This window comes from Tenacibaculum salmonis (assembly GCF_041053065.1).
GTDB lineage: Bacteria > Bacteroidota > Bacteroidia > Flavobacteriales > Flavobacteriaceae > Polaribacter > Polaribacter pacificus_A.
The window spans coordinates 1-115,343 of sequence record NZ_JBFCVV010000001.1 but is presented as its reverse complement, the minus strand read 5'-3'; the positions used below and the strand labels follow the sequence as shown (position 1 = coordinate 115,343).

96 protein-coding genes and 1 other RNA gene (1 of these 97 running past the window's edge) are annotated in these 115,343 nt (G+C 28.2%); 62 read left to right on the top strand and 35 right to left on the bottom strand.

Annotation, left to right across the window (positions count from 1 at the left end; genetic code table 11):
- The 5 genes from AB0T67_RS00485 to AB0T67_RS00465 all read right to left on the bottom strand — a co-directional run.
- On the bottom strand, positions 1-18 hold the 5' end (the start) of the coding sequence (locus AB0T67_RS00485; protein ID WP_369218673.1) for a M1 family aminopeptidase. Its footprint begins 2,430 nt before the window's first position; only the first 18 of its 2,448 coding nucleotides appear in the window; its start codon is at positions 16-18; the stop codon falls past the left edge of the window.
- A gap of 115 nt (positions 19-133) precedes the next feature.
- Entirely contained in the window at positions 134-670 is a 537-nt protein-coding gene (locus AB0T67_RS00480; protein ID WP_369218672.1) for a DUF4252 domain-containing protein, read from the bottom strand.
- Between the two features lie 82 nt (positions 671-752).
- Positions 753-1,259, bottom strand: coding sequence for a DUF4252 domain-containing protein (locus AB0T67_RS00475; protein WP_271230197.1), 507 nt, complete (start codon positions 1,257-1,259; stop codon positions 753-755).
- 43 nt (positions 1,260-1,302) lie between these two features.
- Positions 1,303-1,773 (bottom strand): hypothetical protein, encoded by a 471-nt coding sequence (locus AB0T67_RS00470; RefSeq protein ID WP_369218671.1) that lies wholly within the window; start codon positions 1,771-1,773, stop codon positions 1,303-1,305.
- Complete coding sequence (locus tag AB0T67_RS00465) at positions 1,760-2,269, bottom strand: RNA polymerase sigma factor (RefSeq protein ID WP_369218670.1); 510 nt, start codon at positions 2,267-2,269, stop codon at positions 1,760-1,762. Before AB0T67_RS00465 ends, AB0T67_RS00470 begins: the two co-directional genes overlap by 14 nt.
- Before the next feature lie 154 nt (positions 2,270-2,423).
- On the opposite strand from AB0T67_RS00465, the gene AB0T67_RS00460 reads away from it, so the two are divergent.
- Entirely contained in the window at positions 2,424-3,890 is a 1,467-nt protein-coding gene (locus tag AB0T67_RS00460; protein ID WP_369218669.1) for a S41 family peptidase, read from the top strand.
- A 75-nt stretch (positions 3,891-3,965) separates the two neighbouring features.
- Here AB0T67_RS00460 and AB0T67_RS00455 read toward each other — a convergent pair whose 3' ends face one another.
- On the bottom strand, positions 3,966-4,928 hold the full coding sequence (locus AB0T67_RS00455) for a patatin-like phospholipase family protein (protein WP_369218668.1): 963 nt from the start codon (positions 4,926-4,928) through the stop codon (positions 3,966-3,968).
- Positions 4,929-4,976: 48 nt separating this feature from the next.
- Here AB0T67_RS00455 and AB0T67_RS00450 point away from each other — a divergent pair, with 48 nt between their 5' ends.
- From AB0T67_RS00450 to AB0T67_RS00425, 6 genes are all read left to right on the top strand, one after another.
- Entirely contained in the window at positions 4,977-6,026 is a 1,050-nt protein-coding gene (locus AB0T67_RS00450) for a beta propeller repeat protein (protein ID WP_369218667.1), read from the top strand.
- Positions 6,027-6,108: 82 nt separating this feature from the next.
- Positions 6,109-6,906: a TrmH family RNA methyltransferase gene (locus AB0T67_RS00445; protein ID WP_369218666.1), complete on the top strand. Its 798-nt coding sequence runs from the start codon at positions 6,109-6,111 to the stop codon at positions 6,904-6,906.
- Positions 6,906-7,952, top strand: coding sequence for a metallophosphoesterase (locus tag AB0T67_RS00440; RefSeq protein ID WP_369218665.1), 1,047 nt, complete (start codon positions 6,906-6,908; stop codon positions 7,950-7,952). The genes AB0T67_RS00445 and AB0T67_RS00440 overlap by 1 nt, the downstream gene beginning before the upstream one ends.
- 17 nt (positions 7,953-7,969) lie before the next feature.
- Entirely contained in the window at positions 7,970-8,554 is a 585-nt protein-coding gene (locus AB0T67_RS00435; RefSeq protein ID WP_369218664.1) for a Crp/Fnr family transcriptional regulator, read from the top strand.
- Positions 8,555-8,609: 55 nt separating this feature from the next.
- Positions 8,610-9,383 (top strand): MBL fold metallo-hydrolase, encoded by a 774-nt coding sequence (locus tag AB0T67_RS00430; protein ID WP_369218663.1) that lies wholly within the window; start codon positions 8,610-8,612, stop codon positions 9,381-9,383.
- Positions 9,384-9,504: 121 nt separating this feature from the next.
- Entirely contained in the window at positions 9,505-11,817 is a 2,313-nt protein-coding gene (locus tag AB0T67_RS00425; RefSeq protein WP_369218662.1) for a DNA topoisomerase 3, read from the top strand.
- Here the strand turns inward: AB0T67_RS00425 and AB0T67_RS00420 are convergent.
- The gene (locus tag AB0T67_RS00420) at positions 11,814-12,491 is read right to left on the bottom strand and encodes a TrmH family RNA methyltransferase (RefSeq protein ID WP_271230205.1); all 678 of its coding nucleotides are present in this window, start codon (positions 12,489-12,491) and stop codon (positions 11,814-11,816) included. The two genes, AB0T67_RS00425 and AB0T67_RS00420, sit on opposite strands and share 4 nt — an antisense overlap.
- Before the next feature lie 79 nt (positions 12,492-12,570).
- Here AB0T67_RS00420 and AB0T67_RS00415 point away from each other — a divergent pair, with 79 nt between their 5' ends.
- Positions 12,571-13,257: a Sir2 family NAD-dependent protein deacetylase gene (locus AB0T67_RS00415; RefSeq protein WP_369218661.1), complete on the top strand. Its 687-nt coding sequence runs from the start codon at positions 12,571-12,573 to the stop codon at positions 13,255-13,257.
- Here the strand turns inward: AB0T67_RS00415 and AB0T67_RS00410 are convergent.
- Complete coding sequence (locus AB0T67_RS00410) at positions 13,238-13,705, bottom strand: DUF6495 family protein (protein ID WP_369218660.1); 468 nt, start codon at positions 13,703-13,705, stop codon at positions 13,238-13,240. The genes AB0T67_RS00415 and AB0T67_RS00410 overlap by 20 nt on opposite strands.
- A gap of 191 nt (positions 13,706-13,896) precedes the next feature.
- Between AB0T67_RS00410 and AB0T67_RS00405 the strand changes: the two genes are divergently transcribed.
- The 3 genes from AB0T67_RS00405 to AB0T67_RS00395 are packed head-to-tail and all read left to right on the top strand — an operon-like array spanning position 13,897 to position 17,742.
- A complete protein-coding gene (locus AB0T67_RS00405; RefSeq protein ID WP_369218659.1) occupies positions 13,897-14,415 on the top strand; it encodes an RNA polymerase sigma factor in 519 nt (172 codons plus the stop codon).
- Between the two features lie 44 nt (positions 14,416-14,459).
- Positions 14,460-15,383, top strand: a complete 924-nt coding sequence (locus AB0T67_RS00400; RefSeq protein ID WP_369218658.1) for a FecR family protein — start codon at positions 14,460-14,462, stop codon at positions 15,381-15,383.
- Positions 15,376-17,742 carry a TonB-dependent receptor plug domain-containing protein gene (locus AB0T67_RS00395; RefSeq protein WP_369218657.1) on the top strand — a complete coding sequence of 789 codons (2,367 nt, stop codon included), beginning with the start codon at positions 15,376-15,378 and terminating at the stop codon, positions 17,740-17,742. Before AB0T67_RS00400 ends, AB0T67_RS00395 begins: the two co-directional genes overlap by 8 nt.
- 29 nt (positions 17,743-17,771) lie before the next feature.
- Here the strand turns inward: AB0T67_RS00395 and AB0T67_RS00390 are convergent, their stop codons facing one another.
- A complete protein-coding gene (locus tag AB0T67_RS00390) occupies positions 17,772-18,947 on the bottom strand; it encodes a GlmU family protein (RefSeq protein ID WP_369218656.1) in 1,176 nt (391 codons plus the stop codon).
- 103 nt (positions 18,948-19,050) lie between these two features.
- On the opposite strand from AB0T67_RS00390, the gene AB0T67_RS00385 reads away from it, so the two are divergent.
- The gene (locus AB0T67_RS00385) at positions 19,051-19,425 is read left to right on the top strand and encodes a 6-phosphogluconate dehydrogenase (RefSeq protein WP_271230212.1); all 375 of its coding nucleotides are present in this window, start codon (positions 19,051-19,053) and stop codon (positions 19,423-19,425) included.
- A gap of 1 nt (position 19,426) precedes the next feature.
- Positions 19,427-19,975 carry an acyl-CoA thioesterase gene (locus AB0T67_RS00380; RefSeq protein ID WP_271230213.1) on the top strand — a complete coding sequence of 183 codons (549 nt, stop codon included), beginning with the start codon at positions 19,427-19,429 and terminating at the stop codon, positions 19,973-19,975.
- Positions 19,976-20,020: 45 nt separating this feature from the next.
- Here AB0T67_RS00380 and AB0T67_RS00375 read toward each other — a convergent pair whose 3' ends face one another.
- The 6 genes from AB0T67_RS00375 to rpmH all read right to left on the bottom strand — a co-directional run bounded on the left by AB0T67_RS00375 (position 20,021) and on the right by rpmH (position 29,384).
- Entirely contained in the window at positions 20,021-21,343 is a 1,323-nt protein-coding gene (locus AB0T67_RS00375; RefSeq protein ID WP_369218655.1) for a TolC family protein, read from the bottom strand.
- A gap of 14 nt (positions 21,344-21,357) precedes the next feature.
- Positions 21,358-24,516 carry an efflux RND transporter permease subunit gene (locus tag AB0T67_RS00370; RefSeq protein ID WP_369218654.1) on the bottom strand — a complete coding sequence of 1,053 codons (3,159 nt, stop codon included), beginning with the start codon at positions 24,514-24,516 and terminating at the stop codon, positions 21,358-21,360.
- Positions 24,517-24,519: 3 nt separating this feature from the next.
- Positions 24,520-25,653, bottom strand: coding sequence for an efflux RND transporter periplasmic adaptor subunit (locus AB0T67_RS00365; RefSeq protein ID WP_369218653.1), 1,134 nt, complete (start codon positions 25,651-25,653; stop codon positions 24,520-24,522).
- Between the two features lie 13 nt (positions 25,654-25,666).
- Entirely contained in the window at positions 25,667-26,122 is a 456-nt protein-coding gene (locus AB0T67_RS00360) for a MarR family winged helix-turn-helix transcriptional regulator (RefSeq protein WP_369218652.1), read from the bottom strand.
- Positions 26,123-26,251: 129 nt separating this feature from the next.
- Positions 26,252-29,104 carry a carbamoyl-phosphate synthase large subunit gene (gene carB, locus AB0T67_RS00355; RefSeq protein WP_369218651.1) on the bottom strand — a complete coding sequence of 951 codons (2,853 nt, stop codon included), beginning with the start codon at positions 29,102-29,104 and terminating at the stop codon, positions 26,252-26,254.
- A gap of 118 nt (positions 29,105-29,222) precedes the next feature.
- Positions 29,223-29,384 (bottom strand): 50S ribosomal protein L34, encoded by a 162-nt coding sequence (gene rpmH, locus AB0T67_RS00350; protein WP_058884776.1) that lies wholly within the window; start codon positions 29,382-29,384, stop codon positions 29,223-29,225.
- Positions 29,385-29,602: 218 nt separating this feature from the next.
- Here rpmH and AB0T67_RS00345 point away from each other — a divergent pair, with 218 nt between their 5' ends.
- The 6 genes from AB0T67_RS00345 (at position 29,603) to AB0T67_RS00320 (ending at position 37,448) form a co-directional block, all read left to right on the top strand.
- Complete coding sequence (locus AB0T67_RS00345; protein WP_271230219.1) at positions 29,603-31,216, top strand: CTP synthase; 1,614 nt, start codon at positions 29,603-29,605, stop codon at positions 31,214-31,216.
- Positions 31,217-31,405: 189 nt separating this feature from the next.
- Positions 31,406-33,277 carry a membrane protein insertase YidC gene (yidC, locus tag AB0T67_RS00340; protein WP_369218650.1) on the top strand — a complete coding sequence of 624 codons (1,872 nt, stop codon included), beginning with the start codon at positions 31,406-31,408 and terminating at the stop codon, positions 33,275-33,277.
- Between the two features lie 83 nt (positions 33,278-33,360).
- On the top strand, positions 33,361-33,945 hold the full coding sequence (locus tag AB0T67_RS00335) for a Crp/Fnr family transcriptional regulator (RefSeq protein WP_369218649.1): 585 nt from the start codon (positions 33,361-33,363) through the stop codon (positions 33,943-33,945).
- Positions 33,946-33,976: 31 nt separating this feature from the next.
- Entirely contained in the window at positions 33,977-34,408 is a 432-nt protein-coding gene (locus tag AB0T67_RS00330) for a hypothetical protein (RefSeq protein ID WP_369218648.1), read from the top strand.
- Positions 34,409-34,466: 58 nt separating this feature from the next.
- Complete coding sequence (locus AB0T67_RS00325; protein ID WP_369218647.1) at positions 34,467-36,923, top strand: TonB-dependent receptor domain-containing protein; 2,457 nt, start codon at positions 34,467-34,469, stop codon at positions 36,921-36,923.
- Positions 36,924-37,055: 132 nt separating this feature from the next.
- Positions 37,056-37,448 carry a hypothetical protein gene (locus AB0T67_RS00320; protein WP_369218646.1) on the top strand — a complete coding sequence of 131 codons (393 nt, stop codon included), beginning with the start codon at positions 37,056-37,058 and terminating at the stop codon, positions 37,446-37,448.
- A 49-nt stretch (positions 37,449-37,497) separates the two neighbouring features.
- Here the strand turns inward: AB0T67_RS00320 and AB0T67_RS00315 are convergent, their stop codons facing one another.
- Positions 37,498-37,671 carry a hypothetical protein gene (locus tag AB0T67_RS00315; RefSeq protein WP_180947644.1) on the bottom strand — a complete coding sequence of 58 codons (174 nt, stop codon included), beginning with the start codon at positions 37,669-37,671 and terminating at the stop codon, positions 37,498-37,500.
- A 146-nt stretch (positions 37,672-37,817) separates the two neighbouring features.
- On the opposite strand from AB0T67_RS00315, the gene fumC reads away from it, so the two are divergent.
- Together fumC and AB0T67_RS00305 are read left to right on the top strand one after the other, a co-directional pair.
- Complete coding sequence (gene fumC, locus AB0T67_RS00310) at positions 37,818-39,218, top strand: class II fumarate hydratase (RefSeq protein WP_369218645.1); 1,401 nt, start codon at positions 37,818-37,820, stop codon at positions 39,216-39,218.
- 164 nt (positions 39,219-39,382) lie between these two features.
- On the top strand, positions 39,383-40,249 hold the full coding sequence (locus AB0T67_RS00305) for a YkgJ family cysteine cluster protein (RefSeq protein ID WP_369218644.1): 867 nt from the start codon (positions 39,383-39,385) through the stop codon (positions 40,247-40,249).
- An 84-nt stretch (positions 40,250-40,333) separates the two neighbouring features.
- Here AB0T67_RS00305 and AB0T67_RS00300 read toward each other — a convergent pair whose 3' ends face one another.
- Positions 40,334-41,074 carry a hypothetical protein gene (locus AB0T67_RS00300; RefSeq protein ID WP_369218643.1) on the bottom strand — a complete coding sequence of 247 codons (741 nt, stop codon included), beginning with the start codon at positions 41,072-41,074 and terminating at the stop codon, positions 40,334-40,336.
- 192 nt (positions 41,075-41,266) lie between these two features.
- Between AB0T67_RS00300 and pip the strand changes: the two genes are divergently transcribed.
- On the top strand, positions 41,267-42,193 hold the full coding sequence (gene pip / locus AB0T67_RS00295) for a prolyl aminopeptidase (protein WP_369218642.1): 927 nt from the start codon (positions 41,267-41,269) through the stop codon (positions 42,191-42,193).
- Between the two features lie 189 nt (positions 42,194-42,382).
- On the opposite strand, the gene lgt is transcribed toward pip, so the two are convergent.
- From lgt to cysS, 3 genes are read right to left on the bottom strand one after another with little or no spacing between them, the layout of a single operon-like run.
- Positions 42,383-43,210, bottom strand: coding sequence for a prolipoprotein diacylglyceryl transferase (gene lgt, locus AB0T67_RS00290; RefSeq protein ID WP_369218641.1), 828 nt, complete (start codon positions 43,208-43,210; stop codon positions 42,383-42,385).
- Positions 43,211-43,247: 37 nt separating this feature from the next.
- A complete protein-coding gene (yidD, locus tag AB0T67_RS00285; RefSeq protein WP_271230226.1) occupies positions 43,248-43,484 on the bottom strand; it encodes a membrane protein insertion efficiency factor YidD in 237 nt (78 codons plus the stop codon).
- Positions 43,485-43,489: 5 nt separating this feature from the next.
- Entirely contained in the window at positions 43,490-44,968 is a 1,479-nt protein-coding gene (gene cysS, locus AB0T67_RS00280) for a cysteine--tRNA ligase (RefSeq protein ID WP_369218640.1), read from the bottom strand.
- Between the two features lie 163 nt (positions 44,969-45,131).
- Between cysS and meaB the strand changes: the two genes are divergently transcribed.
- The 8 genes from meaB to AB0T67_RS00240 all read left to right on the top strand — a co-directional run bounded on the left by meaB (position 45,132) and on the right by AB0T67_RS00240 (position 53,721).
- Complete coding sequence (gene meaB, locus AB0T67_RS00275; protein WP_369218639.1) at positions 45,132-46,220, top strand: methylmalonyl Co-A mutase-associated GTPase MeaB; 1,089 nt, start codon at positions 45,132-45,134, stop codon at positions 46,218-46,220.
- Positions 46,221-46,277: 57 nt separating this feature from the next.
- Positions 46,278-46,619 carry a tRNA-binding protein gene (locus AB0T67_RS00270; protein WP_271230229.1) on the top strand — a complete coding sequence of 114 codons (342 nt, stop codon included), beginning with the start codon at positions 46,278-46,280 and terminating at the stop codon, positions 46,617-46,619.
- 104 nt (positions 46,620-46,723) lie between these two features.
- Positions 46,724-47,479, top strand: a complete 756-nt coding sequence (locus AB0T67_RS00265) for a phospholipase D-like domain-containing protein (protein WP_369218638.1) — start codon at positions 46,724-46,726, stop codon at positions 47,477-47,479.
- A gap of 78 nt (positions 47,480-47,557) precedes the next feature.
- A complete protein-coding gene (locus AB0T67_RS00260) occupies positions 47,558-49,354 on the top strand; it encodes a DUF885 domain-containing protein (protein WP_369218637.1) in 1,797 nt (598 codons plus the stop codon).
- Positions 49,355-49,469: 115 nt separating this feature from the next.
- Complete coding sequence (locus tag AB0T67_RS00255; protein ID WP_369218636.1) at positions 49,470-50,888, top strand: T9SS type A sorting domain-containing protein; 1,419 nt, start codon at positions 49,470-49,472, stop codon at positions 50,886-50,888.
- Positions 50,889-50,991: 103 nt separating this feature from the next.
- Positions 50,992-52,092 (top strand): hypothetical protein, encoded by a 1,101-nt coding sequence (locus AB0T67_RS00250; protein WP_369218635.1) that lies wholly within the window; start codon positions 50,992-50,994, stop codon positions 52,090-52,092.
- A gap of 68 nt (positions 52,093-52,160) precedes the next feature.
- Positions 52,161-53,051 (top strand): TIGR01777 family oxidoreductase, encoded by an 891-nt coding sequence (locus tag AB0T67_RS00245; protein WP_369218634.1) that lies wholly within the window; start codon positions 52,161-52,163, stop codon positions 53,049-53,051.
- Entirely contained in the window at positions 53,041-53,721 is a 681-nt protein-coding gene (locus AB0T67_RS00240; protein ID WP_369218633.1) for a GNAT family N-acetyltransferase, read from the top strand. Before AB0T67_RS00245 ends, AB0T67_RS00240 begins: the two co-directional genes overlap by 11 nt.
- A gap of 46 nt (positions 53,722-53,767) precedes the next feature.
- Here the strand turns inward: AB0T67_RS00240 and AB0T67_RS00235 are convergent, their stop codons facing one another.
- The 9 genes from AB0T67_RS00235 to hemA all read right to left on the bottom strand — a co-directional run bounded on the left by AB0T67_RS00235 (position 53,768) and on the right by hemA (position 64,053).
- The gene (locus AB0T67_RS00235; RefSeq protein WP_369218632.1) at positions 53,768-55,063 is read right to left on the bottom strand and encodes a dihydrolipoamide acetyltransferase family protein; all 1,296 of its coding nucleotides are present in this window, start codon (positions 55,061-55,063) and stop codon (positions 53,768-53,770) included.
- Positions 55,064-55,277: 214 nt separating this feature from the next.
- Positions 55,278-56,180: an oxygen-dependent coproporphyrinogen oxidase gene (gene hemF / locus AB0T67_RS00230; protein WP_369218631.1), complete on the bottom strand. Its 903-nt coding sequence runs from the start codon at positions 56,178-56,180 to the stop codon at positions 55,278-55,280.
- A gap of 27 nt (positions 56,181-56,207) precedes the next feature.
- Positions 56,208-56,954, bottom strand: coding sequence for an EI24 domain-containing protein (locus AB0T67_RS00225; RefSeq protein ID WP_369218630.1), 747 nt, complete (start codon positions 56,952-56,954; stop codon positions 56,208-56,210).
- A gap of 71 nt (positions 56,955-57,025) precedes the next feature.
- A complete protein-coding gene (locus tag AB0T67_RS00220) occupies positions 57,026-57,643 on the bottom strand; it encodes a TlpA family protein disulfide reductase (RefSeq protein WP_369218629.1) in 618 nt (205 codons plus the stop codon).
- A gap of 24 nt (positions 57,644-57,667) precedes the next feature.
- Positions 57,668-58,693, bottom strand: coding sequence for a uroporphyrinogen decarboxylase (gene hemE, locus AB0T67_RS00215; protein WP_369218628.1), 1,026 nt, complete (start codon positions 58,691-58,693; stop codon positions 57,668-57,670).
- A 57-nt stretch (positions 58,694-58,750) separates the two neighbouring features.
- Positions 58,751-60,040, bottom strand: coding sequence for a glutamate-1-semialdehyde 2,1-aminomutase (gene hemL / locus AB0T67_RS00210; protein ID WP_369218627.1), 1,290 nt, complete (start codon positions 60,038-60,040; stop codon positions 58,751-58,753).
- 128 nt (positions 60,041-60,168) lie between these two features.
- The gene (hemB, locus tag AB0T67_RS00205) at positions 60,169-61,134 is read right to left on the bottom strand and encodes a porphobilinogen synthase (protein ID WP_369218626.1); all 966 of its coding nucleotides are present in this window, start codon (positions 61,132-61,134) and stop codon (positions 60,169-60,171) included.
- An 80-nt stretch (positions 61,135-61,214) separates the two neighbouring features.
- Positions 61,215-62,801, bottom strand: coding sequence for a hydroxymethylbilane synthase (gene hemC / locus AB0T67_RS00200; protein WP_369218625.1), 1,587 nt, complete (start codon positions 62,799-62,801; stop codon positions 61,215-61,217).
- Positions 62,785-64,053 carry a glutamyl-tRNA reductase gene (hemA, locus tag AB0T67_RS00195; RefSeq protein ID WP_271230241.1) on the bottom strand — a complete coding sequence of 423 codons (1,269 nt, stop codon included), beginning with the start codon at positions 64,051-64,053 and terminating at the stop codon, positions 62,785-62,787. The genes hemC and hemA overlap by 17 nt, the downstream gene beginning before the upstream one ends.
- Positions 64,054-64,263: 210 nt before the next feature.
- Between hemA and AB0T67_RS00190 the strand changes: the two genes are divergently transcribed.
- Genes AB0T67_RS00190 through AB0T67_RS00170 form a run of 5 tightly spaced genes read left to right on the top strand, consistent with a single transcriptional unit; the run spans position 64,264 to position 67,811 of the window.
- Positions 64,264-65,151, top strand: coding sequence for a helix-turn-helix transcriptional regulator (locus tag AB0T67_RS00190; protein ID WP_369218624.1), 888 nt, complete (start codon positions 64,264-64,266; stop codon positions 65,149-65,151).
- Positions 65,152-65,679 (top strand): TrmH family RNA methyltransferase, encoded by a 528-nt coding sequence (locus AB0T67_RS00185; protein ID WP_369218623.1) that lies wholly within the window; start codon positions 65,152-65,154, stop codon positions 65,677-65,679. It begins immediately after the preceding gene.
- A gap of 49 nt (positions 65,680-65,728) precedes the next feature.
- Positions 65,729-66,739: a ferrochelatase gene (gene hemH, locus AB0T67_RS00180; protein ID WP_369218622.1), complete on the top strand. Its 1,011-nt coding sequence runs from the start codon at positions 65,729-65,731 to the stop codon at positions 66,737-66,739.
- Positions 66,740-66,768: 29 nt separating this feature from the next.
- Positions 66,769-67,347, top strand: coding sequence for a CopD family protein (locus tag AB0T67_RS00175; protein ID WP_369218621.1), 579 nt, complete (start codon positions 66,769-66,771; stop codon positions 67,345-67,347).
- 44 nt (positions 67,348-67,391) lie between these two features.
- Positions 67,392-67,811: a lipocalin family protein gene (locus AB0T67_RS00170; protein WP_369218620.1), complete on the top strand. Its 420-nt coding sequence runs from the start codon at positions 67,392-67,394 to the stop codon at positions 67,809-67,811.
- A 49-nt stretch (positions 67,812-67,860) separates the two neighbouring features.
- Here the strand turns inward: AB0T67_RS00170 and recR are convergent, their stop codons facing one another.
- Positions 67,861-68,478: a recombination mediator RecR gene (gene recR / locus AB0T67_RS00165; RefSeq protein ID WP_369218619.1), complete on the bottom strand. Its 618-nt coding sequence runs from the start codon at positions 68,476-68,478 to the stop codon at positions 67,861-67,863.
- A gap of 92 nt (positions 68,479-68,570) precedes the next feature.
- On the opposite strand from recR, the gene AB0T67_RS00160 reads away from it, so the two are divergent.
- From AB0T67_RS00160 to AB0T67_RS00095, 14 genes are all read left to right on the top strand, one after another.
- Positions 68,571-70,034: an aminoacyl-histidine dipeptidase gene (locus AB0T67_RS00160; protein ID WP_369218618.1), complete on the top strand. Its 1,464-nt coding sequence runs from the start codon at positions 68,571-68,573 to the stop codon at positions 70,032-70,034.
- 62 nt (positions 70,035-70,096) lie between these two features.
- The gene (locus AB0T67_RS00155; protein WP_369218617.1) at positions 70,097-70,681 is read left to right on the top strand and encodes an acyl carrier protein phosphodiesterase; all 585 of its coding nucleotides are present in this window, start codon (positions 70,097-70,099) and stop codon (positions 70,679-70,681) included.
- The gene (locus AB0T67_RS00150; protein ID WP_369218616.1) at positions 70,678-71,538 is read left to right on the top strand and encodes an RluA family pseudouridine synthase; all 861 of its coding nucleotides are present in this window, start codon (positions 70,678-70,680) and stop codon (positions 71,536-71,538) included. The genes AB0T67_RS00155 and AB0T67_RS00150 overlap by 4 nt, the downstream gene beginning before the upstream one ends.
- Positions 71,539-71,568: 30 nt before the next feature.
- The gene (gene trmD, locus AB0T67_RS00145; protein WP_369218615.1) at positions 71,569-72,246 is read left to right on the top strand and encodes a tRNA (guanosine(37)-N1)-methyltransferase TrmD; all 678 of its coding nucleotides are present in this window, start codon (positions 71,569-71,571) and stop codon (positions 72,244-72,246) included.
- Positions 72,247-72,490: 244 nt separating this feature from the next.
- On the top strand, positions 72,491-72,838 hold the full coding sequence (gene rplS, locus AB0T67_RS00140) for a 50S ribosomal protein L19 (RefSeq protein ID WP_271230260.1): 348 nt from the start codon (positions 72,491-72,493) through the stop codon (positions 72,836-72,838).
- 267 nt (positions 72,839-73,105) lie between these two features.
- Complete coding sequence (locus AB0T67_RS00135) at positions 73,106-75,331, top strand: NADP-dependent isocitrate dehydrogenase (RefSeq protein WP_369218614.1); 2,226 nt, start codon at positions 73,106-73,108, stop codon at positions 75,329-75,331.
- A gap of 88 nt (positions 75,332-75,419) precedes the next feature.
- Entirely contained in the window at positions 75,420-76,235 is an 816-nt protein-coding gene (gene murQ, locus AB0T67_RS00130; RefSeq protein WP_369218613.1) for an N-acetylmuramic acid 6-phosphate etherase, read from the top strand.
- Positions 76,228-76,467, top strand: coding sequence for a DUF6095 family protein (locus AB0T67_RS00125; RefSeq protein ID WP_369218612.1), 240 nt, complete (start codon positions 76,228-76,230; stop codon positions 76,465-76,467). Before murQ ends, AB0T67_RS00125 begins: the two co-directional genes overlap by 8 nt.
- Complete coding sequence (locus AB0T67_RS00120) at positions 76,467-77,519, top strand: ATP-grasp domain-containing protein (protein WP_369218611.1); 1,053 nt, start codon at positions 76,467-76,469, stop codon at positions 77,517-77,519. The genes AB0T67_RS00125 and AB0T67_RS00120 overlap by 1 nt, the downstream gene beginning before the upstream one ends.
- A 155-nt stretch (positions 77,520-77,674) precedes the next feature.
- Positions 77,675-78,640: a hypothetical protein gene (locus AB0T67_RS00115; RefSeq protein ID WP_369218610.1), complete on the top strand. Its 966-nt coding sequence runs from the start codon at positions 77,675-77,677 to the stop codon at positions 78,638-78,640.
- 32 nt (positions 78,641-78,672) lie between these two features.
- A complete protein-coding gene (locus AB0T67_RS00110) occupies positions 78,673-79,422 on the top strand; it encodes a hypothetical protein (RefSeq protein ID WP_369218609.1) in 750 nt (249 codons plus the stop codon).
- Positions 79,423-79,738: 316 nt separating this feature from the next.
- Entirely contained in the window at positions 79,739-81,049 is a 1,311-nt protein-coding gene (locus tag AB0T67_RS00105) for a hypothetical protein (protein ID WP_369218608.1), read from the top strand.
- Positions 81,050-81,053: 4 nt separating this feature from the next.
- Complete coding sequence (locus tag AB0T67_RS00100) at positions 81,054-81,977, top strand: hypothetical protein (RefSeq protein WP_369218607.1); 924 nt, start codon at positions 81,054-81,056, stop codon at positions 81,975-81,977.
- A gap of 149 nt (positions 81,978-82,126) precedes the next feature.
- Positions 82,127-83,281, top strand: coding sequence for a gliding motility-associated C-terminal domain-containing protein (locus tag AB0T67_RS00095; protein ID WP_369218606.1), 1,155 nt, complete (start codon positions 82,127-82,129; stop codon positions 83,279-83,281).
- Between the two features lie 37 nt (positions 83,282-83,318).
- On the opposite strand, the gene AB0T67_RS00090 is transcribed toward AB0T67_RS00095, so the two are convergent.
- Positions 83,319-83,804 carry a DinB family protein gene (locus AB0T67_RS00090; RefSeq protein ID WP_369218605.1) on the bottom strand — a complete coding sequence of 162 codons (486 nt, stop codon included), beginning with the start codon at positions 83,802-83,804 and terminating at the stop codon, positions 83,319-83,321.
- Between the two features lie 227 nt (positions 83,805-84,031).
- Between AB0T67_RS00090 and AB0T67_RS00085 the strand changes: the two genes are divergently transcribed.
- Positions 84,032-84,775 (top strand): hypothetical protein, encoded by a 744-nt coding sequence (locus AB0T67_RS00085; protein WP_369218604.1) that lies wholly within the window; start codon positions 84,032-84,034, stop codon positions 84,773-84,775.
- Between the two features lie 63 nt (positions 84,776-84,838).
- Here AB0T67_RS00085 and rny read toward each other — a convergent pair whose 3' ends face one another.
- The 4 genes from rny to AB0T67_RS00065 form a co-directional block, all read right to left on the bottom strand.
- Positions 84,839-86,446, bottom strand: a complete 1,608-nt coding sequence (rny, locus tag AB0T67_RS00080; protein ID WP_369218603.1) for a ribonuclease Y — start codon at positions 86,444-86,446, stop codon at positions 84,839-84,841.
- Between the two features lie 47 nt (positions 86,447-86,493).
- A non-coding RNA gene (gene ssrS / locus AB0T67_RS00075) (6S RNA) lies at positions 86,494-86,602 on the bottom strand.
- A 59-nt stretch (positions 86,603-86,661) separates the two neighbouring features.
- Entirely contained in the window at positions 86,662-86,949 is a 288-nt protein-coding gene (locus tag AB0T67_RS00070) for a cell division protein ZapA (RefSeq protein WP_271230274.1), read from the bottom strand.
- Between the two features lie 12 nt (positions 86,950-86,961).
- Positions 86,962-87,252: a hypothetical protein gene (locus AB0T67_RS00065; protein ID WP_369218602.1), complete on the bottom strand. Its 291-nt coding sequence runs from the start codon at positions 87,250-87,252 to the stop codon at positions 86,962-86,964.
- 149 nt (positions 87,253-87,401) lie between these two features.
- Between AB0T67_RS00065 and AB0T67_RS00060 the strand changes: the two genes are divergently transcribed.
- From AB0T67_RS00060 to AB0T67_RS00005, 12 genes are all read left to right on the top strand, one after another.
- Complete coding sequence (locus AB0T67_RS00060; RefSeq protein WP_369218601.1) at positions 87,402-89,093, top strand: M23 family metallopeptidase; 1,692 nt, start codon at positions 87,402-87,404, stop codon at positions 89,091-89,093.
- 6 nt (positions 89,094-89,099) lie between these two features.
- Positions 89,100-91,544, top strand: a complete 2,445-nt coding sequence (locus AB0T67_RS00055; RefSeq protein ID WP_369218600.1) for a TonB-dependent receptor — start codon at positions 89,100-89,102, stop codon at positions 91,542-91,544.
- Between the two features lie 221 nt (positions 91,545-91,765).
- Positions 91,766-92,953: a tyrosine-type recombinase/integrase gene (locus AB0T67_RS00050; RefSeq protein WP_369218599.1), complete on the top strand. Its 1,188-nt coding sequence runs from the start codon at positions 91,766-91,768 to the stop codon at positions 92,951-92,953.
- Positions 92,954-94,344: 1,391 nt separating this feature from the next.
- Entirely contained in the window at positions 94,345-95,037 is a 693-nt protein-coding gene (locus AB0T67_RS00045) for a hypothetical protein (protein ID WP_193706795.1), read from the top strand.
- 714 nt (positions 95,038-95,751) lie between these two features.
- A complete protein-coding gene (locus AB0T67_RS00040; RefSeq protein ID WP_369218598.1) occupies positions 95,752-96,756 on the top strand; it encodes an IS30 family transposase in 1,005 nt (334 codons plus the stop codon).
- 1,784 nt (positions 96,757-98,540) lie between these two features.
- The gene (locus AB0T67_RS00035) at positions 98,541-100,475 is read left to right on the top strand and encodes an AAA family ATPase (RefSeq protein WP_369218597.1); all 1,935 of its coding nucleotides are present in this window, start codon (positions 98,541-98,543) and stop codon (positions 100,473-100,475) included.
- Between the two features lie 2,257 nt (positions 100,476-102,732).
- The gene (locus AB0T67_RS00030) at positions 102,733-103,704 is read left to right on the top strand and encodes a hypothetical protein (RefSeq protein ID WP_369218594.1); all 972 of its coding nucleotides are present in this window, start codon (positions 102,733-102,735) and stop codon (positions 103,702-103,704) included.
- A 2,023-nt stretch (positions 103,705-105,727) separates the two neighbouring features.
- Positions 105,728-105,994 carry a CRISPR-associated protein Cas2 gene (locus AB0T67_RS00025; protein ID WP_369218596.1) on the top strand — a complete coding sequence of 89 codons (267 nt, stop codon included), beginning with the start codon at positions 105,728-105,730 and terminating at the stop codon, positions 105,992-105,994.
- An 11-nt stretch (positions 105,995-106,005) separates the two neighbouring features.
- Entirely contained in the window at positions 106,006-106,422 is a 417-nt protein-coding gene (locus AB0T67_RS00020) for a hypothetical protein (RefSeq protein WP_369218595.1), read from the top strand.
- A gap of 1,969 nt (positions 106,423-108,391) precedes the next feature.
- Positions 108,392-109,363 (top strand): hypothetical protein, encoded by a 972-nt coding sequence (locus tag AB0T67_RS00015; RefSeq protein WP_369218594.1) that lies wholly within the window; start codon positions 108,392-108,394, stop codon positions 109,361-109,363.
- Positions 109,364-110,613: 1,250 nt separating this feature from the next.
- Complete coding sequence (locus AB0T67_RS00010; protein WP_369218593.1) at positions 110,614-111,819, top strand: TOPRIM nucleotidyl transferase/hydrolase domain-containing protein; 1,206 nt, start codon at positions 110,614-110,616, stop codon at positions 111,817-111,819.
- A 2,188-nt stretch (positions 111,820-114,007) separates the two neighbouring features.
- Complete coding sequence (locus AB0T67_RS00005) at positions 114,008-114,874, top strand: hypothetical protein (protein WP_369218592.1); 867 nt, start codon at positions 114,008-114,010, stop codon at positions 114,872-114,874.
- The last annotated feature ends 469 nt before the right edge of the window (positions 114,875-115,343 follow it).

Here is a 115,343-nt window from a genome sequence, read left to right as displayed (position 1 = left end):
GACTTTTTGAAACTTCATAAAATATTTTCGTTTAAGCATCAAAAGTAAGAAAATCTATTGGGAGACTTGTTAATGAGCCGTTAAAAAGAAAACACCATCAAAATATTTGATGGTGTTATTATTATATTTTTTTTTAAATTCCAAAAAGACTGCTAAACTTTTCAAAATCTAAATTATCACTATTTAACTTTGCATTTTGTAACATTTCCATAATTTTAGTAATATTCATTTTATCACCTAAAATACGAGCAATACCAACTCCCTTTTCTTTACCATAACCAAAAGCTATAATTTCATCAATAGCATCTGCTTTTCCACTATAATAAAAAGATACATGCATATTTTCTTCTTTAAAATTTATTAGTTTCTTATAATCAGAACTTTTTAAAATTGCTTTTAATTTCTCTTTTTCTATTTCATAAGTAACTTCATCTGAAGTTTTATAAGGTAAGCCCGTTATATTTATTTTATGAATACTAGCTAATATTTTTTTATCATCTTCAGATGATTTATCTACTGACAACTCGAATAAATTTGTAGGAATATTAAAATTTACAAATCCTTTTTTATCTTGACTTTCTACTAAATAGCTTTGTAATGATACTTCTTTTTTACATGAAACTGTAATAAAGGCTACTAATAGTAACAAGTATATAAATGTTTTTTTCATTCTCTTTTTATTTTTGGATTAGTTAGTTGATAAAAATCAAGAGTAAAAATATTTTTTACTCTTGATTTTTTGATACTATTATTTATTTTTTATCCTTAGAAAAAGTATCTGCTAGTTTAGACATTTTATTAATATCAATAGTTCCAGTTAATGATACAATTACAGATTCTGGACCGCCAGTTTTAGCATTTTTATTTTTCACAAACATTAATACTTCACTAACAAAGTCTTTATTTTTAGTCGACTTCACATAAATTTTAACACGTGAATCTTTATCTTTAATACGCATTAATTCTGTTAAATTATTTTTACTTACAGCTGATTTTACTAAATTTTCCATTTGAGTAGAAACTGCTATTTTTTCTGTTGAAAAGACTTTTAACTCTTGTAAGTCTTTTATCATATTAAAAACTTCCATAGCTTCGTTATCATCTGAATTAACATTAAATTTCGATAAAATCTCAAAAGCATCTTTATTTACTACTACTGATGATACCTCATCAATATCTTCAAGTTTATCAAATATTGATTGTCCGAAACTTAAATTTGCTGTAAATACTAGTGCAAATATTATTATTATTTTTTTCATGATCTTCTTGTTTATTAAATTCTTGGGGTTATTCTTGTTTATATTAATTTACAGTCTTTATTACTTTATCTATTGTTTCTTCGTAGGTATTCAAATATTCTAGAGCTTCATTTCCTTTGTTTAAGTTATCTGAAACGGCATATAATGCTTCGTTTCCTTTGTTTAAATTTATTGAAACCATTTGTAACGCTGTAGTAATTTCTACGAACTGTTTCCTTTGTTGATGCTCTTTATATTTTTCATTACCCACAAATAAACTTAATAACAAAACTATTGACGCTGCTACCGATAACCATTTCCAGTTCTTCTTAGGTTTCTCAGGTTTTAACTGAATGGTTTTTGTAAACGTATCGTTTTTACTCTGTTTAAAGTAACTAAATAATATACTGTATTCTTGTAAATGCACTGCTACATTATCTGAAGTAAAGTATTTTTGTAATACTTCTTCTTCTTGCAAAGTAGTTGTTGCATTTAAGTATTTTTCTACTAATTTTTCTATGTTAGTTAACTCCATAGTTATGTTTTTTAATCAGTTCTTGTCTTATTGTTTTTCTTGCTCTAGATAAAGCTACTCTAACAGCAGTTGGTTTCATGTCTACCATTTTACATATCTCATCAAAATCATATTGTTCCACATCTCTTAATTGAATAATAATTTTTTGTTGTGCTGGTAATTTTTCAATCAACTGATGAACTAAACTTACACTGTCATTGTGTTCTACTTTTTTATCTAAGGGTGTTTCTTTTTCTTTATAATTAGTATGAACTAAAGTTAAATTACTTGCTTGTTTCGATTTTAATCTATCATAACAATAATTTTTTGTCATAGTCATAGCAAATGCTTCTACATTTTTATAGTCAGACAATTTTTCTTTGTTTCTCCATAACTTAAACACTAATTCTTGCGTAGCATCTTCTGCTTCCTCTCTAGAAACTAAAAGTCTTTTTGCTAAACGAAAGACTTTATCTTTAAATGGCATGACAACTTTTAAAAAGTCTGATTGATTCATTTTTGTAGTAGGTTAGTTTTGTAAACTTATAAAACTTTATATCTAGTGGGTTTACATAACTACGACGAGATAGTTTTAAGTTTGTTACATCAAAAATTAAAAAAAATAATATTATTCACTAAATTGCGTTGATACTATAGCCAATATATTCCTTATGAAATTACTTAAAGCATCTTTTAGTACCTTTTTTTACTTATTTTTATTGATATCAATAGTTTCTTGTAATAAAAAAGGAGAAACCCCTAATGATATTCAAATTCAAAGTTTTGTTTGGAAAGGATTAAATGCATTCTATTTATGGCAAGATCAAGTTAGTGATTTATCTGACACACGTTTTACTAACGACCAGCAATTGTATAGTTATTTATCGGAAACAGAAAACCCTAGTGATTTATTTTCTAATTTATTATCTTATGAAAATGAATATCCAAAAAACCCTAACAGAAACTATTCTTGGATTACTGATGATTATATTGCTTTAGAGCAATCTTTTCAAAGTATTCGTTTAACAACAGGTATGAAGTTAAAGGGAGCTGATTATTTAGATGGTTCTGACAATTATTATGTGTATGTATATGATGTTGTAAAAACTTCAGATGCAGATATTAATGGAGTAACTAGAGGAATGCTTATTTCTGAAGTTAACGGTACACAAATTACAAGAACAAATGTTAATTCATTACTTAATAGTAATTCATTTACCATACATTTAGCCGATTATAATATGGGAAATCCTGTTAGCAACGGTAATACTATTTCATTAACAAGCTCTCAAGTAACTGAAAACCCTATAAAAGAAGTTAAAGTAATAAACAACGGAGCTAATAGAATTGGATACTTAATGTATAATCAATTTTCTAGTTCTTTTGATGGTGAATTAAACACGGCTTTTGCTAAATTTAAAAATGAAGTAATTACCCATTTAATTATTGATTTACGTTATAATGGTGGTGGTTCTGTACAATCAGCCGTTTATTTAGGAGGTATGATTACTGGTCAGTTTAACAAGGAATTATTTTCTAAACAAGTATGGAATAGTAAGTTTATGAAGGCTGTATCACCTGATAAACTTGAAAATAATTTTACCGATAAAATATTAAATAAAGATAGCAGCGGAAACATAATTTTAGATGAAACTATTAATAGTGTTGGTATGAATACTGTCTATTTTATAGTATCAGAAAATACAGCATCTGCTTCTGAATTAGTTATAAATGCTCTAAAACCTTATATTAATGTGAAATTAGTCGGTACACAAACTTATGGTAAACACGTTGGTTCTATCACTTTATATGATTCTGATAATTTTCAACGTAATGGTGCTAACTTTAAAACAAATCACACTTGGGCAATGCAACCTATTGTTTTAGAAATTCAGAATAAACTTGGTGAAAATAAACCTAATGGGTTTATTCCTGAAGTTCTTTTAGAAGAAAACTCAGAAAACTTAGGAGTAATTGGAGATATTACAGAACCTTTACTTGAAAAAACTATCGAATATATTACAGTTGGAAGCAAAGGAACTAATACTTCTAAAAAAGAATTTAATACAGGTAGTAATCATTGGAATTCATCTATAACAAATATCGATTATAACAATATGTATATTAATTTGAATTAACTTTTTTTAATTTAAGTCATAAAAAAATCTAGCAATAATATTGCTAGATTTTTTTTTATCGATTAAAATAAACATTTATGATAATAAACTATTCTCTAAACCTTCTTCTATTTCCTCATCATCTAACATATCTGGTCTAAATTGACTCATTTTTTCGGCATCTAATGTTTTAGCATAATCATAGCCCGATTTCCACCATTTTGTCATTTTCACTTTATCAAAAATTAAAGTATTGGTTGTTAAAACAGTTGGAGTATAATACAGATTTAATTTTACATCATGATGCTTAGCTGTAAGTTTACCAATAGTAATATTGTGTTTTTCTACGTGTTCTAATAAAAAGCCAAAAACATCTAACATCAATGAAAATGGATTATTTGCTGGCATTCTATTTATTTGATTTACTTCTGTTTCTAAAATTACAGCATCAATTTCTTTAGCACCTCTTAAAATGGCTTCTCTTATCGGAATTAAACTTCCAAAACCTCCATCGGCATACTGACAGCCATTTTTTTCTAACAAACTCATAAAAGGAACATAATTACACGAACCCCAAATCCAATCACAAAAATCTTCATAAGTACATTCAGAAATCGCTTTATACTCTATTTTATTGGCTGTTAAGTTTGAAACGGTTACTACAACTTCTTTATTACTCGTACGAATTTCATCATACATTTCACGAGTAATGTTATTTTTTATCAGTTTTCTTAGGTTTTTACTTTCTCCAAAAGTTTTTCTACCATTTAAAAAATTCCATAAAGTGTTTATATGTCGAATATAAATTACTTTTTCGCCATGAACTACCTTAATTTTAAAAGGACTATTACTAAAAATAGATTTTTGATTAACATTGGTATATATTTCTTTCAAAGCATCCACTTTTTTTAACGCCAAATGCGAAACCATTAAACTTCCTGTTGATGTCCCTAAAAATAAATCATAATCTTTTTTCTTTTCTTTCATTAAATACTCAACAACACCACCTGCAAATGCGCCTTTGCTTCCTCCTCCAGAAATTACCAATGCTTTTTTCATATAATTTAGATTGCTTTCACTAATTTAGTTCTGTAAAAATATCAAAAAATGAAACATTTCCCTATTTTAATTCTAGTCTTATTTATTTCTTTTTCATGTCAAAAAGAATATAGCTCAAGAAATATTAAACAAGTAAATATTCGTGAATTTAAAATGGATAGTTTAAATATTCGTGCTATTAAAGTTATAAGCGATAAAGAAATTTATTACGCTGCTTCAAATGGTGAATTAGGCTATACTTTTAATGGAGAAGATTTTAATTGTTATAACTATAAATACGATTCAGTTATACCGAATTATAGAAGTTTAGCTTATAACGGAACGCATTTTTTTGCTTTATCAATAGGAAATCCAGCACTTTTATATAAATATAATAAAACTGATTTTGAATTAGTTTATACCGAAAAACACGAAAAAGTTTTTTATGATGCTATAAAGTTTTTTTCTGATAAAAAACATGGAATTGCTGTTGGCGATCCTACAGAAGAAGAAAACTGTCCTTCAATAATTTTAACATCAGACAATGGTAATACTTGGACTAAATTACCATGTTCAACATTACCTAAATTTGACAAAGGAGAAGCTTTTTTTGCAGCAAGTAACACCAATATTGCTATTATTAATAACACCGTATGGATTGCTTCAGGCGGAACAAAATCACGAATTTTTAAATCTACCGACTACGGAAATACTTGGGAAACTTACAATACACCAATTATCCAAGGAAATGAAACTCAAGGAATTTATTCTATTGATTTTTATGATGAATTAAACGGTATTGCTATTGGTGGAGATTATTTAAAACCAAACGATAATTGCGCTAATAAAGCAATTACTTCGGATGGAGGAAAAACATGGACACTTGTTGCCGATAATCAAAACCCGACTTATAAAAGTTGTGTACAATATGTTCCTAATACAAATGGAAAAGAAATATTTGCTGTTGGAAAAACAGGAGTCTCTTTTTCTAATAATAGCGGATATACTTGGAAAGAAGTCAATAAAGATAGTTATTACACAATTCAATTTTCAGATAAAAATACAGCATGGTTATCAGGTCATCAAAAATTAGGGAAATTAGTATTTAACAATCATTAAAAAATTTTCAATTAAATATTTTGATAAAATATTCTCCTATAAATAGCCATAAAAACAGCGAATATTGGGTATTTTTGCGTTTATGAAACAGATTAGCAGTATACAAAATCCTTATATTAAAGATTTATTGAAACTTCAAGATAAATCTCGTGAACGAAAAAAGAAAGGATTATTTTTAGTAGAAGGACAACGTGAAATTTCGTTAGTCATAAAAGGCGGATATGAAATAGATACTATTTTATTTGTTCCTGATATGTTTTCTTTTGAAGATTTAAACGCTATTAAAGTAGCTACTGCTTCTTGTATAGAAATTACCAAAGAAATTTATCAAAAAATAGCTTATCGTGATACTACCGAAGGTGTAGTCGCTGTTGTAAAAACTAAAAATTTTAGTTTAGATACTATCAAATTTAAAACTACTACTCCACTTGTTTTAGTTTTAGAAGGTATTGAAAAACCTGGAAATATCGGTGCAATGCTTCGTACTGCCGATGCCGCTAATATTGATGCCGTTTTTATAGCAAATCCTAAAACTGATTTATTCAATCCGAATATTGTACGCTCTAGTGTTGGTTGTGTTTTTACAAATCAAATTGGCGTTGGTACATCCGAAGAAATTATTGCTTTTTTACAAGAAAAAAACATCAATATTTATAGCGCGACTTTGCAAAATTCAAACGAATATCATAAAAATGATTACACCTCAGCTACTGCGTTAGTTGTTGGTACAGAATCAACAGGTTTAACTCAAACTTGGCGTGATAAAGCAACTCAAAATATAAATATTCCTATGCAAGGAGCTATTGATTCTATGAATGTTTCGGTTGCTGCTGCTATTTTAACTTTTGAAGCTAAAAGACAACGAAATTTCATAAAATAATGATAGTTAAAAAAAATTTTATTAAAAATACTTTTTACCTATTATTGTTAATTTCAAACGTTGCTCTTTTTGGTCAAAAAGATAATTTATCTGAAATTTCAGATGGTCCTTATATATTTATATCAGAAAATAAACTGATTCAAAAATCAATAGAAAAAGGTAATGTTTTATCTAAAGAACTAGCTACTAACACTTACGATACTATTTTTTATCCTAAAAAAGCTATTTATAAAAATGTAAAAAAAATAGCCGTTTTAAGTGATATTCATGGACAATATGATTTAGCCGTTGAATTATTAAAAAACAATAAAATAATTGATAAAAATCTAAATTGGAATTTCGGAAAAGGTCATTTAGTAATTGTTGGTGATATTTTTGATAGAGGTGATAAAGTAAATGAAACACTTTGGTTAATTTATAAACTTGAAAATGAAGCCATAAAAAAAGGCGGAAATGTTCATTTTATTCTAGGAAATCATGAATATATGGTTCTTCGTAAAGACTTAAGATATATTAGTGATAAATACAAACAAACATCTAAATTATTAAACTTAAATTACAATCAATTATATAGTAATAAAACAGTTCTAGGAAAGTGGCTACGCTCTAAACCTACTATTCTTAAAATAAATAATAATACTTTTGCTCATGGTGGTATTTCTAAATATTTTATAAATAATACTGATTTTGATATTGAAAATATAAACAATATTATGAGAGCTTCTATTGATAAAACAACAGAAGAAATGAAAACTACTAATTTTTATAATACCTATTATGGTAATAAAAGTTTAATATGGTATCGTGGTTATTTTAATGATAATTTAAAAGATACTGATGTTTCTGATATTTTAAAAGATATAAACTCCAAACATATTGTTGTTGGTCATTGTTCTAATGAAACTGTTGTCGAATTGTTTAATCATAAAGTTTTTGGAGTAGATTCTAGTATCAAAAATGGTAAATACGGAGAATTATTATTGATAAAAAACAACAAGTATTTTAGAGCTACTTTAAAAGGTAAAAAAGTCCGATTTAAAAACTAATAATTATCATTAAATAAATGCTTATTAATAATCAATATTCTGAAATTTTATTTTTTTTAAAAAATCAATATTCTTTAAATAATCATGGTTTAGAAGAATTTATTGATATTATTCAAACCAATAATTATAAAAAAGGAAGCATTATTTTACGTGCTAATAAAAAAGAAAAACAACTTAGATTTTTAAATAAAGGAATTGTAAGAGAATATTATGCTAGTTCTGAAAAAGAAACAAATATTAATTTTTATACTAAACCACAATTTATTTCTGATTTATTACCTTTTATTAATAATTTAGAAACTAAAAAATATCAAGAATGTCTTTCTGATTCAGAAGTTTTAAGTATTGGTAAACAGTCATTTTTTAATCTATTAGAAAAACATAATTGTGCTAAATTATTAATAGAAAAATCTTTTCAAAATTTATTAAAACATAAGAACATATTAGAATTTAACAAAATAACTAAAACACCTGAGGAATTATATCAAGAATTATTTACTTATAAACCCGAGTGGATAAAAAAAGTACCTCAATATCATATTGCATCTTATTTAAATATTACTCCTGAAACATTAAGCCGAATAAAAAAACGTACTTCTTGATTTGAATCAATAAAAATAGCATTTCATAACCTGACATTTGTATAAAAAATAAAGAATGTTAAAAATACACCACATTAGAAATGCTACTATGATTATAGAAACTGAAAAAGATGTTATTCTAATTGACCCTATGTTAGGTAACAAAGGGTTTATGCCTACTTTTACTCTTTTTAAATATAAAGTTAAAAGAAATCCTACTGTTTCACTACCTAATAATACAAATGAAATACTTAAAAAAGTAACACATTGTTTGATTACCCACCTTCACCCTGACCACCTAGATAGTAAAGGTATAGCCTTTTTATTAGAAAAAAATATACCTGTTACTTGCAGTATAAAAGATAAAAAAGCACTAAAAAAAAGAGGGCTAAATATTATTAACACCTTAAAATACGGAGAAGAAAAAAGTTTTTTAAATGGTACAATAGAAGGAATACCTGCTAAACATGGATACGGATTTATATCTAAACCAATGGGAAATGTAATTGGATTTTATATAAAACTACCTCAACAGAAATCAATATACCTTAGTGCAGATACTGTTTATACTAAATCAGTAGATAACGTATTAAAAAATTACAAACCAGATATTAGTGTTTTAGCTTGTGGAACAGCACAGTTTGATTTATTTAAAAAACTAATTATGGATATTAATGATATTTTAAAGTTTATTAAAAATTCATCAGGAATTGTTATAGCAAACCATATGGAAGCTATAAACCACTGTCCATTAACTAGAAATCAATTAAAAGAAATTTTGATAAATAAAAAACTAAATAACAAAGTTTTAATTCCTGATGATGGAGAAATAATAGAACTAACAAAATAATAAAAAATAGTATTATTTACATTCATTTACAAACACACTATTTTTTAATTTAAAAACTAATCAAAATCATTTTTCAACATTCGTAAATATTTTAGTAATTTCGACTATCTAAATAAAACAAATGAAAGTCTGTATTGCCGAAAAACCAAGTGTAGCAAGAGAAATTGCTAATATATTAGGAGCCAACACCAAACGAGATGGATATTTTGAAGGTAACGGCTATGCAGTAACCTACACTTTTGGGCATTTGTGCACACTTTTAGAGCCTAAAGACTACAAACCACACTGGAAAAGTTGGGATTTGAATAATTTACCAATGCTTCCTGAACATTTTAATACAAAGGTAACTGGTGATGAAGGGATTCAAAAACAGTTTAAAATTGTAAAATCATTATTTGATAAAGCCGATCTTGTTATCAATTGTGGTGATGCAGGAACTGAAGGTGAATTAATACAACGCTGGGTAATAAATCAAGCAAATTATAAAGGTGAAGTACAACGTTTATGGATTTCTTCATTAACAGAAGAAGCTATTCGAGACGGTTTTAAAAACTTAAAACCAGCATCGCAATACGATAATTTATATTATGCAGGGTTTTCACGTGCTATTGGTGATTGGTTATTAGGCTTAAATGCCACTCGATTATACACCGTTAAATTTGGCGGATACAAACAAGTATTATCCGTAGGAAGAGTACAAACTCCTACCCTTGCAATGTTAGTTAATCGATTTAAAGAAATTCAAAATTTTAAATCACAACCTTACTGGGAACTACAAACTTTATACAGAGAAACACTTTTTAGTTACGAAGAAGGTCGTTTTTTAAAAAAAGAAGAAGGACAAATTTTTGCTGATAAAGTAAAAGAAAGTGATTTTGAAATTACTTCAGTAACAAAGAAAAAAGGAAAAGAATACGCTCCTAAATTATTTGATTTAACAGGATTACAAGTATATTGTAATAATAAATTTGGATTTTCTGCGGATGAAACATTAAAAATGGTTCAAAAGCTTTATGAAATGAAAGTTGTAACATATCCAAGGGTTGATACTACTTTTTTACCAAATGATGTATATCCAAAAATTGCAGGAATTTTATCGAAACTAACCAATTTTAGCACCTTAACAAAACCATTATTAGGTCAAAAAATAAAGAAATCTAAAAAGGTTTTTGATGATAAAAAAGTAACAGATCACCACGCTATTATTCCTACTGGAATTCAAAATAATTTACCTTACAATCAGCAACAAGTCTACGATATTATTACCCGTCGTTTTATTGCTGTTTTTTATCCTGAAAGCGATGTTGCCAATACATCTGTAATTGGAAAAGTTGGAGATATCTCTTTTAAAACAAGTGGTAAAGAAATCTTATCAAAAGGATGGCGTATTGTTTTTGAACACGGAAATGACACTAAAAAGATAGAAACCAACGTATTACCGACTTTTGTAAAAGGTGAAAAAGGAACACACGAACCTAGTTTTTTAGAAAAAGAAACAAAACCGCCACGAAATTACACCGAAGCAAGTTTATTACGAGCTATGGAAACCGCAGGAAAACAAGTTGATGACGATGAAATGCGTGAATTAATGAAAGAAAATGGTATCGGTCGTCCATCAACTCGTGCAAGTATTATTGAAACTTTATTCCGAAGAAAATATATTGAACGTCAGAAAAAACTGGTAATTCCGACTAAAACAGGAATTGATTTAATTGATTTAATTGATAATGAATTATTAAAATCAGCAGAACTTACAGGACTTTGGGAAAAACGTTTAAAGGAAATTGAACGTGGGGAATTTAATGCAGGAACATTTATCAAAAACATGAAAAAAATGGTGGATGAATTGGTGTATGAAGTTCGTTCAAGCACCAAAACAAAACGACTTTCTTCGGATAATGAAACTCAGAAAGTTGTAAAAAAGGCTGTTCCTCAGAAAAAAACAATCGTTGGTAAAGAATGTCCAAAATGTAAAAAAGGACAATTATTAAAAGGAAGTACCGCTTACGGATGTTCTAGCTATAAAACTGGTTGTGATTTTAAATTACCTTTTAGTTTTATGGATAAAAAAATATCTGAAAATCAATTAATTCGATTGATTGATAAAGGTTGCACGACCAATTTAAAAGGCTTCAAAAATGGAGATGATAAAATAGAAGGCTTAGTTCGTTTTGATGAAAACTTCAACTTAAAACTAGAGCCAAAACAAGTAACAGTTCAAACAGTAAATCAAACATCAACTCAAAAAAACACAGATATTATTCCTTGCCCGAAATGTAAAAAAGGAACAATTTTAAAAGGAAAATCTGCTTACGGATGCTCTGATTATAAAACTGGTTGTAATTTTGTATTTACTTTTGATAACATCAAAAAAATAGCCAACGGACAAACGTTGACTAAAGATTTAGTTTTAAATATTATCAGTACTAACTAAGATTTTTCTAATTCTTTATGATAATATTCAATTAGTTTATCAGGATTTTTTATCGTGTTTTTAATCCATTCAAAATATAAAACACGCTGTTCTTCTTTGCTTAATTGCCAGTTTAAATCTGTTTTACGTAAACGGGCTGTAACATCATTTAAAGTAATTGCAGCTGCTACTGAAATATTTAAACTTTCTGTAAAACCAACCATCGGAATTTTTAAAAAACCGTCAGCTTCTTGTTTTATATAATCAGAAATCCCGTCTTTTTCTGCACCAAATACAAATGCCGATTTTTTAGTAACATCAAAATCAGATAATACACAAGAATCTGTGTGTGGAGTTGTTCCAATTATTTGATATCCTTTTGCACGTAAATCGTCGATACATGCTTTGGTATTATCGCCATCTTCTTTATATCTGTTGATATTTAACCATTTTTGACTTCCTTTTGCAACGTGTCTAGACACTTTGTTTGTAAATCTATTTTCAATGGCATAGACATCTTGAACACCAAAAATATCACAACTTCTCACCACCGCACTTGCGTTATGAGGTTGATAAATATCTTCTAAAACAACGGTAAAATGACGTGTTCTTTCATTTAAAACTCTATTAAATGTTTCTTTTCTTTTATCGGTAATAAAACCTTCTAAATATGCTAATAATCCTTCATCAATCATCTTGCAAAAATACTAAAATTTCATACTTTAGTATCATCAAAATTAATAATGGATTTTTTTATCAGAAAAAATAATACAAATGAAAAAAAGATTGGTAATATTAACAGGAGCAGGAATTAGTGCCGAAAGCGGTATTAAAACTTTTAGAGATGCCGATGGTTTATGGGAAGGTCATAATATTTATGATGTTGCCTCACCTGAAGGATTTAAAAATAATCCTGAATTAGTTCTTGATTTTTATAATCAACGTAGAAAACAATTACTATCCGTTTCACCTAATAAAGCACATCATAATTTAACAAAGTTAGAAGAAAAGTATCAAGTTGATATCATTACTCAAAATGTAGATGATTTACATGAACGAGCTAAAAACTCAAGTGTTCTACATTTGCATGGCGAACTATTAAAGTCAAAAAGTACAATTGATGAAAACCTAATTTACACCTGTACAAAAGATATTTTTTTAGGTGATTTATGTGAAAAAAACGCCCAATTACGACCACATATTGTTTGGTTTGGAGAAGATGTTCCAATGCTTGAAAAAGCTATTGAAACAACATTAAAAGCTGATGTTTTAGTAATTATAGGAACATCAATGCAAGTATATCCTGCGGCAAGTTTAATTGATTATGTATCTGAAAACACACCTATTTATTTTATTGATCCAAAACCTGTAATTACTAAAAACGCCTTTACTAATTTAACCATTATTAAAGACGTTGCTAGTAGTGGAACCGATACATTACTTACGATGTTAATCGATTAAAGTATTCGTATATTTCTCCTTTTGATATTGAACTTCCTTTTTCTATTAAATCGAAAACCTCAACATTTCGTTCTTTTTTATACTTTATTGTTCCTGTAAAAAGTTCGACTTTTTCATCATTTGGGTTTTGCATTAACCACTCAAAACCTTCTTGTTCTAACAAGTTTATATCTTTATCAATAGTTACCATAATACGATGAATTTCATCTTTATCGCATTTGAATAAATTAACCATTTTTGGTGAAAAATGCTCTAAATATTCAGTTTTAGTAAGCACATCATCCCAAACGACATCGCTAAAAACATTCATTTCATCCTCTGCTACTGCTGGTTTTTGTTCTTTTATTTCTTTCCATTCTTTAACATCAATACTTTGCGATGCTAAAAAACGAGCAAATTCTTCATGTAATCCTTCAAATTGCTCTTTAGTTAGTTGTCTATACTTCATTCGGCAATTTTAATACATAATTTAGATTTTAGCAATTTAAACACTAAAAATAACCAAAAGTATGTAAGATATTCTTAAATTAAATCAATTATTAATTGATATAATTAACATTTAATAAAGACTTATTTAACATTTTAGGTGTTTGTTAATTTCAAATTTATATTTTTGTAACTATACTGAAAACGATTTAAATGAAGAAAGACAATTTAAAATCTGTTTGTGAGCAAAAAAATTTTGAAGAAATATTTAACAAACACTCTAATTCGCTAAGAAACTACATTTATTACAAATGCGGAAATACACAACAAGCAGAAGATATTGTTCAAGAATCTTACATAAAGTTATGGGATAATTGCAATAAAATAATCTTTGAAAAATCAAAATCATTTTTATATACCGTAGCTAATAATCGTTTTTTAAATGAAGTTGCACATAAAAAAGTAGTATTACAACATCAAAAAACAAATGTTAATAGAGATAAAACCAACTTAACACCTGAATTTATTCTTGAAGAAAAAGAATTTTATATAAAATTAAAAAAAGCAATTGCTGATTTACCTGAAAAACAACGAGAAGTATTTCTTTTAAGTAGAATTGATAAAAAAAAATATATTGAAATTTCTGAAATCGTAGGTGTATCAGTAAAAGCAATAGAAAAAAGAATGAGTAAAGCCCTACTTACTTTAAAAAATAAAATAGGTGAAATTTAAGTAGGGTAAGTCCTATTCTAATTGTTCTTATATAAAAATAGATAATGAAACAGATATATACAGATGAAACTTTTTTAGCTAGATGGGTTGCAAATGACTTGTCTGCTACTGAATTGAAAGAATTTCAAAACTCTGATGTATTTCATGAGTTTAATAAAATTAATGAAGCATCACAATTTTTAACAGTCCCTGACTATGATAAATCTGGTGTTTTTAATAAAATAACAGCAAAACTACAAAAAGAAAAAAAATCAAAAGTTATAAACTTAAAACCTTGGTGGCTATATAGCGGAGTAGCATCGATTATTTTATTTTTAAGTGTTTTTTATTTTAATAGTAATAATGATACTACTTTCTCAACAAAATACGGAGAGCAAATAACCATTAAATTACCTGACAATTCAATAGCGTATCTTTCTGCTGATTCTAGTTTAGAATTCACCGAAAAAAATTGGAATAAAAACAGAAATTTATCATTAACAGGAAAAGCTTACTTTGAAGTTGAAAAAGGAAAGACATTTACTGTACACACAAAAAAAGGTGATGTTGTAGTCTTAGGTACTAAGTTTACTGTAAACTCTTCAAAAAACATATTTGAAGTTCAATGTTTTGAAGGAAAAGTAAAAGCAATATCAAAAAATAAAAATGAAGTTGTTTTATCAAAAGGAAAAGCGTTTAGAGTTTATCAAAATAAAAGCGAAAATTGGAGTTTTATCAAAAAAAATCCTTCTTGGTTAAACGGAGAAAGTAGTTTTAATAACGCTCCTCTTAGCGAAGTAATTTTAAGGCTAAAAAAACAATACAATTTAAAATTTGATATAAATAAAATAGATATCAATAAACGTTTTACAGGTACATTTACCCATGATAATGTTAATATCGCTTTAAAAACTGTTTTTGCTCCTATGAATATTTCATTTAAATTAGCAGAAACTAATTTAGTTATACTAACATATAATAATGAATAAAATATTAAGTATAGTTTTTATCTGCTTAGTAATGTCTATTTTTTCTCAAGAAAAAATAGACATTACTTTTTCTAATACACCTATTTTAGAAGTTCTAAAAAAAACAGAAGCTAATTTTAAGGTGAAACTTTCATTTGATGCAGATATAATTAAAGATACGATATTTTCGTTCACTAAAAAAGAATGTTTACTTGATGAATTCATTAATGAAATCGAGCATAAAACACTCCTAAAATTTAATAAAATAAACGATATTTATTATTTTATTACACTTCAACAAAAAGAACATCATTTTAATCTTTTAAAAGAAGTATTAGTTAATAACTATGTAACTTCTGGAATTAATAAAAATAAAAATGGTAGTATTACCATAATACCTCAACAATTAGGAGTACTTCCTGGATTAACAGAACCTGATGTTTTAGAAAGCTTAAAAATTATACCAGGTGTACAAAGCCCTAACGAAACTGCTTCAGGAATTTATATAAGAGGTGGAACTCCTGATCAAAATTTAATTTTTTGGGACGGAATAAAAATGTATTATTCTGGTCATTTTTTTGGAATGATTTCAGCTTTTAATCCTTACACAACTAAAAAAATAACACTTTCAAAGAGCGGTACTCAGGCAAGATATGGGAATAAAATATCTGGTGTAATAGATATTACTACAAAAGATAATATCCCTAAAAAAATAACAGGAGGTTTTGGTTTTAATATGACTCATGCTGATGCTTTTATTAGAATTCCATTATCTAAAAAAATAGCAATTACAACTTCTTTTAGACGCTCTTTTACTGACTTTGTAAATACTTTTACTTTTAATAAACTATCAAATAGGGTATTTAAAACTTTTAATGATGCTCAAGAAAGAAATATTATTGACAATAATATTTCTTTTAATAGAGATAATAATTTTTACTTTACAGATTACTCAGCTAAATTGATTGTAAAACCATCACAAAAAGAAACTTTTTCTTTTAACTTTTTATACACTAAAAATAAGTTATCTAATAATTTTTTAATTCCTATTTATGAAGATAAATATTTAGATAATTTAAAAATTATTAATAATGGTATTAGTTTTATTTGGAAGAAAGAAATTTCACATAAATTAAATCATGATTTTAAAATTTATTATTCAAAATTTAATTTAAAATATTATGGAAACTATAATTATATTAATGGTTCTTTAATTAGTCAATCAATTAAAAATAACTTAATTAAAGATATTGGTTTTTCTTATTTATTAAATTACAAAAAAAATAAAAATAATAATTTCTTATTTGGGTATGATTTTTCTAATAATAAAACACAGTATGAATTAACCTATATAGTAGACTTTTACAATGAAAACATTACAAATAACCAACAAAAAGATAATGGTACTAATAATACTCACTCATTATTTACCGAATATATATACAATAGTAATAATTGGAATATAAATAGTGGAATAAGGTTTAATTATTTTAATAAAATTAATAAATCTGTTATTGAGCCTCGTTTATATATCGAAAAAGCTTTTAAAAATGGTATTAGTTTTAAAATGTCTTTAGAGAAAAAACACCAAACTTTAGGTCAAATTGTAGAGTTTCAATCATCTAATTTAGGTTTTGACCTTGAAAATCAGGTTTGGGCACAAGTAAATAATAACGATGTACCCCTACAAAAAAGTTTTCAAGTATCTAGCGGTTTGGTTTTAAATAAAAATAAATGGAAAATAGATATTGAAGGATATACAAGAAAAATTAGTGGTATGACATCACAAACAAGAGGTTATAATGACCAAACTTCTGATTTTTCAAAAGGGAAAGGTAAAATATGGGGTATTGATTTATTAATAAATAAAAAAATTGGTAATTATCGTACTTGGATTAATTATTCATACACTAAAAATAAATTTATATTTTTAGATTTAGAAAACAAATTTTTTCCAGCAAACCATGATATTACCAATTCTTTTTCTTGGTCTCATGCCTTAAAAATTAATAAAATTGAAATATCTTTAGGTTGGAATTTTAGGTCAGGGAATCCTTATACACCTGTCTATGAATTTATAGAAAATGATAATTATCAAACTCCAACAATAGCTTTAGATACCGATAACATAAACTCTAAACGCTTACCTAAATACCATCGTTTAGATTTATCAGCTACGTATTCTTTCAATTTTTCTAAAAGAATGAGAGGTAAAATAGGTATTTCTTTTTTAAATATTTACAACAGAAAAAATATTTTAAATAGATATTACACAGCAGTTACTGAATTAAAAAATAATGATTTCACTTATAAAATAGGCGAGATAGATAAAGTTTCATTAGGTTTTACACCTAACTTAGTGTTTAGAGTTTCTTTTTAAAAAAGCCTCATAATATTATGAGGCTTTTTTTAATAATTTCTATATGTTTTTGTTTCTTCAAAAATATGTTCAAGAATTCTCTTTTCTACATCATCAAAATCAATATTACGCCTTTTCATTACAACATCAGCAACTTCAAAAACCTTATTTGTTTTATACTCTGTAAATCCTGATGCTCCTCCCCAACTAAAAGAAGGTACAAAATTCCTTGGAAATCCGCTTCCAAAAATATTAGCTGAAACACCAACAACAGTTCCTGTATTAAACATGGTATTAATTCCACATTTAGAGTGATCTCCCATCATTAAACCACAAAACTGTAACCCTGTTTTTGCAAAACGCCCCGTTTCGTAATTCCATAATTTTACTTCGGCATAGTTATTTTTTAGGTTAGAGTTATTAGAATCTGCTCCAATATTACACCATTCACCTAATACAGAATTTCCTAAAAAGCCTTCGTGACCTTTACTAGAATATCCCATTAACACCGAATTATTAACCTCACCTCCTACTTTACAATAAGGACCTAAAGTTGTTGCTCCATATATTTTTGTTCCTAGTTTTAATACCGAATTTTCACACATAGCTAATGCACCTCTAACAACACTACCTTCCATTATTTCGGCATTTTTACCAATATAAATAGGTCCTGTACTAGCGTTTAAAGTTGCAAAAGTTAATTTAGCGCCTTCTTCAATAAATATATCTTTTTTATTAATGTAGTTTACTGTTTCAGGAATTGGTTCTGATGTTCTTCCGTCTGTAATTAAATCAAAATCGGCACGAATAGCTTTATCATTTAAAGAAAAAATATCCCATGTATTTTTAATCTGAATTAAATCTTCTTCATATTCAATATGCTCATAATTAGAAAAATCTACCTCATCTTGCTTATCATTAGTATAAAAAGCAATTACATCTTCACCTTTAAAAATAGCTTGATTTTCGGTTAATTCTCTTACCATATCAACCAATGTATCTGTTGGTAAAAAAGAAGCATTTAATAATACGTTAACCTCTAACTCTACCATCGGATATTTTTCTTCTAAATATTCCTCGGTAACTGTTGTAGTGGTTGAGCCTAAATGTTTTTCCCATTTTTCTCTAATAGTTAAAATACCAACTCTAATATCTGCAACAGGTTTCGTATATGTAAATGGTAATAAAGCTGTTCTTACATCACCATCAAATAAGATATAATTCATTTTTATTTTATTTTTTTGAACTCATACAAAATTACTACTTTCAAATCGTTTTACAAGTTTAAATATTAAGCTTACTTTTGTTACCTAAACTTAAAATATTACCATGAAAAAAATAGTAGCTTTAATTATTCTTATTATCACATTAGTTGCGCTAACTTATTATGCTTTTATCTATTTTGTACCTTATAGTCAAGGTGTACGATCTGGAGAACTTATAAAAATAAGTTATAAAGGAGTTGGTATTAAAACTTGGGAAGGAGAAATTAGTCAAGGTATTTCTGGAGCTCAAATTTTCTCATTCTCTGTACAAGATAACGAAAAACAAGTTATTGAAGATTTACAAAAATTTCAAGGTCGTTATGTAAAAGTTACTTATAAGGAACTTTATGCTACCTATTTTTGGCTAGGAGATTCTAAATATTTTGTAACAAAAGTTGAACAAGAGAATTCTCCTCACTTTAGAAGTTTAGAAAATTAAAATGACAAACAAAAAATACAAACACGTAGAAGATACAGGTATTGTAATTTCTGAGTTAATGCTACCATCTCATGCTAATTTTAGTGGTAAAATTCATGGAGGCTATATTTTATCTTTATTAGATCAAATTGCTTTTGCTTGTGCCTCTAAACATTCGGGTGAATATTGTGTTACAGCATCAGTAGATACTGTTGATTTTTTAAATCCGATTGAAGTTGGCGAGTTAGTAACTATGAAAGCTTCTGTAAATTATACAGGTAGAACCTCTATGGTTGTTGGTATACGTGTAGAAGCTGAAAATATTAGAACAGGTAAAATGAAACACTGTAATTCATCCTATTTTACAATGGTTGCTAAAGATGATGACGGTAAAAGTGTTGCTGTTCCTGGTTTAATTGTAAATGATGATATTGAAGTAAGACGTTTTTTAAAAGCTATAAAACGTATTGAAATGAAAAAAAATCGTCAAAATGAATTTGATAGCGATGATTTTGTACACCATGATTATGTTAAAGATTTAGAAAAATACAATGTAAAAGTTGAGTTATAAAAAAATCCGAAGTTAACTAACTTCGGATTTTTTTGTTTTTTTGTTTTAAAAATTATTATTCTCTAATAATATTCCTGCTAATTTTAATAATTGCAATTCAGCATTTTTTGCAGTGTACTTTGCATTACTTACACTTAATGATGCGTTTATTAAATTAACTTGTGCTTGACGAAAATCAATAGATGTTACTTGTCCTAATTTATATCGTTCATTAGTACGTTTAAAATTTAACTGAGTAGTTATTACATTCTTTTGTTGTACTTGTAATGAAAACAATGCATTTTGATAAATTTCCCAGGCATTATTAACATTTCTTTCTAATAATTCTTCTTGTTGTAACTTTTTAATTTCTTGAGTTTCTAAAGCTATTTTTGCATTCGTTACATTCGTTTTGGTTTTTCCTCCATCAAAAATATTCCAAGACATATTTAAACCTGCGTTTATACCTTTTCTTGTATTAGAAATTGGACTAAAATCATTAATAGCATCATTATTACTTTTAGTCCAAGCATATGAACTAGTTAAACTTACATTTGGCATCCATCCTGATTTGCGAATTTTTACATCTAACTTACCTAATTTTATATTTTTGTTTGCTTGTAATAAAATTGCATTGTTATTTTTTGCCTTTTTGAAAATAGTATTTAAATTTAAATCAATAGCATAAGTAACGTCCGTATTTACTTTTACTGGTGTATTTACTTTTCTACCTAAAACGACATTCAAATCTCTTTTAGAGTTTGCTAATTCTCTTTTTACGGCTATGTAAGTAATACTATCATTATTTACATCAACCTCAGCATTTAAAACTGCTAACTTTGTATTTTGTCCATATTCAAAACTATACTCAGCTCTTTGCAGTCTTTTTTTAGAAATTTCTAATGTTGCTTTTTGTGTTGCTTCATTTTCAGTTAACCTTCCTACTTCATAATAAGCCAAAAACAACGTAGTTAATGTATTTTCCATTACTTGACGCACCTGTAGTTCGGTTAAATTATAATTTTCTTTTAATCGTTTAAAAGTATATTTTCTGTTAAATCCATTAAAAATAGTATAATTTAATCCTATTGAAGCATTGTATGTTTTAGATTCTGCTCCTGTTACAGAGTTTGTATTACCATTTTTAAATTCACTATCAGCATCATTATTACTATAGTTCGCTCCTGCATTTGCTGTTACGGTAGGTAAATATCCACTATTATAAATTCCTTTATTATTTTTAGCTGTTTCTAAATTATTTTTTACAACTCTTATATCGTAATTATTTTCTAATGTAAGCATTACTGCTTTTTCTTTTGATAAAATATCTTGTCCGTAAAAAGAAATACTTATCAATAAAAACCCTATACTTAAATATGTTTTTTTCATTTTATGATCTTTTACTATGCTGATTCTTCTTTTTCTGATGCTAACTCTTTAATAGCTCTTTCAACTGCTTCTCTTTTTGGTTTTTTACCTTCCCAAAACCACTGTACATACACTTTAAAATAATTAGAAATAGATAATAAAACAGGTAAAGTCAATAAAGTTAAAAAAGTAGCTATCATAATTCCGTAAGCAATTGATATTGCCATAGGTATTAAAAATTGTGCTTGTCTACTTGTTTCAAAAATTAACGGAGCTAAACCTGCTACAGTGGTAATTGTTGTTAAAAATATAGCTCTAAATCTTGATTTTCCTGCAGCAAATAAGGCTTCTTCATAATCCATACCTTCTTTTAAATAACTATTAAATTTACTAATTAACACCAAGCCATCATTCACCATAATTCCTACTAAAGCGATAATTCCTAAAAGTGATAATATATTTACAGCAAAACCATGAACCCAATGCCCCCAAGCAACACCTATCAAACTAAATGGCACCATTATTAACAACATTAAAGGCTGACCGTAAGATCTAAATGTAAATACAATAACAATATAAATCAATAATAAAATTACAGGACCTACTAAAGCCGCAGAACTAGATACTTTTGATGCTTCTCTATTTTGCCCTTCATATAAAGCTGTTACAGATGGATATTTAGCTACAATTAAAGGCATAATTCTAGTTTTAATATCAGTTAAAATATCAGTAGCACTTCCTTGTGCTTCTTTTAAATCAGCATCAATTTTTATTTCTCTTTGTCCATCTAAATGATTTATTGCTATTTCACCTCTTTCAATAGTATAGGTAGCTATTTCAGATAACGGAACTCTACTTCCTGTTGGTGTTGAAATTCGCATATCATCTAAATTTTTAATTGATGATCGTTCATTTTTATCATAACGAACCCATACTTTTATTTCATCCTGTCCTCGTTGAAATCGTTGTGCTTGTTTCCCAAAAAAACCACTTCTTATTTGAGACATTACTGCGTTTAAATTTAAACCTAACAAATAAGCATTGTCTTTTAAATTTATATTGATTTCTTTTATTCCTTGTGGATCATTATCGGTAACATCTTTTAAATCTTGATTTTTATTTAATGCCGATTTTAATTCGGTTTTAGCAGCTTTTAACTCGCTTATATTATTACTTAATAACGAAACAGACACAGGACTTCCTCCAAAATTACCTCCTGAACCAAAAGTTAATGCTTCAACACCATAAATAGTACCTACTCTTTCTCGTATTGCATTGGTAATTTCTCTCGAGCTAAACATTCTGGTTTCTCCTGGTAATAAATTAATTCGTAAAGATGCTTTAGCAGAACCTCTACCAATTTGCTTTAAAATATTTTCGACAACAGGCTTACCATCTAAAGCATATTTTTGGGTAAATTCTTTTTCAACTTCCCAAGTTTTTTCTTCAATTACAGAAATAATACTATCAGTAATTTTTTCATTTGTTCCTTGTGGCATTGTTAAATTTATAGAAACACGATCACTTGCTATAGACGGAAAAAAAGTTCCTTTTATAATTCCTCCTTTAAAAGCACCAATAGTTATCATTAATAAAGCAATTGGAATTACTAAGCCAAAAAACTTATTATCTAACACAAATTTTAATGCTGGTGCGTATAATTTGTCACGCATAAAATCCATTAAATTTTCAGCATATTTATTAAATGCATATACTTTCTGATCTCTATGTAATGCTTTTGAATGCGCAACATGTGCTGGTAAAATAATTAAAGCTTCTACTAAAGATAAAACTAATGTTAATGCTACAACTGTAGCTACTTCACCAAAAAATTCTCCAATATTTCCATCTAAAAAGAAAAACATTGAAAATGCTAAAACAGTAGTTGTAATTGCCGAAATAATTGGCGGAACAACCTCCATAGTACCATCAATAGCAGCTCTAATAGGATTTTTTCCTTTTTCATAATGATGATAAATGTTTTCAGAAATTACAATTCCATCATCCACTAAAATACCAATAACGATAATCATTCCAAACAACGATAAAACATTGATCGTAATATTAAAATACCCAGCTAACATAAACATTCCAAAAAATGCTACAGGCAAACCTGCTGCTACCCAAAACGCCAATCTAGGACGTAAAAACAACGATAAAAACAAGAGTACTAATAACATTCCTTGCCACGCATTTTTAAATAATAATTCGGTACGTTGATTTAATGTAATAGATGAATCTCGTGTTACAGCTATTTCAACATTATCATGCTGTTTATTAAATTTTTCAATGTATTCATTAATATTTTTTGCTGATGAAATTAAATCTTCATTATTCGTATTACTAACTTGCATTCTAACGGCTAAGTTTCCGTTATAAAAATTTCTATTTGGCGTTTCGTTCCAAATATCTTTTACAGTCGCAACATCTTTTAATCTAATAATTGTTCCAGAAGCATCAGCTTTAACTACTAAATTATCTAATTCATCACCATAATAAGAACGATTATTTGCTCTAATTAAATACTCTTCTGCAATTGTTTTTACAGAACCACCTGTGGTTAAAATATTTGCCGAAGAAACTGCTTTTGCAACTTCATTAAAAGTTAAATTATACGCAATTAAATCGCTTTCTCTTACTGCTATTTCAATTTCTTCATCAGGATAACCCGAAACAGTAATTTGTGATATTCCTTTTATTCTACGGATATTATTTTCAATATCTCTGGCAATATTTTTTAATGATTTAAGCGGGATATTAGTACCTGTAACGACAAAACTAATTGTTTCCGCTATTTTTTCTATTTTAGAAACCACGGCAGGTTCCATTCCTGAAGGAAAATTAGGAACTTTATCAACTGCATTTTTAACATCTGCTAAAACAACATTAATATCATATCCTTTTAATATTTCTACAGAAATACTTGCTGTATTTTCTGATGATGTTGACGTAACTCTATCTACACCAACTAATCCTTTTAAATTATCTTCAATTTTTAAAACAACTCCTTCTTCCATTTCTTGTGGAGAAGCACCTGGATATGCAATATTTATATTGATAAACTTAGCATCTGTTAAAGGAAAAAAAGATGATTTTAAAGATGAATAACCAACCATTCCTAAAAGAACAAAAGCGATAATAATAATATTTACGGCTACTGGATATTTTATAAAATATGCGATTACTTTTTTCATATCCTATTTTTTTGATTTATTTATAGTTTCCGAAAAAACCTTAATCGGCATACCTATATAAGCTCCTGCAACAGGCTTAGATACTAATTGAATACCATTTTTTAATCCCTTAACTATTACGGTATTTTCATTAAAATGTACCGGATTTATTGGTACTAAATCTAATATGTTATTGTTTTCAACAACATAAACATACTTATTTTCAACTAATAATTTTCTATTAATTTCAATAGCATTCGTCGCAGTTTTTGCAGGTACGCTTGCCGTTGCATACATTCCTTCTCGTAAGTCTTTACCTTTTACTTCAATAAATACTTGAACCGTTTGTGAAGCTTGTTCTATTTTACTATTAATTCTAGCAACTTTACCTTCCCATTTTTTAGTTTTTTCTAAATTATAAAGTGCTACTATTTTTCCAACTTTTAAAATATCTGCAAATGCACTATTAACAGACAATGGTAATTCAAAAATTGAAGTATCTATAAACTCTCCCATTTTTTGACCAGACCTAACCAAAGTACCATTTGTAACTAACACTTCTGTTAAAACACCTTTAAAAGGAGCTTTAACATTATATTTATTTAATCGTGCTTCTAAATTTTTTAAATTATAAAATGTAGTGTATATATTTTTACCTGTAACAAAGTATTTTTCTTTATCAGAACTAGATATTGGAAGTTTTTGTGTCGTTTTATTGATGTCAAAATTTTTCAAATAAGAATTCCATTTTTCAAAAGATTCAGGATAATCTAATCTCATATCAGGCATAATTGAAGCTACTAAGTTTTGTAGCGAACTTCTTTGAGCTTGTATAGAGGCATAAAATTCTTGACTATTTATACGTAATAATGTTTGCCCTTTTTGATATGATACTCCTGCTCTAAAATCTTTTCCAGTAGCTTGTAAAATCCCTTGTACTTCAGAATAAATAGCTACTTTATTTTTAGCGACTAAATTTCCATTTGCAGATATTATTATAGGAATATCTCCATTTTTAACTTCATCAACAAAAACAGTTTTTTCAATTTTCACATCTTTTTGTTTTGGAATTTTTTTACTATTTTTAAAATAGTTCGATATTAAAAATGATATTCCAAGTAATGCAACTCCTGCTACTACTATAATTAATTTTCTCATACTTATATATTATTTAGCTGTTGATACAACCTTTTACTGATTTTGTATTTAAATTATCTTGTACTTTTTTTATAACATTAATTACTTGTGCTATTTCTTCTTCAGAAATATTTTCTTGTAAACATTTTGCAAAACTTTTCATAATAGGAAATGTTTCATCAAATAATTCAATTCCTTTTTTGGTTAAATGAATATTATTAATACGTTTATCTGATTCTGAAGGAATTCTTGAAACAAGATTTTTCTTTTGCATTGTATTAATTAAACGAGTTAAAGATGTTTTATCTCTACCTGTTAAAAAAGCCAACTCTTGTTGTGGCACTCCATTTTTATGTCTTAATCTTTTTAGTACGATAAACTGTATTTTTGTAAGATGTATATTTTTTTCAAAAAAAAGATCTTGAATATGATTATCTATCATTTTCATTGTTTTTCCTAACCAAGGAGCTAATGTATTTTCGAAATCCATTTTAATTTTAATATTAGACACAAAAATAGTACAAAAGATTAAAATAGTTGCATATGCAACTATTTATTTTTAAGAAAAAAAAAGCCTATCATTTCTGATAGACTTTTAATTTTGTATTAAAATTTTATATTACTTAGTTAAGTACATTTTACGTCTTGAATATAAGTCATAAAATTGATCATCTTTTAAATCATCAATAAATAAAATACTTTCACCTGTCGATTTCATTTCAGGTCCTAATTGTTTGTTTACATTCGGGAACTTATTGAATGAAAATACTGGTTGCTTTATTGCATAACCATCTAGTTGAGGGTTAAAATCAAAATCTGTAACTTTCTTTTCACCTAACATTACCTTAGTTGCATAGTTTACATAAGGTTGTTTGTAAGCTTTTGCAATAAAAGGAACTGTACGTGATGCTCTTGGATTTGCTTCAATAATATAAACGATATCATCTTTAATAGCAAACTGAACGTTTATTAAACCAACTGTTTTTAATTCTAAAGCAATTGTTTTAGTATGATCTTTTATTTGTTGGATAACTAAATCTCCTAAATTAAAGGCAGGTAATGTTGCATTTGAATCTCCAGAATGAACTCCACAAGGCTCAATATGTTCCATAATACCAATTATTTGAACATTTTCACCATCACAAATTGCATCAGCTTCCGCTTCAATTGCTCCGTCTAAATAATGATCTAATAATAATTTATTACCAGGCATTCTTCTTAATAAATCAACAACGTGCTCTATTAATTCTTCTTTATTGATAACAATTTTCATTCCTTGCCCTCCTAATACATAAGAAGGTCTAACTAAAATTGGAAAGTCTAACTTATCTGCTAAAACTAAAGCTTCATCTGCTGTTTCAGCAATTCCAAATTCTGGAAATGGAATTTTATTTCTCACTAAAAGATCAGAAAAACTTCCTCTATCTTCTGCTAAATCTAAGGCTTCAAAACTAGTACCTAAAATTTTGATTCCGTATTTAGTTAATTTCTCTGCTAATTTTAAAGCAGTTTGTCCACCTAACTGAACAATAACTCCTTCTGGTTTTTCATGCTTGATGATGTCATAAATATGTTCCCAAAAAACAGGCTCAAAATATAATTTATCAGCAGTATCAAAATCTGTAGAAACCGTTTCAGGATTACAGTTAATCATAATAGTTTCGTAACCACATTCTGCAGCTGCTAAAATACCATGAACACAACAGTAATCAAATTCAATTCCTTGCCCAATACGGTTTGGTCCTGAACCTAAAACTATAATTTTTTTCTTAGGAGTAACTTCACTTTCGTTTGCAATTGTAGTAACACCTTCTTTAGTTACAATATCACTTTCAAAAGTTGAATAATAATAAGGAGTTTTTGCTTTAAATTCAGCAGCACAAGTATCAACTAACTTGTAAACTCTGTTGATATTTAATTCCTCTCTTTTGCTATATACTTCACTTTCTAAACAACCTAACATATGAGCAATCTGACGATCTCCATATCCTTTTTGTTTTGCTTCAAGTAATAAATCTCTATCAAGATTTGCTACTGTATTCTTAGAAATTTCTTTTTCTATTTCGTGTAATTCTTCATATTGCTTTAAGAACCACATATCAATTTGAGTAATTTCGTGGATTTTACTCAACGGAATTCCCATTTTAATAGCATCATAAATAATAAAAACTCTATCCCAAGAAGCGTATGTTAACTTCTCAATAATTTCATCGTAGTTTTTATTTTCTTTTCCATCAGCTCCTAAACCGTTACGTTTAATTTCTAATGATTGTGTTGCTTTGTGTAATGCTTCTTGGAATGAACGTCCAATTCCCATAACCTCACCAACAGATTTCATTTGTAAACCTAAAGTTCTGTCAGAACCTTCAAATTTATCAAAGTTCCATCTAGGGATTTTCACGATTACATAATCTAAAGTTGGCTCAAATAAAGCTGATGTAGATTTTGTAATTTGATTATCTAATTCATCTAAATGATACCCTAAGGCTAATTTAGCAGCAATTTTTGCAATAGGATACCCTGTTGCTTTACTTGCTAATGCTGATGAACGAGATACACGTGGATTAATTTCAATAGCAATGATGTCTTCTTTTTCATCTGGAGAAATAGCAAACTGTACATTACATCCTCCTGCGAAATCACCAATATTACGCATCATATGGATTGCCATATCACGCATTTTTTGGAATGTTTTATCAGAAAGTGTCATTGCTGGAGCTACGGTAATAGAATCTCCTGTATGAATTCCAATAGGATCCATATTTTCAATAGAACAAATAATAACTACATTATCATTTGCATCTCTAAGTAATTCTAATTCATATTCTTTCCAGCCAATAAGAGCTTTATCAATCATCACCTCATGAATAGGAGAAACCTCTAATCCACGAGTTAATAAAGCATCAAAATCTTCTTCTTTATAAACAAATGAAGCTCCTTCTCCACCTAAAGTAAATGAAGCTCTAATAATTAAAGGAAAACCAAATTCTTGTGCAATTTCTTTACCTTTTAAGAAAGAAGTCGCTGTTGCTTGAGGCGCCATTGGAATACCAATATCTAACATCAAGTTTCTAAACTTTTCACGATCTTCGGTAATATTAATAGCGTCGATATTAACACCAATAATTTCTACACCAAAATCTTTCCAAATACCTTTTTCATCAGCTTCAATACATAAATTTAATGCAGTTTGCCCACCCATTGTTGGTAAAACAGCATCAATTTGAGGATGATCTTTTAATATCTGAATTAACGATTTTGTATTTAAAGGTAAAAGATATACATGATCAGCCATTGAAGGATCTGTCATGATTGTTGCCGGATTTGAATTGATTAAAACAGTTTCAATTCCGTCTTCACGTAAAGAACGCAAAGCTTGAGTTCCAGAATAATCAAATTCACAGGCTTGTCCAATAACAATTGGTCCTGATCCGATTATTAAAATAGATTTAAGGTTTTGATTTTTAGGCATTTTCAGTAGGTATTGTATGTTGTTGTATCGTTTTATCTCTAAAACATAATTTTTTTATGCATAAAAAAAGTGTTACTAAAAAAATAGTAACACCTAATATATTAACAGTTGTTAATCATTATTTCTTTGGTCTTGGAGCAGAAGATACACTTAAATTCTTTCTTCCTTTAGCTCTTCTTCTAGCTAATACTTTACGTCCATTAGCAGATGCCATTCTTTCTCTGAAACCGTGTTTGTTTCTTCTTTTTCTCTTCGATGGTTGGTAAGTTCTTTTCGGCATTATATATGTTTTTAAAAATGGTCTTTAATTCAATGTTGCTTTTGTGAAATTCCGTCTGCTAAAAGCGTGGGCAAATATACAATAGTTTTTTTGTATTACAAATACTCCTATGTTTTTTTTGAAATATTTTTCAAATACGCATTTTTTATGTATTTTTTTCACTTTTTTATTTGTTCGGATAGTCAGACTTCTTACTTTTGCGCAAACCTAACAATAACATGAACAACACTAAATACGTTTTTGTAACAGGAGGCGTAACTTCTTCACTAGGAAAAGGAATTATTGCCGCTTCTTTAGCTAAATTATTACAGCAAAGAGGTTTCTCTGTGACTATCCAAAAATTAGACCCATATATTAATATTGATCCAGGAACATTAAATCCATATGAACATGGTGAATGTTATGTAACTGATGATGGAGCTGAAACAGACTTAGACTTAGGACATTACGAACGTTTTTTAAACATTCCTACCTCACAAGCTAATAACGTTACTACAGGTAAAATTTATCAATCTGTAATAAATAAAGAACGTAAAGGTGAATTTTTAGGAAAAACAGTACAAGTAATACCACATATTACTGATGAAATTAAAGAAAGAATTCAAATCTTAGGAAAAACTGGAGATTATGATATCGTTCTTACTGAAATTGGTGGTACTGTTGGAGATATTGAATCATTACCTTACGTAGAAGCTGTACGTCAATTAAAATGGGAATTAGGAGATGATAACGTTATTGTTATTCATTTAACTTTAGTTCCATATTTAGCTGCCGCTGGTGAATTAAAAACAAAGCCTACACAACACTCTGTAAAAATGTTAATGCAAAGTGGTGTAAGCCCTGACATACTTGTATGCCGTTCTGAACACGACATTAACGACACTATTAAGCGTAAACTAGCGTTATTCTGTAATGTTAAAAAACAAGATGTAATTCAATCTTTAGATGCAGAAACTATTTATGATGTGCCTAATTTAATGTTTAAAGAAGGTTTAGATTATGTAGTTTTAGATAAATTAAAATTATCTACACGCAGACAACCTAAATTAAAAGCTTGGAATCAGTTTTTAGAGCGTCATAAAAATCCTACTGCAACTATTGAAATTGGTTTAGTTGGTAAATATGTCGAATTACACGATTCTTATAAATCTATTACTGAAGCTTTCATTCATGCAGGTGCTGCAAATAAAACAAAAGTTGTAGTTCGTTGGATTCATTCTGAAGAATTAACTCCTGAAAACGCTGCTTCAAAATTAGAAGGATTAAACGGTGTTTTAGTAGCTCCAGGTTTTGGAGATAGAGGGATTGAAGGTAAAATTGCGGCTGTACAATGTGTACGTGAAAACAAAATTCCATTTTTAGGAATTTGTTTAGGAATGCAAATGGCTGTTATTGAATATTCTCGTAACGTTTTAGGGTTAAAAGAAGCTAACTCTACTGAAATGGACTCTGAAACTGTTCATCCTGTTATTAATTTAATGGCTGCACAAAAAGAAGTTACTGAAAAAGGTGGAACTATGCGTTTAGGAGCTTGGGATTGTGAAATATCTGAAGATTCTAAAGTATTTAATGCTTATAAAGCTACCTTAATTAGCGAACGTCACCGTCATAGATACGAGTATAACAACGATTATAAAGAGCAATTAGAAAATGCTGGAATGAAATCAACAGGTATAAATCCTGAAACAGGATTAGTTGAAACTGTTGAAATACCTACACACCCTTGGTTTGTTGGTGTTCAATATCACCCAGAATATAAAAGTACGGTATTAAACCCACATCCTTTATTTGTGAGTTTTATAAAAGCTGCTTTACAACAATCTAAAAAGTAAATTTAAAATCCTGTAATTTTTAATTACAGGATTTTTTTTCAACAAGTTGGAATACTATTTGAACTATTAGATTTATAAAGATTAACAATCCTAAAACCATCTAAAACGAATTGGTTTTACTTAATTTGGCTGTTTTTTTCTTCTTACTAGAAGAAAAAAAATGACAAATTGACATTATAACACATATCAATGGAAGAAAAAAAATTTGATGTAAAGTCATTCATAGGAATGCTTTTATTAGGAGGAATACTACTTTGGTGGATGAACACTCGTAAACCTGAAGTTACTCCTGAAACAACAACTCAAACAGCACAGGTTTCTGATGCTTTAACGAGTCAAAACAATATTAGTGGAACAATTTTAAATGATTCATTACAGCAAATTGCCTTAAAAAATCAATTAGGTGCTTTTGCTTATGGTGCTTCAACGGCTAAAATTGGAGTTACTTCTATCGAAAATGACCTTGTTAAATTAACAATTGATAATAAAGGTGGACAAATTACTGAAGCTTTACTTAAAAACTTCAAAACCTACGATTCACTTCCTTTATTTTTGATAAAAGATAAAAATGCTTCTTTTAATATTAACTTCGGAACTACTGATAATCGTATTTTAAATACCAAAGATTTATTATTTGCGCCTACTTTAACTAAAAATGGAGATACACAAATACTTTCGATGGAATTGAAAGTATCAGAAAATCAATTTTTAGAATATCGTTACGAAATCAAAAAAGATGATTATCGTGTTGGTTTTGCTGTTCGTTCACAAGGATTAAGCACTGTAATAAACAGCTCACAAGCAATTAATTTAGATTGGAATTTAAAAGGTTTTAGACATGAAAAAAGTTTAAAAACTGAAAATCAATATTCATCTTATTATTATAAAGCCGATAATGAAGTTGATTATTTACAAATGAATGATGATGAAATTGTAAATGACGTAAATTGGGTTGCTTATAAACAACACTTTTTCTCAACTATTTTATCTTCAGATACTCCTTTTAAAGATGCTACATTAAAATCTGTTGATTTTGCTGGTGAAGAAAAAGATAAAGTTTTCACTAAAACATACGGTTTAAAAACGCCTTTAGCTTTAACAAATGGCGAATTAAATTATAATATGCAATGGTTTTACGGACCTACAAACTATAATTTATTAAAAACATATGAAGGAACTAGTTTAAATGAAATTGCCGATTTAGGTTGGGGGATTTTTGGTTTCTTAAACCGTACTGTATTTTACCCTGTTTTTAACTTATTAAAAGGTTTTATTGGTAATTTTGGATTGATTATTATTCTAATGACAATAGTTGTTCGTATTATTATGTCGCCAGTACTTTATAAATCGTATTTATCAAGTGCAAAAATGAAAGTAATTCGTCCAGAAATGGAAGAAATCAACAAGAAATTCCCAGGAAAAGAAAACGCAATGAAACGCCAACAAGAAACCATGGCGGTACAACGAAAAGCTGGTGTAAGTATGATGTCGGGTTGTATTCCGGCACTATTACAAATGCCTGTATTTTTTGCCTTATTTAAGTTTTTCCCTACAAATATCGATTTTAGACAAAAAACATTCTTATGGGCAAATGATTTATCATCATATGACATGATTTATCAATTACCATTTAACATTCCTTTTTATGGAGATCACATTAGTTTATTCCCAATACTAGCTTCTATCGCTATTTTCTTTTATATGAGAATGAACCAAAATCAGCAAGCAAACATGCAAGCTCCAACACAAGAAGGAATGCCTGATATGCAAAAAATGATGAAGTATATGATTTACTTCTCTCCTCTTATGATGTTATTTTTCTTTAATAATTATGCAAGTGGATTAAGTTTATATTATTTCATATCAAACTTATTAACTATCGCAATTATGTTAGTTATTAAAAACTTTGTAATTGATGAGGATAAAATTCATGCAAAAATTCAAGAGAACAAAAAGAAGCCTGAAAAAGCTAAGAGTAAATTTCGTGAGCGTTTAGATAATGCAATGAAACAAGCTCAAGAACAACAAGCAGCTCAGCAAAAAGCAAAAAGCAAAAAATAGTAATTCAATACTTGTTTTAAAAACCCAAATCAAATGATTTGGGTTTTTTTTTGTATATTTAAAACTTATACAATTTGTTAGAAATGCAACAAAAAAAGTTATTAGATTTTGGAATACCATTACAAGAAATAGAAGCTTTCTTTGAACAAGGAACTATAAAAAAAATCCCTGCAAATACTGTTCTTCTTAAAGAAAGCCAAACTTGCAATTCTTTTACCTTTTTAAAAAGTGGCATTACAAGACACTATATTATTACTAATAATGGAAAAGAAATCACCAAAAATTTCACAACAGAAAAACAATTTGTTTTTTATTCTATTTCTAGTTTTTTAGATGGAAAACCATCTAAAGTTCAATTCCAAACTTTAACAGATTGCGAACTAATACAATGGAATAAAAAAAAGTTCAATCATTTCTTTTATAAAAACAATTGGAAAGAATTCTATCATCATATTCTTCAAAATATAATTTTAAAAAAAGAAGAAAAAGAAATCTCTCATTTAAAAGACGATGCTCAGAAACGCTATGAAAATTTCTTGTATAAAAAAGGGAATTTACTCAATCAGATTCCTAATTACCATATTGCTTCTTATTTAGGAATTACCCCAGAAACATTATCTAGAATTCGTAAAAAACATCTTGATATATATCAATGTGACAAATTTTAAAGTGTCTTATTTTTGTTAAAATTTTAAACACATGAAAAATTTAACACTAAATATTGCCAGAGTATTATTAATTATCGGATTAGGAATTGGCTTAAAAAGTTGGTGGATGACCACTCAACATGTAGGCGATCAAAATTACACATTAATTTCAAATTTTACCAAAGGAGAATATCATGCTTGGTATCATGCTTTTAGAGAAGCTATTGGAGACTTAGCTGCAATGGTTATTTTGATATTTATTTTCTTCGGAAACAAAACATGGAGAACCCCTAAAACGTGGTATGTTTCATTAATTTTAATAATCGGTTATTATGCTCCTTTTTGGGTAGGAACACCTTTTTACCCTGAATTAGCCGCTCCGCATATAACCGCAGAAATCGTTCATTTAAGTATGGCCATTCCAACTATAATTGCTTTATTTTTAGCTAGAAAAAGTTTCTTTAACACAAGTTTAACAAATTAACTTTAAACCCTATTCTTTCTTTCTGGTCATATACTTTTTATTCATACAAAAATATTCAATGAAAAAACTTATACTTATTACGGCTGTTTTATTTTCTCTTTCAGTAATGGCACAAAGACCAACAAGAAATCGAGGTAATATTCCTAAAATAACTTTATCAGGAAAAGTTGTAGAATCCAATACCAAACAACCATTAGAATACGCAACTTTAGTACTCACACACACACGAAGCAAACGTGTTTCTGGAGGAATAACAGATACAAAAGGAAATTTCTCTATTGAAGTTCCTAAAGGAGAATATTCGATTAAAGTAGAATTTATCGGATTTAAAACTAAAAATTCATCTAATAAAAGATTAACTGAAAATACCAATTTAGGTATTATTACGCTTTCTGAAGATGCAGAAAAATTAAATGAAGTTGAAATTATTGCTGAAAAATCAACAGTAGAAATTCGTTTAGATAAAAAGATTTACAACGTTGGTAAAGATATGACCGTAAAAGGTGGAACAGCTTCGGATGTTTTAGACAATGTGCCGTCGGTAAGCGTAGATGCTGAAGGTGCAGTTAGCTTACGTGGTAATGAAAATGTTCGTATTTTAATCGATGGAAAACCCTCTGCTTTAGTCGGATTAACAGGTACAGATGCCTTACGTAATTTACCTGCCGATGCCATTGAAAAAATAGAAGTAATAACAGCACCATCGGCTCGTTATGATGCCGAAGGAACAGCTGGTATCTTAAATATTATCCTTAGAAAAGGAAAAATCACAGGTTTTAACGGCTCTGTAAATCTTACTGCTGGAAATCCTGATTTACTACGAATTGCGCCAAACTTAAATTATCGCACAAAAAAATTCAATTTATTTTCTAATCTGGGTTATTCTTACAGAAAAGGTCCTGGAAATTCAGAAACAACATTTTCTTATTTAACAAATAGCATTTTAGATAGCACACAAATAGAAGATAGAACTTTTGATAGAAAAAACAAAAACTTCAATGCCTCTATTGGTTTAGAATATTATATTGATAAAAATAGTTCTGTAACAGGTAATTTTGTCTATCGAAAATCTGATGGAGATGATGTTGCAACTAATTTAACAGATAGGTTTTTATTTAACGATTCTTCACAGAATTTACTAAATGAAACTCGTATCGAAAATGAACAAGAAGATGGTACTGACAAGCAATACTCAATAAATTACACAAATAAATTAAATGATGACGGGCAAAAATTAACCATTGATTTACAATATGGAGACAGCCAAGAAACCGAAAACTCACCAATTACTGTAAATGGTGTTTTATCTGAATTAAATTCACAAATAACAAGCTCTAAAGAAAAATTACTTCAAATAGATTATGTCTTACCTATCGGAGAAAACAGTCAGTTTGAAATTGGACACAAAGCTACATATCAAGATTTAAGTTCTGATTTTAAAGTAAATATTTTAGATTCAGAAGATGATTTTGACCCATCAAATGCCATAACTTTTAAACAAAATGTCTATGCTTTTTATTCGCAATATGGGAGTAAAATAAATAAATTCTCGTATCTTTTAGGATTACGTACCGAAATTACAGATATTGATTTAAACGTATTAACTACAAATCAAGAATCAACAAAAAAATACACAGAATGGTTTCCAACAGTAAATCTTGGCTACGAATTAAACGACAATGAAAACCTAACTTTAGGCTATAGCAAACGTTTAAGAAGACCACGTCATTGGCTATTAAATCCGTTTGAAACCAGAAGTTCCGCAACTAGTGTATTTAGAGGAAACCCCGATTTAAACCCAACATTTACAAACTCTTTGGATTTAGGTTATAACACCAAAATCAGAAAATTTAATTTAGGAGCTTCTATATATTATCAACATTCAACGGATATTGTTCAAGCGGTATCAGTTATAGAAGAAAGAGATGGAAATAATGTTTTTGTACGTCAGCCAGTAAATTTAAATGACGAAAAACGCTACGGATTCGAATTTACAAGTAATTATAATCCTACAAAAAAAGTACGTTTATCAGCAAGTTTTAATTATTATAAATTTAATACCGATGCTTTTTCACATACTTACACTTCTCAAAACGGTACAAGTATTATTACAAATTTAGCCGAAGTAAACGAAAACAGTTGGTTTGCTCGTTTTAATTCACAAATCACACTTCCTGGAAAAATAGGTTGGCAAACACGCCTTATCTATCGTGGTCCAAGAAATAGTGCGCAAAGCGATAGAGAAGGAATGTTTATGGCAAACCTATCTTTTAGTAAAGATATTTTAAAAGATAAAGCTTCTTTAGTTTTAAATGTCAGCGATTTATTCAATTCTCGTAAGCGTGAAAGTATTACGTATTATGGCGATAGAGAAAATCCATCAACAATAGCAGACGGAACTTTTCAATGGCGTGAACGTCAAATATCATTAAGTTTTACGTATCGTTTTAATCAAAAGAAAAAAAGAGAAAGTAGACAAAATAATGATGGTGGCGGATCAGAATTTAGTGGATAATTTTTTTTAGGCGTTCGAGCGGGCTTTCATTACTCGCTTTTTAGTTCGTGTGCAAAAAAAGCACACAAACTAAAAGAGCTCAAACAAACCATTCAATCCCTAACGCAATTTCAAATTACAAATTAAAAATTCATGTATAAATTCATAGTTATAAGTTTATTAATAATAAGCTTTACAGGAAATATAGTAGCACAAAAAAATAACGAAAAAATAATTGACAAAAAACTAGAAAAAGTTCAAGAAAAACTAAAACTTGATAATATTCAATTATTAATGGTAAAAGAAGTTGTTGTAAAATATAGCAATCAAAAAATAGCATTACATCAGCAAGAAATGCCCGAACAAGAAAAAAGAATTCAAATTAAAGAATTAAATTTAAAGCAAGAAAAAGAACTACAAGCCTTTTTAGATAAAGAACAACTTGTTCAGTTTAATAAAATAATGAAAGAACAAAAGAAAGAACGCAAAAAAAGTCGTCCTTCAAAAGGTTCAGGAAATAGAAGAGGAAAACGAAACTCTTTTTAAAACAGAAAGGCTCGCTAAATGCGAGCCTTTTGTATGTTTTATAAAAAGCCTAGTTACCTTGAGCAGCTTTTTTAGCTTCTTTTTTTAATTTCAAGTTTTCTAAAATTGTTCCACCAATCCAATAAGGAACAACAAATGTTAATAAGAAAATTAACAACCAAAAACCAGTTGTAAAAATAAACATGAATAATACTAATCCTGAAAATTGTGAAAAATCTAACATTTGTTTTCTGTAATAATTGTTATAGAGCAAAATTAGAACTATTTTTCTTTTTATCCAATAAAATCTGATAAAAATCACTACTAAAACCTATAAGAATTTGTAATTTTGGCTTTAAGTTAACTTATATTCTTTTAAATCATTTTAAAATGACAAAGTACAGAATCGAAAAAGACACCATGGGAAATGTTGAAGTTCCTGCGGATAAATATTGGGGAGCACAAACAGAACGCTCTCGTAACAACTTTAAAATAGGTCCTGCTGGCTCAATGCCTTTAGAGATTGTATATGGTTTTGCGTATCTTAAAAAAGCTGCGGCATATACAAATGCAGAATTAGGTGTTTTAGCTGAAGAAAAAAGAGATTTAATTGCACAAGTTTGTGATGAAATTTTAGCAAGTAAACATGATGATCAGTTTCCTTTAGTAATCTGGCAAACAGGTTCGGGAACACAATCGAACATGAACTGTAACGAAGTAATTGCTAACAGAGCTCACGAAATTGCAGGTAAAGTTATTGGTGAAGGTGAAAAAACTATTCAACCAAATGATGATGTAAACAAATCGCAATCATCAAACGATACTTTTCCTACAGGAATGCACATTGCAGCTTACAAGAAAATTGTAGAAGTTACAATTCCAGGAGTTGAACAATTACGTGATACTTTACAAGCAAAATCAGAAGCATTTAAAGACGTTGTAAAAATTGGACGTACGCATTTAATGGATGCTACTCCCCTAACCTTAGGACAAGAATTTTCTGGTTATGTTGCACAATTAAACTTCGGATTAAAAGCTTTAAAAAATTCTTTAGAGCATTTATCTCAATTAGCTTTAGGTGGAACTGCTGTTGGTACAGGATTAAACACTCCAGCTGGTTACGATGTTTTAGTTGCAAAATATATTGCTGAATTTACAGGATTACCTTTTATTACTGCTGAAAACAAATTTGAAGCTTTAGCGGCTCATGATGCTTTTGTTGAAACGCACGGTTCTTTAAAACAATTAGCGGTTTCTATCAATAAAATAGCCAACGATATTCGTATGATGGCTTCAGGACCTCGTTCTGGTATTGGTGAATTAATTATTCCTGCAAACGAGCCAGGTTCTTCTATTATGCCTGGAAAAGTAAATCCTACGCAAGCAGAAGCAATTACTATGGTTTGTGCGCAAGTTATGGGGAATGATGTTGCTGTTACTGTTGGTGGTACGCAAGGTCATTACGAATTAAACGTTTTTAAACCAATGATGGCGGCAAACGTATTACAATCTGCTCAATTAATTGGAGATGCTTGTGTATCTTTCGATGTAAATTGTGCGGCTGGTATTGAGCCAAATCATACTAGAATTACTGAATTAGTAAACAATTCTTTAATGTTAGTTACTGCTTTAAATACAAAAATCGGATATTATAAAGCTGCGGAAATTGCAAATACTGCACACGCAAACGGAACTACTTTAAAAACAGAAGCTGTTCGTTTAGGGTATGTTACTGAAGCTGAATATGACGAATGGGTAAAACCTGAAGAAATGATTGGAGCTTTAAAATAAGTTTTTTCATATTAGATTTCTTTTTTTAGAGATCTTAAAATTTAAAAAAATCCCTACAATTTATAATTGTAGGGATTTTTATTTTTTAAATCTTATTTTTGCCTTCGCTATAAAAACAGCAATTACTTATCTCAACTATTCATTTCAAAAACAAAACATACAAAATGCAAGTAACAAAACTAAACTCAGAAAGTATATTACCGCTTACCTGCTCACGTTCAGGATCGTGTTGTTTTGGAAAAGATGTAATGCTGAATCCATGGGAATTATTTAGTTTTAGTCAAGAGAAAAAAATCACAACAAAAGATTTTCGAAATCTTTATACCGAATTCGGAGGTATTCAATTGCTTTTTGATGGAAAATCAGATAAAAAAGGACAAAAAGCATGCAGTCAATACGTAGATAATATGGGATGTAGCGTTCATGTTGGTCGTCCGTTAGCATGTCGTTTATATCCGTTAGGTCGTCAAGTTCAATTTGAAAAAGCCGAATATATTTATGAAGGAAATGCTTTTCCATGCTTAACAGATTGTTCCGAAGTATTAGATTTACCTAAACTTAGTGTAGGCGAATATTTAAAAGGACAAGAAGCGCATCAATATGAAAAAGCACTAGATGCTTATTTAATGGTGATGCAAAACATTGCAGATATTGGTTTTGAATTACTTTTAGATTCGGGATTATCGGCTTCTGGAGATACCAAAACACTTTCAGCATGGAGAGACATTGGTAAAGAAAATACGCAAGTATTAGCAGATATAATCGGTAAAGAATGGATGGATTATTTAATGATTCCAAACATAACAAACCACGATAATAATCCTGTTATTTTTGCTCAAAAACACAATGATTTCATCCTTTTAAAAGCTCAAGAAAAATTCGGAAGCTTACAAACCTTTGAAGAACTTCATGAAGCTTCAGTTTTAATGATTGCCGTTGCACTGCATTTATCAAGAGGTTTAAGAGCTGATACAAAAGGACTTTCAGAACATTGGATTGAAACTGCAAAAAGCCACGGCGCTAAAGAATAATAGATTTAGTATAAATTTCATTAGCTATTTATAAATGAAAAATCCGAAGTAATATTACTTCGGATTTTTTTTAATTAATTAGATTTACAAAACAATTGCTTTTTCAATAAGTACATCAAAAAGATAACCTGCACCAAAATCTTTATTCAGAATAACAGTTCCTTTTATAGTAATAATATCGCCAATTTTCACTTTTTCATTCGTTGTAATTGTAATATCATATTCACCATTTCCTGTTGTTCCGTCTTGTAAATGAATGAAATTAACACCCATAATTTCGTTGTTTACTTTTACAGCTTGTCCTTTTATAATAACTTCTTTATTCTGATAAGTTTTTGGATTTTCAAAAAGTTCTGAAATTTGTATTCCGTTAGCAGCTTTTTCAATATTAACGACTTTCGTTTTTCCTTTATTAGTACTTTTTTTAATAGTTTTATTGTTGATTTTATTCTTAGTTTTATTTTCTTCATCTCGAACACCTTGTGCAAAAATAACAGTATCAAAAGTTCGTTTTAAAATTTTACTTTCAAAATTTTTCATTTCCATTCCTTCATCATAATAATAGGTTGCTCCTATTTTTATTTCTCTTCCTGGAACTGCAACCCAATATTTTTTATCATTTTCTGAAACTTTCAAATAAATATATCCTCCAGCAGGTATTTTTTCGATCACAACAACTTTATGTGTATTTAAAGATACTAGATTTTCTACAGATTTTTTTTCTGTTAGGTTTTTTGTAGGTTTTATCGTTTTTGATTTTTCAGAATCTTTACAACTTGTTATAAATCCTAAAATTATTAAAAAAATTACTGTAAAATATTTCATTATTGTTCTTATATTTTGGGCGAAAATTACATTTTTTATTTCTAATTTATGGGAAAAACTAAAATGAAAAAATAATGCAAACAAAAGCCGTTTTTGAAAACATAGCAGAAAGAATAAAACAAGAGTAATTCTAATATTTAGAATATAGTATCTTTATCTTTTTTAAACACAAATTTTCAAGAAAACAACAACATGACATCAGAAAAAAACATAAAATCATATAAATCGGGATATTTACCTGTTTCTCACGGACACGAACTTTATTTTGAATTATACGGTAATCCTAAAGGAATTCCTGTAATCTATTTACACGGTGGTCCTGGAGCTGGTTTTGGTGATAAAGACAAACAATATTTTGACCCTGAACGATACAACGTACTTTTTTTTGATCAGCGAGGAACTTCAAGAAGTAAACCTTTCGGATCTATAGAAAATAACACAACACAGCATCTTTTAGAAGATATAAATATATTACTTGATTATGTAAATTTTGATAAGGTCTATGTTTTTGGAGGTTCTTGGGGAAGTACACTTTCGTTAGTATATGCAATTCATAACTCTGAACGTGTTTTAGGTTTGATTATCCGAGGTATTTGGTTGGCAAATAAATATGCTTTTGACCATTATATTGGTGGTGGAATTAAAGAATTTTTTCCTGATGTTTGGAATCGTTTTAATAAATTAGTTCCTAAAGGTGAAAATCCTGTAGATTATTATTTAAAAATGATGACTTCTGATGATGAAGAAATCAGCAATAAATACGCTTATGAATGGGCATATTACGAAATGTCTTTTTACACTATCAATAAAATTACCGATACAGAAGAGGTTTTAAAAACCTTTTCATATAAATCAATGGCAATTTTAGAAGCACACTATATCAAAAATAATTGTTTTATTCCTGAAGATTTCATCATGAATAATATCGATAAAATAAAGGATATAAAAACAGCAATTGTTCACGGAAGATATGATTTTATTTGTACGCCAATTCAAGCTTTCAGACTACATGAAGGTTTAAATAATTCAACATTAAATATTGAAAATGCAGGACATTCTTCTTCGGATGAAGAAAATAAAATTGCTTTAATTTCAGAATTAAAAAGGATTACTTCTTAATAAAAAACTGTCAGTTCGAATGATTTTTTTCTTTCAAAAAAAGTATCGAGAACTTTTTGAATCAAAATAAAATAATTATCGATATAATTTTAAATTCCTTTTAGTCATTAAAATCACTCGAATTGACAAAAACAAAAAAACCTCCAATTAAATTGGAGGTTTTTTTTTATAAATTAAATTTATTTTTGATTATTTCGATTTTCTAAACATCAACCAAAAACCAATTAAAACAAGTGGAATACTTAATACTTGTCCTGTATTTAATGAATTGAAAACCCAATCTTCTCTACTATCTACTTGTGCTTTTTTCAAAAATTCGATAAAGAAACGTAACGACCATAAAACAACCATAAACAAACCAAATAAAAATCCTTCTTGATTTTTTTTATCAGTTTTCCAATAGAAATGCCAAAGCGCAAAAAACAAAGCTAAGTAACTAAAAGCCTCATACAATTGTGTTGGATGACTAGCTACAGTTTCTCCTGCTCTTTTAAAAATAACACCGAAAGTGCTTCCTGTTGGTTTTCCATAAATTTCAGAATTAAAAAAGTTTCCTAATCGGATAAAGAAACCTGCCAAAGCAACTATTATACCTAATCTATCTAAAATAAATAACCATGATTTTTCTAAATGTTTTTTAGCATAAAAATATAATGCTATTGGAATTCCAATTGCAGCTCCATGACTTGCAAAACCTGTAAATCCTGTAAACTTCCAAGAACCATCAGCCAATTGTTTCATTGGTAAAAATATTTCTAATAAATGGTTTTGATAATAATCCCAACTATAAAAGAAAACATCTCCTAAACGCATTCCTACTAACATAGAAACGAATACGTACATAAATAGCGGATCTAACTTTTCCGCAGGAATTTTATCATTTAGATATATTTTCTTCATCAAATGAAGCCCTAATACAAAAGCAGCTACAAACATTAAACTGTACCAACGGATACCAAAACTACCTATTTTTATAAGTTCAGGATCTAAATCCCATACAATGGATAAAAAATTCATGTATTATTTATTTTACGCCATTAAATTAAAATGACTATTATTTATTTTTCTTTTCTGGCACAGGATCATATCCACTCCCACCCCACGGATGACAACTAAAAATTCTTTTTATCGCTAACCAACCACCATAAAATAAGCCGTGTTTTTGCAAAGCTTGTATTGTATAACTAGAGCATGTTGGCGAATATCGACAAGTTGCTGGTGTAAATGGCGAAATAGCAGTTTGATAAAATCGAACCAATAATATAAACGGATATGTTAAAATTTTTTTCAACTTTTTTAATTAATTGAAAAACTAGTTCCTTCTTTTCCGTCTTTTAATTGAACGCCTAAAACTAATAATTCATCACGAATTTGGTCAGATAATGCCCAATCTTTATTTTCACGAGCTTCTTTACGTAACTTAATTAATAACTCAACTACGCCATTAACTTTATCTGAACTATCTTTTACAGCTTCGTTCATCAATCCTAAAACATCAAAAACAAAAGCGTTTATAGTTGTTGTAAATTCTGATAAATCTGCTTCGGTTAAACTTGCTTTACCTTCTTTTATTTGATTGATTGTTTTTACAGCTTCAAATAAATGAGAAATTAATACAGGCGTATTAAAATCATCATTCATAGCTGCGTAACAATCTTTTTTCCATTTCTGAACATCAAAAGTAGAAGTATTTCCTGCTTCTATTTTATCTAAGAAATTTACAGCTTCCATTAATTTTGAATGCCCTTTTTCAGAAGCTTCTAATGCTTCTCCTGAAAAATCTAAAATACTTCTGTAATTGGCTTGCATGTTAAAAAAACGAACCACACTTGCTGAAAATGCTTTTGGTAAAATGTCATTTTCTCCAGATAAAATCTCGTTAGGTAAAATAAAATTACCTGTTGATTTTGCCATTTTCTGACTATTTAACAACAACATATTGGTGTGCATCCAATAATTTACAGGCGAAACACCGCTACAAGTTTGCGATTGTGCAATTTCACATTCGTGATGTGGAAATTTTAAATCCATTCCACCACCGTGAATATCAAATTTTTCACCTAAATATTTTGTACTCATTACAGAACATTCTAAATGCCAACCAGGAAAACCATCGCTCCAAGGCGAAGGCCAACGCATAATATGGCGTTCATCCGCTTTTTTCCAAAGTGCAAAATCTTGTGGGTTTTTCTTATCAGATTGTCCATCTAAAACTCGTGTATTATGAATTGCATCTTCTATTTTTCTTCCAGAAAGAATTCCATAATTACCAGTTTCATTATATTTTAATACATCAAAATAAACAGAACCATTTACTTCATAAGCAAATCCTTTTTCAATGATTTCTTTAATCATTTCAATTTGCTCAACAATATGACCTGTTGCAGTTGGCTCAATACTTGGAGGTAAAAAATTATAGTTTTTTAAAACATCATGAAAATCAACAGTGTACTTTTGTACCACTTCCATTGGTTCAATTTCTTCTAAACGTGCTTTTTTAGAAATTCTATCTTCTCCTTCATCAGCATCATTTTCTAAATGCCCTGCATCAGTAATATTACGTACATAACGCACTTTATAACCTAAATGTAATAAGTAACGATAAACAACATCAAAAAACATAAATGTTCGTACGTTTCCTAAATGAGCGTTACTATATACGGTAGGTCCGCAAACGTACATACCTACATGTCCGTCGTTTACAGTTTTAAAAAGCTCTTTACTTTTTGATAAAGAGTTGTATACTTTTAATTGGTTTTCTTGATATAATTTCATACAAAAAATGACTATTAATAGATGCTAAAGATAGGTACTTTATAAAGAATAATGAAATCGAATTTTAGTGAAGTTTCTGTTAAAAAATAATACTTTTCCGCTTCGTTGCATTTTGCTTTATATTTATGTATAAATTTACCTTATTATTTCGTTTTTACTTTATATGACTCATAAAAAAAAGGCTACTATTACTGAAACAGCAGGAGTTTCTCCACCAGAAACAACTAGTAAATCATCCGCAGAAAAAATAAAACTTATTCGTAAAAAAATAATTAGTACGCAAGAATTTGTTTATCAGATACTTTCAGGAAATATTCCTTTTTTAAGTAGAGCAATTACTTTGGTAGAAAGCACCAATTTAAAACATCAAAAACAGGCTAATGAAATTTTAGAAGCTTGTTTAAAGCACGCAAATAATTCGATTAGAATAGGAATTACTGGCGTTCCTGGTGTTGGAAAAAGTACTTTTATTGAAGCTTTTGGTAAACATTTGACAAGTATCGGAAAAAAAGTAGCCGTTTTAGCCGTAGATCCTAGTAGTTATGTTCACAAAGGAAGTATTTTAGGTGATAAAACAAGAATGGAAAAATTGGTTACCGATACAAATGCTTTTATCAGACCTTCTCCAGCTGGAAATTCATTAGGAGGCGTTGCCAAAAAAACACGAGAAAGTATTATTCTATGTGAAGCAGCTGGTTTTGATATCATAATTATTGAAACTGTTGGAGTTGGTCAATCAGAAACTGCGGTACATTCTATGACAGATTTCTTTTTATTACTTAAATTAGCGGGTGCTGGCGATGAATTACAAGGGATAAAACGAGGAATTGTTGAAATGGCAGATGCAATTGTTATTAACAAATCTGATAGTGGTAACGAGAAAAATACAAAAATTGCAAAAGTAGAGTTTAATAAGGCACTCCATTTATATCCTCCGAAAGATAACGGATGGCAACCAACCGTTTTATTAGCTAGCGCACTACATCAAAAAGGTATTCTAGAAATTTATACAATGATTAATGAGTATATTACCTCAGCAATTGATACTAATTATTTTGATCAAAAAAGAAATCATCAGAATAAATATTGGTTACTAGAAACGATAAATGAACAATTAAAAAAGGATTTTTATAATAATGAAACTATTAAAAAAGCTCTAAAAGAAGAATTAAAAGAGTTAGAAAACAGTAAAACAACTCCGTTTACGGCTGCTAAACGATTACTTGACATAAATTATAAAAGTCAAAAATAAGTGTTTTATAAAAATATCTTCTTAAAAAATAAATAGAAATTACTTAAATTAAAAAAAATGGAAAACAATACTTTAACTTGGGATGATTTTACCAAAGTAGAAATGCGTATTGGAACGATTATTTCTGCTGAAATATTTAAAGAAGTAAAAAATCCTGCTTATAAAATGCAAATTGATTTTGGTGAATTTGGCATCAAAAAAACCTCTGCTCAAATTACAAAATTATATACATCAGAAGAATTAATAGGAAATCAAATTGTAGCAGTTACAAACTTTCCTAAAAAACAAATAGCAAATATTATGAGCGAATGTTTAGTACTAGGTGCTGTTGGAAATCATAAAGAAGTTACATTAATATCTCCTGAAAGAAACATTAAAAATGGTACAAGAATTGGATAAAATACTTATCCTAGATTAATCCCCCAAATTTTAGTTTTAAATAATTCAACCGCAACTGCTCTTGATTGTTTAAAATGAATATTAATTATAACAAATAATATTAAATGTTTATTAATAATGCCAATTGTGATATTTACATAGGTAAAGCCGCAGGAAAACACTTAATTAGTGACATCCGAAATGCGAGAAAATCTATAAAAATTGTTTCTCCTTATTTATCTGCTTCTTTAGTAAAAGAACTGATAAAATTAAAGTCTAAAAAATTAAATATTGAATTAATTACCTCTGATGATATTGAAGATTTTACAGGAGATAAAGAAAAAAACATTCATAAATTAATTATTCAAAATAAAACACCAAATAGTTTTGCTAAAAAATGGATTGCTTTTTCACAAATAACAATATTTAGTATTATTGGTGTTTTAGCAACAATGCTATTTGCTTTTTACGAAACTGAAGATATTAGAATTTCCTTCGGGTTTATTGCCGTAATAATACTTTGTTTTGTGTATCGATTTTTTAATAAAAAAAGTAAAAGTAGCAAACACAATTACTATAAATACTCGCAGTTATTTCCTTTTAAAGTATATATGTCTCCATATAAATCAAAATTAAGTGACTCTTTTATCCATAGTAAAATTTATTTAATTGATGATAAAATAGCTTATTTAGGCTCGTTAAACTTTACCGTTAGTGGTTTAAAAAATAATTACGAAACAAGTATTAGAACAAAAGAGTCTAAGGCTATAAAAGAAATTAAAAAAGAAATAAATCAATTATTTCATCATTCTAATTTACACGAAAAAGATATTCAACTTTGGGGTGCTGAATTATATGAACAATCTTCTGAAAAAAAATAAAACCATATTTATTAAAAAAATCGTTTAAATATAAACGACTTTATTTTTGGTATATTTGGTTGCAATAAAAACACTATCATGAAAAAAACACTTTTAGCCGTACTAACAGTTAGTACATTATTTCTTTCTTGTAAGCAAGAAAAAAAAGAAACTATTACAACTACTGTTGTATCAAAAAACATGGCTTTTGATAAATTACTGAAAAATTATAATGAAGGTAAATTTAAATTAAATCCGATTAATGCTACGTACGCTGGTGATAATAGATTTAATGATAAATTTCCTAATACTTTGTCTGAAGCTTATCAAAATAAAAGTAATGAATTTTACAATAGTTTTAAAGCTAAACTTACAACTTTTAAAGATGCTAACTTAACCGAAAGTGAGCAAATGAGTAAAGCTGTTTTAGCTTGGGATTGTGATATGGCACTTGCACAAAGTAGCTTTAAAAATGATGTGTTGATGCCTATTAATCAAATGTGGACTATCAATTTAACTATGGGAACTTTAGCTAGTGGTAGCAGTGCTCAACCTTTTAAAACTGTTAAAGATTATAAAAACTGGTTAAGTAGATTAGATGGTTATTATGACTGGATGCAAACTGCCATTGAAAATATGCGTGCAGGTACTAAAAATGGTTTTGTTTTACCTAAATCTTTAATCAAAAAAATAATTCCTCAGTTTAAATCATTAGCCGAAGATAAAACTACAGCGCATTTATTTTATACACCAATAAAAAATTTACCTGAAAGTTTTAATGATGATGATAAAAAAATATTAACAGAAGCATATACTAAAATATTGGACAATAAATTGATTCCGATTTTTAATACAATGTACACTTTTTTACAAACAGATTATTTAAAAGCTGGTAGAGATAGTAGTGGTATTGATGCCGTACCAAATGGAAAAGCATATTATGCACATGCCATAAGAAACTACACAACTACAGAAATGACTGCAGATAAAATTCATCAACTAGGTTTAAGTGAAGTTGCTCGTATTTTATCTGAAATGGAAAAAGTTAAAGAAGAAGTAGGTTTTAAAGGTGATTTAAAAGCATTTTTTGATGATGTTCGTGTAAATAAAAAATTAATGCCTTACACTAATCCAAAGGAAATTATTGATAATTTTAATGCAATTCATACTAAAATGAAACCGCAATTAGATAAATTATTTGGTAATAAACCTAAAACAAAATTTGTTGTAAAACAAACTGAAAAATTTAGAGAAGCTTCTGCTAGTGCAGAATATAACGCTGGTTCTTTAGACGGAACACGACCTGGAATTTTTTATACACCAATTCCTGATGCTACAAAGTATAATATTTTTATGGATGAAGCTTTATTTTTACACGAAGCCATTCCTGGACATCATTATCAAGTTTCATTAACCCAAGAAAATGATGATTTACCTGCTTTTAGAAAAACTTTATGGTACAGTGCTTATGGTGAAGGTTGGGCTTTATATACTGAAAATTTAGGGAAAGAATTAGGTTTATATACTGACCCTTATCAATATTTTGGAATGTTAGGAATGGAAATGCACAGAGCAATCCGTTTAGTTGTTGATACTGGAATTCATACAAAAGGTTGGAGCCGTGAAAAAGCGATTCAATATTCTTTAGATAATGAAGCTGAATCAGAAGCTAGTATTATTTCAGAAATTGAACGCTATATGGCGAATCCTGGACAAGCGTTATCTTATAAAATTGGTCAATTAAAAATTAGAGAATTAAGAGCCAAAGCAAAACAAAAATTAGGTACTAAATTTGATATTCGTGAATTTCATAATCAAGTTTTAGAAACTGGTTGTATTCCTTTAGCTTTATTAGAAAATAAAGTTAATAAGTGGATTGCCAGTAAAAAAATCTAGATAATACATAAAGGATAATAAAAAAAACATAAAAACACCCTTTTTTATTATCCTTTATCCTTTTACTTAACTAGTGAGCTTTATATAGTTTTGCCAACTAACCAAAACTTATATCATGAAAAAAAGTAAACTATGGATTCTTTCAGGAATTCTTTTCTTATCACAACTTGTAAATGCACAAATAGTAAACATACCTGATGTTAACTTTAAAAACGCCTTATTAACGGGTCCTAATTCAGGAATTGACACTAATAATGATGGACAAATTCAAGTAACTGAAGCTACTGCATATACATCTCCTATTGATGTTTCATCTAAAAATATTGATGACCTTACAGGTATTGAAGCTTTTGTTAATATTCCTATTTTAGCTTGTGGAGGTAACAATTTAACAACACTTAATCTTACTCAAAATATTAATTTAGAAAGATTATTCTGTATGAATAATCAACTAAAAAAATTAGCATTAAGTAATAATACTAAACTGACACTACTTTACGCTTATAACAATAATTTAAATACATTAAATGTAGCAAATAGTAATAACAATAATATGAATATTTTTCATGTTATCAATAACCCTGATTTAAAATGTATTCAAGTTGATAATGGCTTTACTCCACCTAGTTCTTGGGTTAAAGATGCAATTGCTTATTATAGTGTTTATCCTTGTCCGCTTACTGCTACTCCTATAAAATACTTTTATACTCCAATGTTAACGGTTGTTGATGGATTTCAAAAAGTAACCTCAGCTGCAATTTTAAATATACCTGATGCTAATTTTAAAAATGCTTTATTAAATAATAATCCTGTTATTGATGTTAATAATGATGGTGAAATTCAAGTAAGTGAAGCAAATGCTTACGGACCTTATTTGAATGTAGGTAACAAAAACATCAGTAATTTAACAGGTATTGAAGCTTTTGTAAACTTAACAACTTTAGCATGTGCAGGTAATAATTTAACATCATTAAATGTTAGTCAGAATACAAACCTTGAGTTTTTATTTTGTGCCTATAATCCTCTTAAAAAATTATCATTAAAATACAATACTAAATTAGAGAATTTAAGTAGCTGGCATTGTAATAATCTTGAAACTATTGATATAGCTAATGGAAACAATAATATTATAACAAACTTTAATGTTATTAATAATCCTAAGCTAAAATGTATTAAAATTGATAACGGTTTTGTTCCTTCAAATAGTACATGGTCTAAAGATACAATGGCTCGTTATAGTTTTTATACTTGTCCGCTTACGGCTGCAACTCCTGATAAAACTATTTTATCTAATATAGAACCTTTAGGAGGATATAAAGTAAATATACACCCTAATCCTACTACTGATTACTTAAATATTAGTAACGAAAAAATCGATATTAAAACAGTTGAAGTATATACAACAACTGGAGATAAAGTTATAGAATCTAATTTAAATGAAATAAATGTTTCTAAATTACAAAAAGGTATTTATCATTTAAAAATAACTGATAGCAACAATCAAATAACATTTAAGAAATTTATAAAAAACTAATATAAAATTAGTTAATGTATTTACAATGCAAAATAAAACCATAATATTTTATATTATGGTTTTATTTTTGCCCTATATTTACATCAAATTTAAATAAATAATTATGAAAAAGTATTATTCAATTTTATTAACATTTTTATGTTTTACTATTATTACATCGTGTAATGATGAAGAGGTTATCTCTGATAAAAATCCTGATGATGCTATTAATCAAATAGAAGAGACTGTATTAAAAGCTAATACAGTAACTGAAAACGTATTAATACAAGGTGCTAAATTAATAGAAGGAACTCCACCTGCTTCAAATGGTGATATTTCTTTTTCAGTAAAAGAAACTGAACAATCTGCTTTTTTAAATAAAGGTTTTAATATCAACATTAATACTAATGATGATTATAAAGGTGCTTACATTTTAGTTAAATCTACCGATGGTAAAAATGCAGATAGCTATATTGATGTTCCTTATACTTCCAAAGACAAAAAAAGTGTAAAAAAGAACACAAAAAAATCTTTTTTATCTAAAAAAACAACAGTTAAAAATAATGAAATTGAAGTTGAAGTAAATTTTAATACTAATATACAACCTGGTAAATTTTGTTACTTTATTTGTATTTATAACGGACAAGGTTATGTTAGTGCTCCTTCAGAAGTTTGTGTAGAAGTTGAAGCTTGGGGTGGTAATAGCTCTATTGTTGGAACATGGAACTTTACTAAAGAAGTAAAAACAGACGAAGATGAGATAAAAACAACTCTTGTTGGTGAAGAAAATTGTGATGATTATACTGAGACTATTAACTGTGGTTACAATAATACCTTATCTGTTGCCAAGGCTTATTGTAGGACTATAAACTCGCTACCGCTTACTTTTAATGCTGATGGAACTTTTGAATTTATTAATTCTATTAATTATAAAGAACTTGATTATGAAACATCATCAGAAACTTGTTCTACTGTTTTTATCAACAATATAGATACATATCAATCAAAAGGAAATTGGGCATATGATGAAGAAGAACAAAAACTTACTCTAGTTCAATTTGAAATAACTGAAACCGAAAATGGAAATGTTAATAACGAAGTATTTGTAAATGGAGAGCTTTCTTTTAATGGTAAAGCTACCATTATCAACTCTGAGTTAATTATTACTGAGGAATATAGTGATATCTATGTTACAGAAGAATATAAATTTTATTTTAATAAATAATATTTAACATTTAAAATATAATTTAAAACCATGGTGTAAATACATCATGGTTTTTTTATTTTTACAATATGACAAAAATTCTTATTACTGGCGGTACAGGTTTAGTTGGAAAACAACTACAACAAGTTTTTAAAGAACAAAATATTGAAGTTGTAATATTAACAAGAAATCCTAAACAAGAAAATGAATTTAAATGGGATATTGATAAAAAATATATCGATAAAAAAGTCTTTGAAAATATTACACATATTATTCATTTAGCAGGTGCAGGAATTGCAGATAAACGTTGGACAACTTCACGTAAAAAAGAACTAATTAATAGTCGAGTAAATTCTGCAAACTTACTCTTTGAAAAAATAAAAGAATATAAAATTCCTTTACAAGGATTTATATCAGCATCAGGAATTGGTTATTATGGCGCTATTACTTCGGATAAAATATATTCTGAAAACGATACACCTCAAAATGATTTCATCTCTAAAATTTGTGTGAAATGGGAAGAAGCTGCTCATCAATTTAAACAATTAAGCATTCCTGTAACTATTTTACGAACAGGTGTAGTATTGGCTAAAAACGGTGGTGCTTTATCTAAAATAAATACACCTTTATTTTTAAGTGCTTTAGGAACAGGAAAACAATATATGCCATGGATTCATATTGATGATTTATCAAATTTATATTTAAAATCAATAACAGATAGTAATTTTACAGGAATATGTAATGCTGTAGCTCCAGAGCATCAAACAAATGAGAATTTTACTAAAACACTTTCTAAAACAATACATAAACCTATACTTCCACTTAATGCTCCCTCTTTTATATTGAATATTATTTTAGGAGAAATGGCTTGTATTCTTTTAAAAGGAAGTAAAATATCATCAGAAAAAACAAATAGTAGCTATAATTTTATTTATCCTGATTTAAAAACAGCTTTAAAAAATATTTACAATGATAAATAATCAATTAAAAAATCCGGTTTGGTTTGCTTTAAATGAAACTCATAAAAAATATACTATTAATTATAATGGTGTACAGTTTTATGATCCTAATATTTGCCCTTTCGGAGCTTTTATTGATAATAATAAAACTAAAAATGCTTTAAATAAATATGCTGAATTAACAGATAGCTTTTTCTTAGTTTCAGAAAATGAAACACCATTATTTGACAAAAATATTATTTCTTTAGATAAAAAAATTGAATGTTGTCAAATGATATTAGATAATCCTATTGAAATAAAAACTACTGAAAAAATTATACTTTTATCAGAAAAACATATTGATGAAATATATAATTTAGTTTGGTTAGTTATGCCTGGATACTTTAGAAAAAAAACTTTTGAAATGGGTAAATACTTTGGTATTTTTAAAGATAATAAAATTGTTTCAATAGCTGGTCAGCGAATGCAAACAAATAGTTTTATAGAAATTAGTGCTGTTGTTACACATCCTGAATATACTCGAAAAGGATTTGCAAGACAATTAACACATCATGTAAGTAAAGATATTTTAACTCAAGAAAAACTACCTATTTTACATACGAATAAAGGTAATATTGCTATAAAAATGTATGAAAGTTTAGGTTTTAAAATTACTAGAGATATGAATTGGTGGTATTTTCATAAAAAATAAAAGCTCGCAAATTGCGAGCTTTTATATAAAAAATTAATATTATTTTTTAAAAATCTTGATTAACATCCCAAGCTTCTAATATTTCTTTTAAAGTTTTTATAAACATTCCTCCTAAAGCACCATTTACAACTCTATGGTCGTAAGAGTGTGCTACAATCATTCTTTGGCGAATTCCTATAAAATCTCCTTCTGGAGTTTCAATAACAGCAGGTTTCTTTACAATAGCTCCTAAAGCTAAAATTGCTACCTGTGGTTGATTAATAATTGGTGTTCCTGTAATACTTCCAAAACTACCTACATTTGTTACCGTGTAAGTACCTCCTTGAATATCATCTGGCTTTAATTTATTTCCACGAGAACGGTTTGCTAAATCATTTACTTGCTTTGTCATACCTACCAAACTCAATTGATCTGCATTTTTAATTACTGGAACAATTAAATTGCCATCAGGTAAGGCTGCTGCCATTCCTAAATTAATATTTCCTCTTTTGATTATTTTATCACCATCAACGGCAATATTAATCATCGGGTGTTTTTTAATTGTTTGCGCAACTGCTTGCATAAAAATTGGCGTAAAAGTTAACTTTTCACCTTCTCTTTGCTGATAAGCATTTTTAACTTTATTTCTCCAGTTAACAATATTTGTTACATCTATTTCAATAAAAGACTGTACATGTGCTGATGTTTGTATAGAATCAACCATATGTTTAGCTACTAATTTCCCCATACGAGTCATTTCAATAACTTCATCTTGTCCTCCTAAAGTAATTGGCACTGATTTTGTTTTTGGTTTTTCAACTTTAACAGTTACAGGTGTTGTAATAACTTCTGATTTATTTTCTCTATTTTTTATATAAGATAAAATATCTGTTTTAGTAACTCTTCCTTCTTTTCCTGTTCCTTTTACAGTTTCTAATTCTTCAAAAGAAATTCCTTCTGATTTCGCTATATTTTTTACTAAAGGTGAATAAAAACGATTACTAGATGATGTGTCAATAACACCTGAAACTATTTCAGTATTAATTGATTTAGCATCTTCAATTGTTTTTTCTACGGCAACAACAGCTTCTTTTATTTCTGATGTATCAATAACAGTTACTCCTTCAGTTTCAATAATTGCCATAGTTTGCCCTACTTGAATAACGGCATTTTTTTCAAACAAAATTTCGACTAAGGTTCCTTCAACTTCACTAGGCACTTCACTATCTACTTTATCTGTGGCTACTTCAACAACAGTATCATCAATATCAACAAAATCTCCAACTTGTTTAATCCAAGATGTAATAGTTGCTTCAGTAACACTTTCTCCCATTTTAGGTAACTTCAATTCGTATCTTGCCATAGTATAAATTTTTAAACGTTTGCGAAGTTACTAAAAACCTATCGCTTTTTATATTTTATAAGGATAAAAAAAAATCAACAAAAATTAAATTATTCACAATTAAAAACACTTAAAAATAGTTTTAACATAATTAAGTAATTAAAAAAAGCAATTAATTGTCTAATCAATAATTAAAGAATCATTAAACTATCCTGTTTTTTAAATACTAATTCACTTATACCCAATCTTTAGGATTAGCTAAAACAGCTAATAATTTAGCTTCTTCACTTCCTTCTTCTGGATGATTATTATACTTCCATTGAACAACAGGAGGCAAACTCATTAAAATACTTTCTATACGTCCGTTTGTTTTTAATCCAAATAATGTTCCTCTATCGTGTACCAAATTAAACTCAACATAACGACCTCTTCTAACTTCTTGCCAGTCTTTCTGTTCTTTATTATAATCAATATTTTTTCTTTTTTCTACAATTGGCACGTACGATTCTAAAAAACTATTTCCAACTTCAGTTACAAAATTGTATCTATCTTCAATTGAAAATTCTGGAGTTTCTTTTAAGTAATCAAAAAACAAACCTCCTATTCCACGAGCTTCATCTCTATGATCATTCCAAAAATAAGTATCACAAGTTTCTTTAAACTTCGGATAAAAATCAGCATTATGTTTATCACAAGCTTCTTTACAAATTGAGTGAAAATGAGTCGCATCTTCTTCAAATAAATAATAAGGTGTTAAATCTTGACCTCCACCAAACCATTGCGTAACAATATTTCCTTCTCCATCATACATTTCAAAATAGCGCCAATTAGCATGTACTGTTGGTAAAAATGGATTTATAGGATGAAGTACTAAACTTAAACCACATGCAAAAAAATTACCTGTATTAACACCAAATTGTTTTCTTAAAGCTTCGGGTAATTCTCCAAAAACTTTAGAAATATTTACTCCTCCTTTTTCAAAAATAGTTCCATTTTCAATTACACGAGTTCTTCCTCCACCTCCTTCAGCACGTTTCCAGTTATCTTCTTGAAATTTAGCACAACCATCAACCTGTTCTAGTTTAGATGTTATAGTGTCTTGTAATTTTTCTATGTATGCGTAAAATTTATCTTTCATTTGTTTATTATTCTCTTACAAAAATACTTATTCTGATAATTCTTTTAACTGAATTTTTTTAATAGTTTCAGTTGTTGCTGCTGTTACTGATAAAGGCAAAACTAAAATAACACCTATAATTGGCATCAATAAAAATAACATAAATACAATTCCATTTCCTATTGCTAATCCTTTATTTTCTTTTACAAAATTGATACTATCTTTATACTTAAAATGTCTTTCTAATGTATAATCCATATTTCCAAAACCAACATAATAAGCTTGTACTAAAAACAATAAAAAAGTTGATAAAATCCCTATTACAGGTATTAAACTTAATAATAAAATAGGAATTGTAAAACAAAGCTCTCGTAATAAATTCCTAAGATTAATTCGAACTCCCCTTATTAATTGTTCTTGAAAAGATGTTTCTCTATGTATATGGTTTTCTCCTGTCAGATAATCTTCTATTTTTTCTGAAACAGGACTCATAAAAGGAGCGGATAAAGCCATAATAATGTGTTTATATAAAAGTAAACCAATTACAACAATTAATAAACCACTAAAAAAAGTGCTAATCATTTCAAATACATTTTTACCAAATTCCCACTTCCATATATTAGAAATAGTATGTCCTATTGTATCAGAAAAACTATATGCTAATCCTCCTATTGCCACTGCTGTAAAAACACTTATTAATATCGGAATTCTAAAATATTTCCATAATTTAAGTTTAGATATTAATTGAAATGCTCCAAAATAAGCACGTATTCCTTTTAAAATATTCTTAATCATATTATTAGTTTTTAACTAAAAAAAACCTCTTTCAGATAAGAAAGAGGTTTTTTTATACTTTTATAAAGAAATTATTTAATTACAGTTTTTATAAAACTATCTAATTCTTCTTCATTTACTTTATTTACTTCATCCCATCCCATGCTTTTTGTTGGTGATAAAGCACCTCTTTTAAAATCTAAAATTCGTTTATTATCAGTAATTAAATATGCTGATGGATAATCTAATTTATGAATAAAACCTGCTACTTTTAAAGAAGATTTATTTGGCATTTTTTCTTTAGATGGAACCAAGAATATTCTTTTATCAAGTTTCTCTGCCATTCTTTTTACACCTTTATCTAAATCCCAAAAAAGCATGATAAATTTCACTTTTCCATCGTACTTTTCTACCATTTTATTCAATGCTGGTATTTCCCCCCAACAAGGTGCGCACCATGTAGCTGCGGCAAGTAAAACAATAGGAGTTTCTATATCTTTAGTACTTATTTTTTCTCCATCTATCGAAGTAAAATCATAATTAGATATATACTTGTCTTTAATACAATTGTATACAATATCATCTAACATTGATGCATCACTATTTGCATTTGTAATACAATCATCAACAATATCTTTATAATAGATCCTCTTCTGAGAAAAACTTTTGGTGACTAAAAACAGCGTTAAAAAAAGCAATAATTTATTCATTTTCAATAATTTAAGGGAACTAAATTAATACTTATACTCCTTTACCGCATCTACAAATGCTTTTGCATTTTCGACGGGAATATTTGGTAAAATCCCATGTCCCAAGTTAACAATATATTTGTCTTTACCAAAATCATTTATCATTTGGTGTACCATTTTTTTAATTTCAGCTGGTGGAGACAATAATCTAGATGGGTCAAAGTTACCTTGTAACGTGATATTTCCACCTGTTAAATAACGTGCATTTCTTGCTGAACACGTCCAATCTACTCCTAAAGCTGATGCATTTGATTTTGCCATTTTATCTAAAGCAAACCAACATCCTTTACCAAAAGCAATAACTGGTGCATCATCTTTTAATGCTTCAATTATTTCGTTGATATATTGCCATGAAAATTCATGATAATCTGTTGGAGATAACATTCCTCCCCACGAATCAAAAATTTGAACAGCATCTACACCTGCTTTTACTTTTGCTTTTAAATAAGCAATGGTAGTCTCTGTTATCTTACTAAGCAATTGGTGTGCCAAAACTGGTTTTGTAAAACAAAATTCTTTTGCTTTATCAAAATTCTTAGACCCCTGACCTTGTACAACATAACATAAAATAGTCCATGGAGAACCTGCAAAACCAATTAAAGGAACTTCATCATTCAACTTTTCTTTGGTCGCTTTAATAGCCTGCATTACATAGTCTAATTCTATGTTTACATCAGGAACAACAACTGTATCTAATCCTTTTTGATCTCTAATCGGATTTGGTAAATAAGGACCAAAATCAGGTTTCATTTGCACCTCAATATTCATTGCCTGTGGAATCACTAAAATATCAGAAAATAAAATAGCTGCATCCATTCCAAACCTACGAATAGGCTGTACTGTAATTTCTGATGCTAATTCTGGAGTTTGGCAACGTGTAAAAAAATCGTATTTCTTTTTTATTACTTGAAATTCTGGTAAATAACGCCCAGCTTGACGCATCATCCATACTGGAGGACGTTCTACAGTTTCTCCTTTTAATGCTCTTAAAAATAAATCGTTTTTTATCATTTTATAACTTTTTGCTATTCTTAATATTTTAAAAATTAACGAATAGCTATTTTTTATTTACATTTTAGAAACAGCTTCCATTCCTTTATCAATGGCTTTTGAAATCTTTTCAATGTCTTTTTTGGTTAAAGCTGATGTTAAAAACCATGCTTCAAACTGTGATGGTGGTAAAAATACACCGTTTTTCATCATTGCCCAAAAGAAGGTTGCAAATTTCTTTGTATCTGATGTTTGTGCTTCTTTAAAATTAGTTACAGTAACATTTGTAAAAAATGGATTTACCATAGAACCAAATCTATTTACAGTAATATCTACTCCGTATTTTTTAGCTGATGCTAATAAAAACTCTTCAATAGTCTGAGCTATTTTATCAAATTTATCATACGGATTTTGCTTTTTTAATTCTTTTAAAGTAGCAATACCACCTGCCATAGCAACAGGATTACCACTTAAAGTTCCTGCCTGATACATTCCTCCTAAAGGCGCAACTTCTTGCATAATTTCATTACGAGCTCCGTAAGCTCCTACTGGAAAACCTCCTCCAATCACTTTTCCTAAACAAGTAATATCAGCTTCTACACCTAATAATTCTTGCGCTCCTCCAAATTTAGAACGGAAACCTGTCATAACCTCATCAACAATTAATAAAGCTCCTTTAGATTCTAAATATGATTTTAATTCCTTTAAAAAATTATTTTGAGGAATAACAACTCCCATATTACCTGCAATAGGCTCTAAAATAACTCCAGCAATATCATCATATTCTTCAAAATGTGCTTTTACACTTTCTAAATCATTATAATTAGCTATTAAAGTATTTTTTACAGCACCTTCAGGTACTCCTTTACTTCCTGGTAAACTTAAAGTTGCTAAACCAGAACCCGCTGCAACCAATAAAGCATCTTGATGCCCATGATAACAACCTGCAAATTTTATAATTTTATCTTTTCCTGTAAAAGCTCTTGCCAAACGGATTCCACTTAAAACAGCTTCTGTTCCTGAATTTACAAAACGAACTTTATCCATTCCAGGAAAAGCATCACAAACTATTTTAGCTAATTTAATTTCATTTTCAGTTGATGCTCCAAAAGAATACCCATTTTTCAATGCTTTTGTAATAGCTTTTTGCACGTTTTTATGACGATGACCTAAAATCATTGGTCCGTAAGACAATACTAAATCTACATAAGTATTATTATCTACATCGGTAATTTTACTTCCTTTTGCTTTTTTGATAAATAAAGGATTCCCTCCTACTGAAGAAAATGCTCTTACTGGAGAATTTACAGCTCCAACAAGGTTTACCAATCCTTTTTTATATAATTTTTGTGATTTTTTAAATTCCATTTTTAATTATTTAAAAAGTGTATTCAAGTAGCTTTTATCATACAAAAATGTATCGAATTGTTTTTTAATTAACATTCCGATACATTTTTATTTATACTTTACAACTTTACTTGAATCAACAATATATATTATTTTCTATTCAATACTCTTGCTGCTTCTTTAGCAAAATAAGTAATTATAATATCTGCTCCTGCTCTTTTCATCGACAATAAACTTTCCATCATTACTTTTTCGCCATCAATCCAACCTTTTTCAGCTGCTGCTTTTACCATAGAATATTCTCCACTTACATTATAACATGCAATTGGTCTATCAAAATTATTTTTTAAATCTCTAATAACATCTAAATAAGATAAAGCTGGTTTTACCATTAAAATATCTGCTCCTTCTTGATCATCAAAAGTAGCTTCACGCATACCTTCATCTCTGTTGGCAGCATCCATTTGATACGTTCTTCTATCACCAAAAGAAGGTGCAGAATCTACAGCTTCTCTAAAAGGTCCATAAAATGCTGATGCATATTTCACAGAATATCCCATAATTGGTAAGTTTGCAAAGCCAGTATTATCTAAAGATTCACGCATCATGGCAATTGTTCCATCCATCATTCCTGAAGGTGCAACCATATCTGCTCCTGCACGTGCATGTGAAACAGTTTGTTTTGCTATATTTACTAGAGTTGCATCATTATCAACATCATTATTATGAATAATTCCACAATGACCGTGTGATGTATATTCACAAAAACAAACATCAGTAATTACATATAAATCAGGATAATTCTTTTTGATAAAACGGATTGCTTGTTGCATAATTCCGTTATCATTCCATGTTTCTGTTCCTTCATCATCTTTCTTAGAAGGTATTCCGAATAATAAAACAGCAGGAATATTTAATTCGACAACCTCATCCAATTCTTTCGAAATTCTATCCAAAGAAAAACGTTTAATTCCAGGCATAGAACTTATTTCTGTTTCAATATTTTCACCTTCTTCAATAAATAAAGGGTAAATAAAATCATCTACAGATACTTTTGTTTCTCTAACTAATCTTCTGATTCCTTCTGTTTTCCTAAGTCTTCTTGTACGAAACATAAAATTATATTTTTATATAATAAAACGCAGTCGAAAAGGTTTCTTAAAAAAACTATCGACTGCGTTTTATTTTATTTTTTTTATTCTTGTATAAAATGTGAGTTCACTAATTGAAGAACACTTTCTACAGTTGGTAATTTAGCAACTTGTACATTTTCGAAGTGTTTTCTTGCTTCTTTTGCGGTACTTTCACCAATACAAAAAGCAACTTTATCTGTTGTATTTTCTTGCATATAACTTTCAACTGTCGATGGACTATAAAATAAAACACCATTTACAGTATCATCAACTTTAGATGAACTAAGTGTTGTTTTATAAGCCTCTACTTCGTTTACTATAATTCCGTTTTCGTTTAAAGTATTTGGTAAAGTATCTAAACGTAAATCACTACAAAAATAAGTAGCTGATTGTCCTTTTATTTCAGTAGATAAATAAGCAGCTAATTTTGTAGCATTTCTTTCAGACTTTACTACTTTCCCGATTCTTTGCTCAATTAACTTTTTGGTTCTACGCCCAACACAATAAATATTTTTGAAATTTAATTCTTCCGAAGTAAATGAATTTGTAATTGCTTCTACACCATTTTGACTAGTGATAATTACATTTTCGATTTCATTTTTAACCACTTTAGGCGCTATTCTATTAAAACGAATTTTAATAAAATCACTATCGGCTACATCAATAGATGAATCAACTAATTCTTTTTGAATTTCAGATAATTTTTTGGTAGAATAAATAGCGAAATCTTTCTTTTCAACTACATTCTTTTCCATTAATTCTTTACCTCCTCTGTTGATTACATAATCAGCACAATCTTTTGCTAAAAAACGATGACGTCCTACTTTAGCATTTTTTGTTACTGATATTTTCTTTTTACCATCTTCACTTAATAATAAACCTTTAAAGTTTATTTCTTCAGTTTTAGGATCAACATAGGCTATAGCTCCTATTGGCGCAGTACAACCACCTTCTAATAAGTTTAAAAACTCACGTTCAATACCTACACAAAGTTGTGTTTCGTAATGATTTAATTGCTCACAAGCATCTTTAGAAAAGTCATTATCTCCTAAAACAGTAATCATTATAGCACCTTGAGCTGGTGCAGGAATCATCCAAGAAAGATTAATTGCTCCTTCTGGTCTTTTTCCTAATCTTTCTAATCCTGCGGCAGCGAAAATAGCACCGTCCCAATCATTTTCTTCTAATTTCTCTAAACGCGTATTTACGTTTCCTCGTAAACCAACTACTTCATGCGTAGGATAACGATTTAACCACTGTGCTCTTCTACGTAAACTACCCGTTGCAATAACACCATTTGGCTGTCCAAAAAACTCTTCGTTGTCTTTTAATACTAAAATATCATTGTAATTAGCACGTTTTAAAACAGCTCCTTGAATAATTCCTTCAGGTAAAACAGTAGGAACATCTTTTAAAGAATGTACCGCAATATCAATTTCACCGCTTAACATGGCAAGATCTAAATTTTTAGTAAAAACTCCTGTAATTCCTAATTCATGCAAAGGCGTATCTAAATCAAGATCTCCTGTAGATTTAATTGGAACGATCTCACATTCATATTCTAATTCCTCTAATTCTTTACGAACTTTGTTTGCTTGCCACATAGCCAATTGGCTATCTCGTGTACCTATTTTAATTGTCTTCTGCATGGATAGTTTCTAAATTTGACCCAAACACCTTTGCCATTACTTCTATACTATTATTGATAGAAGTTTCTTCAGCTTTTAAGTGTTTTACAAATTGTGTGGTTATTTTTTGAATAAATCTTGATGTGATTACTTCTGCCTGAGATTCGTCAAAATCTTTTATTTTCTTCTTATGAAAAGCAATTTCGTCGTGTTGAATTGTTAGTAGCGATTCTTTTAAAGCCATTATTGCAGGTGTAAACTTTCTATGGTTTAACCACTCTTTAAATTCGTCTTTATGTGTTTGTATAATTTTTTCGGCAGCGGGTATTTCTTGCTGACGAATAGCTAAAGTTTCATCTGTAATTTTTGATAATTCATCTACGTTAATCAAAGTTACGTTGGGTAAATCTGCAACTTCTTTCGATACATTAGCTGGCATTGATAAATCTAAAATTAAAAGTTCATTATTTGTTAAAACATGTTCTTTTTTAATAGTTGCTTCTGAAGCTCCTGTAGAAACAATTAATACATCTGTATTAGCTATTTCTTTATTTAAGTTTTCGTATTTTGCTTTTTTAATAGAAGGATGTTCTTTTACAAACTCCACAGCTTTTTCTTCGGTTCTATTAATTAAGCTTACCGATTTATTCTGAGTATATTCCGCTAAGTTCTTACAAGTATGTTTCCCCATTTTACCTAATCCAAAAACCAACATGTTTTTAGAATTATAACTAGGTAAATTTTTAATAAGATATTGAACCGCAGCATAAGAAACAGATGTTGTTCCTGAACTTAACTTTGTTTCATTTTTTACACGCTTACTAGCCTGCATTACATGATTTAGTAATCGCTCGAAATAAGCATTTACAGTTCCTACTTCTTTAGCTAATTTAAAAGCTTGTCGCAATTGACCTACAATTTCGTAATCGCCTAATATTTGGCTATCCAAACCTGTTCCCATTCTAAAGAGATGACGAATTGCTTCGTTATTCTTGTAAACATTAGATACTTCTGCAAACTCTTGAATTGTTCCGTTAGAATATTTACATAACATGCTTATTAATTGAAAAGGATGGTCTGCAAAACCTGTAATTTCGGTTCTGTTACATGTTGATAATACAAAAATACCTTCAACTCCATTCAACTTAGCTTCTTCTAAAAGAGCCACTTGGTTTTCTTTAGAAATACTAAACTTCCCTCTAATAGTTGCATCAGCTTTTTTATAGCTAACTCCAATGTTATATAAATTCTGATTATGTTTATCCGCTGTCATTCAGTCTTCTTCAAATAAGGAGCTACAAAAATATAAAGATTAAATATAAAAAAATGTCGCTCAAAGAACTTTTAATGTCGCTATCAGTTTTTTAACCTAAAAACATCTATAAAACACAGATAAAGTGTATTTTTGCAATGAAATCAGCTATGGAAGCTACTTTAATTTAGAGTCATTCTAAATAAATTATTTTAATTTACATTTTAGTTTATGTCTAAAAACATCGCAGAAAGTACATTTAGAGAAGTCGTCTTAGAAAAAGGTTTTTTTGTCTTGAAATTTCAAAATAACACCAACGAAATTGAGTACTATAAAAGAGACATTGACAACTCTTATATACAGCTACATTATTGTGTAAAAGGAAATTGCAAGTTTCATTTTAATAACAACAGTTACACTTTTAATGTACTAGACAAGCATGTTATTTTCCTATATAACTCACAACAAAACTTACCAATAAATTTAGAAATACTACCAAAAACAGCCGTAGTTTCTGTTTTAATCTCTATTGAAAAATTTCATGCATTATTTTCAAAAGAAGCGAGTTATATTCCTTTTTTAAGTGATGACAACAAAAATAAAAAATATTACGATGATACTGAAATTGGTTCAAACACCTTAATGGTTTTACAACAAATTTTAACTGCAAAGAATCATAGCTCAATGAAAGATCTTTATATTAAAGGTAAAACATACGAATTATTAAGTCTTCATTTTGATACAGGTGAAAATACCGAAAACGAATATTGTCCGTTTTTAGTCGATGATCGTGAAATTCAAAAAATTAGACACGCTAAAGATATTATTATCGCCAGAATGAGCGAACCACCAACTTTACAAGAACTAGCATCCGAAGTAGGCTTAAATTTAAAAAAATTAAAAGAAGGATTTAAACAAATATACGGCGACACTGTTTACAGTTTTCTTTTTGATTATAAAATGGAACACTCTCGTAAACTTTTAGAAAGTAATAAATTTAATGTAAATGAAGTTGGTTTACAAATTGGATACAGTACATCTAGTCATTTTATAGCCGCTTTTAAAAAGAAATTTGGCACAACACCAAAACAGTATGTAATATCTTTACAAGGAAATTAAATGAAACAATTAACTCATTACGACATAGAAAATAAGCAACAAACATTCCCAATAACTATTGTTTGTGATGCTATAAGAACTCCTGAAAATATTGGAATGTGTTTTCGCATTGCTGAAAGTTTTGGTGTTCAGAAAATATTTTTACATGAAAACTCGCCTAGCATCGAAAATAGAAATGTAAAACGTACAGCTAGAAATACCATTACCCAAATTGAACACGAAGTTTATACTGATTTCAATGAAGTTATTAATCGATTAAAAAAAGAAGGAAACACCATTATAGGTATTGAAATTGCTGATAAAAGTGTAGCTCTTCAAAATTTTGATTTTTCATCCGAAGAAAAAATAGTACTACTTTTAGGTAGCGAAAGAAACGGAATTGAAAACATTAATAGTGTTGATGCAACAGTGGCAATACCAATGTACGGACGAAATTCATCGATGAATGTAATACACAGTTTAAGTATTGCTTTGTACGAAACTACAAATCAATTAAGAAATATCAAAATTAAAAACAACGTAAAATAATCTTTATTTTTAGATGATTTTACGCAAAATGATAAATAAATTTTAAGAAATGAAAGGAGCTTTATTAGTAAATTTAGGATCACCTGAAAGTACAGATCCAAAAGATGTAAAAAAATATTTAGGTGAATTTTTAATGGATGAACGTGTTATTGATGTTCCTTATTGGTTTCGTTCATTTTTAGTAAAAGGAATTATTTTAAATACACGCCCTAAAAAATCGGCAGCAGCTTACAAAAAAATCTGGTGGAAAGACGGTTCTCCTTTAATTGTATTATCAGAAAGATTACAAAAAAAGGTTCAAGAAAAAACGGAATTACCTGTTGCACTAGCTATGCGATACGGTACAATGACCATCAAAAAAGGATTACAAGAATTACATGATAAAGGTGTTACCGAAGTTATATTAATTCCTTTATACCCTCAATTTGCTATGGCTACAACTGAAACAATTGTTGTACTAGCAGAACAAATTAGAAAAGAATTTTTTCCTGATATGAAAATTACTGATGTTCCTGCTTTTTACCAAAAGCCAGAATATATTAGTGCTTTATCAAATAGTATTAAAGATTATTTAGCTGATAAAGATTATGACCATATATTGTTCTCTTATCACGGAGTACCTGAGCGTCATATTCGTAAATCAGATATTACAAAAAGTCATTGTAAAATAGATGGAAGCTGTTGTAACACACCATCAAAAGCACATGAATTTTGTTATCGTCATCAATGTTTTCAAACAACAAAAAATGTAATATCAGAATTAGGTTTAGATGAAAGTACTGTTTCAACCTCATTTCAATCTCGTTTAGGAGTTGATCCTTGGTTACAACCTTACACAGACAGAACTATTGTTAGCAAAGCCGAAAAAGATGGTATTAAAAAACTAGCAATTGTTACTCCTGCTTTTGTTTCTGACTGTTTAGAAACCTTAGAAGAAATTGCAATGGAAGGAAAAGAAGAGTTTTTAGAAGCTGGTGGTGAAAAATTTTATACTGTCCCTTGTATTAATGATAATGATGAATGGACAGATGTTTTAGCTACATGGATTAATAATTTTTAATAAAGTTTTATACTTTAAATAAAATAAAGATGGATTTTTATTACGTAAAAGCATTACATATTATTTTTATAGTTACTTGGTTTGCGGGGCTATTTTATATTGGTCGTTTATTTATTTATCATGTAGAGGCTGAAAATAAAGAAGAACCTGCTAAATCAATTTTACAGACACAATATAAGTTAATGTCTAAACGTTTATGGTATATAATAACCTGGCCATCATTATTTTTAGCTAGTTTTTTTGCCTTTTGGATGCTTTGGATAAGCCCTGATTATTTAAAAATGCCTTGGATGCATATAAAATTATCATTTGTTTTAGCTTTATATTTTTACCACGGATATTGTCATAAAATATATAAAGAATTACAACGTGATGAAATTAATTATACAGCAACAAAATTGAGAATTTTTAATGAAGCTCCAACAGTTATTTTATTTGCCGTTGTATTTTTAGTGGTTTTAAAAGATAGTCTTAATTGGATTTGGGGAGTTGTAGGAATTATTCTTTTCGGAGTATTACTGATGATTGGTATTCGTTTTTATAAAAAATTAAGAACTAAAAAATCTTGGGATAAACTAGAAAAAGATTCGAAAGAAGATAAAAATTAAATAATAAATTCTACTTTCGCAACTATAAAACCCCCTTAAATATTATGAAAAAATTACTTTTATTAATTGTTACAACTATTTTGCTAATTTCATGTGAATCTAAAAGCGATGAAATACCAAATAATCCTGAAGAACCAGAAAATACTAAAGATTTAATTATAGGTACTTGGAAACTTATTCAAAAAAATGGAGGAAAAATAACTGATAGTTGTGAAAAGAAAGATACGTATATCTTTAACGAAGATACCTCTTATACTTTTGATGATTACAATACAATAGATGGTTCTTGTAGTAAAAACGAATCAAAATCATTCAAAGGTACTTGGCTTAACAACAATAATAAAACATACAATATCAGAATACATGGATATACTGGTAATGGTGCAGACTATAATATAACCTTTACTCAAAGTAACCAATACTTAACCTTTGAAAACAACGGTTTAACCTACGAAAGACAATAAATAAAAAAAGCGAAGTTTAAAAACTTCGCTTTTTTTTTATGTTTTAATACTACCCTTTTATTGATTGCTCAAAAGGAATACGGTTTACAATACTTCTACCTAATGTAACCTCATCAGCATATTCTAACTCATCACCAACAGAAATTCCACGAGCAATTGTAGATGTTGTTATATTACAGTTTTCAATTTGCTTATAAATATAAAAATTAGTGGTATCTCCTTCCATTGTTGAACTTAATGCAAAAATCAACTCTTTTATTTCACCTTTTTTCACTTTAGTTACTAAAGATTCTATCTGTAAATTTTGAGGTCCAACACCTTCAATAGGTGAAATTTTACCACCTAACACATGATAAACCCCTCTAAATTGTGCTGTATTTTCAATAGCCATAACATCACGAATATCTTCAACAACACATACAATGTCAGAATTTCTATTCGGATTATTACATATTTCACACAAAGTAGTATCTGAAATATTATGACATTTAGTACATGATTTTACATCATTTCGCAAACCTGTTAAAGCAGCTGTTAAATAACCTGTATTTTCAATCGGTTGTTTTAATAAATGTAATACCAAACGAAGCGCAGTTCGCTTACCAATACCTGGTAATCGGCTAACCTCATTTACTGCGTTCTCTAATAATTTTGAAGAAAAATCCATGCCGCGAATTTACAATTTTTCAAGTAGCTATCAATATACAGTCTCATATAAAAAAAGTATCTTCGTAGCACTAACAAAATATACAATTCACAATGAATTCAGAAATAAAAAACCTAGAACCTAAAGCTGTTTGGAAAAATTTTGCAGATTTAAACGCTGTACCACGTCCATCAAAAAAAGAAGAAAGAGTAATTCAATTTATGGTAGATTTTGGTAAAAACCTAAATTTAGAAACTATAATTGACAAAGTTGGTAACGTAATTATTCGTAAACCTGCTTCTTCAGGGATGGAAAACCGTAAAGCTATTGTGATGCAAAGTCACTTAGATATGGTACATCAAAAAAATTCTGATACTGTTTTTGATTTTGACACAGAAGGTATTAAAATGTATGTTGATGGAGATTGGGTAAGAGCTGAAGGAACTACTTTAGGTGCTGATAACGGTTTAGGAGTTGCATCAATTATGGCTGTTTTAGAATCTTCAGAAATTGCACATCCTGCTATTGAAGCTTTATTTACTATTGATGAAGAAACTGGTATGACTGGTGCAATGGGTTTAGAAGGTGATATCTTAAATGGTGAAATCTTATTAAATTTAGATACCGAAGATGATGACGAAATTAGTATGGGTTGTGCTGGTGGTGTAGATGTTACCGCTACAAGAACATATACTGAAGAAGTTACTCCTGAAAATACAACTGCTTTTAAAATTGCTATTACAGGTTTAAAAGGAGGTCATTCAGGAATGGATATTATTAAAGGATTAGGTAATGCCAACAAAATAATGAATCGTTTATTATTTGATGGTTTTACAAACTTTGGTTTACGTGTTGCCGATATAAACGGAGGTAGTTTACGTAATGCTATTCCTCGTGAAAGTTTTTCAACTGTAGTTGTTGATACTATCTCAAAAGAACCTTTCTTATTTGAAATTCAACAATTAATAAATACGATTAAAGCTGAATTTGAAAAAATAGAACCTAATTTATCAATTGAATTAGAAGAAACTGAAGCTCCTAAACATGTTATGGATTTAGGAGTTCAAGAAGGATTTATAAAATCAATGTACACAGCTTTAAATGGTGTATATCGTATGAGCCCTGATATTGAAGGATTAGTAGAAACATCTAACAATATTGCTCGTGTTACCGCTAAAGAAGGAAAAATAAGAATCGCTTGTTTAACTCGTTCTTCTTCTGAAAGTAATAAATGGGATTTAGCAAACTCAATGCGTTCTGCTTATGAATTAGCAGGTTTTGATGTTGAATTTTCTGGTTCGTATCCTGGTTGGCTACCTAACTTAGATTCTGAAATATTAAAAGTAGTTGAAAAATTATATATAGAATTACACAATGAACAGCCAAATGTAGCGGCTTGTCATGCTGGTTTAGAATGTGGACTTTTAGGACAGAATTACCCTGAAATGGACATGATTTCTTTCGGACCAAACATTAGAGGACCACACTCTCCTGATGAATGTGCACAGATTTCATCAACACAAAAATATTGGAAATTTTTATTAGAAATTTTAAAGAATATTCCTAGTAAAAATTAATTATCAATAAAAAACTCAAAAAACCACAATTTAATATATTGTGGTTTTTTTATATTTAGCTAATGAATCTTTTATCACACTTATATTTATCAGGAAATAACACCGAATTAATGATTGGTAATTTTATTGCTGATCATATTAAAGGTAATAAAATTTCTCATTTTAAAGAAGATATTCAAAAAGGTATTATTTTACATCGTCAAATAGATACTTATACTGATGCTCATAAAATTGTCAGAAAAAGTAAACGAAGATTACACGAACGATACCGTCATTATGATGGCGTAATTATTGACATATTTTTTGATCATTTTCTAGCTAAAAACTGGGCAACATATTCAGAAATCCCTTTGGATATTTATGTAAATTCTGTCTATCAGTTATTAGAAAAAAATAACTCAACGCTTCCAGAAAAAACACAAAAATTATTACCTAGTATGATTCAGTATGATTGGTTATATAATTATCAATTTATCAATGGAATTCAAGAAGTTTTAAACGGGATAAACAGACGTACACAAGGAAAATCTCAAATGAATTTAGCTTCGGAAGATTTAGCAATTCATTATCATTTTTTTGAACAAGATTTTACTTTGTTTTTTGAAGATTTACGTGATTTTTGTAATATACAAATTGCTGAAATATGATTTTATCAGAAACACATCAAACTCCCGTATTAGAAAAACCTATTCGATTACAAGAATACGGAACTGGAATTTTTAAAACTATTCCGACTAAATCAGGCATCAAAAAAGCAATTAAAAAAAAATTGGTTTTTGTCGATGGTAAAATTGCAACTACCGCCCTATTTATCAATGGAAATGAAAAAATAGAATTATACAAAATTGGCGAAAACACGACTTTCAAACAATTTGAATTTCCTTTAGAAATTCTTTTTGAAGATGATTATTTAGCCGTTATTTATAAACCTGCTGGTATTTTAGTCAGTGGAAATTCGTTTGCTACGATTGATAATGCGCTACTGCAAAACATCAAAAAAAGCACTTTGGAAGATGCAACACGTCCTCGACCTGTACATCGATTAGATTATCCAACAAGCGGACTTTTACTTATCGGAAAAACAAGTTCAAGTATCATCGCTTTAAATAAATTATTTGAGGATAAAAAAATTCAAAAAACATATCATGCAATAACTATCGGGAAAATAGAAAATAACGGAATTATTAATTTTCCTATTGATGATAAAAAAGCTCAAACATCTTATAAATTGATAAAAACAGTTATTTCTGAACGATTTAAAACATTAAATCTTGTTGAATTATCACCAAAAACAGGAAGAAAACATCAATTAAGAAAACATTTATTAGCTATAAAAAGTCCTATTTTAGGCGATAAAGAACATTTTTTAGATGGATTTATATTAAACGGAAAAGGACTTTACCTACACGCTTCTACCCTACAATTTGAACATCCATTTACAAAAAAACAACTCGTAATTACAAAAGAGCTTCCGAATAAATTCAAAAAAATATTTGGTTGTTAATTTTATTTTAAAAAATATATCTTTGCCAACATGCGAATAGATATTATTACCCTAGCACCCGATTTATTAAAAAGCCCGTTTGAACATTCAATGATGAAACGCGCAATTGACAAAGGTTTAGCCGAAATTCATTTTCATAATTTACGTGATTATGGACTTGGCTCTTACAAAAAACTAGATGACACCCAATTTGGTGGTGGCGCTGGTATGGTTTTAATGATTGAACCTATTGATGCTTGTATTTCTAAATTACAAGCTGAAAGAACCTATGACGAAATCATTTATATGACACCAGATGCAAAAACATTAAATCAATCAATAGCAAATACGCTTTCGTTAAAAGAAAATATCATTATTTTAACAGGACATTATAAAGGTGTAGATCAACGTGTTCGTGACCGATTTATTACCAGAGAAATTTCTATTGGCGATTATGTTTTAACAGGTGGAGAGTTAGCTGCGGCTATTTTATGTGATGCCGTTGTTCGTTTAATTCCTGGAGTTTTAGGTGATGAACAATCTGCTTTAACAGACTCTTTTCAAGATAATTTATTATCGCCTCCCGTTTACACAAGACCCGCAGAATATGACGGAATGAAAGTTCCTGAAATATTATTATCAGGAAATTTTCCTAAAATTGACAAGTGGCGAGAAGAAAAAGCATATCAGCATACAAAAAAGATAAGACCTGATTTATTAGACGAATAATCAGTATATACTTTAAACACGTAGTTTTATTTGTTATTAAAAGAAAAGTAATCTCAGAAAAAAACAGCTGTAATTATTTAATAAACAACAATTAAAACTACTGATAAACAAGACAATAAATCAATAAATATTATTTAAAAATAAGTTAGTATTTTATAATATTTTGATTAATTTTGCAGAAATAAATTAACCTCTGACGATAATCGTGTACGTTGTTTTATAAACCAATATAAATATCATTACAATGGATTTAGTAAAGTTTGTTCAAGACGAATTTGTAACAAGAAACGAATTACCTCAATTTGCATCAGGAGACACTATTACTGTGTACTACGAAATTAGAGAGGGAGAAAAAGTACGTACTCAGTTTTTTAGAGGTGTAGTTATTCAAAAAAGAGGAGTTGGTGCTTCTGAAACTTTTACAATCAGAAAAATGTCTGGTACTGTAGGAGTAGAACGTATCTTCCCTATTAACTTACCTGCTATTCAGAAAATTGAAGTAAACAAAAAAGGTATTGTACGTAGAGCACGTATCTTTTACTTTAGAGATCTTACTGGTAAGAAAGCAAGAATTAAAGAAAGAAGAGGTTAAGATTAACATCTTTATTCAACTTATAAAAAAGCATTGTGATTATTCACAATGCTTTTTTGTTATTTATAAATAGACGTTATGTAAACGGAATAACTTGTACCTACAAGATTTGGCATAATTTATTTTATCATATTCGAAATAAAACACCATAACTATTAACACTTTCCCATCATAAAACTCATTTCTAATTCTTAAATTTGCGATACTTCAATGAATTTAATAATTACTGTGCGTGTTTTAACCAACACCTCGTTAAAAAACTGATATATGAGCAAAATTGCAAAAATTATGTACACTAAAACGGATGAAGCTCCTGCATTAGCTACTCGTTCGTTTTTACCTATAGTAAAAGCTTTTACAAAATCATCTGATATAGAAATAGAAACGAAAGATATTTCTCTTGCAGGACGTATTCTTGCTAATTTTTCAGATTTCTTAACTAAAGAACAGCAAGTAGAAGATGCTTTAGCTTTTTTAGGTGAATTGGCTAAAAAGCCAGAAGCAAATATTATTAAATTACCTAATATTTCGGCTTCTGTACCTCAACTAAAAGCAGCAATTAAAGAATTACAATCATTAGGTTATGCCTTACCAGATTTTCCTGAAGAAGCAAATACAGATGATGAAAAAGCTATTTTAGCTCGTTACAATAAGATTAAAGGTTCGGCTGTAAACCCTGTTTTACGTGAAGGAAATTCTGACCGTAGAGCTCCGAAAGCAGTAAAAAACTATGCACGTAAGAATCCGCATTCAATGGGTGCTTGGGCTTCGACTTCTGAAACTCATGTTGCTACAATGAATGATGGTGATTTTGCACATACCGAAAAATCAGTAACAGTTAATAATGCTACTGATGTAAAAATTGTACACACAAATACTAATGGAACTAAAACTACTTTAAAAGAAAAAGTTTCATTATTAGATGGCGAAGTAATTGATGCTTCTGTTATGAATAAAAAAGCTTTATTAGCTTTCTTAACAGATCAATTAGCTGATACCAAAGAAAAAGGATTATTACTTTCTTTACATATGAAAGCAACAATGATGAAGGTTTCTGACCCAATCATTTTTGGTCATGCTGTTCGTGTTTTCTTTAAAGATTTATTTGCTAAACACAATGCTACTTTTGAAGAAATTGGTGTTGATGTAAATAACGGATTCGGAAACTTACTTAGTAATTTAGAAGAATTATCTGCGGATAAAAAAGCAGAAATTTTAGCTGATATTGAAGCTATTTATGCAAATAACGCAGATGTAGCAATGGTTAATTCTGATAAAGGAATTACTAATTTACACGTTCCTTCGGATGTAATTATTGATGCTTCAATGCCTGCAATGATTCGTACTTCAGGACAAATGTGGAATAAAGAAGGAAAACTTCAAGATACGAAAGCTATAATTCCTGATAGTTCGTATGCTGGTTTATATCAAGAAACTATTGATTTCTGTAAAAAGAACGGCGCTTTTGACCCTACAACAATGGGAACTGTTCCTAATGTTGGTTTAATGGCTCAAAAAGCTGAAGAATATGGTTCGCATGACAAAACTTTTGAAATTCCTACTAACGGAACTGTTGATGTAATTGATGCTAACGGAACTGTTTTAATTTCTCATGAAGTTGAACAAGGTGATATCTGGAGAATGTGTCAAACAAAAGATGCACCTGTTAAAGACTGGGTAAAATTAGCTGTTACACGTGCTAGAGCTTCTCAAACTCCTGCTATTTTCTGGTTAGGTAAAGAAAGAGCGCATGATGCTGAAATCATCAAAAAGGTAGAAAAATATTTACAAGACCATAATACTGATGGTTTAGATATTCAAATTCTATCGCAAGTAGACGCAACTAAATACACTTTAGAAAGAGTTAAAGACGGAAAAGATACTATTTCGGTAACAGGAAATGTTTTACGTGATTATTTAACCGATTTATTCCCTATTTTAGAATTAGGAACTTCTGCAAAAATGCTTTCTATTGTTCCGTTAATGAATGGTGGTGGTTTATTTGAAACTGGTGCTGGTGGTTCTGCCCCTAAACACGTTGAACAATTAGTTAATGAAAACCATTTACGTTGGGATTCTTTAGGTGAATTTTTGGCATTAGCAGTTTCATTAGAACACTTAGGAGAAACTAATAATAATAGTAAAGCTAAAGTTTTAGCTGAAACCTTAGATGATGCTACTGATAAATTATTAGATAACAAAAAAGGACCTTCAAGAAAAACAGGTGAATTAGATAATAGAGGTTCTCATTTTTATATAGCAATGTACTGGGCACAAGCATTAGCTGCTCAAAATAAAGATGCTGATTTAAAAGCTCAATTTACACCTATTGCAGATAAATTAACTTACAACGAAAGTTTAATTGTTAATGAATTAAATCAAGTTCAAGGACAAAATGTTAATATTGGTGGATATTATCAACCAAATGATAATTTAACAGATGTTGTTATGAAACCAAGTGATGCTTTAAGTACTATTTTAAATAATATTTAATATCAAAATATAATTTTATACGTAAAAGCAGGTGAATATATCACCTGCTTTTTTATTTTAAAGAATTATTAATTAGTAATTTTGAAATATGGATTTTACAAAAACAACAGAAACAGAATCGAATTATACTAATTTAGAAAAAATGACTATTTCTGAATTATTATCAAACATAAATAATGAAGATAAAACAGTACCATTAGCTGTTGAAAAAGCATTACCTCAAATTGAAAAACTAACCGCACAAATAGTATCAAAATTAAAAAAAGGCGGACGCTTATTTTATATAGGTGCTGGTACTAGCGGTCGTTTAGGTATTTTAGATGCTAGTGAGTGCCCTCCTACTTTTGGTGTCCCGCATGAGTTAGTTGTTGGACTTATTGCTGGAGGAGATATTGCTATCAGGAAAGCCGTAGAAAATGCCGAAGACGCAACAATACAAGGTTGGAAAGACTTACAAAAAGAACAAATAACAAATAAAGATATTGTTATTGGTATTGCAGCATCAGGAACAACTCCGTATGTAATTTCGGCGTTAGAAAAATGTCATCAGAATGAAATAACTACTGGTTGTATTACTTGTAATGAAAATAGTCCGTTAGCATTAACAGCTCAATTTCCTGTTGAAGTTGTAGTTGGTCCTGAGTTTGTAACAGGAAGTTCTCGTATGAAAGCTGGTACGGCTCAAAAATTAGTACTGAATATGATTTCTACTGCAACAATGATTCAATTAGGTAAAATAAAAGGCAATAAAATGGTGGATATGCAGCTTTCTAATAAAAAATTAGTAGAAAGAGCAAAAAAAATGTTAGTTTCTGAATTAAATATCGACAAAGAACTCGCAGAAAAGCTTTTAAAAAAACACGGAAACGTTAGAAATGTTATTAAAAACTTCGAAAATGAGTAAAAAAACAACTACTGATACTGTTGTAAAAAAGTTTTTAATTTTATTAGGTTTATTAATAGTTTCTCCTATTACACTAAGTTTAGGTTTTAAAGCACAAAAGATTTTTACGGAAAGTTCTAAAATATATATTGCTTATATATTATTGGCACTTGGCGTTTTTTTAATATTTTTTACTGTATATCATGGCTTTAAAACTATAAAATCATTTTTAGATACTCTTTTTAATACCTAATGAAAACAAATACGAAAATAAATAAAATTATTAAATGGGAATATTGGCCATCGTTTATGTTCTATATTCCTAATATTCCTTTTGTTTGTTATCATATGATAAAAGCAAGGAATCTAGTTTTTTTTACGGCTACCAATCCTGGTATTGAAAACTCAGGAATTGGTACAGAATCGAAGTTTAAAACACTGTTATTATTACCTGAAAAATACCTTCCTAAAACGGTGCTACATAAAGCTGATTCTTTAATCAGTAATACATTAAAAGCTATTAATCAAACAGAAATAACATATCCATTAATAGCAAAACCAGACATCGGATTTAGAGGTTTACTTGTCAAAAAAATAACGAATAAAGAAGAATTAATTTGTTATTTAAAAAAGTACCCTATTGATATTATCATTCAAGAATTTTTAACCGAAAAAAATGAATGTGGTATTTTTTATCATAGATTACCTAATAAAGAAAAAGGAGAAATTACTTCTATCACATTAAAAGAGTTTTTAAGTGTTACAGGAAATGGTATTTCAACTTTATATGAATTAATTATTAATGATAAAAGAGCTAAAATTTATTTAGATATCATAAAAGAAGATACTAATATTAATCTTCAAGAAATAATAATTAGCGGAAAAAAAATTAAATTATCGTGTATAGGAAATCATTCTAAAGGTACTAGGTTTATCAATGGAAACCATCTTATATCAAAAGAATTAGAGAATACTTTTGATCATTTAAAAAATCAAGATAATGATTGGTATTATGGTAGATTAGATATTAAATATAACTCTTTTGAAGATATTATAAAAGGTGATTTTAAAATTTTAGAACTTAATGGTATTTTAGCTGAACCTACACATATTTACGACGCTAAAAGTACAACCTATTTTAAAGCATTAAAAGATATTAGAGCACATTGGAAACAATTAAATAAAATTGCACGTTTTAATTTTGATAAAAATCAACACAAAAAAAACACAACTTTAGGCTTCATTAAAGACATTAAAAAATTAAGAAATTACACCAAATTAATTGCTAATTTAAGTAAAAATTGATTTTTTCAAAAAAAATATGTATATTATGAATTATCTGTGTAAACTAAGTAATTTTTTAATAAAAATATTGTCTTATAGATAGATACGTTTAAAAATTCACATAAATTTCACATAACTCTACAAAAAAAAAACTAATATTGCTAAAAAAACAAAGTATGAAAGCTATATTTACTTTAATACTTCTTTTACTTATAAATTGCTCTTTTTATGCTCAAGTAAAAATAGGAGATAATCCATCATTAATTGATTTGAACTCTATTTTAGAACTAGAAAGTATTGACAAAGCACTTGTTATTAGTAGAATGAGTGACACTCAAATGCTTGCTATACAGCCTTTAAAAGGAGCTTTAGTATATAATACTACTGAAAATTGTGTTTTTGTATATGATGGAGCCTTATGGAAAAGTTTATGTAATAACGGTACAGGAACAGGAACAGGTACAGATACAAGTATAAAAGTTACAACATCAAATACAGCACCTACCGATAATGGTTTGGCTGATTTTTGGATTAACCCTGACCTAAATAATGCTACCAGTATATGGGACGGTAGTAACTGGATAGCCTTAGATAACAACCCTATAAAAGGAAACGGTACTCCTCAAACAAATGTAACAAACCCAATTGCTGGTGATTTATATATTGACAGCAATACTGGTGATATATACACCTACAATGGTACTAGTTGGATTTCTTCAAATGCACCATTAACAGCTGATAACGGTTTAACAATAGATACAACCAACAATATACAATTAGGTGGTGTACTTATTAAACCAACAGTAATACAAACAAGTGCTGCATTTACTTTAGGAATTACTGGTTTAGAAGATGGAAACTTTACTACAGATGATATTGTTACAGTTAATAAAACGACTGGTCAATTAAAAAAGGTTGCAGCTAGCAATTTTTTTAGAGAGGAAGTTACCTATTTAACAGCTACTTCTGATGGAGAAGTACAATTTACTCCGAATATTGTAATTACTGATGCCAAAAAAGTGAACGTATATAGAAATGGAGTACGAATAGATTTCTCAGTAGTAAATAGTACTACTATAGAAATAGAAGCCGAAGCAGCATGTTACTCTGGTGACCAAATAAGAATAGTACAATTTTATTAATAAACCTTAATCTGAAAACTAAAACAATTATTATGAAAACAATTACAAACAAATTTAAATTAGCTGTCGTTGCCGTTGGTATGTTAGCTATTGGTACAATGAATGCACAAACAGCTCCTGCTGACTCAGGTGAGGTAACAAAAACTGCTAAAACTGCTGCTGCTGGTGAATCAATTAAGTTAATTGACAACAAAGGTACAATCAAATACTTACAGTCTAACAATGGTATTACAACTATTACTTCTACAGTTGCAGGTAACAGAACTGTTACTACTTGGCAATTAGGTGGTGAATTAACAGATAACACCTATATTACAGCTAAGGCTGATGGTTCTGCTGAATTTGCTTTAGATGGATTAGAATTAGTTACTGATGCAACTACTGCTTCTACTGACGCTACTGATAGATCAATTCATGGAGTTGGTACAGGTTTTACTGTATTAATTAGAAATGAAGTAAGTGGAGCAATTCAAAAAATACAACTTACTGATTTATTAAAAGTAGAGGCTGTTTACCATATATATACTCAAGCAATTGGTGGTGGTGGTACTCCAGATGCGGCTGGAGATGCTACAGGAAATGTTAATGTTGTAGTGACTGGTTTACCTGCTTTAAACGCTGCTTCTGTTAATAAATTATTTGTATTCAGAAATGGAGCTAAATTAAGACATACAACTGATTTTGATGCTCTAACAACAGCTGGTACTGTTACTATAATTTACGATGCTGCTGAATTACCAATGTATGCTGGTGATGTTATTGAAATTCAATATATCAAATAATTTTAGTGTATAAAAGTATTAAAATTACTATTAAATTATAACTTCTGCATTGGTTCGAACAAACAGAACCAATGCTTAAGAAGTTAGGTATATTAACAATAATAATCTTTATAATTGTTAATAACATTAAATCAGATATTCTAGGTAACATTCCTTCATATTCCTAAAATTATAACTTTTAGAATATTAAAAATAATATTTTTATATTTAAAAGTAAAATAAAACTATTCTTATACAACCCCAACCATAAGATAGTAACTATTATAATAAAATTGTCATAATCATCAATAGTCATAAGACTTATATAGTAAATAAAATGATACAATATAACAAACATAATTATATATTAATTCTTGCTCTTATTTTTATTTCTTTAAAAATGAATGCACAACGAGTTAAGGTTATTGACAATAAAGGGACAATTAAAATGGTAAACACCACTGTTACAACAAATGCAACGGGTACAGCACCACTAAATCCTTTAGAAGGTGATATTTGGTTTGACACCTTAAATAGTGAAATTAAAATTTATGATACAGAACCGTTATCAGCCCCTATTTGGAAGAATATGTCTGGATATTATACTGATAATATTTATAATATCGACGGAAACTTAACTGCTAATAGATTTGTAGGTGGAGGAGGTAATAATTTAAGGTTTTCTGGTTTTAATCGGTTTGATATAGATAATGCTAATTATGTACTGTTAGAGTCTACTGGATATTTTGATATAAGAGCAACTACAGGTATTAATCTTTATAGTGATACACGTATTACAGGAAACATTTCTGTTGCAGGTGGATATAGAGATAGTGGAAATAATTATGGTAATGTTGGTCAAATATTATCATCAACAAATACTGGTACTAGTTGGATTGATAATACCGCATCAATAACCGGAACACAAGGTTCTATATTTTTTGCTGGAGCAACAGGAGTATCTACAGAAAATAACTCACAATTATTTTGGGATAATACCAATAATAGATTAGGAGTCGGAATCAATTCACCTACTAATAAACTTCATGTTTCTGGAGCAATTAGGTCAGAAGGTATATTAAATTCTAATGGAACTGAAAATGAACCTTCATTCCGTTTTAGTGATGATACAAATACAGGAATGTATAAACCTGCTGCTGATGAAATCGGTCTTGTTGTTGGCGGAAAAGAAGCAATTAATATTGATGAAACAGCTAATAATACAACAGTAACAATTAAAGAAACACTTAAATTAGATGGAGCTTTATTAGATTCAAGTCTTCCTAATGGTAATGCAGGTACATTAGGGCAAATTTTATCATCAACAGGTACAGCTACCAAATGGATTACCCCTAATTTAGCTATGATAATAAATAAAACTTCAGACTATACATTAACACTTTCTGATAATGGAAATGTTTTAACTTTTAATAGCACAACAGATATAACGCTTACCGTACCAACAGGTTTACCTATAGGTTACAATATAAGTATTTATCAAATAGGTACTGGTAAAGTAACTATACAAGGAGGCGCAACAATATTAAACAGATTATCAAGATTTAAAACAGCAGGTAAAGATGCTGGCGCAGGGCTTATAGCTACAGGCACTAATATATTTCATTTAACAGGTGATTTAAAAAAGTAAACAAATGAATAAATACATTTTAATACTTTTATTAGCTACCACCTTATCAGGGTACTCTCAAAGAGCAAAGTACAATAATTTTCCTACTAAAAAACCTCATCATATACTTGATGATAAATTGGATAATATAAGTTTTGCTTTTTCTATGCGAGTTATAGAAAGTAACTATAATGGTCCTATAATTCGACTAAGAAGAGCTAGTGATAATGCCGAACAAGATTTTGGATGGGCAGATAATGATATTGTAGACGTAAATGCAATAAATACATGGAAAGGTACAAGTAATGTATTTGTACATACCTGGTATGACCAAAGTGGTTTAGGTAGAAATGCTGTACAAACTACACAACATAGGCAACCTCGTTTTTATCCTGATGTAACTATTCCTTATTTTCAAGGAGATGGTAGAAATGATAATAATGTTAATAATCAAGGAGATCATTTAACAATAGATACTCCTAACGGAATACAAGACCTAACCAATAATGGAAATGAAGGTACTGTTATTTCTGTAATAAAGGCAACAAAAAAAAACCAACATACTTTTGGTGTTTTAGTAGATAGTGACCGTTGGTCTACTCATATAAATTGGAATGATAATTATTTATATTTTGATCCTGGTGTTTGTTGTAATAATACTCGACGATTTTATAATAATACAAATATAAATGTCTGGCAAATTTACTCTTTTATTAAAACGACAACAAATACAATTGCACGCTCAGGTACTGTAGAAATGTTTAATAATGTATACACTAAAGGAAAATGTAATAGAACTGAAGATTTTGCGATAGGTTGGGCTACAGGAAATAAACCTAATAGCCATGCAACAAGTTCTTTTAATGAAATTATTATGTATAACACAAACATAAATACAACACAAATACAAGAAATAGAACAAAACTCAATAACATTTTGGGGTATTTAAAATATCTTTGTTCACTAATCTAAAAAACAACTAAGTTAATATTTACTTCATTAAATGTAAGGATATTTAAATAGATAAGACTAAAAAAACATACAAAGCTTACTTTAAAGCTTTTAAAAGAATAAAATATTATAAATACGGGGGTATCTATGAAATTATTTACATATTTAATGGTGCTAATTATACCATTATCAATTACAGCACAAACAGCTTTTTATAATCATGGAAATATTCAAATACATGATGAAGCAAGTATTGCTTTTCATACTAATTTAATAAATGATGGAAATTTTGATGATAATAATAAAGGCTTAGTCACTTTTTATAGTGATACAGAAATACTAACTGTTTCAGGAAACAATAAAGCTATTTTTTTTGATGTTGATATTGATACAGCAAATGATTTAGAACTACAAACATCTTTAGGTATTACAAATGATTTAAGCTTTATTAATGGAAAAATACTTACACAAAGAGATAATTTAAATACTTCTTTAGATTTTATCAATCATAATATTTATGCTGGTGAAGACAATTTAAGACATGTTGACGGTTATACATCTATAAATGGTTTAAATGAATTCACATTTCCAATTGGTGATAATAATCAATTAAGACCTATGATATTACCTACTCAAAGTACTAAATCTACCTTTTTAGGTGCGTATTTTTCTGAAGATCCTAATACACCAAGTACATTTGGTCAATCTTTTTTAACCGACCAAAAACAAGTTTTTATTGAAAATATTAGTAAAAAAGAATTTTGGGATTTAAACGGTACAAATGCAACTTCAATTACTCTTACTTGGAATGCACAAAGTGACATACCTTTAATTACTGATGCCATTGATAGATTAAAAGTAGTTGGTTGGAGTATTACCGAAAATAAATGGATAGACCTTGGTAACGCTAATGTTATTGGAGATTTAAACTCAGGAAGAATAACTTCAAATACTTTTATTCCTGATAATTTTGAAATTATAACAATTGCCTCAGGTTTTTCTGATAATAACTCAGTTGATACAAATATTCTTTTTTCTCCTAATGGCGATAATATTAATGATACTTTAATTTTTGAAAACTTAGAAAGCTACGACAACAACAATTTAGAAATTTTTAATCGTTGGGGTAATGTAGTATATAAAACTGAAAACTATAAAAACAATTGGTCAGGAGAATCTACAGGTAGGTTTACATTAAATACTAAAGATAAATTACCTACTGGTACTTATTTTTATATTTTTAATTATGTAAAAAATGGAACTTCTAAAGTTCAAAAAGGTTGGGTTTATATTAACTTATAGTGCACCAAATATAAGCTGTTAAAAATTATTTAACAGCTTATACTCTTTTTAACGTTGTCGGATTATATCCAAAATCTTTGTCTGGTAAAGCTATTCCTAATTGATTAATAATAAAACCTATACTTGCGAAATGATGTATCGCATGACTATGCGCTTGTGTCAAAGCACTTCCTAACGTATAATTTACTGTTATTTTACCTGTTCCTAAATCATCTGTTACAGCTACAATTATATCAAAGTCTGTAATTGTTAATGCATGTAATTGCGTAATTACATCATTAAAATATTCGATACCAAATTTTGTTTTCTCCTCAGCTAATTGATTTCTTTCTCTATCTGAAAAGTCAACTATTTTTTTATCTATACCATTAAAAAGGCAAGCAAAAACATCTAATACATGACGCATATTAGCTCCTATACTCGAATAATATGGTGGTACTGATTTATCACTATATTCTTCATCTGAAATAGCATTTAATAATTTTATTCCTCTTTGCAAATTTTTATCAATAGCGTCTATCATTCTTTTATTTATCTGAAGGGTGAGTCGTATAAATATAGTATTTTTTACAAATAGATAAAACTTATTTACAATAAAGCACATAAGCACCTAATAAATAACTATATATAAAGAAAATAAACTACAAAATAAACTTCATAATTAATTTATGGCATGCTATTTGAAAATTAATTATCAAATGCGGAAGCCGAAAAGCATATAGAGTAAGCATCACCCTAAATTTATCAATTATGAAAAAAGGGATACTTTTATTATTAATCGCAATCATGTCACTAACGACTGTAAGTGCTAAAAACACACATAAATCAACTAGTAATATTGAAGTTAAAAATCGCTATAATGATGTTGTTACTTTTATTGAAAGAGATATACAATTTCATATATTTTTAAATGGTGATTTTGATTTTAATACACATTACAAAAATAATAGATATACAAACTACAACAACAGAGTACTTATAAAGCGAGACAATAGAGGTCGTATAAGACGTATTGATAATACTTTTATTAATTATGGAATTAATGGAAACGTGACTAGAATAGGTAGTGTTTTTATTGATTATAGATTTGGTAAATTAGCTAAAGTAGGAAATTTAAAAATTAGATATGATCGTTGGGATACTCCTCAATTTCATGGTAACGTAAAGTACAATAATAATCATTGTGGAACTGGTACTTATTATAATCACCACAATGGTAATAATAATAATAATAATAATAATGTAGACATCGACATTAATATAGGAACTACATATAATTATGATAATGCTTATTTTTACAAAAGAAGTTTTAAAAAGAACTACCGTAAATATAAAGAGGATAGAAATTTCTTCTATTACAGAGCTAACCCTAACACAAAAATAGGAAAACACAATCGTGTTTTAAAAAGGCGTAAAAACAAAAATTACTCAAAAAAACCTCATCATAAAAAAACAACTAGTAACTCTAGAAGAACTTACAGAAAAGATAACTAAAACAAAAAGCCTCATCAAAATGATGAGGCTTTTTTAATTATATATTTTAGTTTATAAACTATTCTATTTAGCTACGTTTACAGCTCTTGTTTCACGAATCACAGTAACTTTTACCTGTCCTGGATACGTCATATCATTTTGAATTTTTTGTGAGATATTAAATGATAATTCTGAAGCTTTTGCATCGTTAACCTTCGCACTTTCAACCATAACTCTTAATTCACGACCTGCTTGAATAGCATATGCTTTTTGTACACCTGTAAAACCGAAAGCAATATCTTCTAAATCTTTTAAACGTTGAATATATGAATCTAATACCTGACGACGTGCACCTGGTCTTGCTCCTGAAATAGCATCACAAACCTGTACTATTGGCGATAATAAACTCTTCATTTCTATTTCATCATGGTGAGCACCAATTGCATTACATACGTCTGGTTTTTCACCATATTTTTCAGCCCATTGCATTCCTAATAAAGCATGTGGTAATTCACTTTCTGTTTCTGGTACTTTACCTATATCATGTAATAAACCAGCACGTTTAGCAGCTTTTGCATTTAAACCCATTTCAGCAGCCATAATACCACAAAGGTTTGCTACTTCACGAGAGTGTTGTAATAAATTTTGCCCATAAGATGAACGATACTTCATACGTCCAACAATTTTTATTAACTCAGGATGTAATCCATGAATTCCTAAATCGATAACAGTACGTTTACCTACTTCTATAATTTCTTGGCTAATTTGTTTTTCTGTTTTCTTAACAACCTCTTCAATTCTAGCTGGATGAATTCTTCCATCGGTTACTAATTTATGCATAGACAAACGTGCAATTTCTCTACGAATAGGATCAAAACAAGATAAAATAATCGCCTCTGGAGTATCATCAACAATAATTTCAACACCTGTTGCTGATTCTAGAGCACGAATATTACGCCCTTCACGCCCAATAATACGTCCTTTAACATCATCCGATTCTAAATTAAATACAGACACACAATTTTCAACAGCCTGTTCTACTCCTACTCTTTGAATAGTTTTTAAAACAACTTTACGAGCTTCTTGCTGTGCTGTCATTTTAGACTCTTCAATAGCATCTTGTACAAATGACATTGCTTCAGCCTTCGCTTCGTCTTTTAATGATGAGACTAATTCTACTTTGGCATCTTCGGCTGATAAACCTGAAATTTCTTCTAGCATATCAACATGACGTTTATGTACTTTTTCTACCTCAGCTTCTTTCTTTTCTAAAATTTCTATTTTATGATTAAATTCAACTTCTTTCTTTTCTAAAACCTTAATTTTAGCATTAAAATCTGTTGCTTTATTTTCTACAGTTTTATTTAATTTTCTATTTTTATCTAATTCTGATGAAATTTGACTTTCTTTATCTCGTGTTCTCTTTTCTACATCAGAAATTTTCTTTTCTCGTGATAAAATCACTTTTTCATGCTCTGATTTTAATTCAATAAATTTTTCTTTAGCTTGTAAAATTTTATCTTTTTTTATTGCATCTGCTTCTATTTTAGCCGATTTAACAATATTTTTTACTTCTTTATTTGTTTCTATGATTAGCTTATTTGCTTTAGATTTTTCTAATATTTTAGCTATAATAAAACCGATTGCTACTCCTATAATTCCTGCTAACACAGGAAATAAAATTCCATCCATAATTTTAATTTAATTGTATAAAAAAACCTACATTAATAAGGTTTTATAAACTCCGTAAAAACAGGTTTAGGACTAACTGGCTTGTCAAGGATCCGAAGTAAAATCGGCATGCTTTAAGAACCAAGACTCATCCTTTCTAAATAAATAGTGTTGAGTTTAATAAACAATGTACTAATGTAGGCAGTAATATTAATATATCTATATTTTAAAGAACGTTATAAATGCTTATCTAACAAGTTAGTTAAATCATTTATTTTATTTATTACCTCAGTATTGTCTTTAGTATTTTTTAAAGATACTATTTCTAATTTAGATGCAAATTGCAATGCGCACATTGCTAACACATCTTGTTTATCAGCTACTGCATAGTTTTGTTCAAACTTAACAAGTAAATCATTAATGTTTTTTGCTGCTGTACGCATCCCTTGTTCTTCATCTGTGTTTTTAACACTCAGCGGATACGTTCTTCCTGCAATTACTACATTAACTTTTATTTTTGTCATGTTAAAGAACTTTTATGAATTCAAAAGACTAATACATTTATCTATCTCTCGAACTAAAGTGTTTATTTTTTGCTTTGTTTCTTTTTTATTTTCTTTACTGCCTTGTATAGTTTTAGCTACTTTAAGCAAATTATATTCTTCTTGCTTTATTTTTAACTCTTCTGTTTTCTCTTGTAATATACCATGTAATTTTGCATGATTTTCAAGCAAAATTTGATTTTCTTCTTTTAAAAATTCATACTTATATAATAAGTTTTTTAACTTATTTTCTAGTAAATAAATTGCTTCTAAAGGAGTACTCATTTATTTTTTTGAGAATAAAACTATATATACAAAGTTATCATTATAGATTTTAAATAGCAACTCTTTTACTACTTTTTAATAAAATACTGATTATAAGACCTATAAGTATTTGGCTTATTTTTAGTATTTTTGTTTAAAATCATGCTACTTTGAAATTTTATTTTTCTATTATTTTTCTATTAACTTTCTACACAGGAAATGCACAAAAGCAATATCCTAGAAACTACTTTTCTCCGCCTTTAAGAATTCCAATTATTTTATCGGGTACTTTTGGCGAGTTACGAAGCAATCATTTTCATTCAGGAATAGACATTAAAACACAGGGAAAACAAGGAATTCCTATTTATGCAGCGGCAAATGGTTATGTTTCTCGTATTAAGGTTTCGCAATATGGTTTTGGTAAAGCTATTTATTTAGAGCACCCTAACGGATACACAACTGTATATGCACATCTTCAAAAATTTGAATCAATTATTCAAAAATACGTTAAAAGTATTCAATATAAAAAGAAGAATTATCAAACAGGTAATTTATTTATCAAACCAGAAAAATTCCCTGTAAAAAAAGGACAAATTATTGGCTATACAGGCGATACTGGAGGTTCTGGTGGTCCGCATTTACATTATGAAATTAGAGATACTAAAACCGAACATATTATAAATCCGTTATTATTTGGCATCAATCCAAAAGATGATAAATCTCCTACTCTTCAAAAAATAATGGCATATCCGTTAAATGAGCAATCAAGAGTTAATAATTCTAGCTTAAAATCTATTATATCATTTAAAAAAACGAGCCCTAATAATTATATTAGTCAACGTATTACAGCTAGTGGTGTTATTGGTTTTGGTGTGAGTGTTTTTGATAGATTAAATGGTGCTATCAATAAAAATGGAATTTATAGCCTAGAAATGAAAGTAAATGGTAGCCGAGTTTATTATCATGATGTTGAAACTTTTTCTTTTGCCGAAAGTAAATACATTAATTTATTGATTGATTATAAACATTATAAAACATACAAAAATAGAGTCCAAAAAACACACAAAGTATCTGCAAACAGATTAAACTTATACGAAGACCTTGTTAATAATGGGAAAGTCAATATTGAAAATGGTGCAAGTTATCAAGTAGAAATTATAGCTAAAGATATTAAGCACAATACGACTTCAATTAAAATACCAATTAAAGGTGTAAAAAATAATTTAGTTTTCAGACAAAAAGACACTACAAATTATAAAATAATTGCAAAAGATTTCAATAAATATACGCTTGATAATATAACTATTGCATTTCCTAAAAACACTTTCTACAACGATTGTTTTATTGATTTTTCTATTGATAATGATATCGTTAATGTTCATAAATCCACAGTTCCGATAGATAAAAGATACACCTTAACTTTTGATACTTCTCTTTTAGAGGAAAAACAACAGCAACAAGTTTATATTGCAAATGTTAGTAATAAAAAATATCCTAGATATGCCAATACAAAAAAGAAAGTCAATAAAATATATACCTCAACAAAGGTTTTAGGAAGTTATAAATTACTTTTTGATAGCATTCAACCGACTATTAAATTATTCAATTTTGCAGATAGACAGTGGTTAACGAAAAATAAAACGTTAAAAGTAAAAATTAAAGATAATCAATCTGGCATCAAAGATTTCAACGCAACCATTGATGGACAATGGGTTTTAATGGAATACAATCATAAAAAAAGAATACTTACCTATAATTTTGATGATAAAAAATTGGTTGGTAGCAAACATATTTTTAAAATTATCGTTTCTGATAATGTTGGAAATTTAAAAACACTTTCAGCAACATTCTTTAAAAAATAAAAAACTTTGAAAAAGCTACTTCTTTTACTTCTATTTCCTACCTTATTGTTTGCTCAAAAAACAGCGATTGTAAAAGGTACAATCACAAATAAATTTAAAAACCCAATTGAAGGCGTTACTATTTCTTATTTATCCGAAGGAACGACCACCGATACGAACGGAAATTATCAATTTACCATTCCGATGCGCAAAATGGTTACCGTTACCTTTCGTCATGTTTCTTATAAAACGATTATCAAAAAATTTACTTCTCGTGGAAAAACTGTTTTTAACTACTCACCTACTTTTTACTTTAAAACTCAAGAATTAGAAGAAGTCGTTCTTAAAAATCAACGAAAAGAAGCCCAAGGAATTACGACAATTGCAACCAAAAAAGTTAAAAATATAGTAGGTGCAAACGCTGGTGTTGAAAATATTTTGATGACATTACCAGGTGTTAGTAATAATAATGAATTGAGTACACAGTATAATGTTAGAGGTGGAAATTTTGATGAAAACCTCGTTTATGTAAATGGAATTGAAGTGTATCGTCCGTTTTTAATTCGTTCAGGACAACAAGAAGGTTTAAGTTTTATCAATCCACAGATGATTCAAAATATTGATTTTTCGGCAGGTGGATTTCAAGCCAAATATGGCGATAAACTCTCTTCTGTTTTAGATATTACTTACCGAAAACCTACTGAATTTGGTGCTAAAGTTGCCATCAGTTTATTAGGTGGAAGTTTTACTATAGAAGATACTTTTTTAAATGATAAATTAAGCGCAATTGTTGGAATTCGATATCGTGATAATAGTATGTTTGTAAACAGCAAACAGGTTGAAGTTAATTTTAGACCTACATTTACCGATGTACAAACTTTTTTATCTTATAAAGCAACTGAAAAATTAACGTTAAACTTTTTAAATAATTTTTCTTTAAACAATTACAAATACAAGCCTTTAACTAGAAAAACACGCTTCGGAACACTTGCGAATCCGTTGGAATTAATTGTTTATTATCAAGGACAAGAAAAAGATCAGTTTAAAACACTTTTTGGCGCTTTTTCTGCGGATATTCAAGTAAATGATGCCTTAAAAATAACAGGAACTATTTCATCTTTCAATACTCAAGAAGAAGAATATTTTGATATTGCAGCAGCTTATAATTTAATAGAAATAGATACCAATATTGATTCTGATAATTTTGGAGATGTTGGAATTTCTCAAGGAATTGGTTCACAAATAAATCATGCTCGAAACGATTTAGATGCTTTAATCAGCAATATTCAATTTAAAGCCACTTTAAAAGATGGAAAAAATGAATGGAAAGCAGGTGTGAAATTTCAAACAGAAAATATTAAAGACCGCATTCGTGAATGGGAAATGATTGATTCATTAGGTTTTTCTGTTCGTCCGCCATATTATTCAGCAAATAATCAACCTTACGAACCTTTTACAGCACCTATTGAACCTTTTAAAAATGTGAATGCAGAAAATGATATCAATGTAAATCGTATTACAAGTTTTTTACAATTTAGCAGAAAAACTCATTGGAAAAATCATGAAGTTTGGATGAATGTTGGAGTTCGAACTCATAATTGGAGCGTAAAAACAGCGGAAGAAACTTCTAAAAACCAAATAATTGTAAGCCCAAGAGCACAATTAGCCATTAAACCTGATTGGGAAAAAGATATGCTTTTTAGAATTTCTGGAGGTTTCTATTCACAACCACCATCTTACAAAGAATTACGCGATTATGACGGGAAAATTCATCCGAAGGTAAAAGCACAAAAATCGATTCATTTAGTTGCAGGAAACGATTATAGTTTTACACTTTGGGAACGTCCTTTTAAATTAACAACCGAATTATATTATAAAAATTTAACCGATGTAAATGCTTATTCTGTTGATAATGTTCGAATTCGATATCGTGCTGATAATGTTACGGATGCTTATGCCTACGGATTAGATGTTCGTTTAAATGGAGAGTTTGTACCTGGTAACGATAGTTGGGTTAGTTTTGGTTATTTGAAAACAGAAGAAAACATTAATAATCAAGGATATATTGCTCGCCCAACTGATCAGCGTTTAAAATTTGGCGTGTTATTTCAAGATTATGTACCTAATATTCCTGATTTAAAAGCGTATTTAAATATCGTTTATAACACAGGACTTCCTGGTGGTTCGCCTGCTTATTCAGATGTGTATCAATATCAGCATCGATTAAATGATTACAAACGTGCCGATGTTGGTATTTCTTATATTTTTACAGATGCTTCTAAAAATAATAACACAGGTTTCTTAACTAATTTTAAAGAATTAACGGCTGGTTTAGAATTATTTAATCTTTTTGATATCCGAAATTCAATAACCAACACTTGGGTTCGTGATGCCTATAGCAAACAACAATACGGCATACCAAACTACATGACAGGAAGAGTTTTGAATTTTAAAATTGGAATGGAGTTTTAATTATTCTTGTTTAGTAGAAATAAAAAACTCAGTAAAAATGCCTAGCCCCGATTGAAGCATTTGTTTGAGCTCTTTTTTATTTTTTCTTTCAAAAATAAAAAAAGCGAGTGCGGAAAGCGGGAAATTGCTTCTAATAAATCAATTTTCAGAAATAAAATAAAATTCTAAAAATCAACAAACTAAGACTATGTTTGTGCATTTTTTTGTATATTTATTGAGTTATGAAAACTCAAGATTCAAAAAAAATATCCGTTACTGCTTTAAAAAAACTTCATAGAAAAAAAGTAGTATTAGTTTTATTATTTAAATATAATAATAACGTAATTAATCGTATTCGAAATTTTAAAAAATTTACATGGAGTAAAAGTTTAAAAGGTTGGATTTGTCCTTTTTCTGATGATATTCTTATAGAAGTTAAAGAAGCTTTAATTGATATCGCTATTATAAAAATAGATGCTTCGGTTTCTGAAAACATACAAAATAGAGGTGTAAAAAATCGACGAACACTTACTGATGAAAACAAAGAAGTTATTAGAGATTATGTAAAATATTTACGAGGAAAACGATATAGTGATAGTACCGTAATGACTTATTTTACATTTGTTGCTGACTTTATTAATTTTATTCAGCCTGCACCTATTGATTCTCTAACGAATAAAAATGTTGAATTATTTATTGAAAATGTTTTTATAGCGAGAAAATATAGTATTAGTTCTCAGCGTCAGTTTATAAGTGCTTTAAAATTATTTGTAGCTTTTTACCCTAGTTGTAAAATAAATTCATTTGTTTTAGAAAGACCTAAACGTTCTAAAAAACTTCCATCTATACTATCTCAACAAGAAGTTGTTACCTTATTAAGAGTTACGAAAAACTTAAAACATCGTGCAATTTTAGCTTTATTATATTCTGCTGGATTACGAATTAGTGAATTAATTAATTTAGAATTACTACATATTGATATAGCTAGACGACAATTATTTATACAAAATGGAAAAGGCAGAAAAGACAGGTATGTTATTTTAGCTGATAGTTTTTTACCTTTATTACAAAATTATATTAGCACCTATGTTCCAAAACGATTTTTTGTTGAAAGTCCTTCAGGCACAAAATACTCTGCTAGTAGTGTCCGTAAATTTTTACACACCTCTACTCGACTTGCAGGAATTAAAAAAAATGTTACTCCGCATACTTTACGTCATAGTTATGCTACTCATTTATTAGAAAATGGTATCGGGTTACGTCATATTCAAGAATTATTAGGACATAGCAAACCTGAAACTACAATGATTTATACACATGTTGCTAAAAAAGACCTATTAGATATTAAAAGTCCGTTAGATACTATTTTATCTAATTTAAATAAAGAACCTACACTCCCTAAACATTTTTTAGATAATGGGAAAATTTAACATAAATGTATCATATATTTATATATATTAGTAGCGCTAAAAAATCATCTCTAATTTGTAACTTTTAGTATTTGATAAACAAGATTAATAGTTCCTTTTATCCAGATAATTTAATAGTAAATAGAGAATTAAAATCTCTATATAACCAGTTGTATTTAATGGCGGAATTTCCTCAGAAATTCCTAATCTGTATTTTATAAAATAAAAATTAAGCAGACACAAGCTCTGGACAAAAAATACTAAAACTGAAAAATACTTCTACTCTAGTAAAATAAAAAATTGAAACGTGAAAAAATCAGCGCAGAAAAAATTATTTTAATAAAATAGCTGAATACAAGTAGAAACGTAAAAAAATCAGAAAATCGGCGGAATTAAGCTCTCAAGCGCAAAAAATCGTTAATATTAAAAAGTAATTATGAAGATTCATAAATAAATTGAAAAATTTAAGATTTTAATAAAATAAATGAATTGAAAGTTGAAACGTAAAAAAATCGGCGGAGTTAAACTCTGAAATAAAAAAAGCTCATTAAAACGAAAATGAAAAAACCACTAAATACAACAACGTATATAATTTATTGCTAGTTTTTAAATTTTTATGAAAAGCTTTTTTTAAATTTTACATTTCGCTTTTTTTCACTAAATTAGTTGCTCGAAATACGCAACAAATAATATACAAAAACGTTGGGTTTCATTTGAGAAAAAAATAGTTAAAATTTAAAATAGCTGGAAAAATATTGAGAAAAAACTTCTTTAATTACCTCATGAAACCGCACAAAAAATCATTTTGAAAATTATAGTTTTTTAAGAATATTTTTTACATTTTGAAAAAGTCTGATTGAAAACTGTTGTCTGAAAAAGTCATTTTTAAAACTATGGTTTTTTTAAGAATATTTTTTGCATTTTGATAAATTCTGATTGAAAAATGTTGTGTAAAAATAGAAGTGTGAAATGAAAGAGTTTTAAAATCAAATTCTACATTTTTTACATTTTTGAAAAATTTTAGAAAATATGAAAAATAGGAATTGAAGCTCAAAACGTGAAAATTAAAATCGTAGATTTAAAACTTTGAGAAAAATAATTATTCAAAAATATGAGAATTAAAAAAAACAGCTAGAAAAAACACAAAAACCATAAAACGAAAACCCAACAACATATATAATTCATTGCTCGTTTATTTTCCTTCGGAAAATACTCGCAAACGTAGATGTTTGAGTTTTTTAAACTATATTAGTAACTTGAAACACGCAACAAATCATATATAAAAACGTTGTGTGTAATGCGAAAAACGAACAACTTCAAAGAAAATTAAGATATTCTGAACGAACTTAACAAAAATTAAACAACTCAATTACAATACATTAACAACTAAATTTCTAATATTACCAACAAAAATGAAAAATGAATTTATTCGTTTTATTTTTGGAATAATTAATATAAAATATTTAGAAATTATGAACGATTCTTACAAAAAACCAAATTTATTTTTAGAAAAAAATATAGAAATTTTCTTTCTTAAAAGTGAAAAAAAAATCAAAAACAAAATTAATCAATCCAACTACGATTTTGAAAAAATAGAAATTAAAAAAGAGGTTGAAAGACTAATTGAATGTGAAAATTTAAATGTTCCAAAACTGATTTTAAATGAGAAAAAAGAATCTGAATATGTGGAAAAACTTTTTTTAGGACAAGAATTACCTTCACCTTGCCGATTTATTGAAAATTACCCATACAAAATTGAATTTATAGTTAGGAAAGTTAAATTCAAAGGTAATTCGTTGTTTTTTGAATATGGACTTTCTACTACGACAACAATATTTCAAAAAATTGATGTTTATTGTGAACATTTAGAAGTTGAACAAACAAATTGGAAAGATGGAATACTAAATAATGAAAAAGGAATTAAGAAATTAAATGAAGATTTCAAAAGAACATTAGATTTATTAGAAACAAATTTAAGTGAATTAAATATTCTCACAAATCAGAAGAAAAAAATGATACGAAAAAATATAAATGAATATATTGAACAGAAAAAACAAAATATACTGAATATTAATATGAACATTGAAAGACTAAATGAATATTAAACACTACACACAACACCGTATATAATTTATTGCTGGCTTCTCACCTACTTAAGAAAGTCCTCGCGGACTTTCTTGGTTGGTAATTATTTACTAAATTAGTTGCTTGAAATACGCAACAAATAATATACAAAAACGTTGCAAGTAATGGCGGAATTTCAGCCTGAAATTCCTAATTAGTGATTTATCTTTTCTAGAAATTAATATTGAATAATATTGCGCTGGAAAAATTGAAAATGACTACTACTCTATTTTTAGAAAATAAATCCTAAAAAAGAGAAAAAACAGAATTGAATGCTGAAAAATGAAGAGTGAATAAATAAGCGGAAATTAATTAGGGCGGAGTTTTAAGCAGAAACGTGAAAAAAGGCAGAATTGAACACTGAAAATAAAGCGTGAATAAATAGGCGGAAATTAATTAAAGCGGAATTTTAAACAGAAACGTAAAAAAAAGAGAGAAATAAAACGGAAAAATTGAAAATTAAGAAATGAGAAATTTAGTTAGAAAATCACTACTTGCAACAACATATATAATTTATTGCTAGTGCTTATCTACTTACGAAAATCCTTAGGGGATTTTCTATTCCGTTTTTATTTAATATATTTAGAACTTGAAATACGCAACAAATCATATATAAAACCGTTGGGTTTCATTTGAGAAAAAAATGCTCCATTCAATAACTTAACGCAACAAATCTAAAATTATAGATTTGTAAAATGGAAATAAAAAAGCATAGACGTTTAACTCTAAAAGAAAGAGTTATTATTCAGACTCTTTTAAATGAAAAAAAGTCTAAATCTTATATCGCTAAAACATTAAAAAGAGCACGTTCAACAATCTTTAGAGAAGTCTCTAAATGGGTACAAAATAAAGAAGATAAATATGATGCTGAATTAGCACATTGGAACGCTAAAGATGATTATGCGAACAAAAGAAACCTTGATAAAATAAGCACCTATTCCCTACTCAAATTTTTTGTTTATAAAGGACTTTTATCTAACTGGACTCCTGAACAAATTTCAGGAAGACTCAAAGAGTTATATCCAAACAACCCAATAATGTCTATTTCACATGAAGCTATCTATAGACACATTTACACCAGACCACAAGCTAGTTTAAATAAAAAATTAATAAAACTTCTAGTTCGTAAAAAAACAAGGCGGAGACCTCATAAAAAAAAACGTGGTGGTGGCTCTAAAATAATCAATCAAGTTAGTATTGACAACAGACCTAAGCATATTGAACTTAGAGATGAAGTTGGACATTGGGAAGGTGACTTAATCATTGGAAAAGACCATAAAAGTGCTATCGGAACAATTGTTGAACGCAAAACAAGGTTCACTTTAATCATCAAACTAAAATCGAAAAAAGCGATGGAAGTTGCCAATCAGTTTAGTAAAATATTGAATAAATTAAATCCTATTTATAAAAAATCAATGACATATGACAACGGAATTGAAATGGCAAGGCATCAAAAAATAACACAAAAAACAGGTATGAAAATTTACTTTGCACATCCATATTCTTCGTGGGAAAGAGGCACCAATGAAAACACAAATGGACTCATTAGACGATATCTGCCTAAGGGTACTAATTTTAATGAAATTAGCCAAAATCAACTACAAATTATTCAACAAAAATTAAACAATAGACCTCGGAAAATTATAGCGTACAAAACTCCTAAAGAAATGATGGATATTGAAATAAAAAACATAGCTTAGTACCATCAAAAATTAACAACGCTTTGTTGCGTTAGAACATTGAATCCAAGAATAGTTAAAATTTGAAAATTTAGTTTTTAAATAAAGTTTAAAATAGCTGGAAAAATATTCAGAAAAAAAACTCCTTTAATTACCTCATGAAACCGCACAAGAAATCATTTTGAAAATTATATTTTTTTAAGAATATTTTTTACATTTTGAAAAAGTCTGATTGAAAACTGTTGTCTGAAAAAGTCATTTTGAAAACTATGGTTTTTTTAAGAATATTTTTTGCATTTTGATAAATTATGATTGAAAAATGTTGTGTGAAAATAGAAGTGTGAAATGAAAGAGTTTTAAAATCAAATTCTACATTTTTTACATTTTTGAAAAATTTTAGAAAATATGAAAAATAGGAATTGAAGCTCAAAACGTGAAAATTAAAACCGTAGATTTAAAACTTTGAGAAAAATAATTATTGAAAAATATGAGAATTTTAAAAAACAGCTAGAAAAAAATACAAAAACCATAAAACGAAAACCCAACAACATATATAATTCATTGCTCGTTTATTTTCCTTCGGAAAATACTCGCAAACGTAGATGTTTGAGTTTTTTAAACTAAATTAGTAACTCGAAATACGCAACAAATAATATACAAAAACGTTGTAATTAATGGCGGAATTTCAGCCTGAAATTCCTAATTAGTGATTTTTATTTTCTAGAAATTAATATTGCGCTGGAAAAATTGAAAATGACTGCTACTCTATTTTTAGAAAGTAAATCCTAAAAAAGAGAAAAAAACAGAATTAAACTCTGAAAAATGAAGCGTGAATAAATCTGTGGAAATTAATTAAAGTGGAGTTTAAAGCAGAAACGTGAAAAAAGAAAAAAGTTAACGCTGAAAATAAAGCGTGAATTAATTAAGGCGGAGTTTTAAGCAGAAACGTAAAAAAAGAAAGAGAAATAAAACGGAAAAATTGAAAATTAAGAAATGAGAAATATAGTTAGAAAATCACTAATTACAACAACATATATAATTTATTGCTAGTGCTTATCTACTTACGAAAATCCTTAGGGGATTTTCTATTCCGCTTTTATTTACTATATTTAATGCTTGAAACACGCAACAAATAATATACAAAAACGTTGGGTTTCATTTGAGAAAAAAATAGTTAAAATTTGAAAATTTAGTTTTTAAATAAAATTTAAAATAACTGGAAAAATATTCAGAAAAACTCCTTTAATTACCTCATGAAATCGCACAAGAAATCATTTTGAAAATTATAATTTTTTTAAGAGTATTTTTTTACATTTTGAAAAATTATAATTGAAAACTGTTGTCTGAAAAAGTCATTTTGAAAACTATGGTTTTTTTAAGAATATTTTTTGCATTTTGAAAAAGTCTGATTGAAAAATGTTGTGTGAAAATAGAAGTGTGAAATGAAAGAGTTTTAAAATCAAATTCTACATTTTTTACATTTTTGAAAAATTTTAGAAAATATGAAAAATAGGAATTGAAGCTCAAAACGTGAAAATTAAAACCGTAGATTTAAAACTTTGAGAAAAATAATTATTGAAAAATATGAGAATTTTAAAAAACAGCTAGAAAAAAATACAAAAACCATAAAACGAAAACCCAACAACATATATAATTCATTGCTCGTTTATTTTCCTTCGGAAAATACTCGCAAACGTAGATGTTTGAGTTTTTTAAACTATATTAGTAACTTGAAACACGCAACAAATCATATATAAAAACGTTAGCTTGCATTAAAAACAACCACAGACCAACAAACAAAATATATGATAATAGGATTACTTTTACGCTACATAAAAACATATCAAGGAATAAATTATATTCCAATAACAAGCAAAGATAAATTTTGTGGATTTGTAGGTAATAATGGAATCGGAAAAAGTTCAGTTTTAGAAGCTCTTGATTGTTACTTTAATGACAAACAATGGAATTATAACATCTCAACTAAAAGAAGTGGTCTTTCTGTAACAACACCTTTAATCACACCCTTTTTCTTAATCCATAAAGAGAAAATTTCAGAAGACAATAAACCAACATTAGAAACTCTTAGTAATGCTATTTGGACTTTACAAGAAACTGATATCCCAAATATCAACAGACCTCATTTAAGAACTTTTCTTAGACAAAGAACAGAAATAGAAAGGTCATTTAGTCAAGAAGAATACTATTTATTCCCACTAGGAATTGATTATAATGGAAATTGTTCATTAAGCATATATAATTGTAATAAAATTGCAAGAGCTTTATTTCCAGAAACTGAAGTTGGTAATCAAAATCTAAATCAAGAAAGCCTTGAAACACTTCGACCAATTTTAAAAGAAATAAAAAATCTTTATCAATATATTTATATTCCGAAAGATATTGACCCAGCAACTTTCACAAAGCTTGAAACTACAGAAATACAAGCGCTAATGGGAGAAAGTTTGTATGAAGTTTTAGAAGAAAGAGTTCCACAAAGACAAATTTCTCAAATCAATTCTAGTTTAAATCAATTTTTAAGAATATTATCAGAAGAACTTGAAGTTTATTCTTTTCGTACACCAACTGATAGACAACAAAATTTGCGTAAAGTAGACATATATAAATTAATTATAGATGCTTTTTTTACAATTAGAAAACTGCATAAAAGACAAGGAGAACATTGGTTAGAAATAAATGATTTAAGTAGTGGAGAAAAACAAAAAGCAATTATAGAAGTAACTCATAGCTTAATAAAAAACCATAGAGAGAACAGCGATAACTTGATAATAGCAGTTGATGAACCTGAAAGCTCATTACATATGTCTGCTTGTTTTGACCATTTTATGAAAATGAGTGAAATCTCAGATGAATCACATCAATTTCTTTTTTCAACTCATTGGTATGGATTTCTCCCGATTATTGAAAGAGGAAGTGTAACCGCTATTACCAAAACAGAACAAAATCATAGATTTGATTTAATTAGTTTAGCCAATTATCGAGAAATGGTTAAACAACAAATTAGAGAATCTAGAGGACAACTTCCATATGATATTCGTCTAAAAAGCATGAATGATTTTGTTCAATCTATTGTCTCTTCAATCTTAGATGATAATCCATTTAATTGGATTATCTGTGAAGGAAGTTCTGAAAAAATTTATTTTGACCATTACTTTAAAGATTTAAGAAGTGACAATAAACTAAGAATAATTCCAGTTGGTGGAGCAAATGAAATTAAAAGAATTTATGAATATCTTGTGGTTGCAATAGATGAGTTTAAGCGTGAAGTAAATGGAAAAATTGCGTTTATTCTTGATACTGATGCTGATTTAGTTTTATTTAACTCACAATGTACTTCTAATATATTAATCAAAAGATTAGTAAATATAAATGGAGAAACAACTCTAGTTAATATTAACTCAAATCCAAAATCACCACCAACAGAAATAGAAGATTCATTAAATGGTAAAGCATTTTTTAAAGTTTTAAAAACGTTTAAAGAGGAATATCCTGAGCAACTAGATTTTGTAAATTTGGAATCTGAAAAAGAGGAAACACCTTCTTTTTTCGCTTTAGATTTAAGACCGAGTGAATATGAAAATCTTCTATCTTTTTTTGATTCTGATAACAATAAATATGATTTTGCCAAAAAATTCATAGAAGAATTAGAATCAGAGGAAGAATACACAGAAATGAATTGGATAGGAGAAATAAAAGTATTCTTTGAAAATAACGCAAGCTAACAACGTATATAATTTATTACTAGTGCTAGCCTACTTACGAAAATCCTTAGGGGATTTTCTATTCCGCTTTTATTTACTAAATTAGTTGCTCGAAAAACGCAACAAATAATATACAAAAACGTTGCAAATAATGGCGGAATTTCAGCCTGAAATTCCTAATTAGTGATTTTTCTTTTCTAGAAATTAATATTGAAGAATATTACACTGGAAAAATTGAAAGTGACTGCTACTCCATTTTTAGAAAATGAATCCTAAAAAGAGAAAAACAGAATTGAACGCTGAAAAATGAACCATGAATAAATAGGTGGAAATTAATTAAAGCGGAGTTTTAAGCAGAAACGTGAAAAAAGGAAGAAGTTAACGCTGAAAATAAAGAGTGAATAAATAGGCGGAAATTAATTAAGGCGGAGTTTTAAGCAGAAACGTAAAAAAGAAAGAGAAATAAAACGGAAAAATTGAAAATTAAGAAATGAGAAATTTAGTTAGAAAATCACTATTTGCAACAACATATATAATTTATTGCTAGTACTCGTCTACTTACGAAAATCCTTAGGGATTTTCTATTCCGTTTTTATTTACTAAATTAGTTGCTTCAAACACGCAACAAACCATATATAAAACCGTTGTAATTAATGGCGGAATTTCAGCCTGAAATTCCTAATTAGTGATTTATCTTTTCTAGAAATTAATATTGAATAATATTACACTGGAAAAATTGAAAATGACTTCTACTCTATTTTTAGAAAATAAATCCTAAAAAAGAGAAAAAACAGAATTGAACGCTGAAAAATGAAGCGTGAATAAATCAGTGGAAATTAATTAAGGCGGAGTTTTAAGCGGAAACGTGAAAAAAGGCGGAAATTAATTAAGGTGGAGTTTTAAGTAGAAACGTAAAAAAGAAATAAAACGGAAAAATTGAAAATTAAGAAATGAGAAATATAGTTAGAAAATCACTAATTACAACAACATATATAATTTATTGCTAGTACTAACCTACTTACGAAAATCCTTAGGGATTTTCTATTCCGTTTTTATTTACTAAATTAGTTGCTCGAAACACGCAACAAACCATATATAAAACCGTTGGGTTTCATTAGAAAAAAAAATAGTTAAAATTTGAAAATTTAGTTTTTAAATAAAGTTTAAAATAGCTGGAAAAATATTCAGAAAAAAACTTCTTTAATTACCTCATGAAATCGCACAAGAAATCATTTTGAAAATTATAGTTTTTTAAGAGTATTTTTTTACATTTTGAAAAATTCTAATTGAAAAATGTTGTGTGAAAAAGTCATTTTGAAAACTATGGTTTTTTTTAAGAATATTTTTTGCATTTTGATAAATTCTGATTGAAAAATGTTGTGTAAAAATAGAAGTCTGAAATGAAAGAGTTTTAAAATCAAATTCTACATTTTTTACATTTTGAAAAATTTTAGAAAATATGAAAAATAGGAATTGAAGCTCAAAACGTGAAAATTAAAACCGTAAATTTAAAAACTTTGAGAAAAATATGAGAATTAAAAAAAACAGCTAGAAAAAAACACAAAAACCATAAAACGAAAACCCAACAATATGCATAGTTCATTGCTTGTTGATTTTCTTTCAGAAAATCCTCGCGCATGTTGAAGTTTTAGTTTTTTAAACTATATTAGTGCTATGATTTCGCAACGAAACCATGCACAAGCACGTTGGGTTTCATTAGGAAAAAAATCGTTGAAATTTGAAAATTTAGTTTTTAAATAAAGTTTAAAATAGCTGGAAAAATATTCAGAAAAAACTCTTTTAATTACCTCAGGAAATCGAATAAAAAATCATTTTGAAAATTATAGTTTTTTAAGAATGTTTTTTACATTTTGAAAAAGTCTAATTGAAAACTGTTCTGTGAAAAAGTAATTTTGAAAACTGTTGAGTGAAATGAAAGAATTTTAAAATCAAATTCTACATTTTTTACATTTTGAAAAATTTTAGAAAACATGAAAAATTGGAATTGAATCTCAAAGCGTGAAAATTAAAACCGTAGATTTAAAACTTTGAGAAAAATAATTATTGAAAAATATGAGAATTAAAAAAAACAGCTAGAAAAAAATACAAAAACTATAAAACGAAAACCCAACAATATGCATAGTTCATTGCTTGTTGATTTTCTTGCAGAAAATCCTCACGCACGTTGAAGTTTCAGTTTTTTAAACTATATTAGTGCTATGTTTTCGCAACGAAACCATGCACAAGCACGTTGTAGCACATTACTACCCATTGAAATATGAGCGATGATATAATAAGAGATTTCCCAAATTTAAATGATGCAAAAGAAGCAATTGAGAGAATAAAAGAAAAAGGGTTTCCTAACTATGATAATTTTAAAAACCACAATGAATATATCAAAGTTGTATCGGATTTAATTACAGAAGAATTTGGAAACTTACCGAACTTCCTTTCAATACTTCCACGAAAGAATTTTAAGATGGATATTTTTCGTGTTAGACCTTTGGACGATATCCAAAATATTAATCTCTTTTCGCAACACAGTTATCCACCAATAAATGTTGTTGGATTTGGCAGATGTAATTTTCCGAATTACCCAGTGTTCTATGGCTCTAATAACCCGCTTACAGCGTTGCTTGAAGTTGCAAGAGAAAATGGTGGCACTAGTAAAAAATATTGTATTTCAAAATGGAATATAGAATCCGAAAATGATATAATATTTCAGAGTTTTATTCAAGCTAAACTTATTGAAAATAGTGACTACGATGGATTGAGAGAGTCACAAAGAAAACGAATAAATGAACCTTTCAAAGGAAAATTAACTCAAGGACAATGCGATGGAATAATATTGCTATTAGAGTTTCTAGATACCTGTTTTATAACTGACAAGAAATATGCTGTTTCATCATGTTTAGCTCATAGAGCAATTTATTCAGAGCACAATTTGAAAACAGATATTCTAATGTATCCTAGTATACAAACTCAATATACTGGAATAAATTTCGCAATAAATCCTAGTTATGTAGATAATTATATGCAACTGAATAGATTGTATATTATGGAATTAGTCAAATACAACCCTGAAACACGTGAAATGAAATTTTCATTAAGCCAATATGGAGAAATAAAAGGAAATGGTATTACTTGGAAAAGTATAAATCCCAATGACCAAAATTATTTAAATCTTGTAGAAGATGATTTTAACGATTTATTAGGTCTAGATTCGGAATCTAGTTTTGAGGAAATATAAAACGTACTACAACACCGTATATAATTTATTGCTAGTACTCGCCTACTTACGAAAATACTTAGGGGATTTTCTATTCCGCTTTTATTTACTAAATTAGTTGCTCGAAATACGCAACAAATAATATACAAAAACGTTGGGTTTCATTTGAGAAAAAAATAGTTAAAATTTGAAAATTTAGTTTTTAAATAAAATTTAAAATAACTGGAAAAATATTCAGAAAAACTCCTTTAATTACCTCATGAAATCGCACAAGAAATCATTTTGAAAATTATAATTTTTTTAAGAGTATTTTTTTACATTTTGAAAAATTATAATTGAAAACTGTTGTCTGAAAAAGTCATTTTGAAAACTATGGTTTTTTTAAGAATATTTTTTGCATTTTGAAAAAGTCTGATTGAAAAATGTTGTGTGAAAATAGAAGTGTGAAATGAAAGAGTTTTAAAATCAAATTCTACATTTTTTACATTTTTGAAAAATTTTAGAAAATATGAAAAATAGGAATTGAAGCTCAAAACGTGAAAATTAAAACCGTAGATTTAAAACTTTGAGAAAAATAATTATTGAAAAATATGAGAATTTTAAAAAACAGCTAGAAAAAAATACAAAAACCATAAAACGAAAACCCAACAACATATATAATTCATTGCTCGTTTATTTTCCTTCGGAAAATACTCGCAAACGTAGATGTTTGAGTTTTTTAAACTATATTAGTAACTTGAAACACGCAACAAATCATATATAAAAACGTTGGGTTTCATTTGAGAAAAAAATAGTTAAAATTTGAAAATTTAGTTTTTAAATAAAGTTTAAAATAGCTGGAAAAATATTCAGAAAAAAAACTCCTTTAATTACCTCATGAAACCGCACAAGAAATCATTTTGAAAATTATAATTTTTTTAAGAGTATTTTTTTACATTTTGATAAATTATAATTGAAAACTGTTGTCTGAAAAAGTCATTTTGAAAACTATGGTTTTTTTAAGAATATTTTTTACATTTTGAAAAAGTCTGATTGAAAAATGTTGTGTGAAAATAGAAGTGTGAAATGAAAGAGTTTTAAAATCAAATTCTACATTTTTTACATTTTTGAAAAATTTTAGAAAATATGAAAAATAGGAATTGAAGCTCAAAACGTGAAAATTAAAACCGTAGATTTAAAACTTTGAGAAAAATAATTATTGAAAAATATGAGAATTTTAAAAAACAGCTAGAAAAAAACACAAAAACCATAAAACGAAAACCCAACAACATATATAATTCATTGCTCGTTTATTTTCCTTCGGAAAATACTCGCAAACGTAGATGTTTGAGTTTTTTAAACTATATTAGTAACTTGAAACACGCAACAAATCATATATAAAACCGTTGGGTTTCATTAGAGAAAAAAATCGTTGAAATTTGAAAATTTAGTTTTTAAATAAAGTTTAAAATAGCTGGAAAAATATTCAGAAAAAAACTCCTTTAATTACCTCATGAAACCGCACAAGAAATCATTTTGAAAATTATAATTTTTTTAAGAGTATTTTTTTACATTTTGATAAATTATAATTGAAAACTGTTGTCTGAAAAAGTCATTTTGAAAACTATGGTTTTTTTAAAAATATTTTTTGCATTTTGAAAAATCCTGATTGAAAACTGTTGTGTGAAAATAGAAGTGTGAAATGAAAGAGTTTTAAAATCAAATTCTACATTTTTTACATTTTTGAAAAATTTTAGAAAACATGAAAAATAAGAATTGAAGCTCAAAACGTGAAAATTAAAACCGTAGATTTAAAACTTTGAGAAAAATAATTATTGAAAAATATGAGAATTTTAAAAAACAGCTAGAAAAAAATACAAAAACCATAAAACGAAAACCCAACAACATATATAATTCATTGCTCGTTTATTTTCCTTCGGAAAATACTCGCAAACGTAGATGTTTGAGTTTTTTAAACTATATTAGTAACTTGAAACACGCAACAAATCATATATAAAACCGTTGGCATTCATACAAAAACAGCATATTAAGAAAATAAAAAATAATGAAAAACACATATTTAATATCATATGATATGGCTGAGGGAGGAAATTACGATGACCTCTACAAAGCAATAGAAGATTATGGTACTTGGGCAAAGGTAACAGAATCCTTATGGGCAATTAAAACTGAAAAAAAAGCAACAGAAATCAGGGAAAATCTGGGACAATATTTCCCTAAAGGTAGCAGACTATTTATAGTTAAATCTGGTGTAGAAGCTGCTTGGAGAAATGTAATTTGCAGTAATGAATGGCTAAAAGATAAACTCTAAAATCTGACAGAATGGAAGACAATAAAAATATTAGTCAAGCGACTGAGTCAGAAATAAAACAAGGGAAAATTGTTGAAAAAACTAAACCTAATAAAGAAAGTTTATCTGATGAAAATGTTAAAGTTAAACGACATAAATTTGATTCGTTAACTATTTACGAAGTAAGTGAATCGGAATTAGATATAATTGAAAAAGGTTCTCCTTCTTCTATATATTTAAACTTCGCAATTTTTTTAATATCAGTAGCAGCTTCTTTTTTAGCTTCTCTATTGACAAATGATTACACGAATAAACAGAATACTTTTATAGTATTTCTTGTAATTACCATTTTAGGGTTTATTATTGGTTTATTCCTAATTATTCTTTGGTTGAGAACTAAAAATGATTTTGATGAAGCAATAAAGAAAATCAAAGAAAGAGTTAGCTAATAAAAGTACGAAATGCCAACAACGTATATAAAAAATAGCGGTTTTGGTGCTCAAATGAAAGATAAATTGTAAAATAAAGGTTAGTTATAAACTGAAAAGTTAGTGCTTAAAAATCCGCTACTTTTCATATATAAGACCGTTGCCAAAAACTCAGAAAAATAAAATGCTGAAAACCAATATTACGGAATAAAAAAGTCGAATTGACATTTTACTTAAATTTAATAATTTAGAATTTATTGAAAAACCCGAAGTTTATAAAATTGAAAATAAATATCGCGGAATTTAAAACGTAGAATTAAAGTTTTACTCAAATTGAATAGTTTAGAAAATATTGAAAATTTAGAGGATTATAAAAACTGAAATAAATATCGCGGAATTAAAAACGTGGAATTGAAATTTCACTTAAATTGAATAATTTAAAAATATTGAAAATTTAGAGGATTATAAAAACTGAAATAAATATCGCGGAATTAAAACATGGAATTAAAATTTCACTTAAATTGAATCATTTAAAAAGATTGAAAATTTAGAGTTTTATAAAAACTGAAAATAAATATCGCGGAATTAAAAAATGCTGAATTAAGTTTTGCTAAAATTCAATAATTTAGAAAATATTTAAAGTTTAGAATTTAAACAAAAAATCGCATTTGGCAACAACATATATAATTCATTGCTCGTTTATTTTCCTTCGGAAAATACTCGCAAACGTAGATGTTTGAGTTTTTTAAACTATATTAGTAACTTGAAACACGCAACAAATCATATATAAAAACGTTGGGTTTCATTTGAGAAAAAAATAGTTAAAATTTGAAAATTTAGTTTTTAAATAAAGTTTAAAATAGCTGGAAAAATATTCAGAAAAAAAACTCCTTTAATTACCTCATGAAACCGCACAAGAAATCATTTTGAAAATTATAATTTTTTTAAGAGTATTTTTTTACATTTTGATAAATTATAATTGAAAACTGTTGTCTGAAAAAGTCATTTTGAAAACTATGGTTTTTTTAAGAATATTTTTTACATTTTGAAAAAGTCTGATTGAAAAATGTTGTGTGAAAATAGAAGTGTGAAATGAAAGAGTTTTAAAATCAAATTCTACATTTTTTACATTTTTGAAAAATTTTAGAAAATATGAAAAATAGGAATTGAAGCTCAAAACGTGAAAATTAAAACCGTAGATTTAAAACTTTGAGAAAAATAATTATTGAAAAATATGAAAGTAAAAATTTAAAAAAACAGGTAGAAAAAAACACAAAAACCATAAAACGAAAACCCAACAACATATATAATTCATTGCTCGTTTATTTTCCTTCGGAAAATACTCGCAAACGTAGATGTTTGAGTTTTTTAAACTATATTAGTAACTTGAAACACGCAACAAATCATATATAAAAACGTTGCCAAAAACTCGGAAAAATAAAACGCTGAAAACCAATATTTCCGAATAAAAAACGTGGAATTAAAGTTTTGCTTAAATTAAATAATATAAAAAATATTGAAAATTTAGAATTTCATAAAAAATGAAAACAAATATCGCGGAATTAAAAATGTAGAATTGAAGTTTTAATCAAATTTAATAATTTAGAAAATATTGAAAATTTAGAGTTTTATAAAAAATGAAAAGAAATATCGCGGAATTAAAAAAGGCTGAATTAAGTTTTGCTAAAATTCAATAATTTAGAAAATATTAAAAATTTAGAGTTTTATAAAAAATGAAAAGAAATATCGCGGAATTAAAAAATACTGAATTAAGTTTTGCTAAAATTCAATAATTAGAAAATATTGAAAGTTTAGAATTTAAACAAAAAGTCGCATTTGGCAACAACGTGCATAATTCATTGCTTGTTGATTTTCTTTCAGAAAATCCTCGCGCATGTTCAAGTTTTAATTTTTTAAACTATATTAGTGCTGTAATTCCGCAACGAAACCATGCACAAAACCGTTGTAGCACATTACTACCCATTGAAATATGAGCGATGATATAATAAGAGATTTCCCAAATTTAAATGATGCAAAAGAAGCAATTGAGAGAATAAAAGAAAAAGGGTTTCCTAACTATGATAATTTTAAAAACCACAATGAATATATCAAAGTTGTATCGGATTTAATTACAGAAGAATTTGGAAACTTACCGAACTTCCTTTCAATACTTCCACGAAAGAATTTTAAGATGGATATTTTTCGTGTTAGACCTTTGGACGATATCCAAAATATTAATCTCTTTTCGCAACACAGTTATCCACCAATAAATGTTGTTGGATTTGGCAGATGTAATTTTCCGAATTACCCAGTGTTCTATGGCTCTAATAACCCGCTTACAGCGTTGCTTGAAGTTGCAAGAGAAAATGGTGGCACTAGTAAAAAATATTGTATTTCAAAATGGAATATAGAATCCGAAAATGATATAATATTTCAGAGTTTTATTCAAGCTAAACTTATTGAAAATAGTGACTACGATGGATTGAGAGAGTCACAAAGAAAACGAATAAATGAACCTTTCAAAGGAAAATTAACTCAAGGACAATGCGATGGAATAATATTGCTATTAGAGTTTCTAGATACCTGTTTTATAACTGACAAGAAATATGCTGTTTCATCATGTTTAGCTCATAGAGCAATTTATTCAGAGCACAATTTGAAAACAGATATTCTAATGTATCCTAGTATACAAACTCAATATACTGGAATAAATTTCGCAATAAATCCTAGTTATGTAGATAATTATATGCAACTGAATAGATTGTATATTATGGAATTAGTCAAATACAACCCTGAAACACGTGAAATGAAATTTTCATTAAGCCAATATGGAGAAATAAAAGGAAATGGTATTACTTGGAAAAGTATAAATCCCAATGACCAAAATTATTTAAATCTTGTAGAAGATGATTTTAACGATTTATTAGGTCTAGATTCGGAATCTAGTTTTGAGGAAATATAAAACGTACTACAACACCGTATATAATTTATTGCTAGTACTCGCCTACTTACGAAAATACTTAGGGGATTTTCTATTCCGCTTTTATTTACTAAATTAGTTGCTCGAAATACGCAACAAATAATATACAAAAACGTTGCAAGTAATGGCGGAATTTCAGCCTGAAATTCCTAATTAGTGATTTATCTTTTCTAGAAATTAATATTGAAAAATATTACGCTGGAAAAATTGAAAATGACTTCTACTCTATTTTTAGAAAATAAACCCTAAAAAAGAAAAAAAACAGAATTGAACGCTGAAAAATGAATCGTGAATAAATAGGCGGAAATTAATTATGGTGGAGTTTTAAGCTGAAACGTGAAAAAAGCAGAATTTAACGCTAAAAATAAATCGTGAATAAATAGGCGGAAATTAATTAAGGCGGAGTTTTAAGCTGAAACGTAAAAAAAAAGAGAAATAAAACGGAAAAATTTAAAATTAAGAAATGAGAAATTTAGTTAGAAAATCACTACTTGCAACAACATATATAATTTATTGCTAGTGCTAACCTACTTACGAAAATCCTTAGGGGATTTTCTATTCCGTTTTTATTTACTAAATTAGTTGCTTCAAACACGCAACAAACCATATATAAAACCGTTGGGTTTCATTTGAGAAAAAAATAGTTAAAATTTGAAAATTTAGTTTTTAAATAAAATTTAAAATAACTGGAAAAATATTCAGAAAAACTCCTTTAATTACCTCATGAAATCGCACAAGAAATCATTTTGAAAATTATAATTTTTTTAAGAGTATTTTTTTACATTTTGAAAAATTATAATTGAAAACTGTTGTCTGAAAAAGTCATTTTGAAAACTATGGTTTTTTTAAGAATATTTTTTGCATTTTGAAAAAGTCTGATTGAAAAATGTTGTGTGAAAATAGAAGTGTGAAATGAAAGAGTTTTAAAATCAAATTCTACATTTTTTACATTTTTGAAAAATTTTAGAAAATATGAAAAATAGGAATTGAAGCTCAAAACGTGAAAATTAAAACCGTAGATTTAAAACTTTGAGAAAAATAATTATTGAAAAATATGAGAATTTTAAAAAACAGCTAGAAAAAAATACAAAAACCATAAAACGAAAACCCAACAACATATATAATTCATTGCTCGTTTATTTTCCTTCGGAAAATACTCGCAAACGTAGATGTTTGAGTTTTTTAAACTATATTAGTAACTTGAAACACGCAACAAATCATATATAAAAACGTTGAGAATATTATCAGAAGAACTTGAAGTTTATTCTTTTCGTACACCAACTGATAGACAACAAAATTTGCGTAAAGTAGACATATATAAATTAATTATAGATGCTTTTTTTACAATTAGAAAACTGCATAAAAGACAAGGAGAACATTGGTTAGAAATAAATGATTTAAGTAGTGGAGAAAAACAAAAAGCAATTATAGAAGTAACTCATAGCTTAATAAAAAACCATAGAGAGAACAGCGATAACTTGATAATAGCAGTTGATGAACCTGAAAGCTCATTACATATGTCTGCTTGTTTTGACCATTTTATGAAAATGAGTGAAATCTCAGATGAATCACATCAATTTCTTTTTTCAACTCATTGGTATGGATTTCTCCCTATTATTGAAAGAGGAAGTGTAACCGCTATTACCAAAACAGAACAAAATCATAGATTTGATTTAATTAGTTTAGCCAATTATCGAGAAATGGTTAAACAACAAATTAGAGAATCTAGAGGACAACTTCCATATGATATTCGTCTAAAAAGCATGAATGATTTTGTTCAATCTATTGTCTCTTCAATCTTAGATGATAATCCATTTAATTGGATTATCTGTGAAGGAAGTTCTGAAAAAATTTATTTTGACCATTACTTTAAAGATTTAAGAAGTGACAATAAACTAAGAATAATTCCAGTTGGTGGAGCAAATGAAATTAAAAGAATTTATGAATATCTTGTGGTTGCAATAGATGAGTTTAAGCGTGAAGTAAATGGAAAAATTGCGTTTATTCTTGATACTGATGCTGATTTAGTTTTATTTAACTCACAATGTACTTCTAATATATTAATCAAAAGATTAGTAAATATAAATGGAGAAACAACTCTAGTTAATATTAACTCAAATCCAAAATCACCACCAACAGAAATAGAAGATTCATTAAATGGTAAAGCATTTTTTAAAGTTTTAAAAACGTTTAAAGAGGAATATCCTGAGCAACTAGATTTTGTAAATTTGGAATCTGAAAAAGAGGAAACACCTTCTTTTTTCGCTTTAGATTTAAGACCGAGTGAATATGAAAATCTTCTATCTTTTTTTGATTCTGATAACAATAAATATGATTTTGCCAAAAAATTCATAGAAGAATTAGAATCAGAGGAAGAATACACAGAAATGAATTGGATAGGAGAAATAAAAGTATTCTTTGAAAATAACGCAAGCTAACAACGTATATAATTTATTACTAGTGCTAGCCTACTTACGAAAATCCTTAGGGGATTTTCTATTCCGCTTTTATTTACTAAATTAGTTGCTCGAAAAACGCAACAAATAATATACAAAAACGTTGCAAATAATGGCGGAATTTCAGCCTGAAATTCCTAATTAGTGATTTTTCTTTTCTAGAAATTAATATTGAAGAATATTACACTGGAAAAATTGAAAGTGACTGCTACTCCATTTTTAGAAAATGAATCCTAAAAAGAGAAAAACAGAATTGAACGCTGAAAAATGAACCATGAATAAATAGGTGGAAATTAATTAAAGCGGAGTTTTAAGCAGAAACGTGAAAAAAGGAAGAAGTTAACGCTGAAAATAAAGAGTGAATAAATAGGCGGAAATTAATTAAGGCGGAGTTTTAAGCAGAAACGTAAAAAAGAAAGAGAAATAAAACGGAAAAATTGAAAATTAAGAAATGAGAAATTTAGTTAGAAAATCACTATTTGCAACAACATATATAATTTATTGCTAGTACTCGTCTACTTACGAAAATCCTTAGGGATTTTCTATTCCGTTTTTATTTACTAAATTAGTTGCTTCAAACACGCAACAAACCATATATAAAACCGTTGTAATTAATGGCGGAATTTCAGCCTGAAATTCCTAATTAGTGATTTATCTTTTCTAGAAATTAATATTGAATAATATTACACTGGAAAAATTGAAAATGACTTCTACTCTATTTTTAGAAAATAAATCCTAAAAAAGAGAAAAAACAGAATTGAACGCTGAAAAATGAAGCGTGAATAAATCAGTGGAAATTAATTAAGGCGGAGTTTTAAGCGGAAACGTGAAAAAAGGCGGAAATTAATTAAGGTGGAGTTTTAAGTAGAAACGTAAAAAAGAAATAAAACGGAAAAATTGAAAATTAAGAAATGAGAAATATAGTTAGAAAATCACTAATTACAACAACATATATAATTTATTGCTAGTACTAACCTACTTACGAAAATCCTTAGGGATTTTCTATTCCGTTTTTATTTACTAAATTAGTTGCTCGAAACACGCAACAAACCATATATAAAACCGTTGGGTTTCATTAGAAAAAAAAATAGTTAAAATTTGAAAATTTAGTTTTTAAATAAAGTTTAAAATAGCTGGAAAAATATTCAGAAAAAAACTTCTTTAATTACCTCATGAAATCGCACAAGAAATCATTTTGAAAATTATAGTTTTTTAAGAGTATTTTTTTACATTTTGAAAAATTCTAATTGAAAAATGTTGTGTGAAAAAGTCATTTTGAAAACTATGGTTTTTTTTAAGAATATTTTTTGCATTTTGATAAATTCTGATTGAAAAATGTTGTGTAAAAATAGAAGTCTGAAATGAAAGAGTTTTAAAATCAAATTCTACATTTTTTACATTTTGAAAAATTTTAGAAAATATGAAAAATAGGAATTGAAGCTCAAAACGTGAAAATTAAAACCGTAAATTTAAAAACTTTGAGAAAAATATGAGAATTAAAAAAAACAGCTAGAAAAAAACACAAAAACCATAAAACGAAAACCCAACAATATGCATAGTTCATTGCTTGTTGATTTTCTTTCAGAAAATCCTCGCGCATGTTGAAGTTTTAGTTTTTTAAACTATATTAGTGCTATGATTTCGCAACGAAACCATGCACAAGCACGTTGGGTTTCATTAGGAAAAAAATCGTTGAAATTTGAAAATTTAGTAATAAAAAATCATTTTGAAAATTATAGTTTTTTAAGAATGTTTTTTACATTTTGAAAAAGTCTAATTGAAAACTGTTCTGTGAAAAAGTAATTTTGAAAACTGTTGAGTGAAATGAAAGAATTTTAAAATCAAATTCTACATTTTTTACATTTTGAAAAATTTTAGAAAACATGAAAAATTGGAATTGAATCTCAAAGCGTGAAAATTAAAACCGTAGATTTAAAACTTTGAGAAAAATAATTATTGAAAAATATGAGAATTAAAAAAAACAGCTAGAAAAAAATACAAAAACTATAAAACGAAAACCCAACAATATGCATAGTTCATTGCTTGTTGATTTTCTTGCAGAAAATCCTCACGCACGTTGAAGTTTCAGTTTTTTAAACTATATTAGTGCTATGTTTTCGCAACGAAACCATGCACAAGCACGTTGTAGCACATTACTACCCATTGAAATATGAGCGATGATATAATAAGAGATTTCCCAAATTTAAATGATGCAAAAGAAGCAATTGAGAGAATAAAAGAAAAAGGGTTTCCTAACTATGATAATTTTAAAAACCACAATGAATATATCAAAGTTGTATCGGATTTAATTACAGAAGAATTTGGAAACTTACCGAACTTCCTTTCAATACTTCCACGAAAGAATTTTAAGATGGATATTTTTCGTGTTAGACCTTTGGACGATATCCAAAATATTAATCTCTTTTCGCAACACAGTTATCCACCAATAAATGTTGTTGGATTTGGCAGATGTAATTTTCCGAATTACCCAGTGTTCTATGGCTCTAATAACCCGCTTACAGCGTTGCTTGAAGTTGCAAGAGAAAATGGTGGCACTAGTAAAAAATATTGTATTTCAAAATGGAATATAGAATCCGAAAATGATATAATATTTCAGAGTTTTATTCAAGCTAAACTTATTGAAAATAGTGACTACGATGGATTGAGAGAGTCACAAAGAAAACGAATAAATGAACCTTTCAAAGGAAAATTAACTCAAGGACAATGCGATGGAATAATATTGCTATTAGAGTTTCTAGATACCTGTTTTATAACTGACAAGAAATATGCTGTTTCATCATGTTTAGCTCATAGAGCAATTTATTCAGAGCACAATTTGAAAACAGATATTCTAATGTATCCTAGTATACAAACTCAATATACTGGAATAAATTTCGCAATAAATCCTAGTTATGTAGATAATTATATGCAACTGAATAGATTGTATATTATGGAATTAGTCAAATACAACCCTGAAACACGTGAAATGAAATTTTCATTAAGCCACGTTGCAAGTAATGGCGGAATTTCAGCCTGAAATTCCTAATTAGTGATTTATCTTTTCTAGAAATTAATATTGAAAAATATTACGCTGGAAAAATTGAAAATGACTTCTACTCTATTTTTAGAAAATAAACCCTAAAAAAGAAAAAAAACAGAATTGAACGCTGAAAAATGAATCGTGAATAAATAGGCGGAAATTAATTATGGTGGAGTTTTAAGCTGAAACGTGAAAAAAGCAGAATTTAACGCTAAAAATAAATCGTGAATAAATAGGCGGAAATTAATTAAGGCGGAGTTTTAAGCTGAAACGTAAAAAAAAAGAGAAATAAAACGGAAAAATTTAAAATTAAGAAATGAGAAATTTAGTTAGAAAATCACTACTTGCAACAACATATATAATTTATTGCTAGTGCTAACCTACTTACGAAAATCCTTAGGGGATTTTCTATTCCGTTTTTATTTACTAAATTAGTTGCTTCAAACACGCAACAAACCATATATAA

What these genes read in the sequence shown, in the direction of transcription:
- AB0T67_RS00480 (WP_369218672.1), bottom strand. Translation starts at nt 670, where the DNA reads ATGAAAAAAACATTTATATACTTGTTACTATTAGTAGCCTTTATTACA.
- AB0T67_RS00475 (WP_271230197.1), bottom strand. Translation starts at nt 1,259, where the DNA reads ATGAAAAAAATAATAATAATATTTGCACTAGTATTTACAGCAAATTTA.
- AB0T67_RS00470 (WP_369218671.1), bottom strand. Translation starts at nt 1,773, where the DNA reads ATGGAGTTAACTAACATAGAAAAATTAGTAGAAAAATACTTAAATGCA.
- AB0T67_RS00465 (WP_369218670.1), bottom strand. Translation starts at nt 2,269, where the DNA reads ATGAATCAATCAGACTTTTTAAAAGTTGTCATGCCATTTAAAGATAAA.
- AB0T67_RS00460 (WP_369218669.1), top strand. Translation starts at nt 2,424, where the DNA reads ATGAAATTACTTAAAGCATCTTTTAGTACCTTTTTTTACTTATTTTTA.
- AB0T67_RS00455 (WP_369218668.1), bottom strand. Translation starts at nt 4,928, where the DNA reads ATGAAAAAAGCATTGGTAATTTCTGGAGGAGGAAGCAAAGGCGCATTT.
- AB0T67_RS00450 (WP_369218667.1), top strand. Translation starts at nt 4,977, where the DNA reads ATGAAACATTTCCCTATTTTAATTCTAGTCTTATTTATTTCTTTTTCA.
- AB0T67_RS00445 (WP_369218666.1), top strand. Translation starts at nt 6,109, where the DNA reads ATGAAACAGATTAGCAGTATACAAAATCCTTATATTAAAGATTTATTG.
- AB0T67_RS00440 (WP_369218665.1), top strand. Translation starts at nt 6,906, where the DNA reads ATGATAGTTAAAAAAAATTTTATTAAAAATACTTTTTACCTATTATTG.
- AB0T67_RS00435 (WP_369218664.1), top strand. Translation starts at nt 7,970, where the DNA reads ATGCTTATTAATAATCAATATTCTGAAATTTTATTTTTTTTAAAAAAT.
- AB0T67_RS00430 (WP_369218663.1), top strand. Translation starts at nt 8,610, where the DNA reads ATGTTAAAAATACACCACATTAGAAATGCTACTATGATTATAGAAACT.
- AB0T67_RS00425 (WP_369218662.1), top strand. Translation starts at nt 9,505, where the DNA reads ATGAAAGTCTGTATTGCCGAAAAACCAAGTGTAGCAAGAGAAATTGCT.
- AB0T67_RS00420 (WP_271230205.1), bottom strand. Translation starts at nt 12,491, where the DNA reads ATGATTGATGAAGGATTATTAGCATATTTAGAAGGTTTTATTACCGAT.
- AB0T67_RS00415 (WP_369218661.1), top strand. Translation starts at nt 12,571, where the DNA reads ATGAAAAAAAGATTGGTAATATTAACAGGAGCAGGAATTAGTGCCGAA.
- AB0T67_RS00410 (WP_369218660.1), bottom strand. Translation starts at nt 13,705, where the DNA reads ATGAAGTATAGACAACTAACTAAAGAGCAATTTGAAGGATTACATGAA.
- AB0T67_RS00405 (WP_369218659.1), top strand. Translation starts at nt 13,897, where the DNA reads ATGAAGAAAGACAATTTAAAATCTGTTTGTGAGCAAAAAAATTTTGAA.
- AB0T67_RS00400 (WP_369218658.1), top strand. Translation starts at nt 14,460, where the DNA reads ATGAAACAGATATATACAGATGAAACTTTTTTAGCTAGATGGGTTGCA.
- AB0T67_RS00395 (WP_369218657.1), top strand. Translation starts at nt 15,376, where the DNA reads ATGAATAAAATATTAAGTATAGTTTTTATCTGCTTAGTAATGTCTATT.
- AB0T67_RS00390 (WP_369218656.1), bottom strand. Translation starts at nt 18,947, where the DNA reads ATGAATTATATCTTATTTGATGGTGATGTAAGAACAGCTTTATTACCA.
- AB0T67_RS00385 (WP_271230212.1), top strand. Translation starts at nt 19,051, where the DNA reads ATGAAAAAAATAGTAGCTTTAATTATTCTTATTATCACATTAGTTGCG.
- AB0T67_RS00380 (WP_271230213.1), top strand. Translation starts at nt 19,427, where the DNA reads ATGACAAACAAAAAATACAAACACGTAGAAGATACAGGTATTGTAATT.
- AB0T67_RS00375 (WP_369218655.1), bottom strand. Translation starts at nt 21,343, where the DNA reads ATGAAAAAAACATATTTAAGTATAGGGTTTTTATTGATAAGTATTTCT.
- AB0T67_RS00370 (WP_369218654.1), bottom strand. Translation starts at nt 24,516, where the DNA reads ATGAAAAAAGTAATCGCATATTTTATAAAATATCCAGTAGCCGTAAAT.
- AB0T67_RS00365 (WP_369218653.1), bottom strand. Translation starts at nt 25,653, where the DNA reads ATGAGAAAATTAATTATAGTAGTAGCAGGAGTTGCATTACTTGGAATA.
- AB0T67_RS00360 (WP_369218652.1), bottom strand. Translation starts at nt 26,122, where the DNA reads ATGGATTTCGAAAATACATTAGCTCCTTGGTTAGGAAAAACAATGAAA.
- carB (WP_369218651.1), bottom strand. Translation starts at nt 29,104, where the DNA reads ATGCCTAAAAATCAAAACCTTAAATCTATTTTAATAATCGGATCAGGA.
- rpmH (WP_058884776.1), bottom strand. Translation starts at nt 29,384, where the DNA reads ATGCCGAAAAGAACTTACCAACCATCGAAGAGAAAAAGAAGAAACAAA.
- AB0T67_RS00345 (WP_271230219.1), top strand. Translation starts at nt 29,603, where the DNA reads ATGAACAACACTAAATACGTTTTTGTAACAGGAGGCGTAACTTCTTCA.
- yidC (WP_369218650.1), top strand. Translation starts at nt 31,406, where the DNA reads ATGGAAGAAAAAAAATTTGATGTAAAGTCATTCATAGGAATGCTTTTA.
- AB0T67_RS00335 (WP_369218649.1), top strand. Translation starts at nt 33,361, where the DNA reads ATGCAACAAAAAAAGTTATTAGATTTTGGAATACCATTACAAGAAATA.
- AB0T67_RS00330 (WP_369218648.1), top strand. Translation starts at nt 33,977, where the DNA reads ATGAAAAATTTAACACTAAATATTGCCAGAGTATTATTAATTATCGGA.
- AB0T67_RS00325 (WP_369218647.1), top strand. Translation starts at nt 34,467, where the DNA reads ATGAAAAAACTTATACTTATTACGGCTGTTTTATTTTCTCTTTCAGTA.
- AB0T67_RS00320 (WP_369218646.1), top strand. Translation starts at nt 37,056, where the DNA reads ATGTATAAATTCATAGTTATAAGTTTATTAATAATAAGCTTTACAGGA.
- AB0T67_RS00315 (WP_180947644.1), bottom strand. Translation starts at nt 37,671, where the DNA reads ATGTTAGATTTTTCACAATTTTCAGGATTAGTATTATTCATGTTTATT.
- fumC (WP_369218645.1), top strand. Translation starts at nt 37,818, where the DNA reads ATGACAAAGTACAGAATCGAAAAAGACACCATGGGAAATGTTGAAGTT.
- AB0T67_RS00305 (WP_369218644.1), top strand. Translation starts at nt 39,383, where the DNA reads ATGCAAGTAACAAAACTAAACTCAGAAAGTATATTACCGCTTACCTGC.
- AB0T67_RS00300 (WP_369218643.1), bottom strand. Translation starts at nt 41,074, where the DNA reads ATGAAATATTTTACAGTAATTTTTTTAATAATTTTAGGATTTATAACA.
- pip (WP_369218642.1), top strand. Translation starts at nt 41,267, where the DNA reads ATGACATCAGAAAAAAACATAAAATCATATAAATCGGGATATTTACCT.
- lgt (WP_369218641.1), bottom strand. Translation starts at nt 43,210, where the DNA reads ATGAATTTTTTATCCATTGTATGGGATTTAGATCCTGAACTTATAAAA.
- cysS (WP_369218640.1), bottom strand. Translation starts at nt 44,968, where the DNA reads ATGAAATTATATCAAGAAAACCAATTAAAAGTATACAACTCTTTATCA.
- meaB (WP_369218639.1), top strand. Translation starts at nt 45,132, where the DNA reads ATGACTCATAAAAAAAAGGCTACTATTACTGAAACAGCAGGAGTTTCT.
- AB0T67_RS00270 (WP_271230229.1), top strand. Translation starts at nt 46,278, where the DNA reads ATGGAAAACAATACTTTAACTTGGGATGATTTTACCAAAGTAGAAATG.
- AB0T67_RS00265 (WP_369218638.1), top strand. Translation starts at nt 46,724, where the DNA reads ATGTTTATTAATAATGCCAATTGTGATATTTACATAGGTAAAGCCGCA.
- AB0T67_RS00260 (WP_369218637.1), top strand. Translation starts at nt 47,558, where the DNA reads ATGAAAAAAACACTTTTAGCCGTACTAACAGTTAGTACATTATTTCTT.
- AB0T67_RS00255 (WP_369218636.1), top strand. Translation starts at nt 49,470, where the DNA reads ATGAAAAAAAGTAAACTATGGATTCTTTCAGGAATTCTTTTCTTATCA.
- AB0T67_RS00250 (WP_369218635.1), top strand. Translation starts at nt 50,992, where the DNA reads ATGAAAAAGTATTATTCAATTTTATTAACATTTTTATGTTTTACTATT.
- AB0T67_RS00245 (WP_369218634.1), top strand. Translation starts at nt 52,161, where the DNA reads ATGACAAAAATTCTTATTACTGGCGGTACAGGTTTAGTTGGAAAACAA.
- AB0T67_RS00240 (WP_369218633.1), top strand. Translation starts at nt 53,041, where the DNA reads ATGATAAATAATCAATTAAAAAATCCGGTTTGGTTTGCTTTAAATGAA.
- AB0T67_RS00235 (WP_369218632.1), bottom strand. Translation starts at nt 55,063, where the DNA reads ATGGCAAGATACGAATTGAAGTTACCTAAAATGGGAGAAAGTGTTACT.
- hemF (WP_369218631.1), bottom strand. Translation starts at nt 56,180, where the DNA reads ATGAAAGATAAATTTTACGCATACATAGAAAAATTACAAGACACTATA.
- AB0T67_RS00225 (WP_369218630.1), bottom strand. Translation starts at nt 56,954, where the DNA reads ATGATTAAGAATATTTTAAAAGGAATACGTGCTTATTTTGGAGCATTT.
- AB0T67_RS00220 (WP_369218629.1), bottom strand. Translation starts at nt 57,643, where the DNA reads ATGAATAAATTATTGCTTTTTTTAACGCTGTTTTTAGTCACCAAAAGT.
- hemE (WP_369218628.1), bottom strand. Translation starts at nt 58,693, where the DNA reads ATGATAAAAAACGATTTATTTTTAAGAGCATTAAAAGGAGAAACTGTA.
- hemL (WP_369218627.1), bottom strand. Translation starts at nt 60,040, where the DNA reads ATGGAATTTAAAAAATCACAAAAATTATATAAAAAAGGATTGGTAAAC.
- hemB (WP_369218626.1), bottom strand. Translation starts at nt 61,134, where the DNA reads ATGTTTCGTACAAGAAGACTTAGGAAAACAGAAGGAATCAGAAGATTA.
- hemC (WP_369218625.1), bottom strand. Translation starts at nt 62,801, where the DNA reads ATGCAGAAGACAATTAAAATAGGTACACGAGATAGCCAATTGGCTATG.
- hemA (WP_271230241.1), bottom strand. Translation starts at nt 64,053, where the DNA reads ATGACAGCGGATAAACATAATCAGAATTTATATAACATTGGAGTTAGC.
- AB0T67_RS00190 (WP_369218624.1), top strand. Translation starts at nt 64,264, where the DNA reads ATGTCTAAAAACATCGCAGAAAGTACATTTAGAGAAGTCGTCTTAGAA.
- AB0T67_RS00185 (WP_369218623.1), top strand. Translation starts at nt 65,152, where the DNA reads ATGAAACAATTAACTCATTACGACATAGAAAATAAGCAACAAACATTC.
- hemH (WP_369218622.1), top strand. Translation starts at nt 65,729, where the DNA reads ATGAAAGGAGCTTTATTAGTAAATTTAGGATCACCTGAAAGTACAGAT.
- AB0T67_RS00175 (WP_369218621.1), top strand. Translation starts at nt 66,769, where the DNA reads ATGGATTTTTATTACGTAAAAGCATTACATATTATTTTTATAGTTACT.
- AB0T67_RS00170 (WP_369218620.1), top strand. Translation starts at nt 67,392, where the DNA reads ATGAAAAAATTACTTTTATTAATTGTTACAACTATTTTGCTAATTTCA.
- recR (WP_369218619.1), bottom strand. Translation starts at nt 68,478, where the DNA reads ATGGATTTTTCTTCAAAATTATTAGAGAACGCAGTAAATGAGGTTAGC.
- AB0T67_RS00160 (WP_369218618.1), top strand. Translation starts at nt 68,571, where the DNA reads ATGAATTCAGAAATAAAAAACCTAGAACCTAAAGCTGTTTGGAAAAAT.
- AB0T67_RS00155 (WP_369218617.1), top strand. Translation starts at nt 70,097, where the DNA reads ATGAATCTTTTATCACACTTATATTTATCAGGAAATAACACCGAATTA.
- AB0T67_RS00150 (WP_369218616.1), top strand. Translation starts at nt 70,678, where the DNA reads ATGATTTTATCAGAAACACATCAAACTCCCGTATTAGAAAAACCTATT.
- trmD (WP_369218615.1), top strand. Translation starts at nt 71,569, where the DNA reads ATGCGAATAGATATTATTACCCTAGCACCCGATTTATTAAAAAGCCCG.
- rplS (WP_271230260.1), top strand. Translation starts at nt 72,491, where the DNA reads ATGGATTTAGTAAAGTTTGTTCAAGACGAATTTGTAACAAGAAACGAA.
- AB0T67_RS00135 (WP_369218614.1), top strand. Translation starts at nt 73,106, where the DNA reads ATGAGCAAAATTGCAAAAATTATGTACACTAAAACGGATGAAGCTCCT.
- murQ (WP_369218613.1), top strand. Translation starts at nt 75,420, where the DNA reads ATGGATTTTACAAAAACAACAGAAACAGAATCGAATTATACTAATTTA.
- AB0T67_RS00125 (WP_369218612.1), top strand. Translation starts at nt 76,228, where the DNA reads ATGAGTAAAAAAACAACTACTGATACTGTTGTAAAAAAGTTTTTAATT.
- AB0T67_RS00120 (WP_369218611.1), top strand. Translation starts at nt 76,467, where the DNA reads ATGAAAACAAATACGAAAATAAATAAAATTATTAAATGGGAATATTGG.
- AB0T67_RS00115 (WP_369218610.1), top strand. Translation starts at nt 77,675, where the DNA reads ATGAAAGCTATATTTACTTTAATACTTCTTTTACTTATAAATTGCTCT.
- AB0T67_RS00110 (WP_369218609.1), top strand. Translation starts at nt 78,673, where the DNA reads ATGAAAACAATTACAAACAAATTTAAATTAGCTGTCGTTGCCGTTGGT.
- AB0T67_RS00105 (WP_369218608.1), top strand. Translation starts at nt 79,739, where the DNA reads ATGATACAATATAACAAACATAATTATATATTAATTCTTGCTCTTATT.
- AB0T67_RS00100 (WP_369218607.1), top strand. Translation starts at nt 81,054, where the DNA reads ATGAATAAATACATTTTAATACTTTTATTAGCTACCACCTTATCAGGG.
- AB0T67_RS00095 (WP_369218606.1), top strand. Translation starts at nt 82,127, where the DNA reads ATGAAATTATTTACATATTTAATGGTGCTAATTATACCATTATCAATT.
- AB0T67_RS00090 (WP_369218605.1), bottom strand. Translation starts at nt 83,804, where the DNA reads ATGATAGACGCTATTGATAAAAATTTGCAAAGAGGAATAAAATTATTA.
- AB0T67_RS00085 (WP_369218604.1), top strand. Translation starts at nt 84,032, where the DNA reads ATGAAAAAAGGGATACTTTTATTATTAATCGCAATCATGTCACTAACG.
- rny (WP_369218603.1), bottom strand. Translation starts at nt 86,446, where the DNA reads ATGGATGGAATTTTATTTCCTGTGTTAGCAGGAATTATAGGAGTAGCA.
- AB0T67_RS00070 (WP_271230274.1), bottom strand. Translation starts at nt 86,949, where the DNA reads ATGACAAAAATAAAAGTTAATGTAGTAATTGCAGGAAGAACGTATCCG.
- AB0T67_RS00065 (WP_369218602.1), bottom strand. Translation starts at nt 87,252, where the DNA reads ATGAGTACTCCTTTAGAAGCAATTTATTTACTAGAAAATAAGTTAAAA.
- AB0T67_RS00050 (WP_369218599.1), top strand. Translation starts at nt 91,766, where the DNA reads ATGAAAACTCAAGATTCAAAAAAAATATCCGTTACTGCTTTAAAAAAA.
- AB0T67_RS00045 (WP_193706795.1), top strand. Translation starts at nt 94,345, where the DNA reads ATGAAAAATGAATTTATTCGTTTTATTTTTGGAATAATTAATATAAAA.
- AB0T67_RS00040 (WP_369218598.1), top strand. Translation starts at nt 95,752, where the DNA reads ATGGAAATAAAAAAGCATAGACGTTTAACTCTAAAAGAAAGAGTTATT.
- AB0T67_RS00035 (WP_369218597.1), top strand. Translation starts at nt 98,541, where the DNA reads ATGATAATAGGATTACTTTTACGCTACATAAAAACATATCAAGGAATA.
- AB0T67_RS00030 (WP_369218594.1), top strand. Translation starts at nt 102,733, where the DNA reads ATGAGCGATGATATAATAAGAGATTTCCCAAATTTAAATGATGCAAAA.
- AB0T67_RS00025 (WP_369218596.1), top strand. Translation starts at nt 105,728, where the DNA reads ATGAAAAACACATATTTAATATCATATGATATGGCTGAGGGAGGAAAT.
- AB0T67_RS00020 (WP_369218595.1), top strand. Translation starts at nt 106,006, where the DNA reads ATGGAAGACAATAAAAATATTAGTCAAGCGACTGAGTCAGAAATAAAA.
- AB0T67_RS00015 (WP_369218594.1), top strand. Translation starts at nt 108,392, where the DNA reads ATGAGCGATGATATAATAAGAGATTTCCCAAATTTAAATGATGCAAAA.
- AB0T67_RS00005 (WP_369218592.1), top strand. Translation starts at nt 114,008, where the DNA reads ATGAGCGATGATATAATAAGAGATTTCCCAAATTTAAATGATGCAAAA.